At 56.0% G+C, this 115343-nt stretch carries 108 protein-coding genes, 2 pseudogenes and 1 riboswitch (2 of these 111 cut by a window edge); of the genes and pseudogenes, 69 read left to right on the plus strand and 41 right to left on the minus strand.

Translation table 11 applies throughout. The annotated features are described in order from the left end of the window. Positions 1–685, minus strand: the 5' end (the start) of a protein-coding gene (gene recN, locus AC2AXP_RS17190; RefSeq protein WP_039991832.1) for a DNA repair protein RecN. 977 nt of this gene lie to the left of the window's left edge; the window shows 685 of its 1662 coding nt (coding positions 1–685); the start codon lies at positions 683–685; the stop codon falls past the left edge of the window. A gap of 86 nt (positions 686–771) precedes the next feature. Beyond that, a complete protein-coding gene (nadK, locus tag AC2AXP_RS17195; RefSeq protein WP_088499764.1) occupies positions 772–1650 on the minus strand; it encodes an NAD(+) kinase in 879 nt (292 codons plus the stop codon). A 124-nt stretch (positions 1651–1774) separates the two neighbouring features. On the opposite strand from nadK, the gene grpE reads away from it, so the two are divergent. Further along, positions 1775–2356 (plus strand): nucleotide exchange factor GrpE, encoded by a 582-nt coding sequence (gene grpE / locus AC2AXP_RS17200; protein WP_004959510.1) that lies wholly within the window; start codon positions 1775–1777, stop codon positions 2354–2356. Between the two features lie 49 nt (positions 2357–2405). On the opposite strand, the gene ung is transcribed toward grpE, so the two are convergent. Continuing rightward, complete coding sequence (ung, locus tag AC2AXP_RS17205) at positions 2406–3101, minus strand: uracil-DNA glycosylase (protein ID WP_004959514.1); 696 nt, start codon at positions 3099–3101, stop codon at positions 2406–2408. A 352-nt stretch (positions 3102–3453) separates the two neighbouring features. Here ung and grcA point away from each other — a divergent pair, with 352 nt between their 5' ends. Then, positions 3454–3837 (plus strand): autonomous glycyl radical cofactor GrcA, encoded by a 384-nt coding sequence (grcA, locus tag AC2AXP_RS17210; RefSeq protein ID WP_039991834.1) that lies wholly within the window; start codon positions 3454–3456, stop codon positions 3835–3837. 103 nt (positions 3838–3940) lie between these two features. On the opposite strand, the gene srmB is transcribed toward grcA, so the two are convergent. Continuing rightward, positions 3941–5263: an ATP-dependent RNA helicase SrmB gene (srmB, locus tag AC2AXP_RS17215; RefSeq protein WP_004959519.1), complete on the minus strand. Its 1323-nt coding sequence runs from the start codon at positions 5261–5263 to the stop codon at positions 3941–3943. Between the two features lie 122 nt (positions 5264–5385). On the opposite strand from srmB, the gene trmN reads away from it, so the two are divergent. Further along, positions 5386–6141, plus strand: coding sequence for a tRNA(1)(Val) (adenine(37)-N(6))-methyltransferase TrmN (gene trmN, locus AC2AXP_RS17220; protein ID WP_004959522.1), 756 nt, complete (start codon positions 5386–5388; stop codon positions 6139–6141). A gap of 35 nt (positions 6142–6176) precedes the next feature. On the opposite strand, the gene nadB is transcribed toward trmN, so the two are convergent. Further along, on the minus strand, positions 6177–7778 hold the full coding sequence (gene nadB / locus AC2AXP_RS17225) for an L-aspartate oxidase (protein WP_182646437.1): 1602 nt from the start codon (positions 7776–7778) through the stop codon (positions 6177–6179). A 214-nt stretch (positions 7779–7992) separates the two neighbouring features. Between nadB and rpoE the strand changes: the two genes are divergently transcribed. The 4 genes from rpoE to rseC are packed head-to-tail and all read left to right on the plus strand — an operon-like array spanning position 7993 to position 10684. Then, positions 7993–8568 (plus strand): RNA polymerase sigma factor RpoE, encoded by a 576-nt coding sequence (gene rpoE / locus AC2AXP_RS17230; RefSeq protein ID WP_004959528.1) that lies wholly within the window; start codon positions 7993–7995, stop codon positions 8566–8568. Positions 8569–8598: 30 nt separating this feature from the next. Further along, positions 8599–9255: an anti-sigma-E factor RseA gene (gene rseA, locus AC2AXP_RS17235; RefSeq protein WP_004959530.1), complete on the plus strand. Its 657-nt coding sequence runs from the start codon at positions 8599–8601 to the stop codon at positions 9253–9255. Then, positions 9255–10211: a sigma-E factor regulatory protein RseB gene (gene rseB / locus AC2AXP_RS17240; protein ID WP_004959534.1), complete on the plus strand. Its 957-nt coding sequence runs from the start codon at positions 9255–9257 to the stop codon at positions 10209–10211. The genes rseA and rseB overlap by 1 nt, the downstream gene beginning before the upstream one ends. After that, positions 10208–10684, plus strand: coding sequence for a SoxR-reducing system protein RseC (rseC, locus tag AC2AXP_RS17245; RefSeq protein ID WP_004959536.1), 477 nt, complete (start codon positions 10208–10210; stop codon positions 10682–10684). The genes rseB and rseC overlap by 4 nt, the downstream gene beginning before the upstream one ends. On the opposite strand, the gene AC2AXP_RS17250 is transcribed toward rseC, so the two are convergent. Then, positions 10681–11532 carry a hypothetical protein gene (locus AC2AXP_RS17250; protein ID WP_004959539.1) on the minus strand — a complete coding sequence of 284 codons (852 nt, stop codon included), beginning with the start codon at positions 11530–11532 and terminating at the stop codon, positions 10681–10683. The genes rseC and AC2AXP_RS17250 overlap by 4 nt on opposite strands. Before the next feature lie 353 nt (positions 11533–11885). Beyond that, the gene (locus tag AC2AXP_RS17255; protein ID WP_484381832.1) at positions 11886–13016 is read right to left on the minus strand and encodes an acyltransferase family protein; all 1131 of its coding nucleotides are present in this window, start codon (positions 13014–13016) and stop codon (positions 11886–11888) included. Positions 13017–13449: 433 nt separating this feature from the next. Between AC2AXP_RS17255 and lepA the strand changes: the two genes are divergently transcribed. The 7 genes from lepA (at position 13450) to acpS (ending at position 19949) form a co-directional block, all read left to right on the plus strand. Further along, positions 13450–15249, plus strand: coding sequence for a translation elongation factor 4 (gene lepA / locus AC2AXP_RS17260; protein ID WP_004959545.1), 1800 nt, complete (start codon positions 13450–13452; stop codon positions 15247–15249). Between the two features lie 31 nt (positions 15250–15280). Beyond that, positions 15281–16258: a signal peptidase I gene (gene lepB / locus AC2AXP_RS17265; protein ID WP_004959548.1), complete on the plus strand. Its 978-nt coding sequence runs from the start codon at positions 15281–15283 to the stop codon at positions 16256–16258. Between the two features lie 182 nt (positions 16259–16440). Beyond that, complete coding sequence (gene rnc, locus AC2AXP_RS17270; RefSeq protein WP_004929158.1) at positions 16441–17121, plus strand: ribonuclease III; 681 nt, start codon at positions 16441–16443, stop codon at positions 17119–17121. After that, entirely contained in the window at positions 17118–18026 is a 909-nt protein-coding gene (era, locus tag AC2AXP_RS17275) for a GTPase Era (RefSeq protein ID WP_004959552.1), read from the plus strand. Before rnc ends, era begins: the two co-directional genes overlap by 4 nt. Positions 18027–18032: 6 nt before the next feature. Continuing rightward, positions 18033–18764, plus strand: coding sequence for a DNA repair protein RecO (gene recO / locus AC2AXP_RS17280; protein WP_004959558.1), 732 nt, complete (start codon positions 18033–18035; stop codon positions 18762–18764). A 73-nt stretch (positions 18765–18837) separates the two neighbouring features. Continuing rightward, the gene (gene pdxJ, locus AC2AXP_RS17285; RefSeq protein ID WP_004959560.1) at positions 18838–19569 is read left to right on the plus strand and encodes a pyridoxine 5'-phosphate synthase; all 732 of its coding nucleotides are present in this window, start codon (positions 18838–18840) and stop codon (positions 19567–19569) included. Further along, positions 19569–19949, plus strand: coding sequence for a holo-ACP synthase (gene acpS / locus AC2AXP_RS17290; protein WP_004959563.1), 381 nt, complete (start codon positions 19569–19571; stop codon positions 19947–19949). The genes pdxJ and acpS overlap by 1 nt, the downstream gene beginning before the upstream one ends. 41 nt (positions 19950–19990) lie before the next feature. On the opposite strand, the gene AC2AXP_RS17295 is transcribed toward acpS, so the two are convergent. After that, positions 19991–20251 (minus strand): YfhL family 4Fe-4S dicluster ferredoxin, encoded by a 261-nt coding sequence (locus AC2AXP_RS17295; protein WP_004959566.1) that lies wholly within the window; start codon positions 20249–20251, stop codon positions 19991–19993. A 54-nt stretch (positions 20252–20305) separates the two neighbouring features. Beyond that, positions 20306–21154: a MurR/RpiR family transcriptional regulator gene (locus AC2AXP_RS17300; protein WP_004959569.1), complete on the minus strand. Its 849-nt coding sequence runs from the start codon at positions 21152–21154 to the stop codon at positions 20306–20308. 166 nt (positions 21155–21320) lie between these two features. On the opposite strand from AC2AXP_RS17300, the gene murQ reads away from it, so the two are divergent. The 4 genes from murQ (at position 21321) to tadA (ending at position 24961) form a co-directional block, all read left to right on the plus strand. Beyond that, positions 21321–22214, plus strand: coding sequence for an N-acetylmuramic acid 6-phosphate etherase (gene murQ / locus AC2AXP_RS17305; RefSeq protein WP_088499762.1), 894 nt, complete (start codon positions 21321–21323; stop codon positions 22212–22214). Between the two features lie 19 nt (positions 22215–22233). Beyond that, a complete protein-coding gene (locus AC2AXP_RS17310) occupies positions 22234–23598 on the plus strand; it encodes a PTS transporter subunit EIIC (protein ID WP_004959576.1) in 1365 nt (454 codons plus the stop codon). Between the two features lie 3 nt (positions 23599–23601). After that, entirely contained in the window at positions 23602–24258 is a 657-nt protein-coding gene (gene yfhb / locus AC2AXP_RS17315) for a phosphatidylglycerophosphatase C (protein WP_004959580.1), read from the plus strand. A 196-nt stretch (positions 24259–24454) separates the two neighbouring features. Continuing rightward, on the plus strand, positions 24455–24961 hold the full coding sequence (tadA, locus tag AC2AXP_RS17320) for a tRNA adenosine(34) deaminase TadA (protein ID WP_039991836.1): 507 nt from the start codon (positions 24455–24457) through the stop codon (positions 24959–24961). Here tadA and mltF read toward each other — a convergent pair. Further along, a complete protein-coding gene (gene mltF / locus AC2AXP_RS17325) occupies positions 24958–26421 on the minus strand; it encodes a membrane-bound lytic murein transglycosylase MltF (RefSeq protein ID WP_004959585.1) in 1464 nt (487 codons plus the stop codon). The genes tadA and mltF overlap by 4 nt on opposite strands. 277 nt (positions 26422–26698) lie before the next feature. Between mltF and purL the strand changes: the two genes are divergently transcribed. From purL to glnB, 6 genes are all read left to right on the plus strand, one after another. Then, the gene (gene purL / locus AC2AXP_RS17330) at positions 26699–30589 is read left to right on the plus strand and encodes a phosphoribosylformylglycinamidine synthase (RefSeq protein WP_484381833.1); all 3891 of its coding nucleotides are present in this window, start codon (positions 26699–26701) and stop codon (positions 30587–30589) included. Between the two features lie 1053 nt (positions 30590–31642). Continuing rightward, positions 31643–33079 carry a sensor histidine kinase gene (locus AC2AXP_RS17335; protein ID WP_004959594.1) on the plus strand — a complete coding sequence of 479 codons (1437 nt, stop codon included), beginning with the start codon at positions 31643–31645 and terminating at the stop codon, positions 33077–33079. A gap of 3 nt (positions 33080–33082) precedes the next feature. Beyond that, positions 33083–33937 carry a two-component system QseEF-associated lipoprotein QseG gene (qseG, locus tag AC2AXP_RS17340; RefSeq protein ID WP_004959597.1) on the plus strand — a complete coding sequence of 285 codons (855 nt, stop codon included), beginning with the start codon at positions 33083–33085 and terminating at the stop codon, positions 33935–33937. Beyond that, positions 33934–35271: a two-component system response regulator GlrR gene (gene glrR, locus AC2AXP_RS17345; protein WP_004959600.1), complete on the plus strand. Its 1338-nt coding sequence runs from the start codon at positions 33934–33936 to the stop codon at positions 35269–35271. Before qseG ends, glrR begins: the two co-directional genes overlap by 4 nt. Positions 35272–35335: 64 nt before the next feature. After that, positions 35336–36958: an NAD+ synthase gene (locus tag AC2AXP_RS17350; RefSeq protein WP_004959602.1), complete on the plus strand. Its 1623-nt coding sequence runs from the start codon at positions 35336–35338 to the stop codon at positions 36956–36958. A 156-nt stretch (positions 36959–37114) separates the two neighbouring features. Next, complete coding sequence (gene glnB, locus AC2AXP_RS17355; RefSeq protein ID WP_004847623.1) at positions 37115–37453, plus strand: nitrogen regulatory protein P-II; 339 nt, start codon at positions 37115–37117, stop codon at positions 37451–37453. 64 nt (positions 37454–37517) lie between these two features. Here glnB and hmpA read toward each other — a convergent pair whose 3' ends face one another. Beyond that, positions 37518–38708: an NO-inducible flavohemoprotein gene (gene hmpA / locus AC2AXP_RS17360; RefSeq protein ID WP_004959606.1), complete on the minus strand. Its 1191-nt coding sequence runs from the start codon at positions 38706–38708 to the stop codon at positions 37518–37520. A gap of 355 nt (positions 38709–39063) precedes the next feature. On the opposite strand from hmpA, the gene glyA reads away from it, so the two are divergent. Both glyA and AC2AXP_RS17370 read left to right on the plus strand, forming a co-directional pair. Then, entirely contained in the window at positions 39064–40317 is a 1254-nt protein-coding gene (gene glyA, locus AC2AXP_RS17365; RefSeq protein WP_004959609.1) for a serine hydroxymethyltransferase, read from the plus strand. A 156-nt stretch (positions 40318–40473) separates the two neighbouring features. After that, positions 40474–41628: a 3-phenylpropionate MFS transporter gene (locus AC2AXP_RS17370; RefSeq protein ID WP_004959612.1), complete on the plus strand. Its 1155-nt coding sequence runs from the start codon at positions 40474–40476 to the stop codon at positions 41626–41628. On the opposite strand, the gene csiE is transcribed toward AC2AXP_RS17370, so the two are convergent. Further along, a complete protein-coding gene (gene csiE / locus AC2AXP_RS17375) occupies positions 41620–42885 on the minus strand; it encodes a stationary phase inducible protein CsiE (RefSeq protein WP_198774096.1) in 1266 nt (421 codons plus the stop codon). The two genes, AC2AXP_RS17370 and csiE, sit on opposite strands and share 9 nt — an antisense overlap. A 178-nt stretch (positions 42886–43063) precedes the next feature. Between csiE and AC2AXP_RS17380 the strand changes: the two genes are divergently transcribed. Further along, the gene (locus AC2AXP_RS17380) at positions 43064–43699 is read left to right on the plus strand and encodes a DUF1007 family protein (RefSeq protein ID WP_004959614.1); all 636 of its coding nucleotides are present in this window, start codon (positions 43064–43066) and stop codon (positions 43697–43699) included. Then, entirely contained in the window at positions 43690–44712 is a 1023-nt protein-coding gene (locus AC2AXP_RS17385; RefSeq protein WP_039991837.1) for a nickel/cobalt transporter, read from the plus strand. Before AC2AXP_RS17380 ends, AC2AXP_RS17385 begins: the two co-directional genes overlap by 10 nt. Before the next feature lie 79 nt (positions 44713–44791). Here AC2AXP_RS17385 and suhB read toward each other — a convergent pair whose 3' ends face one another. After that, positions 44792–45595 (minus strand): inositol-1-monophosphatase, encoded by an 804-nt coding sequence (gene suhB, locus AC2AXP_RS17390; protein ID WP_039991838.1) that lies wholly within the window; start codon positions 45593–45595, stop codon positions 44792–44794. A 128-nt stretch (positions 45596–45723) separates the two neighbouring features. On the opposite strand from suhB, the gene trmJ reads away from it, so the two are divergent. The 22 genes from trmJ (at position 45724) to AC2AXP_RS17500 (ending at position 66128) form a co-directional block, all read left to right on the plus strand. Next, complete coding sequence (trmJ, locus tag AC2AXP_RS17395; RefSeq protein WP_004959622.1) at positions 45724–46449, plus strand: tRNA (cytosine(32)/uridine(32)-2'-O)-methyltransferase TrmJ; 726 nt, start codon at positions 45724–45726, stop codon at positions 46447–46449. Between the two features lie 207 nt (positions 46450–46656). Continuing rightward, positions 46657–47151: a Fe-S cluster assembly transcriptional regulator IscR gene (iscR, locus tag AC2AXP_RS17400; RefSeq protein ID WP_039991839.1), complete on the plus strand. Its 495-nt coding sequence runs from the start codon at positions 46657–46659 to the stop codon at positions 47149–47151. Between the two features lie 55 nt (positions 47152–47206). Next, complete coding sequence (gene iscS / locus AC2AXP_RS17405; RefSeq protein WP_004959628.1) at positions 47207–48421, plus strand: cysteine desulfurase; 1215 nt, start codon at positions 47207–47209, stop codon at positions 48419–48421. Positions 48422–48445: 24 nt separating this feature from the next. Continuing rightward, the gene (gene iscU, locus AC2AXP_RS17410; RefSeq protein WP_004959632.1) at positions 48446–48832 is read left to right on the plus strand and encodes a Fe-S cluster assembly scaffold IscU; all 387 of its coding nucleotides are present in this window, start codon (positions 48446–48448) and stop codon (positions 48830–48832) included. 92 nt (positions 48833–48924) lie between these two features. Then, a complete protein-coding gene (gene iscA / locus AC2AXP_RS17415; RefSeq protein ID WP_004959636.1) occupies positions 48925–49248 on the plus strand; it encodes an iron-sulfur cluster assembly protein IscA in 324 nt (107 codons plus the stop codon). A 104-nt stretch (positions 49249–49352) separates the two neighbouring features. After that, entirely contained in the window at positions 49353–49871 is a 519-nt protein-coding gene (gene hscB / locus AC2AXP_RS17420; RefSeq protein ID WP_004959639.1) for a co-chaperone HscB, read from the plus strand. A gap of 24 nt (positions 49872–49895) precedes the next feature. Then, positions 49896–51746 (plus strand): Fe-S protein assembly chaperone HscA, encoded by a 1851-nt coding sequence (gene hscA, locus AC2AXP_RS17425; RefSeq protein ID WP_484381834.1) that lies wholly within the window; start codon positions 49896–49898, stop codon positions 51744–51746. Positions 51747–51748: 2 nt separating this feature from the next. Next, positions 51749–52084, plus strand: coding sequence for an ISC system 2Fe-2S type ferredoxin (gene fdx, locus AC2AXP_RS17430; protein ID WP_004959643.1), 336 nt, complete (start codon positions 51749–51751; stop codon positions 52082–52084). A gap of 81 nt (positions 52085–52165) precedes the next feature. Continuing rightward, complete coding sequence (iscX, locus tag AC2AXP_RS17435; RefSeq protein ID WP_004959645.1) at positions 52166–52366, plus strand: Fe-S cluster assembly protein IscX; 201 nt, start codon at positions 52166–52168, stop codon at positions 52364–52366. 213 nt (positions 52367–52579) lie between these two features. Next, positions 52580–53875: an aminopeptidase PepB gene (pepB, locus tag AC2AXP_RS17440; protein WP_004959651.1), complete on the plus strand. Its 1296-nt coding sequence runs from the start codon at positions 52580–52582 to the stop codon at positions 53873–53875. A 64-nt stretch (positions 53876–53939) separates the two neighbouring features. Beyond that, entirely contained in the window at positions 53940–54770 is an 831-nt protein-coding gene (sseB, locus tag AC2AXP_RS17445; protein WP_004959656.1) for an enhanced serine sensitivity protein SseB, read from the plus strand. Between the two features lie 203 nt (positions 54771–54973). Further along, positions 54974–55399, plus strand: a complete 426-nt coding sequence (ndk, locus tag AC2AXP_RS17450) for a nucleoside-diphosphate kinase (RefSeq protein WP_004959658.1) — start codon at positions 54974–54976, stop codon at positions 55397–55399. A gap of 354 nt (positions 55400–55753) precedes the next feature. Next, positions 55754–56950 carry a dual-specificity RNA methyltransferase RlmN gene (rlmN, locus tag AC2AXP_RS17455; protein ID WP_004959664.1) on the plus strand — a complete coding sequence of 399 codons (1197 nt, stop codon included), beginning with the start codon at positions 55754–55756 and terminating at the stop codon, positions 56948–56950. 96 nt (positions 56951–57046) lie between these two features. Continuing rightward, positions 57047–57793: a type IV pilus biogenesis/stability protein PilW gene (pilW, locus tag AC2AXP_RS17460; RefSeq protein WP_004959667.1), complete on the plus strand. Its 747-nt coding sequence runs from the start codon at positions 57047–57049 to the stop codon at positions 57791–57793. Continuing rightward, the gene (gene rodZ / locus AC2AXP_RS17465) at positions 57783–58775 is read left to right on the plus strand and encodes a cytoskeleton protein RodZ (RefSeq protein WP_004959669.1); all 993 of its coding nucleotides are present in this window, start codon (positions 57783–57785) and stop codon (positions 58773–58775) included. The genes pilW and rodZ overlap by 11 nt, the downstream gene beginning before the upstream one ends. 47 nt (positions 58776–58822) lie before the next feature. Continuing rightward, positions 58823–59944: a flavodoxin-dependent (E)-4-hydroxy-3-methylbut-2-enyl-diphosphate synthase gene (gene ispG / locus AC2AXP_RS17470; RefSeq protein ID WP_004959672.1), complete on the plus strand. Its 1122-nt coding sequence runs from the start codon at positions 58823–58825 to the stop codon at positions 59942–59944. A gap of 129 nt (positions 59945–60073) precedes the next feature. Then, positions 60074–61348 carry a histidine--tRNA ligase gene (gene hisS, locus AC2AXP_RS17475; protein WP_004959677.1) on the plus strand — a complete coding sequence of 425 codons (1275 nt, stop codon included), beginning with the start codon at positions 60074–60076 and terminating at the stop codon, positions 61346–61348. Positions 61349–61361: 13 nt separating this feature from the next. Next, complete coding sequence (locus tag AC2AXP_RS17480) at positions 61362–61982, plus strand: YfgM family protein (RefSeq protein WP_004959680.1); 621 nt, start codon at positions 61362–61364, stop codon at positions 61980–61982. Positions 61983–61993: 11 nt separating this feature from the next. After that, the gene (gene bamB / locus AC2AXP_RS17485) at positions 61994–63175 is read left to right on the plus strand and encodes an outer membrane protein assembly factor BamB (protein WP_004959682.1); all 1182 of its coding nucleotides are present in this window, start codon (positions 61994–61996) and stop codon (positions 63173–63175) included. 158 nt (positions 63176–63333) lie between these two features. Next, positions 63334–64827: a ribosome biogenesis GTPase Der gene (der, locus tag AC2AXP_RS17490; RefSeq protein WP_004959685.1), complete on the plus strand. Its 1494-nt coding sequence runs from the start codon at positions 63334–63336 to the stop codon at positions 64825–64827. 106 nt (positions 64828–64933) lie between these two features. Continuing rightward, on the plus strand, positions 64934–65890 hold the full coding sequence (locus AC2AXP_RS17495; RefSeq protein WP_004959688.1) for an AEC family transporter: 957 nt from the start codon (positions 64934–64936) through the stop codon (positions 65888–65890). 13 nt (positions 65891–65903) lie between these two features. Beyond that, a complete protein-coding gene (locus tag AC2AXP_RS17500; RefSeq protein WP_004959690.1) occupies positions 65904–66128 on the plus strand; it encodes a zinc ribbon domain-containing protein in 225 nt (74 codons plus the stop codon). A gap of 32 nt (positions 66129–66160) precedes the next feature. Here the strand turns inward: AC2AXP_RS17500 and AC2AXP_RS17505 are convergent, their stop codons facing one another. The 3 genes from AC2AXP_RS17505 to AC2AXP_RS17515 are packed head-to-tail and all read right to left on the minus strand — an operon-like array spanning position 66161 to position 68672. Then, positions 66161–66502: a protealysin inhibitor emfourin gene (locus AC2AXP_RS17505; protein WP_484381835.1), complete on the minus strand. Its 342-nt coding sequence runs from the start codon at positions 66500–66502 to the stop codon at positions 66161–66163. Then, positions 66502–67530 carry a M4 family metallopeptidase gene (locus AC2AXP_RS17510; RefSeq protein ID WP_484381836.1) on the minus strand — a complete coding sequence of 343 codons (1029 nt, stop codon included), beginning with the start codon at positions 67528–67530 and terminating at the stop codon, positions 66502–66504. The genes AC2AXP_RS17505 and AC2AXP_RS17510 overlap by 1 nt, the downstream gene beginning before the upstream one ends. A 59-nt stretch (positions 67531–67589) precedes the next feature. After that, entirely contained in the window at positions 67590–68672 is a 1083-nt protein-coding gene (locus AC2AXP_RS17515; RefSeq protein WP_039991840.1) for a LacI family DNA-binding transcriptional regulator, read from the minus strand. 344 nt (positions 68673–69016) lie between these two features. Between AC2AXP_RS17515 and AC2AXP_RS17520 the strand changes: the two genes are divergently transcribed. After that, positions 69017–70324: an MFS transporter gene (locus tag AC2AXP_RS17520; protein ID WP_004959702.1), complete on the plus strand. Its 1308-nt coding sequence runs from the start codon at positions 69017–69019 to the stop codon at positions 70322–70324. Positions 70325–70336: 12 nt separating this feature from the next. After that, positions 70337–72700 (plus strand): glycoside hydrolase family 31 protein, encoded by a 2364-nt coding sequence (locus AC2AXP_RS17525; protein WP_004959704.1) that lies wholly within the window; start codon positions 70337–70339, stop codon positions 72698–72700. A gap of 32 nt (positions 72701–72732) precedes the next feature. Here the strand turns inward: AC2AXP_RS17525 and xseA are convergent, their stop codons facing one another. Next, a complete protein-coding gene (xseA, locus tag AC2AXP_RS17530; RefSeq protein WP_039992607.1) occupies positions 72733–74109 on the minus strand; it encodes an exodeoxyribonuclease VII large subunit in 1377 nt (458 codons plus the stop codon). A 169-nt stretch (positions 74110–74278) separates the two neighbouring features. On the opposite strand from xseA, the gene guaB reads away from it, so the two are divergent. After that, positions 74279–75742 carry an IMP dehydrogenase gene (gene guaB, locus AC2AXP_RS17535; RefSeq protein ID WP_039991841.1) on the plus strand — a complete coding sequence of 488 codons (1464 nt, stop codon included), beginning with the start codon at positions 74279–74281 and terminating at the stop codon, positions 75740–75742. A gap of 100 nt (positions 75743–75842) precedes the next feature. After that, positions 75843–77420 (plus strand): glutamine-hydrolyzing GMP synthase, encoded by a 1578-nt coding sequence (guaA, locus tag AC2AXP_RS17540; RefSeq protein ID WP_004959712.1) that lies wholly within the window; start codon positions 75843–75845, stop codon positions 77418–77420. A gap of 196 nt (positions 77421–77616) precedes the next feature. Here the strand turns inward: guaA and AC2AXP_RS17545 are convergent. Beyond that, positions 77617–77808, minus strand: a pseudogene (locus tag AC2AXP_RS17545) (xylose isomerase); the annotation flags it as partial. 439 nt (positions 77809–78247) lie between these two features. Between AC2AXP_RS17545 and AC2AXP_RS17550 the strand changes: the two are divergent. The 3 genes from AC2AXP_RS17550 (at position 78248) to AC2AXP_RS17560 (ending at position 83229) form a co-directional block, all read left to right on the plus strand. Next, positions 78248–79687: an MFS transporter gene (locus tag AC2AXP_RS17550; RefSeq protein ID WP_164844332.1), complete on the plus strand. Its 1440-nt coding sequence runs from the start codon at positions 78248–78250 to the stop codon at positions 79685–79687. Between the two features lie 59 nt (positions 79688–79746). Then, positions 79747–81426, plus strand: coding sequence for a glycoside hydrolase family 43 protein (locus tag AC2AXP_RS17555; protein WP_198774095.1), 1680 nt, complete (start codon positions 79747–79749; stop codon positions 81424–81426). Positions 81427–81849: 423 nt separating this feature from the next. Next, entirely contained in the window at positions 81850–83229 is a 1380-nt protein-coding gene (locus AC2AXP_RS17560; RefSeq protein ID WP_004959731.1) for a carbohydrate porin, read from the plus strand. 211 nt (positions 83230–83440) lie between these two features. On the opposite strand, the gene AC2AXP_RS17565 is transcribed toward AC2AXP_RS17560, so the two are convergent. Next, complete coding sequence (locus tag AC2AXP_RS17565; RefSeq protein WP_004959733.1) at positions 83441–84187, minus strand: SDR family oxidoreductase; 747 nt, start codon at positions 84185–84187, stop codon at positions 83441–83443. 57 nt (positions 84188–84244) lie between these two features. Continuing rightward, complete coding sequence (locus AC2AXP_RS17570; RefSeq protein ID WP_371902099.1) at positions 84245–85339, minus strand: NADH:flavin oxidoreductase/NADH oxidase; 1095 nt, start codon at positions 85337–85339, stop codon at positions 84245–84247. 179 nt (positions 85340–85518) lie between these two features. Between AC2AXP_RS17570 and AC2AXP_RS17575 the strand changes: the two genes are divergently transcribed. Beyond that, a complete protein-coding gene (locus AC2AXP_RS17575; RefSeq protein ID WP_198774092.1) occupies positions 85519–86433 on the plus strand; it encodes an AraC family transcriptional regulator in 915 nt (304 codons plus the stop codon). 345 nt (positions 86434–86778) lie between these two features. Here AC2AXP_RS17575 and AC2AXP_RS17580 read toward each other — a convergent pair whose 3' ends face one another. Further along, positions 86779–87675, minus strand: coding sequence for a LysR family transcriptional regulator (locus AC2AXP_RS17580; protein WP_484381837.1), 897 nt, complete (start codon positions 87673–87675; stop codon positions 86779–86781). A gap of 151 nt (positions 87676–87826) precedes the next feature. On the opposite strand from AC2AXP_RS17580, the gene AC2AXP_RS17585 reads away from it, so the two are divergent. Further along, on the plus strand, positions 87827–88480 hold the full coding sequence (locus AC2AXP_RS17585) for a hydrolase (RefSeq protein ID WP_004959749.1): 654 nt from the start codon (positions 87827–87829) through the stop codon (positions 88478–88480). A gap of 136 nt (positions 88481–88616) precedes the next feature. On the opposite strand, the gene AC2AXP_RS17590 is transcribed toward AC2AXP_RS17585, so the two are convergent. Next, on the minus strand, positions 88617–89366 hold the full coding sequence (locus tag AC2AXP_RS17590; protein WP_004959753.1) for a glutathione S-transferase family protein: 750 nt from the start codon (positions 89364–89366) through the stop codon (positions 88617–88619). 108 nt (positions 89367–89474) lie between these two features. Here AC2AXP_RS17590 and AC2AXP_RS17595 point away from each other — a divergent pair, with 108 nt between their 5' ends. Beyond that, positions 89475–89822 (plus strand): winged helix-turn-helix transcriptional regulator, encoded by a 348-nt coding sequence (locus tag AC2AXP_RS17595; protein ID WP_004959756.1) that lies wholly within the window; start codon positions 89475–89477, stop codon positions 89820–89822. Positions 89823–90118: 296 nt separating this feature from the next. Here the strand turns inward: AC2AXP_RS17595 and AC2AXP_RS17600 are convergent, their stop codons facing one another. Both AC2AXP_RS17600 and AC2AXP_RS17605 read right to left on the minus strand, forming a co-directional pair. Next, complete coding sequence (locus AC2AXP_RS17600; protein ID WP_198774089.1) at positions 90119–91909, minus strand: hybrid sensor histidine kinase/response regulator; 1791 nt, start codon at positions 91907–91909, stop codon at positions 90119–90121. Further along, the gene (locus tag AC2AXP_RS17605; RefSeq protein WP_484381838.1) at positions 91906–92538 is read right to left on the minus strand and encodes a LuxR C-terminal-related transcriptional regulator; all 633 of its coding nucleotides are present in this window, start codon (positions 92536–92538) and stop codon (positions 91906–91908) included. Before AC2AXP_RS17605 ends, AC2AXP_RS17600 begins: the two co-directional genes overlap by 4 nt. A gap of 178 nt (positions 92539–92716) precedes the next feature. On the opposite strand from AC2AXP_RS17605, the gene AC2AXP_RS17610 reads away from it, so the two are divergent. Together AC2AXP_RS17610 and AC2AXP_RS17615 are read left to right on the plus strand one after the other, a co-directional pair. Continuing rightward, positions 92717–93031: a lipoprotein gene (locus AC2AXP_RS17610; protein ID WP_004959768.1), complete on the plus strand. Its 315-nt coding sequence runs from the start codon at positions 92717–92719 to the stop codon at positions 93029–93031. 190 nt (positions 93032–93221) lie between these two features. Continuing rightward, positions 93222–96317 carry an autotransporter outer membrane beta-barrel domain-containing protein gene (locus AC2AXP_RS17615; RefSeq protein WP_484381839.1) on the plus strand — a complete coding sequence of 1032 codons (3096 nt, stop codon included), beginning with the start codon at positions 93222–93224 and terminating at the stop codon, positions 96315–96317. A gap of 116 nt (positions 96318–96433) precedes the next feature. Here AC2AXP_RS17615 and rluF read toward each other — a convergent pair whose 3' ends face one another. After that, complete coding sequence (gene rluF, locus AC2AXP_RS17620; protein WP_273870242.1) at positions 96434–97198, minus strand: 23S rRNA pseudouridine(2604) synthase RluF; 765 nt, start codon at positions 97196–97198, stop codon at positions 96434–96436. 147 nt (positions 97199–97345) lie between these two features. Next, positions 97346–97684, minus strand: a complete 339-nt coding sequence (locus AC2AXP_RS17625; protein ID WP_039991845.1) for a hypothetical protein — start codon at positions 97682–97684, stop codon at positions 97346–97348. A 641-nt stretch (positions 97685–98325) separates the two neighbouring features. Between AC2AXP_RS17625 and AC2AXP_RS17630 the strand changes: the two genes are divergently transcribed. After that, the gene (locus tag AC2AXP_RS17630) at positions 98326–98721 is read left to right on the plus strand and encodes a hypothetical protein (RefSeq protein ID WP_004959792.1); all 396 of its coding nucleotides are present in this window, start codon (positions 98326–98328) and stop codon (positions 98719–98721) included. A gap of 53 nt (positions 98722–98774) precedes the next feature. On the opposite strand, the gene AC2AXP_RS17635 is transcribed toward AC2AXP_RS17630, so the two are convergent. Next, positions 98775–98996: a hypothetical protein gene (locus tag AC2AXP_RS17635; RefSeq protein WP_088499759.1), complete on the minus strand. Its 222-nt coding sequence runs from the start codon at positions 98994–98996 to the stop codon at positions 98775–98777. Positions 98997–99308: 312 nt separating this feature from the next. Next, positions 99309–99755 carry a winged helix-turn-helix transcriptional regulator gene (locus AC2AXP_RS17640; RefSeq protein ID WP_004959799.1) on the minus strand — a complete coding sequence of 149 codons (447 nt, stop codon included), beginning with the start codon at positions 99753–99755 and terminating at the stop codon, positions 99309–99311. Positions 99756–99849: 94 nt separating this feature from the next. On the opposite strand from AC2AXP_RS17640, the gene AC2AXP_RS17645 reads away from it, so the two are divergent. After that, positions 99850–101070 carry an MFS transporter gene (locus AC2AXP_RS17645; RefSeq protein ID WP_004959801.1) on the plus strand — a complete coding sequence of 407 codons (1221 nt, stop codon included), beginning with the start codon at positions 99850–99852 and terminating at the stop codon, positions 101068–101070. Between the two features lie 10 nt (positions 101071–101080). On the opposite strand, the gene AC2AXP_RS17650 is transcribed toward AC2AXP_RS17645, so the two are convergent. Continuing rightward, positions 101081–101506 (minus strand): GNAT family N-acetyltransferase, encoded by a 426-nt coding sequence (locus tag AC2AXP_RS17650; protein ID WP_004959806.1) that lies wholly within the window; start codon positions 101504–101506, stop codon positions 101081–101083. A gap of 298 nt (positions 101507–101804) precedes the next feature. Here AC2AXP_RS17650 and AC2AXP_RS17655 point away from each other — a divergent pair. Next, positions 101805–102565: pseudogene (locus AC2AXP_RS17655) on the plus strand (site-specific integrase). A 144-nt stretch (positions 102566–102709) separates the two neighbouring features. Further along, positions 102710–103024: a hypothetical protein gene (locus tag AC2AXP_RS17660; RefSeq protein ID WP_039992609.1), complete on the plus strand. Its 315-nt coding sequence runs from the start codon at positions 102710–102712 to the stop codon at positions 103022–103024. Here the strand turns inward: AC2AXP_RS17660 and AC2AXP_RS17665 are convergent. Further along, the gene (locus AC2AXP_RS17665; RefSeq protein WP_004959820.1) at positions 103021–103830 is read right to left on the minus strand and encodes a DUF4225 domain-containing protein; all 810 of its coding nucleotides are present in this window, start codon (positions 103828–103830) and stop codon (positions 103021–103023) included. The two genes, AC2AXP_RS17660 and AC2AXP_RS17665, sit on opposite strands and share 4 nt — an antisense overlap. Positions 103831–104104: 274 nt before the next feature. Continuing rightward, positions 104105–104201, plus strand: a riboswitch (TPP riboswitch). Between the two features lie 35 nt (positions 104202–104236). Between AC2AXP_RS17665 and thiM the strand changes: the two genes are divergently transcribed. The 3 genes from thiM to AC2AXP_RS17680 all read left to right on the plus strand — a co-directional run bounded on the left by thiM (position 104237) and on the right by AC2AXP_RS17680 (position 106359). Then, positions 104237–105028, plus strand: coding sequence for a hydroxyethylthiazole kinase (gene thiM / locus AC2AXP_RS17670; RefSeq protein ID WP_004959821.1), 792 nt, complete (start codon positions 104237–104239; stop codon positions 105026–105028). Beyond that, positions 105028–105828 carry a bifunctional hydroxymethylpyrimidine kinase/phosphomethylpyrimidine kinase gene (gene thiD / locus AC2AXP_RS17675; RefSeq protein ID WP_484381840.1) on the plus strand — a complete coding sequence of 267 codons (801 nt, stop codon included), beginning with the start codon at positions 105028–105030 and terminating at the stop codon, positions 105826–105828. Before thiM ends, thiD begins: the two co-directional genes overlap by 1 nt. 72 nt (positions 105829–105900) lie before the next feature. Further along, complete coding sequence (locus AC2AXP_RS17680; RefSeq protein ID WP_039992610.1) at positions 105901–106359, plus strand: inhibitor of vertebrate lysozyme family protein; 459 nt, start codon at positions 105901–105903, stop codon at positions 106357–106359. Between the two features lie 52 nt (positions 106360–106411). Here the strand turns inward: AC2AXP_RS17680 and gutQ are convergent, their stop codons facing one another. The 11 genes from gutQ to AC2AXP_RS17735 form a co-directional block, all read right to left on the minus strand. After that, positions 106412–107383 carry an arabinose-5-phosphate isomerase GutQ gene (gene gutQ, locus AC2AXP_RS17685; RefSeq protein ID WP_004959829.1) on the minus strand — a complete coding sequence of 324 codons (972 nt, stop codon included), beginning with the start codon at positions 107381–107383 and terminating at the stop codon, positions 106412–106414. Next, positions 107376–108149, minus strand: a complete 774-nt coding sequence (gene srlR, locus AC2AXP_RS17690) for a glucitol operon DNA-binding transcriptional repressor SrlR (RefSeq protein ID WP_004959831.1) — start codon at positions 108147–108149, stop codon at positions 107376–107378. Before srlR ends, gutQ begins: the two co-directional genes overlap by 8 nt. A gap of 82 nt (positions 108150–108231) precedes the next feature. Then, entirely contained in the window at positions 108232–108588 is a 357-nt protein-coding gene (gene gutM / locus AC2AXP_RS17695; RefSeq protein ID WP_004959832.1) for a transcriptional regulator GutM, read from the minus strand. Between the two features lie 61 nt (positions 108589–108649). Further along, the gene (srlD, locus tag AC2AXP_RS17700) at positions 108650–109429 is read right to left on the minus strand and encodes a sorbitol-6-phosphate dehydrogenase (RefSeq protein ID WP_004959835.1); all 780 of its coding nucleotides are present in this window, start codon (positions 109427–109429) and stop codon (positions 108650–108652) included. Between the two features lie 10 nt (positions 109430–109439). Further along, positions 109440–109802 carry a PTS glucitol/sorbitol transporter subunit IIA gene (srlB, locus tag AC2AXP_RS17705; protein WP_004959837.1) on the minus strand — a complete coding sequence of 121 codons (363 nt, stop codon included), beginning with the start codon at positions 109800–109802 and terminating at the stop codon, positions 109440–109442. A gap of 37 nt (positions 109803–109839) precedes the next feature. After that, positions 109840–110829 (minus strand): PTS glucitol/sorbitol transporter subunit IIB, encoded by a 990-nt coding sequence (gene srlE / locus AC2AXP_RS17710; RefSeq protein WP_004959838.1) that lies wholly within the window; start codon positions 110827–110829, stop codon positions 109840–109842. Positions 110830–110844: 15 nt separating this feature from the next. After that, a complete protein-coding gene (gene srlA / locus AC2AXP_RS17715) occupies positions 110845–111393 on the minus strand; it encodes a PTS glucitol/sorbitol transporter subunit IIC (RefSeq protein WP_004959842.1) in 549 nt (182 codons plus the stop codon). Positions 111394–111650: 257 nt separating this feature from the next. Then, positions 111651–112700, minus strand: a complete 1050-nt coding sequence (fbaB, locus tag AC2AXP_RS17720) for a class I fructose-bisphosphate aldolase (RefSeq protein WP_004959843.1) — start codon at positions 112698–112700, stop codon at positions 111651–111653. A gap of 405 nt (positions 112701–113105) precedes the next feature. Further along, the gene (locus tag AC2AXP_RS17725; protein WP_484381841.1) at positions 113106–113792 is read right to left on the minus strand and encodes a GntR family transcriptional regulator; all 687 of its coding nucleotides are present in this window, start codon (positions 113790–113792) and stop codon (positions 113106–113108) included. A gap of 140 nt (positions 113793–113932) precedes the next feature. Beyond that, entirely contained in the window at positions 113933–115267 is a 1335-nt protein-coding gene (locus AC2AXP_RS17730; RefSeq protein ID WP_449145746.1) for an MFS transporter, read from the minus strand. A 60-nt stretch (positions 115268–115327) separates the two neighbouring features. Continuing rightward, on the minus strand, positions 115328–115343 hold the end of the coding sequence (locus AC2AXP_RS17735; protein WP_484381842.1) for a mannitol dehydrogenase family protein. The gene runs 1448 nt beyond the window's last position; 16 of the gene's 1464 nt are visible here — the last part of the coding sequence; the start codon falls outside the window, past its right edge; its stop codon occupies positions 115328–115330.

Here is a 115343-nt window from a genome sequence, read left to right on the forward strand (position 1 = left end):
GCTGGCTGAGGGTCAAGAGTTGGCCGCTGTTCGCCAGACGTTTGTATTCTGCGTCGATCTGCTCGAATTCGCCGCTCTGCGGTGCGAACTCGTTGAGCTCTTTCAATTGGTATTGCAGCAGTTGCCGGCGCGCGTCACGTTCGATGGACTGTTGTTGATGATGCGCCAGCTCACGGCAGCTTTGGTGCCATTGCTGATAAGCATGACGCATGGCCAGCAGCAGCGTGGGTTCGCCGACGTAGGCATCAAGCAGGGATTTTTGGTGTTCAGGTTTTAGCAACAGTTGATGCGCATGCTGGCCATGGATCTGGATGAGACGCTGGCCGAGTTCGCGCAGTTGCGACAGGGGCACCGAGATGCCGTTGATAAAGCCGCGCGAACGGCCGTCGGTACCGATAACCCGCCGCAGCAGGCATTCGTCGTTATTGTCCAGATGGTTTTGTTCTAGCCATTCACGGGCGGAAGGGGTATCTGCCAGCGAGAAGCGGGCACACAGATCGGCGCGGGAGGCTCCCTGCCGCACGGCATTGCCGTCGGCGCGGCTGCCGAGGCACAGGCCCAGTGCATCAATGGCAATTGACTTACCGGCACCGGTTTCACCGGTAATCGCCGTCATACCCGGTTGAAAGTCGATTTCCAACTCACGAACGATAGCAAAATTGTTGATGGTTAATTGCGCCAGCATGAGAACCTTCCTGTGCATAAACACATGACTGTAGTTTCATACAGTATAAACTGGTTTTATATACAGTAAAGTGGCTGGCGTAAATTTTAGAACAATTTTTTTGACCACCCGAGCTTTGTGCTTAACGTATTGAAATAGCTGTAGTCCTTTGGGTGAATAAGATTCAGGTGATAATCACTGCGGCGTATCAGTACTTCTTCGCCTTCCTGAATCGGCAGCGCTATCTGGCTGTCGCAGCTGATTTCCAGATCGCTGCTGATATGGGAAAACTTCAGCCGAATGGTACTGTCGCCATTGATCACCAACGGGCGGGCAGACAGGGTGTGCGGGAACATCGGCACCAGGGCGATCGCTTCCAGCGAGGGCGTCAGGATTGGGCCGCCGGCAGACAGCGAATAGGCCGTCGAGCCGGTCGGCGTCGCGATGATCAGGCCGTCGGAACGCTGCGAAAAGGCAAAGCTATCGTCGATATACACTTCAAATTCAATCATGTGTGCGACTTTGCCGGGGTGCAGTACCACCTCGTTGATCGCCGTGCTGATGCGGCATTGCTGGTGTTGGCGATGAACGATGGTTTCCAGCAGAAAACGCTTTTCGTCGATGTATTCGCCTTCCAGCACGTCAGCCAACTGTTGCAGCGCGTTGTCGGGATCCAGATCGGTCAAAAAGCCCAGATTGCCGCGGTTGACGCCAATCACCTTGATGTCGTAACGCGCCAGCACGCGCGCCGCGCCGAGCATATTGCCGTCGCCGCCCACCACCACCGCCAGATCGGCCTGCTGGCCAATCTCCGCCAGGCTGCCGGTCACCGCGTCTTTTAGGCCCAAATCCTTGGCGATCTGCTGTTCGATCAGCACCGAGTAACCACGAGCGACCAACCAGTGAAACAGCATCTCGTGAGTGGCCAGCGCCGAGGGGTGACGCGGGTGGCCAACAATGCCAATACATGCGAATTTTTTATTCATTGTTGTGATTTTCCTCACCGGAGCCAGATTATGCCCCACATTGTGACCGGTTGACTTGAAACCCCGATTTTGATCCCCATAATAAGCCAAGTTGCGAGATTAATGCTAAAACGCGGAGATATTCATGAGTAGTAAAGAACACAAGACGCCAAACGAGCAAGTCTCGGAAGAAATGGAAAACGTTCAGCACGAAGAACAGCAGCCGGAAGCAGCGGAAGGTGTCGATCTGCGTGATCAACGCATTGCCGAGCTGGAAGCTCAACTGGCAGAAGCTCAGCAACGCGAGCGCGATAGCCTGCTGCGCGCCAAGGCCGAGATGGAAAACGTTCGTCGCCGCACCGAACTGGATATCGAAAAAGCGCACAAGTTCGCGTTGGAGAAGTTTTCCGCCGATCTGTTGCCGGTGATCGATAACCTGGAGCGCGCGCTGGAACTGGCCGATCGCAATAACCCGGAACTGGCTGCAATGATCGAAGGCATCGAACTGACGCTGAAATCGCTGCAGGACGCGGTACGCAAGTACGGCATCGAAATCGTTGGCGATGTCAACGTGCCGTTCAACCCGGACGTGCACCAGGCGATGAGCCTGATGGAATCAGATCAACACCAGCCAAACCACGTAATGATGGTGATGCAGAAAGGCTACACGCTGAACGGCCGTTTGCTGCGCCCGGCGATGGTGGCGGTATCAAAAGCCAAAGCCTGACGGTTTCTGAAAACAAAAGGCACCTTAGGGTGCCTTTTTTGCGTCTGGATTATGCCGGTTCTACCTCGTTGGGCAACTGCGGCGTCCAATCGATCGGTGCCAGCCCTTGCTGTTCCAGCAATTGATTGGTCTGCGAGAAATGCTGGCAGCCAAGGAAACCGCGGTGAGCGGAAAGCGGCGACGGGTGCGGGGCTTTCAGGACGTGGTGACGCTGGCGATCGATAAAATTACCTTTCTTCTGCGCGTGCGATCCCCACAGTAAAAAGATGACGCCTTGGCGATTTTCGTTCAGCGCGGCGATCACTTTATCGGTGAAGGTTTCCCAACCGAGCCTGGCGTGGGAGTGCGCCTGACCGGCCTCGACGGTGAGCACGGTATTGAGCAGCAGTACGCCTTGTTCCGCCCAGCTTTGCAGGCAGCCGTGACTCGGACGCTCAAAACCGGCAATGTCGCTGGTCAACTCTTTATAGATGTTGACCAGTGAAGGCGGCACCGCGACGCCGGGGCGCACCGAAAACGCCAGACCATGCGCCTGATTCGGCCCATGATAAGGATCCTGACCGAGGATGACGACTTTGACATCCGCCAGTTCGGTAAAGCGAAACGCATTGAAAACGTCTTTTTGCGGCGGGTAGATGGTCTTGCCAGCCTGGCGCTCTGCGGCAACAAAGGCGAGTGTTTCAACAAAATAGGGTTGCTCTTTTTCTTTTCCGATGACGTCATGCCAGGTGAGGGAGGTGGTCATTAACGCTCTCCTTTGTTTTTGTTAGCAATTAATTGGCTATAGCTTACCGTTTACGCCCCGCGAGTGAAACCGCTCTTTCTTGCCCTGGTCACGGCATTGTCGCGGTGACTTTCAATTTTTTTTGAAAATTTACAAAACTTATTGCGTTGGGCCAACGGAAGAATATTGATATAAAACAAAAATTTGCCGCCTTTACGATGCGAGGTGTCCGGTGGAAATTGATTTTAATCAAAGAATTGCCGTCGTCGGACTGGTATACAGAATGATATGGCAACGGGGTTCTACCCATTGGGTGAAACCCGGTTTGGGTTTTAATCAAAATAATTTATCGCCCTTGTACGGAGGCAACAACATGATCACCGGTATTCAAATCACCAAAGCCAGCAATCAGGCGCTGGTTAACTCTTTCTGGCTGTTGGATGACGAAAAGTCAGAAGCGCGTTGCGTTTGCGCCAAAGCCGATTATGCGGAAGATCAAATCGTCCCGGTAACCGAACTGGGGCAGATCGAATACCGCGAAATCCCGATGGAACTGCAACCTACCGTGCGGGTAGAGGGCGGCCAGCATCTGAATGTTAACGTGCTGAGCCGTGAAACGCTGGAGGATGCGGTGCAAAACCCGGAAAAATACCCGCAATTGACCATTCGCGTTTCTGGCTATGCGGTGCGCTTCAACTCGCTGACCCCGGAGCAACAACGCGACGTTATTACCCGCACCTTCACCGAAAGCCTGTAACTGGCCCTGACATTGACGGCATTCGTTTACGGATGCGTCGCTTGCCACAGGCATAAAAAAACCGCCGTTGATACGGCGGTTTTTTATTGCGGCGAGTTATTGATTACTTGCCGCTGTCTTCAGGCTTGGCTTTGGCCTGACGACGTTTGCCAACGTTTTTGGCGTCGCGGTGACGCACCTTCACTTTGGCTTTTTCTTTGTTCTTTTCTTTGCTCTCTGCGCGCTTGGCCAGCACCTTCTTGGACGGTTTGCCGTTGCTCTTTTCGCTTGGCTGCTTGGTGCTTGGGCGCAGCTCATCAATCACCCGCGCTTTCAGCGGTTCATTGAGATAACGGCCGACCTTGCCCAGCAGCAGATGATCGTGCGCTTCCACCAGTGAAATGGCGGTGCCCTTGCGTCCGGCGCGTCCAGTACGCCCAATGCGATGCAGATAGGTATCGGCGGTACGCGGCATGTCAAAGTTGAACACGTGGGTGATATCGAGAATATCCAGACCACGTGCCGCAACGTCGGTGGCAACCAGCACGTTGACCCGGCCGTCCATCATGCGTTTTACCGCTTCGTTGCGCTTGGCCTGCACCATTTCCCCTTCGAGATAGCAGGTGTTGATGCCCGCCTCACGCAGCCAGGTCGCCAGTTCATGCACCCGTTCGCGCTTGCGCACGAAGATCACCGACTTTTGCACATCCGGCTGTTGCAGCAGATGAACCAGCAGCGCGGTTTTATGCTTAACGTCGTCGGCACGGTAGTACCATTGCAAAATCTTTTTGCGTTCGCGACGAGAAGGGTCGGCTTCAACTTCCACCGGCTCTTTCAAAATGCGCTCGGCAAATTCGCGGATGGCTTCGCCTTCCAGCGTGGCGGAAAACAGCAGCGTCTGGTTGCGCCAGCGGGTTTCGGCCGAAATGGTTTCGATATCCTGCGCGAAGCCCATGTCCAGCATGCGGTCGGCTTCGTCGAGGATCAGCGTTTCTACCGCACGGCAGTCGAAGTTTTCTTCTTTGATGTATTGCAGCAGGCGGCCGGTGGTGGCGACCACCACGTCCTGATTTTCGCTGAACACTTCCGCGTGGTTCATATACGCCACGCCGCCGGTAATGGTGGCGATGTCCAACGAGGTATGAGCAGCCAGTTCACGCGCCTGATCGGCGACCTGCATTGCCAGTTCACGCGTTGGGGTGAGGATCAGTACGCGCGGTGGGCCGGATTTTTTACGTGGGAAATCCAGCAGATGCTGTAATACCGGCAGCAGGAATGCGGCAGTCTTACCGGTGCCGGTTGGCGCCGAACCCAATACGTCACGCCCGTCCATGGCCGGCGGAATGGCTGCGGCCTGAATGGCGGTTGGGCGGTCGTAGCCTTTATCGCGCAGGGCGTTAATCAGGCGTTCATCGAGATCGAGTTCGGAAAAATTGGTTGCTGTCATGGTCTACCTCTACTTGGGGCGCCGATTATAGACGGGTTGGCCGCCGGGTTCACCCTTTTTAAGGAAAGCATCTCTTTTACCCACTAGCAGATTGCCTTATGCTACGCCAGTTTTCTAGCCGGATGGTCAATGTGAGCAGTCAATCAAACGCCGATTTCAAACCGCGACGCGGTGGTTTTACCTTCAAGCAATTCTTCGTTGGTCACGATCGCTGTGCGATGAAAGTCGGCACCGACGGCGTGCTGCTTGGCGCCTGGGCGCCATTGGCGCAGAGCGGCAAGGTGCTGGATATCGGCTGCGGCAGTGGCTTGATCGCCTTGATGCTGGCGCAGCGCTCGCCGGCTGAGATACATATTGATGCGGTGGAACTGGATACGGCTGCCGCAGAGCAGGCGCAGGAAAACGTCCTGCAATCACCGTGGTCGCAACGTATCAGGGTTTATGCGCAGAATATCGAGGATTTCGCCCAGCGTCACGCCGGGCGCTATGCGCTAATTGTCAGCAATCCGCCATACTTTGAGCCGTCAGTGGCCTGCCGCGATCGGGCGAGAGACACCGCGCGCTATACCGAAACCTTGCCGCACGATCTGCTACTGGATTGCGCGCAGCGCTTGCTGGGCGACAACGGCCAGCTGTGCGTGGTGCTGCCGTATGCCATCGGCGAGGCGTTCGCCGCCGATGCACAGCGGCGCGGCTGGCATATGGCGCTGCGAGTGAACGTCAGCGATCGGCCACAGACGCCGCGCCACCGAATGCTGCTGTCGTTGACGCGTGAACCGCAGCGTTGTGTGGAAAACGATCTGGCGATCAAGCAGGCCGACGGCAGCTACAGCGAGGCATTCCGCGCGCTGATTGCCGATTTTTATCTGTTCTATTAATTAACCGGGACACCGCTGGTGCCCCGATTCGCAGGTCAGGGTTGCAGGATCGTCGGGCGCGAGTCTGGCAGCATATCCGGGTAGTCCAGCGTATAGTGCAGGCCACGGCTTTCCTTGCGCGCCATGGCGCTGCGCACGATCAGCTCCGCGACCTGAACAAGATTGCGCAGTTCCAGCAGGTTGTTGGAGATGCGGAAGTTGGCGTAATACTCATCGATTTCCTGTTGCAGGGTATTGATGCGGCGCAGGGCCCGCTCCAGGCGCTTGCTGGTGCGCACGATGCCGACATAATCCCACATGAACAACCGCAGTTCGTGCCAGTTGTGCTGAATCACTACCCGTTCGTCGGAGTCATCGACGCGGCTTTCATCCCAATGAGGGAGCTGCCTGGCCAGCGTAATGAACGGCAGGCGGGTAATGATGTCTTCCGCCGCTGACCAGCCGTAAACCAGACATTCCAATAAAGAATTCGATGCCATGCGGTTGGCGCCATGCAGGCCGGTGTAGCTGACTTCGCCAATCGCATACAGGCCGTCTAGATCGGTGCGGCCATGTTGATCGACCATTACGCCGCCACAGGTGTAGTGGGCGGCAGGAACGATCGGGATCGGCTGCTTTGTCAGATCAAAGCCCAGCGTCAGCAACTTCTCATGGATCATCGGGAAGTGCTGGGTGATGAACTCAGCCGGTTTATGGCTGATATCCAGATACATGCAATCGGCGCCGAGGCGCTTCATTTCATGGTCGATGGCGCGCGCCACGATATCGCGTGGCGCCAGTTCACCCCGCGGATCGAAGTCCGGCATGAACCGACTGCCATCCGGGCGTTTCAGATAGGCACCTTCGCCGCGCAGCGCTTCGGTCAGCAGAAAATTACGCGCTTGCGGGTGGAACAGGCAGGTGGGATGAAACTGGTTAAACTCCAGGTTCGCTACCCGGCAGCCCGCACGCCAGGCCATGGCAATGCCATCGCCGGAGGAGATATCCGGATTGGTGGTGTATTGGTAAACCTTGGCGGCGCCACCGGTAGCCAGTACCACGGTTTTGGCGCGATAGGTTTCCACCTGTTCGCGCTCTCGGTTCCAGACATAGGCTCCTACGACGCGTCGGGTACCCGGCAGGCCAATCTTGTTTGAGGTGATCAGGTCAACCGCGTTGCGGCGCTCCATCACGCAAATATTCGGGTGGGCGCTTGCTTTCCCTACCAGGGTAGTCTCTACTTCCTTACCGGTGGCATCGGCTGCGTGCAGGATGCGGCGATGGCTGTGGCCGCCTTCGCGCGTCAGGTGATAACGTTCTTCACCCTGTGCGTTGGTTTCGGTATCGAACAGCACGCCCTGGTCGATCAGCCACTGTACGCAGTGGCGAGCGTTGCCGGCGATAAATTCTACCGCGTCTTTGTCACACAATCCGGCACCGGCAATCAGCGTGTCATCAACGTGTGAGGCAATACTGTCTGTTTCATCAAATACCGCGGCGATCCCGCCCTGGGCATAAAAGGTGGCGCCTTCGTTGAGCGGGCCTTTGCTCAGCACGGTAACCTTGCAATGCTGCGCCAGTCGCAGGGCCAGTGACAGGCCCGCCGCGCCGCTGCCGACGATCAGTACATCACTGACATGTTCATATGATGGTTGCATAACGTATGATGTGTGCAGAAGAAGAGTGAAAATCATGTTAGCCTACTTGTCCGGGCAAAAGCCACGGATAGGGCGACATCTACAGAAAAAACAATGGCGGTATGGAACTTCGGGTTTCATATGAACTCCAAGCGAGTGCTTGCTCAGGAAAATAACGTATGGCTGGCAGTACAATTTCACGCGTGGAGACAGATTTGGGGAGAATTTACCTCGGATGAGCGAGCAGTTAACGGATCAGGTGCTGGTTGAACGGGTCCAAAAGGGCGATCAGAAATCGTTTAACTTACTGGTAGTACGTTACCAGCATAAAGTTGCGAGTCTCGTTTCCCGCTATGTGCCGCAGGGCGATGTGCCGGATGTGGTGCAGGAGTCGTTTATTAAAGCCTATCGCGCGCTGGAATCATTCCGCGGCGACAGCGCCTTTTACACCTGGTTATATCGAATCGCTGTCAATACAGCAAAAAATTATCTGGTTGCTCAGGGGCGGCGTCCACCGGCTAGTGATGTGGATGCCAACGATGCGGAAAACTTTGAAAGTGCAGGCGCACTAAAAGAAATTTCGAACCCTGAGAACTTAATGTTGTCTGAAGAGTTGAGACAGATAGTTTTCCGTACCATTGAGTCACTCCCGGAGGATCTTCGCATGGCGATTACCCTGCGTGAGTTGGATGGTCTAAGCTACGAAGAGATAGCGGCCATCATGGATTGCCCGGTCGGAACCGTACGTTCGCGTATTTTCCGCGCCCGGGAGGCTATCGATAATAAAGTTCAACCGCTGATTCAGCGTTAGCGATGGCGGGCACAGGAAGGGTACTTAGGCATGCAGAAAGAAAAGCTTTCCGCTCTGATGGATGGTGAATCACTCGACAACGAACTGCTCAGTTCGTTATCCAAAGATCGTGTGCTTCAGCAAAGCTGGCAGAGCTATCACCTGATACGTGATACGTTACGTGGTGATGTCGGACAAGTCATTCATCTCGACATCGCCGAACGCGTTGCTGCTGCATTGGAGAAAGAACCTGCACGTCTGGTTCCTTCCGCAGTGCCTGAATCTCAGCCGCAACCACATACCTGGCAAAAAATGCCGTTCTGGCACAAGGTGCGTCCATGGGCAACCCAGTTGACCCAGGTGGGCGTTGCGGCCTGTGTGTCGCTGGCGGTGATCGTCGGCGTACAGCATTACAATCAACCTGCGGCAACCGAGCAGGGCAGCGCGGAAGCGCCGGTGTTCAACACCTTGCCAATCATGGGGCAGCCGTCACCGGTGAGCCTGGGCGTGCCGGCCGACAGCTTCTCTACCGGCAGCGGCCAACAGCAGCAGGTGCAGGAACAGCGCAAACGTATCAACGCCATGTTGCAAGACTACGAACTGCAACGTCGTTTGCATTCGGATCAGTTACAACTTGAACACGCTAACCCGCAGCAAGCGGCGGTTCAGGTTCCAGGAACCCAGTCTTTAGGAATGCAACAGCAGTAATGAAGCAACTTTGGTTCTCCGTTTGTCTATTGACGGGTAGCCTGCTCTATTCAAACATCGCCCCGGCGCAGACTGCGTCCGGGGCGTTGTTACAACAAATGAGCAGTGCCAGCCGTTCACTCAATTATGAACTCGCCTATATCAGCATCAGTAAACAGGGGATTGAATCGCTACGCTATCGTCATGCGGTGGTCGATCAACAACCTCTGGGACAACTGTTGCACATGGACGGCCCGCGTCGCGAAGTGTTACAGCGCGGCGGCGGCATCAGCTATTTCGAACCCGGGCTGGAGCCCTTCACGTTAACCGGCGACCATATTGTCGACGCGTTGCCGGCCCTGGTGTATGCCGACTTTGACCGTCTGGCGAAATATTACGACTTTATCTCCGTTGGCCGTACGCGCATTTCCGATCGCCCGTGTGAGGTGATTCGCGTGGTGGCGCGTGACGGTTCGCGTTACAGCTATATCGTCTGGATGGACGTAGACACCAAGCTGCCGCTTCGGGTCGATTTGCTCGATCGTGATGGCGAAACGCTGGAACAGTTTCGCGTCATCTCGTTCGTGGTTGGCGCCGAAGTGCAGAACATTATGCAGGGCCTGCTGAAGGTCAACCTGCCACCGTTGCTGTCGCTGCCTGCGACCGAAAAGGTCAATCTGAGTTGGAACACCGGCTGGCTGCCGGCCGGGGTGAACGAAGTGGCGCGCAATCGTCGCAAGTTGCCAAACGTATCGGTACCGGTAGAATCACGCTTGTACAGCGACGGTCTGTTCAGCTTCTCGGTTAATGTCAGCCCGAGTGGCGCTGGCGCCGGCCAACAGTTTTATCGGCAAGGGCGGCGTACCATACAAAGCATCGTGCGTAACGGCCACGAGATTATCATCGTCGGTGAATTGCCACCGTCTACGGCCAAGCGTATTGCTGACAGCATCACCTTCAAGGTAGCAGCACAATGATGAAAGAATGGGCCACGGTAGTATCGTGGCAACAGGGTGTGGCGTTATTGCGTTGTGAACCCAAAGCCGGCTGCGGCAGTTGTCATGCCCGTTCGGGCTGCGGCGCGCGGGCGCTGAATGAGCTGGTGCCGGAAACCGAGCACCAGCTGCGGGTGCATATCGAGCAGCCATTGGAACCGGGACAGCGCATTGAAGTCGGTATCGCCGAAGGCAGTCTGCTGCGCTCGGCGATGCTGGTATATCTCACTCCATTGATCGGCATGATGCTGGGCGGCGGCTTATTGCAGCTGTGGCTGGGTAGCGACGGGGCGGCGGCGATCGGCGCACTGGTTGGCGGCGTGGGTGCATTCTTGCTGGCGCGCCGCTTGGCGCGGCGTCTGGGCGAACAGGATGCCTATCAGCCGATCGTACTGCAAATCGGCTTGCCGCCAACGGCACTGCGCCTGCAGGCCGACAACCCGCTTCCTCACTAGCACGCTTGCTGCGTCACCGCCGGATTACGGTAGGCGGGGATGCGGTTGGCGATCATATGCTCCAGCAGCGCGATGAAGAGATCGGCGCTCAGCAGCGAAAAATAACACAACGTCACCAGCGTCTGGCCTTGATCATTGAGCAGATGGATCTTTCCTTGCTCAGCATCGGTTACCTGCGAATGTATCTGTTCAATGGCGATATTGCCCTGCGGCGTTGACAGGGTTTTGGCGCTCAAATGCAGCGTTTGGCCTTGCAGTCGCTGCAAATCGCCGCGTAGCAGCAAATTCAGCCAACGTGCTTTGCAATTCTGGTAGCGGAAATCGATAACCTCCCCCTGATACAAGGCATTCAGTGCCATGGTGCCGCGTAGCTGAATTTGCTGATTAATGATGGTATCTCGCAACGTCCAGGCATGAGATACATTGCTGAATACCGTGCACCATGGCTGATCGGCCGCGGTGCGAAAGGCCATCGCTTCACATAATCCACCGCATAGCCCGCCGAGTAACGGTATGCCACGGAAACGATAGATATCGGTGATTTTTTCAAACGGGATAAAGCGTTCTTTGTGGTTATGGCTACTGACCACCCGAACGCCATGTTCATACAGCCGGTAGCTGAATGCAGGCCGCAGAAAATGCCGCAGCGCCAGGAGGATACAGCCGAGTAAAATCGTCGCTGCGCCGGTTTGCAATAGGGTCAACACGCCGCTTTCTTCCATGTTGCTCAGCAGCGGTAACAACAGTAGCGTACCGCCAATGGTTAACAGCAGCGCTGCCGCCGCCAGAATGCCCCAGTTGACCTTTGAAAAATCGTGCCGGCTCAGCATCTGCCCTTTATCGATCATTACGCACCTTCCAATCAACTTACAGAGATATGCTGATGAACTCCGTTGGGCATGCCGATGTAGAGCCCTGTTTAATATTTGTTACGGAGTTCTGCCTCCTTTCTATAGGAGGCGGGGCAGGGGCGTATATGGGTTTTTTCCTAAAGCGGGAGAGACACTTATCATGTTGCATTCGCCAATGACAACAGCGCTGAGGTGTTAGCAATGCGCGGTATTTGTAACAAAATTGCCGGGGTAAAGTGGGCCGACGCGGTGTTATTTTGCCGCGTGGTTATTCTTTGCGTAAAGAACCGAGGTTAAAATTACTCAGTTCCGAGAATCAGCTTAATCAATATTACCTGATAGCGAGGGATTTAACCTGGTTGCGAGCTGTTTTCTATTCTACGGCAAATGTTCCGTGCAAGTTTAATCAGCCTCTGTTCCACGAAGTAATACAGGATAATCGACAAGCTGATGGAGAGTGAAATCGAATAAATATATTTGACGACACCTTCATTGGCTGGTAGGCCCGGTAGCCGATCTCCATGGATTTGAATGAACTTTAATACCGGCACATGAATAAGGTATAAAGAATAAGAATAGGCGCCAATGTTAACCAGTACGGATGGGAGCGTGAGTTTGAGTGCGTGTTCCATCGTCAGTAAGGCGACAATTAACGCCAGGGCGATAACGGCAGAGTGGGTTATACCCTGTCCGGCACGATAACCGGTTAGCCAGAATAATATGCAAATAATAAATATTGGGATCATTAACACCGCAGTTGGCTTATGGTGGAACAGTCGGCTATATTTTGACTGGTAAAGCTCCGCCAGCATCAATCCCAAGACAAAATCCAATACGATAGGATTAAAGATAAAGCCGACGTTGCGCCACGCACCGATATCAGCGATGGTGAAGCTGTTCGCATCCAGCGTGAATTGGCCACCAGGCAGCATGCAGCCCAGTAGGTAACCGGCGACCAGCAGCAAAGCGCACAGGTAACTGCGATACTTCTTGCTTAACGCCATGGACAGGGCGAAGAGGAGGTAAAAGTAGACTTCATAGCCCAGAGTCCACGAGACGACCAGCGTACCCCAGCCATAATAAGGAGCGATATTGTTGGGATCCAACGGCAGCAGCAGATAGGACTTCAGCACATTGGTAAGCGAAAATTCTGGTCCTAGCCAGGTTCCGGAGGAGCTGTTATAGCCAATAACCATGATAAAAAGTGAAAACACCATAAAATAAAGCGGGTAAACCCTAAAGAAGCGCTTGATGGTGAAATCTACGATCGGGTAAGACAGTAATCTTTTGGTGGAGTAGGCAATAATAAATCCACTGATGATAAAAAATATCTCTACGCCAAATGCGGCATTTAACGTAAGGTAATCCATAAACGAACCGCTGTTAATATCGCCTAGAAGAGATCTGTTATGGCCAAATACTACCATCAATGCTGCAATGCCACGTAATAGCTGTATGCTTTCAATATTATTGTTTTTCATTAAAGGTTCCAACGGATAATAATAAAAGTAGTAATGTTGAGCTCGAAGCAGGTATTTATATTATTGTTTTAACGTTTGGTTAAAATGAATTATTGGTTTGTCGTGTTTTGTAAACCTGATTTAGCTTCACTAAGTCATATTTAATAGCAAGCTTGGTTTTTTATCGCTATGTCCATCATTAACGCCAGACTGGCGTCTGCATTAGCAATGGGGATGGTGCGTAAGGCGTACATCATATAGGCAGTAAAACATAAAAAGTAGGGTTTTTTAATGCATAACGCTCGACAGGGACTTCCGTTGCCGGCCTCCTTTCGCACGGCGCTCTTACAGTGTAAGATGCGTCACATTCTATGTGGGTAGTTTGGGTTTCGTATCCATCACTGCGTCCACCGATCAAATACTTAAGCGCTTAATTAGAGAAAACATTAATTAAATGAAGCACATAAGAAACTTTTCTATTATTGCCCACATTGACCACGGTAAGTCGACGCTGTCCGACCGTATTATCCAGATTTGCGGCGGCCTGACCGAGCGTGAAATGGCCGCGCAGGTTCTGGATTCCATGGATCTGGAACGTGAGCGTGGTATCACCATCAAGGCGCAAAGCGTCACGCTGGATTACAAGGCGCTGGATGGTCAAACCTATCAGCTTAACTTTATCGATACTCCCGGCCACGTTGACTTCTCCTATGAAGTTTCCCGCTCGCTGGCGGCCTGCGAAGGCGCGCTGCTGGTGGTGGATGCCGGCCAGGGCGTAGAAGCGCAGACGCTGGCCAACTGCTATACCGCGATCGAAATGGATCTGGAAGTGGTGCCGGTGCTGAACAAAATTGACCTGCCGGCGGCCGATCCGGATCGTGCAGCGCAGGAAATCGAAGATATCGTCGGCATCGACGCCACTGACGCAGTGCGCTGCTCGGCCAAGACCGGCGTTGGCGTGCCGGAAGTACTGGAACGCCTGGTGCGCGATATTCCGCCGCCGGAAGGCGATCCGGAAGCGCCATTGCAGGCGCTGATCATCGACTCCTGGTTTGATAACTACCTGGGAGTGGTGTCACTGGTGCGCATCAAGAACGGCACCATGCGCAAAGGCGACAAGATCAAGGTAATGAGTACCGGACAGGTGTACAACGCCGATCGTCTGGGGATCTTCACGCCGAAGCGCGTCGACCGCGATGTGCTGAACTGCGGCGAAGTGGGTTGGCTGGTATGTGCCATCAAGGACATTCTCGGTGCACCGGTCGGCGATACCCTGACGCTGTCCCGCCAGCCGGCAGACAAGCCGTTGCCGGGCTTCAAAAAAGTGAAGCCGCAGGTTTACGCCGGTCTGTTCCCGATAAGCTCCGACGACTATGAAGCCTTCCGCGATGCGCTGGGCAAGCTGAGCCTGAACGACGCCTCGCTGTTCTACGAGCCGGAAAGTTCCACCGCGCTGGGCTTCGGCTTCCGCTGTGGTTTCCTGGGCTTGCTGCACATGGAGATCATTCAGGAACGTCTGGAGCGTGAATACGATCTGGATCTGATCACCACCGCCCCGACGGTGGTCTATCAGGTGGAAACCACCGGCGGTGAAACGGTGTACGTCGATAGCCCATCCAAGCTGCCGCCGTTGAACAACATCGCTGAGCTGCGTGAGCCGATCGCCGAATGTCACATGCTGATGCCACAAGAATACCTCGGTAACGTGATCACGCTGTGCGTGGAAAAACGCGGCGTGCAGACCAACATGGTCTATCACGGCAACCAGGTGGCGCTGACCTACGAAATTCCAATGGCGGAAGTGGTGCTCGACTTCTTCGACCGTCTGAAGTCGACGTCACGTGGCTATGCGTCCCTGGATTATAACTTCAAACGCTTCCAGGCCTCCGACATGGTGCGGGTTGACGTATTGATCAACGGTGAGCGCGTGGATGCGCTGGCGCTGATCACTCACCGTGACAACTCGCAGTATCGCGGGCGCGATCTGGTGGAAAAAATGAAAGAGCTGATCCCGCGTCAGCAATTCGACATTGCGATTCAGGCGGCGATCGGTACGCACATTATTGCGCGTTCAACGGTCAAACAGCTGCGCAAGAACGTATTGGCGAAGTGCTACGGCGGTGACGTCAGCCGTAAGAAAAAGCTGTTGCAGAAACAGAAAGACGGTAAGAAACGCATGAAGCAGGTGGGTAACGTCGAGTTGCCGCAGGAAGCGTTCCTGGCCATTCTGCACGTTGGCAAAGACGGTAAGTAAGAGCGAAAGCTCACGTAACTAGGGAGTTTGCATGGCGAATATGTTTGCCCTGATCCTGGCAGTTGCTACGCTGGTGACCGGGATCATCTGGTGCTTTGAGCGCTTTAAATGGGCTCCGGCACGCCGGGCGAAAATCGCAGCGGTCAACGCGCAGACCGCAGGCGCGGTAGACGAAAAGACGCTGGCGAAAGTGGCCAAGCAACCGGGCTGGGTTGAAACCGGGGCATCGGTGTTCCCGGTGTTGCTGGTGGTGTTCGTGGTGCGTTCGTTTATCTACGAGCCGTTCCAGATCCCGTCAGGGTCAATGATGCCGACGCTGCTGATCGGCGATTTTATTCTGGTGGAGAAATATGCCTACGGCATTAAAGATCCGATTACCCAGACGACGCTGATTGAAACCGGCCATCCGAAGCGTGGCGACATTGCGGTATTCAAATATCCGCTCGATCCGAAACTGGACTATATCAAGCGTGTGGTCGGCCTGCCGGGCGATCGCGTATCGTACGATCCGGTGAACAAACGCGTAACGGTACAGCCGGTGTGCAATACCGATCGACCGTGTGACAAAGCGCTGGCGGTGACCTATAACGACGCACAGCCAAGCGACTTTGTGCAGATGTTCAGCCGTAGCGGCGCCGGCGAAGCCAGCAATGGCTTCTATAATATCCCGGTGAGCGACAACGTGCCGCAGGGCGGTATCCGCCTGCGCGAGCGTAATGAAACGCTGGGCAACGTCACTCATTCGGTGCTGACCGTACCTGGCACCCAGGATCAGGTAGGCGCTTACTATCAGCAGCCAGGCCAGCAATTGGCGGAATGGGTAGTGCCAGCCGGCCATTACTTCATGATGGGCGATAACCGTGATAACAGCGCTGACAGTCGTTATTGGGGATTCGTGCCGGAGAAGAACCTGGTGGGCAAAGCCACGGCTATCTGGATGAGTTTTGAAAAACAGGAAGGCGAGTGGCCTACCGGCGTACGTTTGAGCCGTATTGGCGGAATTCATTAATCTTGCGCGTATAAACGCAGCATAATAATTTCTTCCGTTGTAGAATACCTTCCTGAGCGATAAAAGTTGGCTCCCTGTTGGGAGCCACTGCAAACGAAACAGCTTTGGATCGGCTCTCGACGAAGCAGGCCTGTTCCGTGTGCTGCAAAGTTTTTGACGCATTCTTGATCTATTGGTAACTCATGAACCCCATCGTAATAAACAGGCTGCAGCGGAAGCTGGGCTACACTTTTCAACAGCAGGAGCTCTTGCTGCAAGCGTTGACTCACCGCAGCGCCAGCAGTAAACACAATGAACGGCTTGAGTTTCTGGGTGACTCTATCCTGAGTTTCGTCATCGCCAATGCGCTTTATCACCGCTTCCCGCGCGTTGATGAAGGCGACATGAGCCGCATGCGCGCCACGCTGGTGCGCGGAAACACGCTGGCGGAAATGGCGCGTGAGTTCGATCTGGGCGAATGCCTGCGCCTTGGGCCGGGAGAACTGAAAAGTGGCGGTTTCCGCCGCGAGTCGATTCTGGCGGATACGGTGGAAGCATTGATTGGCGGCGTGTTCCTGGACAGTGATATCCAGACCGTTGAACGACTGATTCTGGACTGGTATCGCAGCCGGCTGGACGAAATCAGCCCCGGTGATAAGCAGAAAGACCCAAAAACCCGCTTGCAGGAGTTTTTACAAGGTCGTCATCTGCCGTTGCCTTCTTATCTGGTGGTGCAGGTTCGCGGTGAAGCGCACGATCAGGAATTTACTATCCACTGCCAGGTGAGCGGTTTGAGCGAGCCCGTTGTGGGCACCGGTTCGAGTCGCCGTAAAGCCGAGCAGGCGGCAGCGGAACAAGCGCTGAAAAAGCTGGAGCTTGAATGAGCGAAGAAACACAATACTGCGGATTTATCGCGATCGTTGGTCGTCCGAACGTGGGCAAATCCACGTTATTGAACCAACTGCTGGGGCAAAAGGTCTCCATTACTTCGCGTAAGCCGCAAACCACGCGCCACCGCATCATGGGCATTCACACCGAAGGGCCTTATCAGGCGATTTACGTCGATACCCCCGGGTTGCACATCGAAGAAAAACGCGCCATCAACCGTTTGATGAACCGCGCCGCCAGCAGCTCGATCGGTGACGTGGAACTGGTGATCTTCGTGGTTGAAGGCACCAACTGGACTGCCGACGACGAAATGGTGGTCAATAAGCTGCGCAGCCTGAAATGCCCGGTGCTGTTGGCGATCAACAAGGTCGACAACGTGGCTGACAAAGGCAAGCTGCTGCCGCATATCGCTTTCTTGAGCCAGCAGATGAACTTCCTCGACGTGGTGCCAATTTCTGCCGAGAAAGGCATGAACGTGGACACCATCGCCGGCATCGTGCGCAAACTGTTGCCGGAAGCGGAGCATCACTTCCCGGAAGATTACATCACCGATCGTTCCCAGCGCTTTATGGCGTCGGAGATCATTCGCGAAAAACTGATGCGTTTCCTCGGTGAAGAGCTGCCGTATTCGGTCACGGTCGAAATCGAACAGTTCGTGGCCAACGATCGCGGTGGCTATGATGTCCACGGCCTGATCCTGGTTGAACGCGAAGGCCAGAAGAAAATGGTCATCGGCAATAAAGGCTCGAAGATCAAAACCATCGGCATTGAAGCCCGCCAGGATATGGAACAGATGTTTGAAGCCAAGGTGCATCTGGAACTGTGGGTGAAAGTGAAATCCGGCTGGGCGGACGACGAACGTGCGCTGCGTAGCCTGGGCTATGTCGACGATCTGAAGTAACGTCCGATGGAAGGCTGGCAGCGCGCTTTCGTCCTGCATGGGCGGCCGTACAGTGAAACCAGCCTGATGCTGGATCTGTTCACCGAAGGCCACGGACGGGTGCGCTTGCTGGCAAAAGGCGCGCGCAGCCGCCGCTCCAATCTAAAGGGTTGCCTGCAACCCTTTACCCCTTTATTAGTCCGCTGGGGCGGGCGTGGCGATATCAAGACGCTGCGCAATGCCGAAGCGGTTTCCCTTGGCTTACCGCTTAGCGGCATGATGCTTTACAGCGGCCTGTACGTGAACGAACTGCTGTCGCGGGTGCTGGAACAGGAAGCCGACTATTCACTGCTGTTTTTCGACTACCTGCAATGTTTGCAGGCGTTGGCGGCTGCCGAACGCTCACCGGAACAGGCCTTGCGCCAGTTCGAGCTGGCCCTGCTGCACCACCTGGGTTACGGCGTCGACTTCCTGCACTGTGCCGGCAGCGGCGAGCCGGTTGACGACGGCATGACCTACCGCTATCGCGAAGAAAAAGGCTTTATCGCCAGTCTGGTGGTAGACCATTACAGCTTTACCGGACGTGAACTGCGTGCGCTGGCCGAACGCCAGTTTCCCGACGCCGATACCCTGCGTGCCGCCAAACGTTTTACCCGCATGGCGTTAAAACCCTATCTGGGCGGCAAACCGCTAAAAAGCCGCGAACTGTTTCGGCAGTTTGTGCGCAAGCAGCCCGATCCCCCGGTCGACGACGCGTAATCCGCTTTCTGCTTTTGCGCTTTTCCCGCTGCGTGTAAACTGCTGACACTGAAATCGTAATCTAGAGGTTGTCATGGCTGATTTGCTGCTCGGCGTTAATATCGATCATATTGCCACCCTGCGTAACGCGCGCGGAACCCAGTACCCCGATCCGGTGCAGGCGGCGTTCAGCGCCGAACAGGCCGGCGCGGACGGCATTACCGTTCACCTGCGCGAAGACCGTCGTCATATTACCGATCGTGACGTACGTATTCTGCGCCAGACCATTCAGACCCGTATGAACCTGGAAATGGCGGTGACCGACGAAATGCTGGATATTGCCTGCGAACTGCGGCCGCACTTCTGCTGCCTGGTGCCGGAAAAGCGCGAAGAAGTGACCACCGAAGGCGGGCTGGACGTGGCAGGGCAGTTGGACAAAATGACGCTGGCGGTAGAGCGTTTGACCCAGGCTGGTATTCAGGTTTCGTTGTTTATCGACCCGGACCACCGGCAGATTGATGCTGCGGTAGCAGTAGGTGCGCCGTATATCGAAATTCACACCGGTGCCTATGCGCAAGCGCAAGGCGAGCTGGCGGTGCAGGCCGAACTGAAGCGCATTGCCCAGGCGGCGCGCTACGCGGCGCAAAAAGGCCTGAAGGTCAACGCCGGCCACGGTTTGACCTACCATAACGTGCAGCCGATCGCAGCGCTGCCGGAAATGCATGAGTTGAACATCGGCCATGCGATTATCGGCCAGGCGGTGATCGGTGGCCTGTCTGCCGCGGTCAGCGACATGAAACTGCTGATGCGGGAAGCGCGTCGCTAATGGCCGTGCTGGGCCTCGGTACCGACATTGTCGAGATGGCGCGCATCGAAGCGGTGGTGGAGCGTAGCGGCGATCGTTTGGCGCGGCGGGTGTTGAGCGATGCGGAATGGGCGGTCTATCAGCAGCATCAGCAGCCGGTCCGCTTTCTGGCCAAACGTTTTGCGGTCAAGGAGGCGGCGGCCAAGGCGTTTGGCACCGGCATTCGCAACGGCCTGGCCTTCAATCAGTTTGAAGTGTTCAATGATGGCCTGGGCAAGCCGAATATCCGCCTGCATGCGCGCGCCGCCGAACTGGCACAGGAGATGGGGGTGACTTCGATCCACGTCTCGCTGGCTGACGAACGGCGCTATGCCTGTGCGACGGTGATTATCGAAGGTTGACTTCAGACGGGCGCGGCGAGCGGCGCCCGGTTACGGCAAGGTTACAGCCGGTCTGCGTGGTGCAGAACCACAAACTTGTCCCACAGCTGTTCCTGACTTTCCAACCGGCCGGGATCGATAATGATGGTGTTATCGATCGGGCATACCTGCTGGCAGGTCGGCGTCTCGTAATGTCCAACGCATTCGGTGCAGCGATCGGCGTCTATCTGGTAGATATCCTCGCCCATCGAGATCGCCTGATTCGGGCACTCTGGTTCACACATGTCACAGTTGATGCATTTGCGTGTGATTAACAGGGCCATAAACTATCTCTCATCATTTCTAAGGGTATTTAAGCGGAGCGCGAATTATACGCTTCATACCAGTTTTTTCATTAACTGTTCGCTGTGTTTTATCCGATCGCGCGCATGGTCCAGGTCATGCTGAATCAGCGCCATAAACAGCAGGTCGGTGAGCGCATACTGCGCGGTGCTGGACGAGATCGCGGCGCTGCGGGTATTGGGTTCTTCCGCAATGGTATACAGGCAGTGATCGGCACGCTGTTGCAGACCGTTGGGGGAAAAGCAGGTCAGGGCCAGCACCTGCGCACCGGCGATACGTGCTTCTTCTGCCGCCAGGTTGATTTCACGCCGTTCGCCGCTGAACGAAATGGCCACCAGCAAATCCTGTTTGTCCAGCGCTTGCACCGCCGCCAGTTGAACGTGCATATCCGATTCGGCAACCGCCATCACGCCCAGTTTGAGTAACTTGAAGGAAAAGTCTTTCGCCACCAGCCCGGACGCGCCAATGCCCATCAGTATCACCCTGCGCGCCGCGCGCAGCATGCTTAACGCCTGGTGCAGCCGTTCTTCGCTGTTGATATCCAGCGTGGCGCGCAAGGCCGCGTGCTTTTCCACCAGTAACTTTTCACCGACGGTTTTGAGCGCGTCACTGCTGAGTATCCGGTTATGCACCGTGACTACCGGAGCGCTTTGCGGTTGGGCGAGGGTTTCACTTAGCGCCAGTTTCAACGCCGGGAAGCCTTTATAGCCCATTTTCTGGGCAAACTTGACCACGCTTGACTGGCTGACGCCAGCCACCTGAGCCAGCGTTTGCGAGCTGAGATGGCGCGCCTGTTCAGCGTTGTGCAGCAGGAAATCGGCCAGCTTGCGATCGTTCTGCGCCAGCGCAGGATACATTTGGCGAATGCGAAGAAGGGTACTCATTATTTTTTCCTTGATGTCAGTCGGCATTCTGCCACGGTGGGCGTGGAAACGTGCAGCGAAAATTTTTGTGAGCTCCCCGTTAAAATAGCAAATAGTGCTCGCTTTGTTGAATAAAATATTCAAATATTGAATTCACATTGTGAATTAAAAATTCAAAGGTGATGAAATGAACCTGGGCGCATTGGTATCAGAAACCCGTAATCCGGCAACGCTGCGGCTGGACGAGATGTCCACGCTGGAAATGGTGACCTGTTTTAATCATGAAGATCGCAAAGTGCCGTTGGCGATCGAGCCGGTACTGCCGCAGATCGCGCAGGCGGTGGATCTGACGGCGGCGGCATTGCAGGCCGGTGGTCGGCTGATTTATCTCGGCGCCGGCACCAGCGGTCGACTGGGGGTGTTGGATGCCTCGGAATGCCCGCCGACCTTTGGCGTACCGCACGGCGTGGTGGTCGGGCTGATCGCCGGCGGGCCGGGCGCACTGCTGAAAGCGGTGGAAGGGGCGGAAGACGACGCTGAACTGGGGGCGCGTGACCTGCGCGATCTGCAACTGACCGCGACCGATATGGTGATCGGGCTGGCGGCATCTGGCCGTACGCCGTATGTGATAGGCGCGCTGCGCTATGCACGCCAGTTGGGGTGTCCGACGGCGGCCATTTCCTGCAACCCGGATTCGCCGATTGCCCAAGAGGCGCAGGTGGCGATTTCACCGGTGGTCGGCCCGGAAGCTCTGACCGGTTCGACCCGCATGAAGTCCGGCACGGCGCAAAAACTGGTGCTGAACATGATTTCCACCGGGGCGATGGTCAAACTGGGCAAGGTATATCAGAACCTGATGGTTGATGTTAAGGCGACCAACGTCAAATTGGTCGATCGCGCCTGCCGTATCGTGACCGAGGCCACCGGCGCCGATCGTAGCCAGGCGGAGGCGGCATTGACGCAAACCGGCTTTGAGGTCAAACCGGCGATCCTGATGATTCTGGCCGAGGTCAGCGCCGAAGAAGCGCAGCGGCGTTTGCAACGGCACCACGGCTTCTTGCGTGCGGCACTGGCGGGTTAATCCACTTTCGGGGCAGGCGATGGACAAGACAACGGCTCTGGCGACACAAATTCTGGCGGGCATCGGCGGTGAAGGCAATATCCTCAAGCTGGAAAACTGCATGACGCGGGTGCGGGTAGAAGTCAGCGACGAGCAACGTCTCGATCTGGCGCTGCTGAAAAAGCTGGACGGGGTAAAAGGGTATATCAAGCAGGGCGATCAGCATCAGTTTATCGTCGGACCGGGCGCGGCAGCCAAAGTGGTGGATGCCATGCAGGCGCTGCTTGGCAGTGCGCCACCAGTGTCGGCGGCGGATGACATCTCGCGTAACAAGGCCGCCGCCAAGGCCAGATATGCCGCGCCAATGAGCGACGCGTTAAAGAAACTGGCCGACGTGTTTATTCCGCTGATCCCGGCGTTTATCGCATCGGGGTTGATTACCGGCATTATCAATATTTTGAAACGCCCGGATATCGCCGGCGACATTGCGTTGAGTTATCCGAATGTGCTGGGGCTGTTGGCTGTTTTCGGCAGTGCGGTTTTCGCCATCATGAATATCCTGGTCGGGGTCAATGCGGCGCGGGTGTTTGGCGGTTCGCAGGCGATGGGCGGCGTAATGGCCGGCATCCTCTCCAGCCCACAGCTGGCGCAGATCACCCTGTTCGGCGAAGCGCTGCAGCCGGGACGCGGCGGGGTGATTGCGGTACTGCTGGTAGTGGCCTTTATGTGCTGGGTGGAAAAAAGGCTGCGTAAACTGTTGCCGGAATCGCTGGAACTGATCCTGAATCCCTTATTCACCACCTTGATTACCGCATCGCTGGCGATAGTGCTGCTTCAGCCGCTTGGCGGTTACATTTCCGATGCCATCGCCCATGGCGCCAATCTGGCGATCGACAAAGGCGGCCTGCTGGTGGGGGCGGTGCTGTCCGGCGTTTTTCTGCCGCTGGTTCTGTCAGGATTGCACCAGGGACTGGTGCCGATCCACGTTGAACTGGTGCAGGCGCACGGTGCCAACCCGCTGTTGCCGATCCTGGCGATGGCCGGTGTCGGCCAGGTGGGCGCAGCGTTGGCGGTGCTGCTGAAAACCCGCAACGAACGTTTAAAGAAAGTGATTAAGGGCGCCTTGCCGGTTGGCGTGCTGGGCATTGGCGAGCCGCTGATCTTTGGCGTGACGTTGCCGCTGGGTAAACCGTTTATTGCCGCCTGTCTCGGTGGCGCGGTGGGCGGCGCACTGATCAGCTACTGGAAAGTGGCGACGGTGATCACCTTCGGTATTTCAGGACTGCCTTTGGCGTTAACCATCGTATCAGGTAAGGTGATGTTGTATCTGACAGGTATGCTGATTACGATTATAGCGGGCTTCATTTTTACCTGGCTAATGGGTTTCAACGATCCTGAGGAGTAGCGCTTGAGTGACAAACCACGCCAACAGGCTGAGGAAGGCCGCCGCGTCGTGTTCTTCGATTTGGACGGTACGCTACATCAGGAGGATATGTTTGGCAGTTTCTTGCGCTTTTTATTACGCCGTTTGCCGCTGAACTTATTGCTGGTAGTGCCGCTATTGCCGGTGGTCGGTATCAGTATGCTGGTCGCCGGTCGTGCCGCGCGCTGGCCGATGAGCGTGCTGCTGTGGTCGATTACCTTCGGTCGTTCACAGGCCAGGCTGCAGGCGCTGGAATTGCAGTTTGTTAACTATTTCCGCCAAAAGGTCACCGCCTTTCCGGTGGTACAGCTGCGTCTGCGCCAGTATCTGGACGAGCATGATGCCGAAGTGTGGCTGATTACCGGCTCGCCCGAACGCCTGGTGGAGCAGGTCTATCAGGATTCCTCTTTTCTGCCGCGGGTACGTCTGGTGGGCAGCCGCATTGCGCCTCGCTATGGCGGCTGGGTACTGGCAATGCGCTGTCTGGGGGTGCAAAAGGTGATGCAGCTTGAACAACGTATCGGCGCACCGCTGAAATTATACAGCGGTTACAGCGACAGCAAACAGGATAACCCGTTGCTGTTTTTCTGCGAGCATCGCTGGCGGGTCAGCAAAGAGGGTGAGCTGCAGCAACTGGAGTGACGCACCTGGCCAGATGAGCCACGATGCCGTTCGGGGAAACCTGAGCGGCATTTTTTTGCCTGCTGCGGCGTGAGCCAGCGGCTCGGCGCCTTGGTTTGCCTGACAGCCAATGCACTACGGTCGCTGGTGACAAAAGAGGAGCCGAGCTGGCCTACTGTGTATAATGCCCGCCGCAATGCGCACGAGGACTTATATGATGATTGAATACAACGACGACTACTGGATGCGACAGGCGCTGACGCTGGCCCTGCGTGCGCAGGAAGAGGGAGAAGTGCCGGTGGGTGCGCTACTGGTGCTCGACAACCAGGTGATTGGCGAAGGCTGGAATCGGCCGATTGGCCGACACGACCCGACCGCGCATGCGGAAATTATGGCGTTACGGCAGGGCGGCGCGGTGTTGCAGAACTATCGGCTGTTGAACGCCACGCTGTATGTCACGCTGGAGCCCTGTGTGATGTGCGCCGGCGCGATGGTGCACAGTCGTATTCGCCGTCTGGTGTACGGCGCATCGGACGAAAAGACCGGGGCTGCCGGATCGCTGGTGGATATTTTGCGCCATCCTGGCATGAACCATCAGGTAGATATTACCGCCGGCGTGCTGGCCGAGGAATGTGCAGCCACGTTGAGCAACTTCTTCCGCCTGCGCCGGGAACAGCAAAAAGCGTTGAAGCAGGCGCAGCGGGCGGCAAAACCGCAGGATTAATCGAGATTGAGCGCCAAATCGGGCGCTACGGTAGGGTAGCCGCGGCCGAGTGCCGCCTGAGCCTGCGCCGTTTGCGCCGCCTTCTTTTCCTTTTCCTGCAAATATCCCACCAGACTGACCTGATAACGGCGGATGTTTTCCACGTAGTTATACGCTTCGCGACCGCGCGCGTAGCCATAGGTCAGCTGCGGGTAATAGCGTTTCTGGCTGAGCATCGGCAGGCGTTGTTTGACGTCAACCCAGCTATCCGGGTTGCCCTTTTGCATTTTTGTCAGTTTGCGCGCATCGAGCATGTGTCCCCAGCCCATATTGTACGCCGCCAGGGCAAACCATACGCGTTCGTCTTCCGGCACCGTGTCCGGCATTTTGTCCATCAGGCGTTGCAGATACAGGGCTCCGCCCTGAATGCTTTCTTCCGGATCGAGACGGTCATTGACCCCCAGCCCATCTGCGGTGGCGCGGGTTAACATCATCAGGCCGCGCACGCCGGTTGGCGAGGTTGCCAGCGGGTTCCAATGAGACTCCTGATAGGCAATGGCGGCCAGCAGTTTCCAGTCGATGATATTGGCATACTTTTCAAACAGCGGCTGAAAGGTCGGCAACACCGAATCGATGGCCGACAGGAAGGTTTTGGTATCGACATAATCGAAACTGCCGACGTGACCAAGGTATTTCTCTTCCAGACGCGCCAGGGTACCGTCTTCTACCATTTGGCTGTAAAAATCGAGCAGAGCGGCGTACAGGCTGTCATCATTGCTGCGTTTCAGATACCAGGTGACCGGCTCTTCGTCGGTGGCGTCGAAGGCCACCGCCAACTGTGGATGGATGCGTTGCAGCAACGCGATGGTCACCGAGTCGCCGAGGGTATAGTCCAATTTGCCGTCGGCCACCCGTTCCAGCAGTTCTTTGGAGGTCAGGTCACTGGAGGATTGCCAGCCGAGATCGGGGAACTTGCCGTTTTTGAGCTGTTTTAGCGTGCTGACGTGGGCAGAGCCGGAAGCCACTGCCAGCGTGCCTTTGAGATCGGCGAAGTTTTTCGGCCGCGGGCTGCCAAGGCGATACACCAACTGCTGGGAAACCGAGTAGTACGCCGGACCGGTGCGGGCACGGCTAAGGCGATCCTGATTGTAGATCAGGCCGGCGGCGAGGATATCGGCGTTGTCATCGTCCAGATCGTCGAACAGATCGTTAATGTTTTGATGCGGCAAAACCACCAGTTTCACCCCCAGATAGTTGGCAAAGCGCTTTGCCAGCTCGTAATCGAGGCCGCTCGGCCCCTGTGGCGTGGTGAAATAGGTTAATGGCGAATTTAACGTGCTGACGCGTAATTCGCCGCGGGACTTGATCTCTGCAAGTTGTCCGTCCTGGCCGCCCCGCCATGGGATGTTAGGCCACAGGGCTAGCGCCAGAAGCAGAGTGACAGTACCGACAAGGATGTAATTTATTTTTAGGCGTTTCAAATAGTTGTCTCTCGGCGATGCATGTCTGCCGCAGGCCGGAAAGGGTTTTTTGGTATGGTTATATCAACAGTATCGGGGCATTTTGCGTAACAAAACGCCAGCGTGCAACTTTATTGGCATGTTATGACAATTCGTCGGTAAGAATACGATTTATCAATTATCGCCACGCAAACGGTTTCGTCGGCGGCGTGGATTCTCTATAATAGCGCGCGTTTTCCCCTGTTGCGCCCAATGAAGCACTGGAGTCAGTGTCTTCGAAGACGAGAGAACTTTGATTATGGAAATACTGCGTGGTTCGCCCGCTTTGTCGGCTTTTCGTGTTACCAAACTGCTGTCCCGCTGCCAGGACGCACAACTTCCGGTCAGTGATATCTATGCCGAGTACGTCCACTTTGCCGATGTTAGCGCACCGCTAAGTGCCGAAGAACATGGCAAGCTCACGCGCTTGCTCAAGTACGGTCCTTCTCTCGCCGAACACGCTCCGGAGGGACGCCTGCTGTTGGTAACGCCGCGTCCGGGCACCATTTCCCCCTGGTCATCCAAAGCCACCGACATTGCCCATAACTGCGGCTTGTCGCAGGTTGAACGCCTGGAGCGCGGTCTGGCGTTTTACGTCACGGCGCCGGCGTTGAGCGAAGCGCAATGGCAGCAACTGGCCGCATTGCTGCACGATCGCATGATGGAAACCGTGTTCAGCGATCTGCAACAGGCGGAAAAACTGTTTGCTCACCACCAGCCAGCGCCGTATCAGGCGGTGGACGTGCTGGGGGAAGGACGCAGTGCGCTGGAAAAGGCGAATGTCAAACTGGGCCTGGCGCTGGCCCAGGACGAAATTGACTACCTGCTGAATGCATTTACCGGTTTGGGGCGCAACCCGACGGACATCGAACTGTATATGTTTGCACAGGCCAACTCTGAGCACTGTCGCCACAAGATTTTCAACGCCGACTGGATCATAGACGGCGAACAGCAGCCTAAATCGCTGTTCAAGATGATCAAAAACACCTTCGAACATACGCCGGACTACGTGCTGTCAGCGTATAAAGACAACGCCGCGGTGATGGAAGGCTCGCAGGTCGGGCGCTTCTTCGCTGCGCCGCAAAACGGCCAATATGATTATCATCAGGAAGATACGCATATTCTGATGAAGGTTGAAACCCATAACCACCCGACGGCGATTTCTCCTTGGCCGGGCGCTGCCACCGGTTCCGGCGGCGAAATCCGCGACGAGGGTGCCACCGGCCGGGGTGCCAAGCCGAAGGCCGGTCTGGTGGGCTTCTCGGTGTCCAACCTGCGCATTCCTGGTTTTGAACAGCCGTGGGAACAGGATTTCGGCAAGCCGGATCGCATCGTCAGCGCATTGGATATCATGACTGAAGGCCCACTGGGCGGGGCGGCGTTTAATAACGAATTCGGCCGTCCGGCGCTGCTCGGTTACTTCCGTACCTATGAAGAACAGGTCAATAGCCACAACGGCGTTGAACTGCGTGGCTACCACAAGCCAATCATGCTGGCGGGCGGTATCGGCAACATTCGCGCCGATCACGTGCAGAAAGGCGAAATTACCGTTGGCGCCAAGCTGGTGGTACTGGGTGGCCCGGCAATGAATATCGGTCTGGGCGGCGGTGCGGCATCGTCAATGGATTCCGGCCAATCCGACGCCGATCTGGATTTTGCCTCGGTACAGCGTGACAACCCGGAAATGGAGCGTCGTTGCCAAGAGGTCATCGACCGTTGCTGGCAACTGGGCGCCGACAACCCGATTCTGTTTATCCACGACGTGGGCGCTGGCGGTCTGTCCAACGCCATGCCGGAACTGGTGAGCGACGGCGGCCGCGGTGGCCGTTTCGAACTGCGTGACATCCTTAACGATGAGCCGGGCATGAGCCCGCTGGAAGTGTGGTGTAACGAATCGCAGGAACGCTATGTCATGGCGATTGCGCCGGCACAGATGGCGCAGTTTGACGAAATTTGCCGCCGTGAACGTGCGCCGTACGCGGTGATCGGCGAAGCAACCGAAGAACGCCACCTGACGCTGAACGATGATCATTTTGATAACCAGCCGATCGATATGCCGCTGGACGTGCTGCTTGGCAAAACGCCAAAAATGACCCGCGACGTCACGCGTCTGCAGGCCAAGGGCGAGCCGGTGCTGCGCGATGGTATCAGCGTGGCTGACGCGGTGAAACGCGTGCTGCACTTGCCGGCTGTTGCAGAGAAAACCTTCCTGATCACCATTGGCGACCGTACCGTGACCGGTATGGTGGCGCGCGATCAGATGGTAGGCCCATGGCAGATCCCGGTGGCAGATTGCGCGGTAACCACCGCCAGCCTCGACAGCTACTATGGTGAAGCGATGTCTCTTGGCGAACGTGCGCCGGTGGCGCTGCTGGACTTTGCCGCTTCGGGCCGTCTGGCGGTGGGCGAAGCGCTGACCAACCTGGCGGCGACGAACATTGGCTCCCTCAAACGCGTGAAGCTTTCCGCCAACTGGATGGCCGCAGCCGGCCACCCAGGGGAAGATGCCGGCCTGTATGAGGCGGTAAAAGCGGTGGGCGAGGAACTGTGTCCGGCGTTGGGCATCACGATCCCGGTGGGGAAAGATTCGATGTCGATGAAAACCCGCTGGCAGGAAGGTAATGAGCAACGCGAGATGACCTCACCGCTGTCGCTGGTGATCACCGCCTTTGCCCGGGTAGAAGACGTTCGCCATACCGTGACGCCACAGCTGCGTACCGACCAGGGCGACACCGAGCTGTTGCTGATTGACCTCGGTAACGGCCACAACGCGCTGGGGGCAACCGCACTGGCGCAGGTTTACCGCCAGTTGGGCGACCAACCGGCGGACGTGCGCAGCGCTGAGCAACTGGCCGGTTTCTTCAATGCGATGCAACAGCTGGTAGCGGATCGTGCGTTGCTGGCTTACCACGACCGTTCCGATGGCGGTTTGCTGGTCACGCTGGCGGAAATGGCCTTTGCCGGTCACTGCGGCGTGGCGGTGGATATCCAGGCGCTGGGCGCGGATGCGCTGGCGGCGCTGTTCAATGAAGAACTGGGGGCGGTGATTCAGGTCAGCGCCGAACGCCGGGCTGCGGTGCAACAGATTTTTGCCCAGCATGGCCTGAGCGACAATGTGCATCATATCGGCCGGGTTCAGGCTGGCGATCGCTTCGTCATAACCCAGGGCGATAAACCGGTCTATAGCGAAAGCCGCAGCACGCTGCGCACCTGGTGGGCGGAAACCACCTGGCAAATGCAACGCCTGCGCGATAACCCTGACTGTGCCGATCAGGAACATCAGGCCAAACAGGATGAACGCGATCCGGGGCTGAACGTCAAATTGACGTTTGCGCCGCAAGAGGACATCGTGGCACCTTATATTGCCAAGGGCGCGCGGCCGAAAGTCGCGGTGCTGCGTGAGCAGGGCGTCAACTCCCACGTTGAAATGGCGGCGGCGTTCCACCGCGCAGGTTTTGACGCCATCGACGTGCATATGAGCGATTTGCTGACGGGGCGTCGCGATCTGCAGGACTTCCATACGCTGGTAGCCTGTGGTGGTTTCTCATATGGTGACGTACTGGGTGCTGGCGAGGGCTGGGCGAAGTCGATTCTGTTCAACCCGCGCGTACGTGACGAGTTTGAAGCTTTCTTCCACCGTCCGCAGACGCTGGCGCTGGGCGTGTGTAACGGCTGCCAGATGATGTCCAACCTGCGTGAGCTGATCCCCGGTGCCGAACAGTGGCCGCGCTTCGTACGCAACCTGTCGGATCGCTTCGAAGCACGCTTTAGCCTGGTCGAAGTGGCGGCCAGCCCGTCGCTGTTTATGCAGGGCATGGCCGGTTCGCGGATGCCGATTGCGGTGTCGCATGGCGAAGGGCATGTTGAAGTCCGTGATGCGGCGCATTTGGCCGCGTTGGAAAGTCAGGGACTGGTGGCATTGCGCTTCGTCAACAATGCCGGCCAGGTCACGGAAGCCTACCCGGCCAACCCGAACGGCTCGCCAAACGGCATTACCGCTGTGACCAGCGCCAGCGGGCGTGCGACGGTGATGATGCCGCATCCGGAGCGGGTATTCCGTACCGTCAGCAACTCCTGGCACCCGGAAGAGTGGGGTGAAGACAGCCCGTGGATGCGCATGTTCCGCAACGCGCGCCAGCAACTGGGTTAATGTCTCAGGGGCCGTTCCCGGCCCCGGTTACCGACACCTTGGCCAATGGATGCCTGGGTGTCGGTTCCTCCAGTTAAAATGTGCAACCAGACCCCAGACCCCAGACCCCAGACCCCAGACCCCAGACCCCAGACCCCAGACCCCAGCTTATCGCGGCGGAGTGGCTGAGCTGTCGGCGTCACCAGACGTCCTCTCTCGGCTTGTTCGATGCGGCAAGGTACCGGCCAGTAAACTCGCCAGTCGCGCTTAATCTGCTGATTCTCGCCAAAATTGCAGACTGTCGGTTATTCGCGACAAACCTTATTAAGGGTGTCGCTAAAAGGTGACATCTAACCTATTGATTTATAATCATAGTAAATAAATTGACTTAGGTTGTCGTGTTTTGGCGACAGCCTGGTGAATTTACGCACAGCATTGCCGGGTGAAAACACCCTTTAAATAAGGATGCTTGTTAACAAATCGTTTTAAATCAGTTGGATATAAAAATATTTGAAAAGTTGGCACACATAATGCATGATACTTGTCAGTTGCTCATTCAACTTTTTATGATGGCCGGTAAATAAACCGAATCCATGCCTCATAAGCCTCCGAATGATGCCAAAGAAATGGTGCCTATCGTCCAACCAAACCGATAACAGACGCGCAAGCGACTTTATCAAGCATCGGGCGACACGTGGAGTGAGGCACCGCCTGTATCCAACTGTGATGAAACGTTCATCAATATCGGATACATCTGGATGCTATTCGTCCCATTCGATGCCAGCCTGCGGGCTACATCACCCTGGGGACGAGGCTTAAGGGCATCCACATATTCCTTGCGATGGGGCAGTTTTGCCCCAACGTCACTGCTCCAGTCCTCTTCTTACGTCCGTCTGTTTGCCGCCCTGCAATCCCCCTGTTTACCGATTTACCTGCGTGAAAGCGGCGTGGCGCGTTGCCTGGCGCTGTTTTGCATTGCAATCCATTTTGCGCCGTGCATGCAGGATTATCCACCTACAGGCTTTTTTCTTGCCGGCGACTCGGTTAGCATCAGGGCAGACAAGGGACAATGAGATGATTTCGTTGAAAAGATGGCGTTTATTCCCCCGCTCGCTGCGCCAATTGGTGCTGATGGCGTTTCTGCTGGTGTTACTGCCATTGCTGGTATTGGCATATCAAGCCTATCAAAGTCTGAATCATCTCAGCTCGCAGGCGGCCGATATCAACCGCACCACGCTGGTGGATGCCCGCCGCAGTGAGGCGATGACCAGCGTGGCGCTGGAAATGGAGCGCAGCTATCGTCAGTATTGTGTGCTGGTTGACCCGACGCTGGAACGCCTGTATCAAAATCAGCGCAAACAATATTCTCAAATGCTTGATGCCCATGCCCCGATCCTGCCGGATGAACGCTATTATCAGACGTTGCGCGATCTGCTGACGCAACTGGCGACCATCAAATGCCAAAGCAGCGGCCCCGATAAAGAAACCTCGACCCTGCTGGAGTCGTTCTCGCGTTCCAATGCCGAAATGGTGCAGGCGACGCGTGCAGTGGTGTACTCGCGCGGTCAGCAACTGCAGCAGGCGATTGCCGAACGCGGGCAGTTTTTCGGCTGGCAGGCGCTGTTACTGTTTCTGGTCAGCGTGCTGTTGGTGGTGCTGTTCACCCGCATGATTATTGGGCCGGTAAAGGCGGTTGAGCAGATGATTAACCGCCTGGGCGAAGGCCGTGCGCTGGGCTCGGCGGCATCGTTCAAAGGGCCGCGCGAACTGCGCTCGTTGGCACAGCGGATCATCTGGCTGAGCGAGCGGCTGGCATGGCTGGAATCGCAGCGTCATGAGTTCCTGCGCCATATTTCCCATGAACTGAAAACGCCGTTGGCCAGCATGCGTGAAGGCACCGAACTGTTGGCGGACGAAGTGGCGGGGCCGCTGACCTCCGATCAAAAAGAAGTGGTGACCATTCTCGATCACAGCAGTCGCCATCTGCAGCAGTTGATCGAGCAATTGCTCGACTACAATCGTAAGCTGGCGGATGGGCCGGCCGAGCATGAAAACGTCGAGCTGAGCGAGATGGTCGAGATGGTGGTGGCGGCCCATAGTCTGCCGGCGAGAGCCAAGATGATCCGCACCGACATACAGCTTGATGCCGAAATTTGCTGGGCAGAGCCTACGCTATTAATGCGCGTGCTGGATAATCTCTATTCCAATGCGGTGCACTACGGCAAGGAATCCGGTAACATTTGGATTCGTAGCCGCCAAATTGGGCAACGGGTGCAGATTGACGTCGCCAACACTGGCACGCCAATCCCCGAAACCGAACAAACCATGATTTTCGAGCCTTTTTTCCAAGGTAGTCAGCAGCGGAAAGGGGCGGTAAAAGGAAGCGGGCTCGGCCTGAGTATCGCACAAGATTGTATCCGCCGGATGCGCGGCGAATTGCAGTTGGTCAACGTCGATGACGCTGATGTCTGCTTCCGAATTGAATTGCCATTAACCGCCGAGAATGAATAAATAATGTACATATGGCCACAACGCGCTCGTCTGACCCAGATCGAACGTTCCCCGCGCGCTACTGCGCGCGCACCGCTCGGCAAGCGTCCACTTTCTTTTCTGGGCACGCTTCTTTTTGCCCCGTTTTTGTTAGCCGGCTGCGCCGATCGCGCCGTCAGCAGCGGTCTCGAGCCGCAGCAGCAGGAAGCGATTCCTGATAGCAAAGTTGTCGACTACCGTATCGCACCGTGCGATACCCTGTGGCAGCTCAACGACAAGGATGCGCTGGACAATTCCCTATACTGGCTGCGTGCCATGGACTGTGCCGATCGGATCGGTTCCACCCAGGCACGTACCCTGGCAAAAACCCTTCCCGGCACCGCCTGGGATGGCATGTTCAAGCAAAGCATCCTGTTGGGCAGCGCCGAACCGACGTCGGCGGAACGCCGCCAGATGATCGATCGTCTGAACCACTACCGCCTGGACTTCCCGAGTACGCTGCGGCCGCTGCTGCAATTGTGGCGGCAACAGCAGGTGCTGCAAATTTCGCTGTTCGATGAACGAGCCCGCTATCAGCATCTGCAAGAGGCAACCGACAGCCAGATTGATACGCTGCGCCAAAGCCAGGCTCGGCTGCAAAGCCAACTGCAGGATACCTCACGCAAGTTGGAAAACCTGACGGATATCGAGCGTCAACTCTCTTCCCGTAAGCAAATGCAGGGTGAGATCCCCGATAATGCCGCCAGTCAGGCCAAGCCGAGCGCTACGGCCAAACCGGCCGAGCCGGAAGGCGCAACGGAAAAGGGCACCGCGCTGCCGGTTGAACCGGAAGACACTTATGCGCCGCCACCTGCCAATAAGGAGCCTAAAGCGCAATGACAGCCCGCAAACCGGCCAATTTATTATTGGTTGACGATGATCCCAGCCTGTTGAAGCTGCTGGGGATGCGCCTGACCAGCGAAGGTTTCCATGTCACCACCGCTGAAAGCGGCCAGGAAGCGCTGCGCCTATTGGCGCGTGAAAAAATCGACATGGTCATCAGCGACCTGCGTATGGATGAAATGGACGGTATGGCGCTGTTTGCCGAAATCCAGAAGCATCAACCGGGCATGCCGGTGATCATTCTCACCGCCCATGGTTCTATCCCCGATGCCGTCGCGGCAACCCAGCAGGGGGTGTTCAGCTTCCTGACCAAGCCGGTCGATCGCGATGCGCTGTATAAAGCCATCGACGATGCGCTGTCGCTGTCAAAACCGGCCGGTGACGAAAGCTGGCGTGAAGCCATCGTCACTCGTAGCCCGATCATGCTGCGTCTGTTGGAGCAGGCGAAAATGGTGGCGCAGTCAGATGTCAGCGTGCTGATTAATGGCCAGAGCGGCACCGGCAAGGAAGTGCTGGCGCAGGCGATTCACGGCGCCAGCCCACGGGCCAAGAAAACCTTTATCGCCATCAACTGCGGCGCGCTGCCGGAACAGCTGTTGGAATCGGAACTGTTTGGTCATGCCAAAGGGGCCTTTACCGGCGCGGTCAGCAGCAGAGAAGGGCTATTCCAGGCGGCGGCCGGCGGCACGCTGTTCCTCGACGAAATCGGCGATATGCCGCTGTCGCTGCAGGTCAAACTGCTGCGGGTGCTGCAGGAGCGCAAGGTACGGCCGCTGGGCAGCAACCGCGATCTGGATATCGACGTACGCATCATTTCCGCCACCCATCGCGATTTACAGAAAGCGATGGCGAAGAATGAATTTCGTGAAGATTTGTACTACCGTCTGAACGTAGTGAACCTGAAAATTCCGGCGTTGAACGAACGTGCCGAGGATATCCCACTGCTGGCCAATCACCTGCTGAGAGAGTCGGCCAAACGACACAAACCGTTCGTGCGCAGTTTCTCTACCGATGCGATGAAACGCCTGATGACCGCCAGTTGGCCGGGCAATGTGCGGCAACTGGTCAACGTGATTGAACAGTGCGTGGCATTGACCTCGGCGCCGGTGATCGGCGAAGCGTTGGTGGAGCAGGCGCTGGAAGGCGAAAACACCGCGTTGCCGACCTTTGTCGAGGCGCGCAACCAGTTTGAATTGCATTACCTGCGCAAGCTATTGCAAATTACCAAGGGCAACGTGACCCAGGCTGCGCGCATGGCAGGCCGCAATCGCACCGAGTTTTATAAGTTGTTATCGCGTCATGAACTTGACGCCAACGATTTTAAAGAATGATGTTTTTTCCTGAACGTGCTTCGGCAGGTTCGCAACACATGACCTGGAAACAGACCATAGAAATATGAGCAGATCACTTTCCATTGCGTTAGCCCAGCTGAATTTGCTGGTGGGCGATATTGAAGGCAACAGCGAGCGCATGTTGCAAATCGTGCAGGAACAGCAGAAGGCGGGAGCCGATCTGGTTATGTTCACCGAACTGGCGCTGTCCGGTTACCCACCGGAAGACCTGCTGTATCGTGACGATTTCTATCAGCGCTGCGACCTGCAGCTTAACCGCCTGCAACAGGCGTCGGGCGAGGTCGCGATCCTGGTCGGCCATCCGTGGCGGGAAGGCGACAAGTTATACAATGCGTTGTCGCTGTTCGCCGACGGCGAGCTGCGGGCGCGTTACTTCAAGCAGCAGTTGCCGAACTATGGCGTGTTTGACGAAAAACGCTATTTCCACGCGGGGCAGGAAAGCTGCGTGGTGGAGCTGAAAGGCTACCGTCTCGGTCTGCTGATTTGTGAAGACCTGTGGTTCCCCGAGCCGATTGACGCGGCGAAAGCCGCCGGCGCTGAAATTGTCCTGTCGATTAACGCCTCGCCTTATAACCGGGAAAAGCCGTATATCCGCAAGACGCTGATGGCCGGCCACTGCCGGCGCACCAATCTGCCGCTGGTGTACCTGAACCAGATCGGCGGGCAGGACGAACTGATTTTCGACGGTTGCTCAAAGGTCTTTGATGCCGCAGGCAATATGACCCACCGCCTGGCAGCGTTTGCCGAACAGGTGACGTTGTTGCAGTTCAACGAGCGTGAAGTGGTGCCAATGACTGCGCCTGCCGCCGAATTGCCGCAGCTGGCGCAAATCTACGAAGCGCTGGTGCTGGCGGTGCGCGACTACGTCAACAAGAACGGTTTCAAAGGCGCGGTACTGGGCCTGTCGGGGGGCATCGATTCGGCCTTGACGCTGGCGATTGCGGTGGATGCGCTGGGTAAGGAAAAAGTGCAGGCGCTGATGATGCCGTTCCGCTATACCGCGGATATCAGCATTGCCGACGCCAAGGAAGAAGCCGAGATACTCGGCGTCGAGTTTGACGTTGTTTCCATCGAGCCGATGTTTGACGCCTTTATGGGCCAATTGGCGCCGATGTTTGCCGGCACCGAACGCGATACCACCGAAGAAAACCTGCAGGCGCGCTGCCGCGGCGTGGTGCTGATGGCATTGTCGAACAAACGGCGCAGCATCGTGCTGACCACCGGCAACAAGAGCGAAATGGCGGTGGGTTACGCCACGCTGTACGGTGATATGGCTGGCGGCTTCGACGTATTGAAGGATGTACCGAAAACCCTGGTGTTCAAGCTATCGGAATACCGTAATACCGTGTCGTATGTGATCCCGCAGCGGGTGATTGATCGTCCGCCGTCCGCCGAGCTGGCGCCGGATCAGGTCGATCAGGACAGCCTGCCGCCTTATGATATTTTAGATGCCATTCTGGAAGGTTACGTCGAACGCGATATGTCGGTGGTCGATCTGGTCGCCGCCGGTTTCGATGAAGCGATCGTGCGCAAAGTGATCCGCCTGGTGGACATCAACGAATACAAGCGTCGTCAGGCCGCCGTCGGGCCGCGCATCACCGCCCGGAACTTCGGCAAGGATCGTCGCTATCCGATCACCTCCGGCTTTGGCCGCAAAAATTGGTAATTGAAGCGCCTATTCACTAGGCGTCATTGTCGCCGTCAGTTTGGGTGCGGGCAGCGCGCAGGGCCACAGCGTACAGGCAGTACGTGAGACGTCCGAGCACTGCCCTGGCGCAAAATGACCAGAAAACAGCCTAGTGGATAGGCGCGAGGAAACGAGATGAAAAAGATCGACGCTATTATCAAGCCGTTCAAACTGGATGACGTGCGTGAAGCGCTGGCTGAAGTCGGCATTACCGGCATGACCGTGACCGAAGTTAAAGGCTTTGGCCGGCAGAAGGGGCATACCGAACTGTATCGCGGCGCGGAATATATGGTCGACTTCCTGCCCAAGGTGAAAATCGAGATTGTGGTGGCCGACGATATTGTCGATACCTGCGTTGAAACCATCATGCAAACTGCGCAGACCGGCAAAATTGGCGACGGCAAGATCTTCGTGTTTGACGTGGCGCGGGTGGTGCGTATCCGTACCGGCGAGCAGGACGAAGAGGCCATTTAAGTCACCCCTTCCGGCATAAAAAAACAGGCCACGTCGGCCCGTTTTTTATTGTATTGCGCGGTAGTTACAGCACCTTGTGCGGGCCGAAGCATTCATAGTGAATGCGCTCGACGTTAACGCCCATTGCCAGTAACTGTTGCGCGACAAATTGCATAAACGCCACCGGGCCGCAGAAGTAGTAATGCATCAACGGGTTATCGAGCGAAGCGCGAACGGTGCCAAGATCCATCAGGCCGCGTGATTGGTAATCACGGCCTTCAACGTCGTTCTCGCTCGGTTGGCTATACCACACATGGCGACTCAGCTTCGGCATCCGTGTTGCAAGGTCGGCAACCTCGTCGGCAAAAGCGTGGACGCGGCCGTTTTCCGCCGCGTGTAGCCAATGTATCTCAGCCTGGTGCTGATTGTTGTACAACGCGTTAAGCATGCCAAGCATCGGCGTTTGGCCAACGCCGCCGGAAATCAGCGCCACCGGCGTCGACGGTGAAACGTCGAGGAAGAAGTCGCCGTGCGGCGGTGCTATCTCAATCACATCGCCTTCTTTTGCCTGCTGATGCAGGAAGTTGGACACGATGCCGTGCTGTTCGCGTTTTACCGCGATGCGATAAAATTCGCCGTTAGGGGCGGCGGTCAGTGAATACTGACGTATTTCCTGGTGTTCAATGCTGTGGTGGTTGATATACACCGCCAGATATTGGCCCGGCTTGAAGTCAACCACGCGGCCACCGTCGACCGGCGCCAGAATAAAACTGCTGATTGCCTCACTCTGTGGCTGTTTTTTCACGATGCGGAAAGCGCGGCGATCGCGCCAGCCGCCGTCTCCGGTAGCACTTTCCTGATAAATCTGGCCTTCACGCTGGATAAATACGTTGGCCAATACGCCGTAAGCCTTACCCCATGCGTCCAGCACTTCCTGTCCCGGGCTGAACATTTCGTCCAGCGTTGCCAACAGATGTGTCCCGACAATCTGATACTGTTCTGGCTGAATGTTGAAGCTGGCGTGTTTTTGCGCAATACGCTCAACCGCAGGCAGCAGCGCCGCCAGATTTTCAATATTGCCGGCATAGGCGCAGATGGCGTCAAACAGCGCCTGGCGCTGATCGCCGTTGCGCTGGTTGCTCATATTGAAGATATCCTTCAGCTCAGGGTTATGGGCGAACATGCGATCGTAGAAATGCGCGGTCAGCTTTGGCCCGGTGGCGGCGAGCAGGGGGATGGTGGACTTTACGGTGGCGATGGTTTGGCTATCCAGCATGGTGGCACTCCTTTGTGCTATGTTCCGATTTTATATAATGATGCATTTTAAATGCATCTTATAAGGTTGCGTCAGGCTTGTAAATACCCGCTTTTTTGTTATGTGTTTGTTAATCACCGATCGGCTTCACAGAACATGAAAAAAACGCATTGGCGGCATGAGGAAATGTCCGTTGAATAACGGGCGCATTTGGTGGATCAAAGCCTTGTCGCAGCTAAAGCCAATCGTTTGCGTAAAAACCTCTGTCAAGACCTATCTTCGACAGGTGAAAACAGTTTACACTGTTGCCCAGAACCCAAACGGGTAGTTATTTGGTGATTTTTTAGTTAGCGGGATTCAAGTCAGGAGAAGCCGGATGTTAAAGCGTGAAATGAACATTGCCGATTACGATGCCGAACTGTGGCGCGCAATGGAGCAAGAAGTGGTGCGTCAGGAAGAGCACATCGAGCTGATTGCCTCTGAGAACTACACCAGCCCGCGCGTCATGCAGGCTCAGGGTTCCCAGTTGACCAACAAATACGCTGAAGGCTACCCGGGCAAGCGTTACTACGGCGGCTGCGAATACGTCGATATCGTTGAACAACTGGCTATTGATCGCGCCAAGCAGCTGTTCGGTGCGGATTATGCCAACGTTCAGCCGCACTCCGGTTCTCAGGCCAACTTTGCTGTCTACACCGCGCTGCTGCAGCCGGGCGACACCATTCTGGGCATGAACCTGGCGCACGGCGGCCACCTGACCCACGGCTCTCCGGTCAACCTGTCCGGCAAACTGTATAACGTCGTGCCTTACGGCATCGACGAAAAAGGCCAAATCGACTATGACGATCTGGCCAAGCAGGCACAGACGCACAAACCGAAGATGATCATCGGCGGTTTCTCCGCCTATTCTGGCGTGGTCGACTGGGCAAAAATGCGTGAAATTGCTGACAGCATCGGCGCTTACCTGTTCGTTGACATGGCGCACGTGGCCGGTCTGATCGCCGCTGGCGTCTACCCGAACCCGGTGCCGCACGCGCATATCGTTACCACCACCACGCACAAGACGCTGGCTGGCCCGCGTGGCGGCCTGATCCTGGCGAAAGGCGGCGACGAAGATCTGTACAAGAAACTGAACTCCGCGGTGTTCCCGGGTGGGCAGGGCGGCCCGCTGATGCACGTGATCGCCGGCAAGGCCGTCGCGCTGAAAGAAGCCATGGAGCCCGAGTTCAAGGTTTACCAGCAGCAGGTGGCCAACAACGCCAAGGCGATGGTCGAAGTGTTCCTGGAGCGCGGCTACAAAGTGGTTTCCGGCGGCACCCACAACCATCTGTTCCTGCTGGATCTGGTGGAGAAAAACCTGACCGGTAAAGAAGCGGACGCAGCCCTCGGCCGCGCCAATATTACCGTTAACAAGAACAGCGTGCCAAACGATCCGAAGAGCCCGTTCGTGACCTCCGGTATTCGTATCGGTACGCCGGCGGTAACCCGTCGCGGCTTCAAGGAAGCGGAAGTTCGCGAGCTGGCGGGTTGGATGTGCGACGTGTTGGACAACATCAACGACGAAGCCACTATCGAACGCACCAAACAGAAAGTCCTGGATATCTGCGCCCGCCTGCCGGTTTACGCATAAGTTCCATTGGGATGAACCAAACCCGCTGCGGCGGGTTTTTTTACGCCGATATCCGGCAAAGTGTGAACTGATCGACACTATGGTTCGGTGGATATGAATCATGATTGCTAGCCGATGTGAGCTCTGTCAAAGTATCGCCCACACACCGGAGGGAACATGGTTTTGCAATCAACGCGTTGGCTGTCTCTCAGCTATTTCACCTATTTCTTTTCTTATGGCATTTTCCTGCCGTTCTGGGGCGTTTGGTTAAAAGGCGAAGGGCTGGAACCCGATACCATCGGCATGTTGCTGGGGGCCGGACTGGTAGCACGTTTTCTTGGCAGTTTACTGATCGCTCCACGGGTTAAAGATCCGTCGAATCTGGTTACCGCATTACGCATCCTGGCGTTGTTGACGCTGGCCTTTGCGGTCGGCTTTTGTTTTGGCAATGGCTGGGGCTGGCTAATGCTGGTGATCGCCGGTTTTAACCTGTTTTTCTCGCCGCTGGTACCGCTGACTGACGCATTAGCCGCCACCTGGCAAAAACAGATTTCCATGGATTATGGGCGAGTGCGCCTATGGGGCTCACTGGCGTTCGTCATTGGTTCGGCGCTCACCGGGCAACTGGTGTCGGCCTGGGGTCATAATGCCATCCTGTTCAGCCTGATTTTCAGCCTGATGGCGATGCTGCTTGGCATGTTGCTCAAACCCAGCGTCATGCCGCAAGGCGAGGCGCGCGCGCATGAGGTGCCTCACCGTTCCTGGCGTGAACTGCTCAGCGAAGGGCCGGTCTGGCGTTTTTTGCTGTGCGTCACCCTGTTGCAGGGGGCGCATGCCGGTTATTACAGTTTTGCCTCCATATACTGGCAGGAAGCCGGCTATTCAGCCTCTGCCATCGGCTACTTCTGGTCGTTGGGGGTGGTGGCAGAAGTGATTATTTTTGCCAGCAGCAATATCCTGTTCCGCCGTTGGAACGCCCGCAATCTGCTGTTGCTGTCTGCCTGCTGCGGCATACTGCGCTGGGGGTTGATGGCCTCGACCACTGAGCTTAGCTGGCTGCTGCTGGTGCAGGTGTTGCACTGTGGCACCTTTACCGTCTGTCATCTGGCGGCGATGCGTTTCATTGCCGCGCGCAAGGGAGCGGAGGTGATCCGGCTGCAAGCGGTTTATTCCGCGCTGGCGATGGGCGGTGGTATTGCGGTGATGACGGTGATTGCCGGTTTCCTGTTCGAACATCTGCAAGCCGGGGTGTTCTGGGTGATGGCGGCGATCGTGGTGCCGGCGTTGTTTATCCGCCCACCGGCCGCCGCGGTCAGCCATTCGCTAAGGTGATTCCAACAATGCGCGGATAGTTTTGCGCTGTCCGCGTTCCAGCGGTAAGACGGTGTGGATTAGCGGTGGTTGCGCCGCATGCGGCAGGGTGGCGTAGGGGGTTATGACCAGCGCCACGCCCTGCGGCGCGCCGGAATCGTGAAACTCGCTTAGCGACAGATACTTGATATTTAACGGTAATAATGTCAATTCGCGGATCTGGTACTCCAGCGCCTCTTCCAACTGCGGATCGTCCAGCGTCAGCAGCAGCACCTGTTTCTCCTGCAATGCGTTGCCTTGCATCAGCCATGCACCGAAGCTGATGGCTACCAGACCGGCCTCCTCGCGCGAAAAATGAATGTCGTATTCCTGTTCGAACGGCGCCATCGCTTCCAGCGTAGTGCGCATCAGGCGTGGGTATTTACGCACCACCTCGTCCAGCAGCATATTGTCGATGCCGATAGCAAACTGACAGCGTTCGACGGCGGGCGCCAGATGGGCAAACAGATGGCTGATCAGATCTTTTTTGCTGCTGAAGTTCATGCCGGAAAGCTGCTGAAAACGCTCCACCATCTGCTCAATGGCGCGCATCAGGCGTAAATCTTCCGCGGAATCGCTGCTTTCGTAACTGTGGTTCTTCAACATGGTAAACAGCAGCACCAGAAAATCCTGCTCGCTGTCATCCGGCGGAGCGGCAGACAGCGCCACCAGCGTCTGTGATAATGCGTTTGCGGCCTGAGATTCTGCTTTCTGATGCAGCCAGGCACGTTGGCGATCGTTGAACTTTGGGTGGCGCTGGCAGGCGCTTTCCCACAGGCAGTAGCAAAGGTAGTGCTGCAAGAATTGGCGATCTCGGGCGTCGAGTTCACGAGCAAGCCAGCGGCTGCAGTCATCAATGCCGCGCTGCAAACCCGTGGACAACTTGGCATCGGCCCCCAGCGCATGCAGCAACGGCGGGCTGAACGCGCTCTCGACAAACTGCGGACAGCAACGTAGCGCACGCCGCAGCCAGTGAATCAGGCACAGGCGCTTATTCAGCGTGCTTCCCATAATCTGGTAGCCATCGTCGGGGTTGCCAGCGATGTCCAAATGGTGGAAACGCTGGATTTCGCTGGCGACCTCGGCTATATCTTGCCGGGTAATGGGGAGCTCGACGCCGTTGATTTGGCTGAGGGTCTCCAGTTTTACTGTGGGCAGCGGTGCGTACAGCATCAAGAGCAGTTGGCAGCGCCGTTGTTGACCGGAGAGCTCAGGCACAGGAGAGGTGTCCAGGCTCATATCACCTTCTAGCAGGTAACGTTAAAATTATGCCTAAGCATAGCAAAAGGCATTACCGTGACGTGGACAGTACGCCTGCTTTTACTTCGGCTTACAACTTTCGTCACAGTTATTATGCCGTTGAGCGGAAATTTTGCGCCAGGTTGTGTTACTTTATAACAATAATGAGTGTCGCTTAATGCTAAAACTACGAAATCTGCTGGCTGGTTTGACGGTGTTGTACAGCGTGACAGCCACCGCCCATCCGCACAGCTTTATTGATATGAACACCACCTTTATTGCCAAGGATCGTCAATTGGTCGGTTTGAGAATGGTGTGGGTTATGGATGAGATCACCTCGGCGGATCTGCTGTACGACGCGGGCAATGCCAAAAGCGATTCGGTGACCTGGAAGAAACTGGCGGCTGAAGTAATGGCCAACGTGCTCGGGCAGCATTATTTCACCGACATCTATCGTGACGGCAAGCCGGTAAAATACGTGAATTTGCCAACGGAATATCACCTTTCGCGCCGTGGCCATAATGCGGTGCTGGAATTTGTACTGCCGTTGGCACAAGCGCAGCCGCTGGCGGGCAAACCGTTTGACATCGCCACCTACGATCCGACCTTCTTTGTTGATATGAGTTATAAAAATCAATCTGCTATCCATCTGCCGCCGGATATGGCGCAGCAATGTCAATTCAAACTGATGACGCCGAAGCCGGATGCGTCGCTGCAGGCGTATGCGCTGTCGCTCGATAAAAATGATTCTCCGGGAGAAGACATGCAACTCGGTCAGCAGTTCGCACAACGGATTACCCTGCAATGTCAATGAATCTCGGCAGCGCCGCCGGCCGCCGGCGTCACTGGGCCTTCAGCCTGTGGCCGCTACTGCTGTTTAGCGTCTTGTTTGCGCTTGGCGCACGGCTGGTGTGGCATTATTGGCCGCAAATTCTGCTGCAGAGCGTGGTGTGGCAAAAAACGCTGAATCAGCACATGGCCGGCCTGTTGCAACAGGTTAACGCCGCGCCGCAGCAGGCCGGCATGGCGCTGGTGCTGTTCAGCCTCGGTTACGGTGTGCTGCATGCCCTTGGCCCCGGTCATGGCAAAGTGGTGATCTCCACCTATCTGGCGACACACCCGGCGCGACTGAAAAGCAGCCTGCGGTTAACCTTTGCCGCTTCGCTGGTGCAAGGGCTGGTGGCGATTGGTCTGGTCACGCTGGTGTTGGGAGTGCTGGCGCTGTCGTCACGCCAGTTGCATCAAAGCAGTTTCTGGTTGGAAAAGGGCAGCTATCTGCTGGTGGCGCTGCTTGGCGTTCTGTTGAGCTGGCGTGCGCTGCGGCGTCTGTTTACTGCGATCCGCGCGTTGCGCCCGGTGCCGGCGATGCGTATTCGCGCCGTGCAGCCGTTGCCGGCCGATCACCTGCACAGCGCCGAATGCGGTTGCGGCCATCGTCATTTGCCGAGCGACAGTGAATTGCAGGCCGGCGGCGGCTGGCGTACCCAGTTGGCGATCGTACTGGCGATGGGCATGCGGCCATGCTCCGGCGCGATATTGGTGCTGCTGTTTGCCAAAGTGATCGGGGTATTTTTCTGGGGCGTGCTTTCCGCGCTGGCGATGGCGCTGGGCACCTCGATAACCATTTCACTGCTGGCGTTGCTGGTGCATTACAGCCGTCGTCTGGCGGTGCGCATTAGCGGCACGCGCACGCCGGCCGCCTGGAGCGCGGTGGCGTGGGGAACCCTGGCACTGGCCGGTGGGTTGATTCTGCTGTTTGCCGGCATTCTGTTGTACGCCAGCGCGGTGCCGGAATTCGGCAGCGGCGTGCGCCCCTTCTCCCGTTAACGGGCATAAAAAAAGCGCTGCAACAGCAGCGCTTCAATAGTCAAAGCAGGCTCAGACGTGCTGAGCTCATCGGGCGATATTAACGTTTCAGTGCTTCGCTCAATTCTTCACGCATGCTGGACAGCATGGCTTTCACTACGCGCGGATTGCCGGCAACGACGTTGCCGGAGCTGAAGTGGTTATGACCGCCAACGAAGTCGGTGACCAAACCGCCGGATTCACGCACCAGCAGTTCGCCAGCAGCGAAGTCCCACGGCTTCAGGCCGATTTCGAAGAAACCGTCAACGCGGCCGGCAGCCACGTAAGCCAGATCCAGTGCGGCAGAACCGGTACGACGGAAATCCGCACACTGGGTGAACAGTTTGCCGACGACGTTGATGTAAGGGGTCGCGTGTTGCTTGAGTTTGAACGGGAAACCGGTCGCCAGGATAGTGCCATTCAGGTCTTTGGCATTGGTGCCACGCAGGCGGAAACCGTTGAGCTGAGCGCCCTGGCCGCGAGTCGCGGTGAACAGTTCGTTGCGCATTGGATCGTAAACCACCGCCACTTCGGTGCGGCCTTTGATGCGCACGGCAATGGAAACGGAGAAATGCGGGAAACGTTTGATGAAGTTTGAAGTGCCATCCAGTGGATCGATCACCCATTGTACATCCTGATCTTCGCCGACCAGCTCACCGCGTTCTTCGCTGATGATAGTGTGTTGCGGGTAAGACTTGCGAATAACGTCAATGATCAGATGCTCTGCATCACGATCGACGTTGGTGACGAAATCGTTAGTCCCTTTCTGGCTCGCTTCAACGGCGTCCGGGGTCTCGTAGTTTTTGGCAATCAGGTTACCGGCCTTGCGCGCAGCGCGCACGGCGATAGTCAGCATCGGATGCATGGGTATCTTCCAACTAGGATGTTAAAGAACAGGAAACGGCGCGGAGTATAGCAGGTGTTCGGCAAAATACCTAATGTCCTTCATCCTGTGTTAAGATGCTACGATTTTCCGCTACGCTCAGAGTTTGTATGCTGCACAATATTCGCATTGTTCTGGTAGAAACCTCTCATACCGGCAACATGGGCTCGACCGCCAGAGCCATGAAAACCATGGGCCTGACCAACCTTTATCTGGTCAATCCGCTGGTAAAACCCGATTCGCAGGCCATTGCGCTGGCCGCCGGCGCCAGTGACGTCATTGGTAATGCCACCATCGTCGATACCTTTGATGAAGCCATTGCCGGCTGCAGTCTGGTGGTCGGCACCAGCGCACGTTCACGTACGCTACCCTGGCCGATGCTGGAACCGCGTGAATGCGGCGTGCGTGCGGTGCAGGAGGGCGAACAGGCGCCGGTGGCGCTGGTCTTCGGCCGCGAACGCGTGGGTCTGACCAACGACGAACTGCAAAAATGCCATTATCATGTCGCTATCCCGGCCAATCCGGATTACAGCTCGCTGAACCTGGCGATGGCGGTTCAGATCCTGGCGTACGACGTGCGCGTGGCGTACCTCGAACGTCAGCAGGCAGACGCGCCGCCGGCGCCGCAAGAAGCGGCTTATCCGCTGGTAGACGACCTTGAGCGTTTTTATCAGCATCTGGAACAAACGCTGTCGACCACCGGCTTTATCCGCCCAACGCATCCAGGGCAGGTCATGAGTCGGCTGCGCCGCCTGTTTACCCGCGCGCGCCCGGAAGCGCAGGAGCTGAATATTCTGCGCGGCATGCTGACGTCGATCGATAAGCAGATCAAGTAGCAGGGTAATTATTGCGACGCTGTGGACAGGCAACGCGGCAATAGCATTATTAATCCGTGGGATATAACATGCATTCAAGATGCATTTGTTATAAATCGGTACAAATAATGCTAATACTTGAGTAAATTACTCGGTTAAATAGTTGACTGATTTACTCGGGAATGTCAGACTTTCGGCCATGTTTCACCAACAGGTAACCACTTAGCTATGAGACTGACATCCAAAGGCCGTTATGCCGTAACCGCTATGCTCGACGTGGCATTGCATTCTCAGGAAGGGCCCGTTCCTCTGGCGGATATTTCAGAACGTCAGGGTATTTCGCTCTCTTATCTGGAACAATTGTTCTCCCGTCTGCGCAAGAATGGCCTGGTGGCCAGCGTGCGTGGTCCGGGCGGCGGTTATCTGCTGGGTAAAGACGCGGCTGAAATCGCCGTTGGCGCGGTGATTACTGCCGTCGATGAATCGGTAGATGCAACCCGTTGTCAGGGCAAGGAAGGCTGTCAGGGCGGCGATCGCTGTCTGACGCACACCCTGTGGCGCGATCTGAGCGAGCGCATCAGCGGGTTCTTGAACAACATTACGCTGGCCGAACTGGTGAACAACCAGGAAGTGCTGGATGTGGCAGACCGTCAGAATAACGATACGCGCCGCACGGCCAACGGTCGTCTGCAAGAAACCATTAACGTTAATCTGCGCGCATAAGCAGCTGGCGATACGTATTTTTGTTTTTGGAAGTGATGTACGGAGCACAAGAGCAATGAAATTACCGATTTATCTGGACTACTCAGCAACGACGCCGGTCGATCCGCGCGTTGCCGAGAAAATGATGCAGTTTTTGACCCTGGACGGTACTTTCGGTAACCCGGCTTCCCGTTCCCACCGTTTCGGGTGGCAGGCGGAAGAAGCGGTAGATATCGCCCGTAACCAAATTGCTGAACTGGTTGGCGCTGACCCGCGCGAAATCGTGTTCACTTCAGGGGCAACCGAATCCGACAACCTGGCGATTAAAGGCGCTGCCAATTTCTACCAAAAGAAAGGCAAGCACGTCATCACCAGCAAAACCGAACATAAAGCCGTGCTGGACACCTGTCGTCAGCTGGAGCGCGAAGGGTTTGAAGTTACCTACCTGGCGCCGCAGAGCAATGGCATCATCGATCTGAAAGAGCTCGAAGCCGCCATGCGCGACGACACCATTCTGGTGTCCATCATGCACGTGAACAACGAAATCGGTGTGGTGCAGGATATCGCCACCATCGGCGAAATGTGCCGTGCGCGCGGTATCATCTACCACGTTGATGCGACTCAGAGCGTGGGCAAACTGCCTATCGATCTGAGCCAGTTGAAAGTTGACCTGATGTCCTTCTCCGGTCACAAAATCTACGGGCCGAAGGGCATTGGTGCGCTGTATGTGCGCCGCAAGCCGCGTATCCGTATCGAAGCGCAAATCCATGGTGGCGGTCACGAGCGCGGCATGCGTTCCGGTACGCTGCCAGTGCACCAGATCGTCGGTATGGGCGAAGCCTACCGTATCGCCAAAGAAGAAATGGACAGCGAAATGGCGCGTCTGCGCGTATTGCGTGACCGTCTGTGGAACGGCGTGAAGGATATGGAAGAAGTCTACCTGAACGGCTCACTGGAGCAGGGTGCACCTAATATCCTCAATGTCAGCTTCAACTACGTTGAAGGTGAATCGCTGATCATGGCATTGAAAGACCTGGCCGTTTCCTCCGGCTCCGCCTGTACCTCTGCCAGCCTGGAACCTTCCTATGTGCTGCGTGCGTTGGGCATGAGCGATGAATTGGCACACAGCTCGATCCGCTTCTCTCTGGGGCGTTTTACCACCGAAGAAGAGATCGACTACACCATTCAGCTGGTTCGCAACTCCATCGGCCGTCTGCGCGATCTTTCCCCGCTGTGGGAGATGTTCAAACAGGGCGTGGATATCAACAGCATCGAATGGTCACACCATTAATTCATCGGATTCAGGAGCAAAGTCATGGCTTACAGCGAAAAAGTAATCGATCACTACGAAAACCCGCGCAACGTGGGATCCTTTGACAACGAAGATCCTAGCGTAGGCAGCGGCATGGTGGGTGCACCGGCCTGTGGTGACGTAATGAAACTGCAGATCAAGGTCAACGACGCCGGCATTATCGAAGACGCACGCTTCAAAACCTACGGCTGCGGTTCCGCCATCGCGTCCAGCTCGCTGGTCACTGAATGGATGAAGGGCAAATCCCTGGAGCAGGCCGAGTCGATCAAGAATACCCAGATTGCCGAAGAGCTGGAGTTGCCACCGGTCAAGATCCACTGCTCGATCCTGGCGGAAGACGCCATCAAAGCAGCGATTGCCGACTATAAGAGCAAGCACGGCGCCAAGTGATTATCTTTGAGTTATCTACCCGTTGAACCTCGGGGCCGTGGCCAAACTGGCGGCGGCCTTAAGCCAGGCGGGTAATTGAGTGTGAGGTTGTTATGTCGATTACTATGAGCGACAGCGCTGCGCAACGCGTCCAGGCATTTTTGGACCACCGCGGCAAAGGTCTCGGCCTGCGCCTAGGGGTGCGTACCTCTGGTTGTTCCGGGATGGCGTATGTGCTGGAATTTGTTGACGAAACCAATGACGATGATGTCATTTTCGAAGACAAAGGCGTTAAGGTGATCATTGACGGCAAGAGCCTGGTCTACCTTGACGGCACCGAGCTTGACTTCGTTAAGGAAGGCCTGAACGAAGGCTTCAAGTTCAACAACCCGAATGTCTCAAACGAGTGCGGCTGCGGCGAAAGTTTTAACGTCTGACAGTCCATCGTGTTCCTCCGCTACTCACTTGCGGTTTGATGAGATGCTCCCCCGCTCGCGTCGCGGGGGAACCTAAACCATCACGATAACGCCCAGAGCACGCTATGGATTACTTTACTTTATTCGGGCTGCCAGTTCGCTATCCCGTGGACGGCAGCCTGCTTGCATCCCGCTATCAGGATCTGCAACGCCAATTCCATCCCGACCGTTTTGCCAGCCAGCCAGAGCGTGAACGCCTGATGGCGTTGCAGCAGGCGGCGACCATCAATGAAGCCTACCAAACGCTGAAGCACCCGTTAAAACGCGCGGAGTATATGCTATCTTTGCACGGTTTTGACTTGGGCAACGAGCAACACACCCTGCGCGACACCGCTTTCCTGATGGAACAGCTGGAGCTGCGCGAAGAGCTCGATGCGATAGAACGCCAGGCGGACGAAAACGCATTGGCGGCGTTTGCCGGGCGTCTGAACGATGCCTGCCAGCAGCGCAGCGCGCAGATGGTACAGCAGCTGGACGCTCAGCAGTGGACCGACGCCGCCGATACGGTACGCAAACTGCGTTTCTTGGACAAACTCCAGCAACAGGTTGAACAACTCGAAGAAAAACTGCTGGGTTTTGAGTAATTCTTTTCATTTTGGAAGCTCAATATGGCCTTATTACAAATCAGTGAGCCCGGCCTCAGCGCCGCGCCACACCAGCGGCGTCTGGCTGCCGGCATCGATCTTGGCACCACCAATTCGCTGGTTGCCACGGTGCGCAGCGGGCAGGCGGAAACGCTGCCCGATGCCGACAATCGCCATCTGTTGCCTTCCGTGGTGCATTATGCTGCCGCTGGCCACAGCGTAGGCTGGGCGGCACGCGCACAGGCGGCGCAGGATCCGGCCAATACCATCAGTTCGGTCAAACGCATGATGGGCCGCTCTCTGGCCGACGTGCAGCAGCGTTACCCGAACCTGCCGTACCAGTTCCAGGCCAGCGACAATGGCTTGCCGATGATGGTTACCGCAGGCGGTCTGCTCAACCCGGTTGGCGTCTCTGCCGACATTCTCAAGGCGCTGGGCGCGCGCGCGCAGCAGGCGCTTGACGGCGAGCTGGATGGCGTGGTGATCACCGTTCCTGCCTATTTCGACGACGCACAGCGCCAGGGCACCAAAGACGCCGCGCGTCTGGCCGGCCTGCACGTGCTGCGTCTGCTCAACGAGCCGACGGCGGCAGCAATCGCCTACGGCCTGGACTCCGGGCAGGAAGGGGTGATCGCGGTTTACGATCTGGGCGGCGGTACCTTTGATATTTCCATTCTGCGCTTGAGCCGCGGGGTGTTCGAAGTGTTGGCCACCGGCGGCGACTCCGCGCTCGGCGGCGATGATTTCGACCACCTGCTGGCAGACTGGCTGCGCGAGCAGGCCGGCATTGCCGATCGCAGTGACCACGGTGTGCAGCGCCAACTGCTGGACGCCGCCATCAAGGCCAAGATTGCCCTCAGCGAGGCCGATTCGGTGGCCGTTGAGGTAGCCGGCTGGCGCGGTGAGGTGAGTCGTCAACGCTTCGAAGCGCTGATCGCCACGCTGGTGAAGCGTACGCTGATGGCCTGCCGCCGGGCATTGAAAGACGCCGGCGTGACGGCTGACCAGGTGCTGGAAGTGGTGATGGTTGGCGGCTCGACCCGCGTGCCGTTGGTACGCGAACAGGTCGGCGCCTACTTTGGCCGTACGCCGCTGACCTCGATCGATCCGGATAAAGTGGTGGCGATCGGCGCGGCGATTCAGGCGGATATTCTGGTCGGCAACAAGCCGGACAGCGAAATGCTGCTGCTGGACGTGATCCCGCTGTCGCTGGGGCTGGAAACCATGGGCGGTCTGGTGGAGAAGGTGATCCCGCGTAACACCACCATTCCGGTGGCGCGTGCGCAGGAGTTTACCACCTTTAAAGACGGCCAGAGCGCGATGATGATCCATGTGCTGCAAGGCGAACGCGAACTGGTGCAGGACTGTCGCTCGCTGGCCCGCTTTACGCTGCGTGGCCTGCCGCCGTTACCGGCCGGCGGCGCGCATATCCGCGTCACTTTCCAGGTGGATGCCGACGGGCTGCTGAGCGTCACCGCCATGGAAAAATCTACCGGCGTCGAGGCGTCGATTCAGGTCAAGCCGTCCTACGGGCTGTCTGACGCCGAAATTGCCGGCATGATCAAGGATTCGATGGCCCATGCGCACAGCGATGTCAGCGCGCGCATGCTGGCTGAACAACGGGTTGAAGCGTCAAGGGTGCTGGAAAGTCTGCAAGGCGCGTTGGCGACCGATGCAGCGCTACTCGACGACGAGGAACGCCTGGCAATCGACAGCGCCGTGGCGGCTTTGCAACAGGCGGTGCAGGGCACCGATCCCGCTGCTATCGAAGCGGCAATCAAGACATTAGATGCAACTACGCAAGATTTTGCCGCGCGCCGCATGGATGCTTCCATTCGCCGGGCGCTGGCTGGCCATTCTGTGGATGAGGTTTAACCATGCCTAAAATTGTTTTCCTGCCCCATCAAGATTTATGCCCGGAGGGGGCAGTGTTGGAAGCCCGCGAAGGGGAATCGATTCTCGACGTCGCGCTGCGCAACGGTATCGATATCGAGCACGCCTGTGAGAAATCCTGCGCCTGCACGACCTGTCACTGCATCGTGCGTGAAGGGTTCGATTCGCTGGAAGAAAGCAGCGAGCTGGAAGACGACATGCTGGACAAAGCCTGGGGACTGGAGCCGGAAAGCCGCCTGAGCTGTCAGGCGCTGGTCGCCGACGAGGATCTGGTGGTCGAGATGCCGCGTTATACCGTCAACCACGCACGCGAACATTGATATCCGTTGTCTTTCAAGCGCTAGCGTCATTGGCGGCAGCTTGAACTCCAGAGGATAGCGCTGAGTAAGAGGAAGGAAATAATGGCACTGAAGTGGACCGATAGCCGGGAAATCGGCGAAGCCCTGTATGACGCATATCCGGACACCGATCCGAAAACCGTGCGTTTTACCGACCTGCACCAGTGGATTTGCGATCTCGAAGAGTTTGACGACGATCCGCAGGCTTCCAACGAAAAAATACTGGAAGCGATCCTGCTGGTCTGGTTAGATGAAGCAGACTAGCGACTAATAGCGTAACGGGCTGCCATGGGCGGCCCGTTTATTTTGTATCCGACTAATAAGAACGCATATACCCTACATAATTCGTGTGGCAGGAAGACGGCAAGGGAAGAAATCCCGATCAACTTCCATCGGCAAGTGATCCGGGTGACTGAGCACAGCCAACACACCTGTCACGTGAAGTATGACGCGTATAAAGCATATACGGAGTAGGCGATGACAACTGAAACTATGCACATTACCCTGTCCCACGCCCCTGCTGACGCGCGCTGGGGAGAAAAGGCGCTGCTGAGCACCAACAGCGAAGGCATGACTATCCATCTGAGCGGCGCAGCCGAACTGAACGCCATCCAGCGTGCGGCGCGCAAAATTGACGGCCAGGGCGTGAAGCGCGTCAAACTGTCCGGCGACGGTTGGGGGCTGGAGCAAAGCTGGGCATTCTGGCAAGGATTTCGCGGCCCGAAAGGTCAGCGCAGCGTGGAGTGGGCGGAACTGTCGCCGGCCGATCGCAACGAACTGGATCTGCGGCTGAAAATCATCGACTGGGTACGCGACACCATCAACATGCCGGCAGAGAATCTGGGGCCGGAGCAATTGGCGACCCGTGCCGTCGACCTGCTGTGCGACGTCGGTTGCGATGCCGTCAGCTATCGCATCACCAAAGGCGAAGATCTGCGTGAGCAGAACTATCACGGCATTCACACCGTTGGCCGCGGTTCCGAGCGCCCGCCGGTACTGCTGGCGCTGGACTACAACCCGACCGGCAATCCGGACGCGCCGGTATTCGCCTGTCTGGTGGGCAAGGGCATCACCTTTGATACTGGCGGTTACAGCCTGAAGCAAAGCGCGTTTATGGATTCGATGAAATCCGATATGGGCGGCGCAGCCACCGTGACTGGCGCGCTGGCGCTGGCCGTGGCGCGTGGGCTTGATAAGCGGGTGAAACTGTATCTGTGCTGCGCCGACAATATGGTCAGCGGTAATGCCTTCAAGCTGGGCGATATCATTCATTATCGCAATGGCAAAACCGTTGAAGTGATGAATACCGATGCCGAAGGGCGTCTGGTGCTGGCCGACGGCCTGATCGACGCTTCACAACAGAATCCGACGCTGATCGTCGATTGCGCGACGCTGACCGGTGCGGCGAAAACCGCGCTGGGTAATGACTACCACGCGTTGTTCAGCTTTGACGACGCGTTGGCCCAAGAACTGCTGACCAGCGCCGAGGCTGAACACGAGCCGTTCTGGCGCCTGCCGCTGGCCGAATTCCACCGCAGCCAGTTGCCGTCTAACTTCGCCGAATTGAACAACGTGGCCGGTGCGGCGTACAGCGCCGGTGCCAGCACTGCCGCCGCTTTCCTGTCGCACTTTGTCCAGCATTATCAGCAGGGCTGGCTGCACATCGACTGTTCTGCTACCTACCGTAAAGGTGCGGTGGATCAGTGGTCGGCCGGTGCCACCGGGCTGGGTGTGCGCACCGTTGCCAACCTGTTGTTGAGTAAAGCCAAATAACGTTGGTTGAGAATCAATACGCCAAGGGTTCAGCATGCTGAGCCCTTTATCATTGGAGTAGACAATGAGTTCCCATCATCACGATGCCGTGGCCGGCGAAAACGAACTCGAACGGCTGCTGAAACTGGCGGTAAGCGAACCGGCGCATCGGCCGTCCTTTTTCCGCGAACTGCTGGATTCGACGATTTATATTCTCGGCGACAGCGAGCAGGTGCAGCAGGAAGGCGAGATTGCCCTGAATGCCGACACGCCGGTGAATATCCAGCATTGGGAAAAGCAGGACGGCAGCAGCATTGTGCCGTTCTTCTCTTCGCTTGCCACGCTGCAAAAGGCGGTAGAAGGCCAGCAGCCGTTTATCGCCATGCCGGCGCGCGTGCTGTTCGAAATTACCCAGGGCGCCGAGCTGTTCCTTAATCCGAAGGCGGAGTACGGCAAAGAGTTCTACCCGGAAGAAGTGGCGACGCTGTTGGCAACCGGTGGCGTGGTCAAGCCGGTGGAGCACTACGTCGACAAAGACAGCCAGATCCTGCTTGGACAACCGGACGATTACCCGGCGGCGATGGTGGATGCGTTAACCACGCTGTTCAGCCAGCGCAAGCCGGTGCGACGGGCATTTCTGGCGTTGATGCACGACCGCGCCGTTGATGAAAAGCCCAATCTGCTGGTGGGGCTGGAGGTCGATGGCGAACCGGCGGCGATTGAGGCGCTGATCCAGGAGGCCGGCAGCGTCGCCAGCGAAACCTTGCCGGCAGATGAACCGGTGGATTTCTGCCTGGTGTCGGAGCAGGAGCGCGGCGTAAGCCATTATCTGATAACGCACACTCAGCCGTTCTATCAACGTCGCTGGGGCAGTTGGCTGCGTAATATCATTCCTTCTACCGATAAGACGCCGTAGCGCTGGCCGATCGCCGTCGACGGTATCAGACGTACCGCGCTGGGAATGCGCGGGTTTCTTGCGCAATGGGTCATATTTTTTTAATAAAATGTTGATTTTCCCGTAGGCAAGCGTTAACAGCACACATATAATCTGCGCCACTTGAGAAAGCCGGCACGCTATATTTTAGTCCGGCTTATATTGGAAGTTAGACAGAGGCCATCATGACCGTAGAACGTACCTTTTCCATCGTTAAACCAAACTCCGTAGCAAACAACGACATCGGCGCTATCTACGCGCGTTTCGAGCGTGCGGGCTTCAAGATCATCGCTGCAAAAATGCTGAAACTGACTCGCGAGCAAGCTGAAGGCTTCTACGCCGAGCACAAAGGCCGTCCATTCTTTGACGGTCTGGTTGAGTTTATGACTTCTGGTCCAATCATGGTTCAGGTTCTGGAAGCGGAAAACGCCATCCAGCGCAACCGTGACATCATGGGCGCAACCAACCCGGACAACGCGCTGGCCGGTACTCTGCGTGCCGACTATGCTGACAGCTTTACCGCCAACGCGGTGCACGGTTCTGATTCTGCGGAATCTGCTGCGCGTGAAATCGCTTATTTCTTCAACGAAAGCGAAATCTGCGCACGCTAATCCGGGTGGTCTTTCACGCTGTAGCCGCTTGGCTACCGCGTGAAATCATTGGGTATTATGCGTTCAGGTTTGCATGGCGCAGGTACGCATTCACCGGCTGAAACAATAAAAATGCCCTGAATGCCTTCCAGCCATGGAAAGCCGCTACTAAAATTTGTACAATGCCGCGCCCCTGATGAGACGACTTGTCAGGGGCGCGCTTTTACCCTGTGTCTTTCTCGCCGCCGCATCGTTGGCCGCTGCGTGAAAACCAGTGGGCATCGTGCCGTCAGCCTGAATTTTAGCGGGCTGAGTGCACAACTTACTTTCCATTCTTTAGCGCCATAACGTGTAATAACGAGGCCAGAGATCATTATGTTAGAACCCATCACGTCCGAGCACATCGTGTCTGAAAATAATTCGCTGACTACTCAATCCGTTAAAACGGAACAACCGGCTACGGCCAAAATTAACCTGCTGGATCTGAACCGCCAGCAGCTGCGCGAGTTTTTTGCCGAACTGGGTGAAAAACCGTTCCGCGCCGATCAGGTGATGAAGTGGATGTATCACTATTGCTGCGACGATTTTGAGCAGATGACCGATATCAACAAGGTCCTGCGCAACAAGCTGCAGAGCATTGCCGAAATTCGTGCGCCGGAAGTGGCCGAAGAGCAGCGTTCAGCCGATGGCACCATCAAGTGGGCGATCAAGGTGGGCGATCAGCAGGTCGAAACCGTGTATATCCCGGAAGCCGACCGCGCGACCCTGTGCGTATCCTCTCAGGTAGGTTGCGCGCTGGAATGCAAATTCTGTTCGACGGCGCAGCAAGGCTTCAACCGCAACCTGCGGGTGTCGGAAATTATCGGTCAGGTCTGGCGTGCGGCAAAAATCATCGGCGCACAGAAGGTGACCGGCCAGCGTCCGATCACCAACGTGGTGATGATGGGCATGGGCGAGCCTCTGCTCAACCTGAACAACGTAGTACCGGCGATGGAAATCATGCTGGACGATTTTGGTTTCGGTCTGTCGAAGCGCCGCGTCACGCTGTCTACCTCCGGCGTGGTGCCGGCGCTGGACAAGCTGGGCGACATGATAGACGTCGCGTTGGCGATCTCGCTGCACGCGCCAAACGACACCATCCGCGACGAGATCGTGCCGATCAACCGCAAATACAACATCGAAACCTTCCTGTCCTCGGTGCGCCGCTATCTGGAAAAATCCAACGCCAATCAGGGGCGGGTGACGGTGGAATATGTCATGCTTGATCACATCAACGACAGCACCGACGACGCGCATCAGTTGGCGGAAGTGCTGAAGGATACGCCGTGCAAGATCAACCTGATCCCCTGGAACCCGTTCCCGGGCGCACCCTACGGCCGCAGCTCCAACAGCCGCGTCGATCGTTTTTCCAAAGTGTTGATGGAATACGGCTTTACGACTATTGTTCGTAAAACCCGTGGCGATGATATCGATGCCGCCTGCGGGCAGTTGGCGGGAGAAGTGATCGACCGTACCAAGCGTACCCTGAAAAAGAAAATGGCCGGGGAACCTATCAACGTGCGGGCGGTCTGAATCCCATAGGGTGATTTCTGTTAACTAACAGCCTGTTATGTGAGCATTACCTCCTCAGGCCGTCGGCTAACGCCGGATAAGGACATACCGTTGAGCATGAAGCTGACCGCATGGGGATTATTGCTGGCTGCTGGGCTGTTGGCCGGCTGTTCAGGGGCGGCGCCGGAAAACGGCGCGGCAACGGTAGCGGGGCAGACGCGTTTGCAACTGGGTCTTGCCTATTTGCAGCAGGGCGATTTGGACGCCGCGCAGCAGAATCTGCAAAAAGCGGCAAACGCGGCACCGCAGGATTACCGGACGCAGTTGGCCATGGCGTTGTATGAACAACGTGTGGGCGATAACAGCGCTGCCGAGCAGCGCTACCAGCGGGCACTGCAGCTGGCGCCCGGCAACGGTAGCGTGTTGAATAATTACGGTGCGTTTCTTTGCAGTTTAGGGCAGTATGTACCTGCACAACAGCGGTTTAGCGCGGCTGCATCGGCCCCTGACTACGGCCAGGTTGCCGACAGTCTGGAAAACGCCGGTTACTGCTTCCTGAGGGCGGGTCAGAACGATAAAGCGCGCAGGTTGTTAACGCGCGCGCTGAAGGCCGATCCAGATAAGGGCACGCCGCTGTTGGTTGAGGCAGAAAAGCAATTTGGAGCAGGGAAACGTGCGCAGTCGCAGCTTTTGTTAGATGTTTATCAGCACGTTCTGCCGGCCAGTGCCGACAGTTTATGGTTACAGATTCGTTTCGCCGCGTTAGCCGGCCGTCAGGATAGCGTTCAACGCTATGGCAGGCAGCTAGCGCGAAGTTTTCCACAATCCAAACAGCACCAGCAGTTCTTAGCTAATGAATACTGAAGCCTCCCAAGATAAAACCGTATCCATGACGACAGGCCAGCGCCTGCGTCAAGCCCGCGAACAACTCGGGCTGAGCCAGCAGGCGGTGGCAGAACGCCTGTGTCTCAAAATGTCGACCGTGCGCGATATCGAAGAAGACAACCTTGCGGCCGATCTGGCTTCGACCTTCGCCCGTGGTTATATTCGCTCCTACGCCAAGCTGGTGCATTTGCCAGAGGATGAGCTGCTGCCGATACTGGCCAAGCAGGCGCCAATCAAGGCGGCCAAAGTGGCGCCGATGCAAAGCTTCTCGCTGGGCAAGCGCCGTAAAAAGCGCGATGGTTGGCTGATGAGCTTTACCTGGCTGATCCTGTTTGTGGTGATTGGCTTGACCGGCGCCTGGTGGTGGCAAAACCACAAGGCGCAGCAGGACGAAATCGCCACCATGGCCGATCAGTCCTCTGCCCAGCTGTCTCAAAACAATGAAGGTCAATCGGTACCGTTGATCGACAACAACGCCGAGAGCGGCAGCGTGCCGGTGGACGGCAACTCCGCTCCACTGGCGATCGATCCCGCGCCGGCGGTGCCAGCGACGCCAACGGCGCCAGCGGCAACCGGCACCGATAACACGCAGCAACCGGCGGTGGTTTCACCAAGCCAGGCGAGTATTCCTGACGCGGCGCCGGCAGCCAACGCACCGGCGGCAGATGCGCCGTTGCCAACCGCCGATGCCGGCGTGGCAGCGCCAGCAGCCGATCCTAACGCGCTGGTCATGGACTTTTCTGCCGATTGCTGGCTGCAGGTGACCGACGCCAGCGGCAAAACGCTGTTCAGCGGCACGCAAAAAAGCGGTGGCAAGCTGAACCTGACCGGCACAGCGCCTTACAAACTGACCATTGGCGCGCCGGCTGCAGTACAGATTCAATATCAAGGTAAACCGGTCGATCTAAGCCGGTTTGTTAAGTCAAACCGTGTTGCTCGTCTGACCGTTGCCGCGCAGTAATTGCGCGGCTGGTGTCTTTGCGCATGAGCAGCAATGGAGAGTAAGTGATGCATAACCAAGCACCCATAACCCGTCGCAAATCTACACGCATTTACGTCGGCAAGGTGCCAATTGGCGATGGCGCACCGATTGCCGTGCAATCGATGACCAACACCCGTACCACCGACGTAGAAGCCACGGTTAATCAGATCAGGGCGCTGGAACGCGTCGGCGTCGATATCGTGCGAGTTTCCGTCCCTACCATGGATGCCGCCGAGGCGTTCAAGCTGATCAAGCAGCAGGTCAATGTACCGCTGGTTGCCGACATCCATTTTGATTACCGCATTGCCTTGCAGGTCGCCGAATACGGCGTTGACTGCCTGCGCATCAACCCCGGCAATATCGGCAACGAATCGCGTATCCGCTCGGTAGTGGATTGCGCGCGTGATAAAAACATCCCGATCCGCATTGGCGTCAACGGCGGCTCGCTGGAAAAAGACCTGCAGGAAAAATACGGTGAGCCGACGCCGGAAGCGTTACTCGAATCGGCAATGCGCCACGTGGACATCCTCGACCGCTTGAACTTTGACCAGTTCAAGGTCAGCGTCAAGGCGTCCGACGTGTTCCTGGCAGTACAATCCTACCGTTTGCTGGCATCGCGTATCGACCAGCCGCTGCACCTCGGCATTACCGAAGCCGGCGGCGCACGCAGTGGATCGGTCAAGTCGGCGATCGGCCTCGGTCTGCTGCTGTCGGAAGGCATCGGCGATACGCTGCGTATTTCGTTGGCGGCGGATCCGGTCGAAGAAGTGAAAGTTGGCTTCGATATTCTGAAGTCGCTGCGCATTCGCGCTCGCGGTATCAACTTCATTGCCTGTCCGACCTGTTCCCGCCAGGAATTTGACGTGATCGGTACGGTGAACGCACTGGAACAACGTCTCGAAGACATCATCACCCCGATGGATGTGTCCATTATCGGTTGTGTGGTGAATGGTCCGGGCGAAGCGCTGGTTTCGACCATGGGCGTTACCGGTGGCCATAAGAAAAGCGGCTTCTATGAAGACGGTGTGCGCCAGAAAGAACGCTTTGATAACGAGCAGATGATCGATCAGCTGGAAGCGAAGATTCGCGCCAAGGCGGCGATGATGGATCAAGGCAATCGCATCAGCGTCAATCTGCTGGAAAAATAAGCATTATAGGTAGGGCGGGCCTGTTTGGCCCGCTCACTCATGAACCCGGGGGCGCTTCCACGTTGAACAGCGTAGGGTAAAGTCCCTATAATCGGGTTCATTTTTATATAAAACGGACAGAGAACTCACGTGGCAAAGAACATTCAAGCCATTCGCGGCATGAACGACTACCTGCCGGAAGATACGGCATTATGGCAGCGTATTGAAGGCACCCTGAAACAGGTGCTGGGCAGCTACGGTTACAGCGAAATCCGGTTGCCGATTGTAGAGCAGACCCCGTTATTCAAACGCGCGATCGGTGAGGTTACCGACGTCGTGGAAAAAGAGATGTATACCTTCGATGACCGCAACGGTGAAAGCCTGACGTTGCGCCCGGAAGGCACCGCGGGCTGCGTGCGCGCCGGCATCGAACACGGTCTGCTGTACAATCAGGAACAGCGTCTGTGGTACATCGGCCCGATGTTCCGTTACGAGCGTCCGCAAAAGGGCCGCTATCGCCAGTTCCATCAGCTGGGTGCCGAGGTATTCGGCCTGCAGGGCCCGGACGTTGACGCCGAGCTGATCCTGCTGACCGCCCGTTGGTGGAAAGCGCTGGGTATCGCCGAACACGTCAAGCTTGAACTGAACTCCATCGGTTCGCTGGAGGCGCGCGCCAACTACCGTGACGCGCTGGTGGCGTTCCTCGAACAGCACGTCGAACTGCTGGACGACGATTGCAAGCGCCGCATGTACAGCAACCCGCTACGGGTGCTGGATTCGAAGAATCCGCAGGTACAGGCGTTACTGAACGACGCGCCGCGGCTGTCCGAATACCTGGATGCCGATTCCAAAGCCCACTTCGACGGCCTGTGTGAACTTTTAACGCTGGCGGGTATCCCATATACCATCAATGAGCGACTGGTGCGCGGTCTGGATTATTACAACCGTACGGTGTTTGAGTGGGTTACTTCCAGTCTGGGTGCGCAGGGCACCGTCTGTGCAGGCGGTCGTTACGACGGCCTGGTAGAACAGCTGGGCGGCCGTGCCACGCCGGCGGTGGGCTTCGCGATGGGGCTGGAACGTCTGGTACTGCTGGTGCAGGCGGTTAACCCGGACTTCAAGGCGCCGGCGACCATTGATATTTACGTGATTTCTTCTGGTGCCGGCACGCAGAGCGCGGCAATGCGTCTGGCTGAAGCGGTGCGTGACGCCGCGCCACAGCTGAAATTAATGACTAACTACGGCGGCGGCAACTTTAAAAAGCAGATCACCCGGGCGGACAAGTGGGGCGCGCGCGTCGCCTTGATCCTGGGCGAAAACGAAGTCGCGGCACAGCAGGTGGTGGTGAAGGACCTGCGCAGTGGTGAACAAGAAACGCTGGCGCAAAGCGAACTCGCGGCGCGTCTGGCTTTGATGTTAGGTTAAGGAGAAGGACACCGTGGAAGTCTATACCACTGAAAACGAACAGGTCGACGCCGTACGTCGCTTCTTTGCCGAAAACGGCAAGGCGCTGGCGGTGGGCGTGGTGCTCGGTATTGGTGCCCTGGTTGGCTGGCGTGTCTGGCAAAGCAACCAAAACTCCAACATGATGGCTGCGTCGCAAAGTTACCAGCAGACAAGCGAAGCGCTTGCCGCCGGTAAGGCCGATGACGTCGCCGCTGCGGAGAAGTTTATCCAGGCCAATGGCAATAACTACGGCGTGATGGCCGCGTTGGAGCTGGCGAAGCATTACGTTGAGCAAAACGACGTAGCGAAAGCGGAGCAACAGCTGATAGTGGCGCAGGGGCAGGCAAAAGATGACAATCTGCTGTCGGTGATCAATCTGCGTCTGGCACGCGTTCAGCTGCAGGAAAAAAAGCTGGATGAAGCGCTGAAAACGCTGGACGGCGTGAAAGGCGAAGGCTGGGCGGCGTTACAGGCGGATCTGCGCGGTGACGTTCTGCTGGCGAAAGGCGATGCCAAAGGCGCACGCGAAGCCTACAGCAAAGGTATTGAATCCAACGCTTCTCAGACGCTACAGCTGCTGCTGCGTATGAAGCTGAATAACTTGTCCAGCTAAGGGGATTTCCCATGCAATTGCGTAAAACACTCTTGGTCGGGCTGGTTTCTGTCGCCTTGCTGAGTGGCTGTTCGCTGTTTAGCAGCGAAGAAGACGTGGTCACCATGTCACCGCTGCCAAAAGTTGAAAATCAGTTCACGCCAAACAGCGCGTGGAGCACCTCTGTCGGCGACGGCATTGGCGACTATTACTCGCACCTGCGTCCGGCCTACCAGGACAACACGGTGTATGCTGCCGATCGTCACGGCATCGTGAAAGCGATGGACGCCGACAGTGGTAACGAAAAATGGAAGGTCGATCTGTCCGAAAAGACCGGCTTCCTGTCACGTAACCGTTCGGCGCTGCTGTCTGGCGGCCTGACCGTGACCGGCGATAAAGTGTACGTAGGCAGTGAAAAAGCGCAGGTTTACGCGCTGAATACCGCCGACGGCACCATTGCCTGGCAGGCCAAAGTGGCTGGTGAAGCCATTTCCCGTCCGGTGGTCAGCGACGGCATGGTGCTGGTGCATACCAGCAACGGCCAGTTGCAGGCATTGAATGAAGCCGACGGCGCGGTAAAATGGACCGTGAACCTGGATATGCCGGCGCTGTCGCTGCGCGGTGAGTCTGCGCCTGCGACCGCATTTGGCGCTGCCATTGTCGGCGGCGACAACGGCCGCGTCAGCGCGGTGCTGATGCAGCAAGGCCAGCTGATTTGGCAGCAGCGTATTTCCCAGCCGAGTGGCGCGACGGAAATCGATCGTCTGAACGACGTCGACACCACGCCGGTGATTGTTGACGGCGTTATTTACGCATTGGGTTACAATGGCAACCTGACGGCGCTGGATCTGCGTTCCGGCCAGATCATGTGGAAGCGTGAACTGGGCTCGGTAAATGATTTCATCGTCGATGCGGGTCGCATTTATCTGGTTGATCAAAACGATCGCGTAGTGGCATTGAGCACCGAAGGCGGCGTTACCGTCTGGACGCAAAGCGAACTGCTGCACCGCAATCTGACGCCACCGGTGATGTATAATGGCTATCTGGTGGTCGGCGATTCCGAAGGCTATCTGCATTGGGTGAACACCACCGATGGTCGCTTCGTTGCCCAGCAGGAAGTGGACAGCTCCGGTTTCCTGTCAGCACCGCTAGTGGCCGGCGATAAACTGCTGATTCAGGCGAAGGGCGGCAAGGTTTACGCTTTCACCCGCTAACGCCGCTCGTCGCGACCCTTCTTGTACCCGAAAGCTTTCGGGTTGGGGAAAACGGCTCCTGACTGTTCAGGGGCCGTTTCGTATTTTTATAAACTGCGTTGTCGGTGTCTATCCGCTGCGTGGTAACGCATTGATAATTAAGTAATGAGGCTTCAACAATGATACCTGTCGTCGCGCTGGTCGGGCGCCCGAATGTGGGTAAATCCACCTTGTTTAACCGTTTAACACATACGCGCGATGCGCTGGTGGCGGATTTCCCCGGGCTAACGCGAGACCGCAAGTATGGTCGTGCTGAAGTTGAGGGTAACGAATTTATCATCATCGATACCGGCGGTATCGACGGTACCGAAGACGGCGTCGAAACCCGCATGGCGGGGCAGTCGCTGCTGGCGATCGAAGAAGCTGACATCGTGCTGTTTATGGTGGATGCCCGCGCCGGGCTGATGCCGGCGGATCAGGGTATCGCACAGCACCTGCGCAGCCGTCGCAAGGCCACCTTCCTGGTTGCCAACAAGACCGATGGCATGGATCCGGATCTGGCGACCGCCGATTTCTTCTCGCTGGGCCTCGGTGACGTGCACCCGATTGCCGCTTCCCATGGCCGCGGCGTAGCCCAGTTGATCGAACACGTACTGGTGCCATTCCTGCCTGAAAAAGAACAGGAAGTCGAACTGACCGAAGAACAGGCCAATGCCGCTTACTGGGCAGAACAGCAAGGCGAACTGTCGGACGAAGCGCTGGCTGAAGAGCCAGAAGACGATTTCAATCCGCAGGATTTGCCGATCAAGCTGGCTATCGTCGGGCGTCCTAACGTCGGTAAATCGACGCTGACCAACCGTATCCTCGGTGAAGAGCGCGTGGTGGTGTACGACATGCCGGGCACCACCCGTGACAGTATTTATATTCCGATGGTACGCGATGAGCGCGAATACGTGCTGATTGACACTGCCGGGGTGCGCAAGCGCGGCAAGGTAACGGAAACCGTCGAAAAGTTCTCGGTCATCAAAACGTTGCAGGCCATTGAAGACGCCAACGTGGTGCTGCTGGTGGTTGACGCACGCGAAGGCATTTCGGATCAGGATCTCTCGCTGCTCGGCTTTATCCTCAATAGTGGGCGCTCACTGGTGATTGCAGTCAACAAATGGGACGGCATGAGCGAAGAAGACCGCGACCACGTGAAAGAGATGCTCGATCTGCGCCTGGGCTTCGTCGATTTCGCCCGCGTGCACTTTATTTCGGCACTGCACGGCAGCGGCGTCGGCAACCTGTTCGAATCGGTGCAGGAAGCCTATGAGTGCGCGACCCGTCGCGTCAATACCTCGATGCTGACCAAGATCATGAACATGGCGGCGGAAGATCACCAGCCGCCGTTGGTCCGCGGCCGTCGTGTCAAGCTGAAGTACGCCCACGCCGGCGGCTATAACCCGCCGATCGTGGTGATCCACGGCAACCAGGTGGCCGACCTGTCCGACTCTTACAAACGCTATCTGATGAACTATTTCCGTCGTTCATTGAACGTGATGGGCACGCCGATCCGCATTCAGTTCAAAGAGGGTGAGAACCCGTTTGCCGGTAAGCGCAACACCCTGACGCCAAACCAGATGCGCAAGCGTAAGCGTTTGCTGAGCCATCTGAAGAAAGGCAAAAAATAAGCGGCAGTTTGCCAGATAACAGGGCGCGGTACACACCGCGCCCTTTTTAATTGCGACAAAATCGTTTTATTATCCGTGTATTATCGCGTCAGTTTGAAGGAACACCATGTCCTGGGAAACCTGGAGTTTTGCGTTTAACGTCACCGTACCCAATTTATTGATGATGCTGCTGGGTGTTTTACTACGCCACTGGCGCTTGATGGACGATCGCCTGATCGACGGCGCCAGCAGGCTGGTATTCAACCTGGCGCTGCCATGCCTGCTGTTTTTCAGCATTGCGACCAACCATCCGCAAATCCTGGCCAACCTGTCATTGGTGCTGTACGGCGCGATCGGCACCGTCGCCACCTTCCTGCTGTTGGAAATTGCCGCGATCTGGCTGGTGAAGGAGCCACGCGAACGCGGGGTATTCGTGCAGGGCGGTTTTCGCGCCAATACTGCGATTGTCGGACTGGCCTACGCGATGACCGCCTACGGCGACCAAGGCGTGGCGCTCGGCTCGCTGTATCTGACGGTGACGGTGATCCTGTTCAACGTGCTGTCGGTCGTGACCCTGACGCGCAGTTTGCAAGGCGGGCCGGACAAGAAAATCAGCCATTTCGCCCTGCTGCGCGGCATTGTCACCAACCCGTTGATTATCGGCCTGCTGTGTGGCCTGGCCTATGCACAAACCGGGCTTGGCATTCCCCATGTGATTACCCAGACCGGCAGCTATATCTCCGGACTGTCGCTGCCGTTGGCGTTGCTGTGCACCGGTGCCAGCCTCGATCTGCGCGCCATGTTCCGCTCCTCCAACGTTGCGGCGCTGGCGTCGTCGGCCAAACTGTTTGTGGTGCCGATGCTGATGACCTTCGGTGGCTGGTTATGCGGCTTCCAGGGGGCGGCGCTGGGGATTATCTTCCTGTTTTCCGCCACCCCGACCGCGTCCGGCAGCTATGTCATGACGCGCGCCATGGGTGGCAATGCCACGCTGGCGGCGAACATTATTGCCATTACCACCGTCGGATCCTTCTTCACCACCGCGTTGGGGATCTATTTTTTACGCTCATGGGGCGTGATTTAATCGGGAGTACACCATGGACGCATATTGCCCACAATGCAGTCAGCCAATGAGCTGGATCAATGGTCACTTTCATTGCGATGCCTGCAACAGCAACTATCAGCCGTTGGCCAATTGTCCGGACTGCGGTCAACCGCTACAAACCTTGCAGGCCTGTGGCGCGGTGGATTACTTCTGCCAGCATGGCCACGGGTTGATATCCAAAAAGCGCGTGCGGTTCAGCTATATCCCGCTGGATTGACACCGTCGCCGCGTTGCCTGCGCGCTGCGCGTTTACTGATCCACCTGACCGGTCTTCCACAGATCGATTAGCGCCTGTGGCGCGCTGCTTTCCGGGATCAGTAGCACGATTTCGCTGCTGCTATTCTGGCTGTAGTAATTGATCTGCACGCGGAAATAACGTTGATCGCCGCAGCCGGGCGAATCTGGCTGACCGGCTTCCTGGGCATAGGGCAACGTCTGCTTGAGCAGTTGATCCAGACGCTGGCGCTGCGCCGGCGGAATATCTGCCAGCGCGATGCGCCGCGGCCCCGCCAGCTTTGGAATGAAGGCGAAACCGCCTTCGCGCGCCAGCTCAATGACGCTGTCCTGATCGAGGATCGGCAGCGGTCGCATCACGCCACCCCGACCTGTTGCCAGGCCTGTTGTACCTTATCCGCAACCTGCTGACTGAAGCGTTGCCGGGCGTGTTTGACGGTGAGTGCGGCAAAGGTGGCGAAGTCGGCATTTTGCGGCAGCGTCTTATCACACATTGTGTGGTACCAGATAACGCCGGCCTGTTCCCAGGAATGGCCACCCAGCGCGGTTGCCGCCAGATAGAACGCGCGGTTGGGAATGCCTGAATTGAGATGAACGCCGCCGTTATCCTCTTTGGTTTCAATATAGTCGCGCATGCTGGCTGGCTGCGGATCCTTGCCGAGTAACGGATCGTCATAGGCGCTGCCGGGCGCCGACATCGATCGCAGACCCTTGCCATTGATGCCCTTGGCCAGCAGCCCTTCGCCGATCAGCCAGTCGGCCCGATCGGCGGTCTGTTGCAGCCGGAACTGCTTGACCATGGCACCGAACACGTCGGACAGGGATTCATTCAGCGCTCCCGCCTGTTGGAAATAGATTAACCCGGCTTCGCTTTCGGTGACGCCGTGCGCCAACTCATGGGCAACCACGTCAATGGCGATGGTGAAACGGTTAAAGATCTCGCCATCGCCGTCGCCAAATACCATCTGTTGGCCATTCCAGAAGGCGTTCTGATATTCATTACCGTAATGTACGCTGCCGGTCAGCACCATACCCTGGTTATCCAGCGAGTTGCGCTTGAAGGCCTGCCAGAAGAAATCATAGGTTACCCCCAGATAGTCGTAGGCTTCATCCACCGCCACGTCGTGATTGGATGGCTGCCCCTCTTTGCGCACCGCCTTGCCGGGCAACTGGTTACCATGCTGGGCATCATAAATGTCGCGAATCACTTCACCGCCGGTGGCGGTTTTGGCGCTGGGCGCGCGCAGCGGCATATTGCCGAGCAGGCTCTGCACGTGATGCAGGGTATGCAGCGCACAGTCACGCTGCGGGGGGCTGCCGTGCTCTACGATGCGTTTCAGGATATACGGTGGGATAACCGTGCGGGCAGATCGGGTAAACGGCATAGTGGCTCTCCTTGGGCAAAACAACCCTGATGGATAGAGACTCTCGTATCAAGTGTAGCTCACTGGTCATAAAGCCGATGATTGTGGGTGCTCACTGCCGGCGTTACCCTGTGCGGGCTCAGGCGTTTGACCGACTCGCGCACCGCCAACTGGCCGTGCAGCAACAGATTGCACGGCGGCGCATCCGCACGCAGCATTCGCCGTTGCAGTAGCTGAATCGCCTCGGTGCCCAATTCGTCACGCGGCACATGCACCGAGGTTAGCGGCACGTCATGGATTTCGGCCAGGTTAAAACCGTCGGTGCTCATCACGGAAACATCTCCCGGCACGCTGAAACCCAATTTTTGCAGGGCGTTGACGGCGCCAACCGCCATGTAATCGCCGCCGGCCAGAATGGCGCTCGGTAACTGATTGCGGTCGCGGAGTCGCGAGATAAAGGTAGTGAGCGCCTGCTCCGCTTCTTCGCTGCCAAAGCCGGAGGTGGCGATCAGATGACGGCGTTCGTCGAACGGCTGGTGATGTCGTGCATAGGCCTGGCGGATGCCGGCCAGCCGCAGCTCCATGGTATGGCGACGCAGGCACTGCATATTGAGGATCTGGCTGTGGCCCTGCTGGAACAGATAATTGGCAGAAAATTCGCCGATCAGCTGATGATCGGGGGAAACGCTGTCGAGCCGCATGGTACGGTCGGTGCAGTTGATCAACACGCAGGGCTTGTGCAGATCGGCGGCCAGCGAATGGATATGCTCATCATCGATGCCAATCAGCAGCGCCGCCTGGGTATGGCCATCGCTCATTTTTTCCAGAAACAGTGCGCCGTCACTGTGGTTTTCTTCCAGCCCGCAGTAGCGAATGCGCACCTCATGCTCCGTTAGTGCCGCGATGATTCCCTGAATGACCTTGTAGTAAAAGATGTCGGTGCGTACGTCGAACGCGCGCTGCGGCGCAAACACCATCACGTTGTTGAGCATCAGCCGCCCACTGGAAATGCCTTGCAGGATGCCATTGCGTTGCGCGCAGGCCAAAACCTGCTCGCGCGCTGCCGCACTGGTGTTGGCTTTCCCTGCCAGTACGCGTGAAACCGTACTGATTGAAAGTCCGGTTTGGCGGGCAATTTCCTGCACTTTCAATTTTCCGTTCATTTTGTGATCTCGTTCAAATCTCGTGATGAAAAAATTTTCACAACGTTGGATTGCCGCTGTGAGTGGGTTAATTAAGTACCGCGGCATGTTTTTCCCACTGTATGGGAATTTTTGCAAAAAACCACGTTTCTCTCTGCCAGGTCGCTCGCTAGTCTGTTTTGGTACACCAATTTAACTGAGTTATCAGTCCAATTGGCAGGAAAAATTCACCCTAACACAGGCTTTATTCCCAGGATTGTTGTAGCAGCGCGGCGGGCGTCATTAGCGGCTGTTAATCCCTCCGAAAAACAAATGTACCCACTATAAGGCGCTTGTTTTCACGGCAATCGCCACGGAGCAGAGAGATGAGTGTTGAAATTAACCAAAACGTCGCGCACGGCGCACGACGCAAATTCAAGGCATTGCGCTGGTGGATGCTGGCGCTGTTCCTGCTGGGCGTTACGGTAAACTACATTACCCGCAATTCGCTTGGCATTTTGGCACCAGAGCTGAAAACCAGTCTGAACATGACCACCGAGCAGTATTCCTGGGTGGTGGCGTCGTTCCAATTGGCCTATACGGTGTTCCAGCCGATCTGCGGCTGGCTGATTGACGTGATTGGGCTGAAGATGGGCTTTCTGATTTGCGCCAGCGTCTGGGCGGTGGTGTGCATGCTGCATGCTGGCGCCGGCAGTTGGTTGCAACTGGCGATCCTGCGCTTCTTTATGGGCAGCGCCGAAGCCGCCGCTACGCCAGCCAACGCCAAGGCGATTTCCGAATGGTTTCCGAAAAAGGAGCGTCCGATTGCCGCCGGTTGGGCCGGAGTCGGCTTTTCCATTGGCGCCATGCTGGCACCGCCGATCATCGTTATTGCTCACGTTTCCTTTGGCTGGCAGGGGGCATTCCTGTTTTCCGGCATTCTGGCGATGGCCTGGGTGGTGCTGTGGTGGCTGTTCTATCATGAGCCGCAGCAGCACCCGAACCTGAGCCAGCAGGAACTGGCGCTGATCCGCGAAGACAATGAGCCGGAGCTGCCCAAGCTGCCATTCTTTAAATCCCTCGCCATTCTGTGCAAGAACAAGAAATTTTACGGCATTGCCATTCCGGCGTTTCTGGCCGAACCGGCCTGGGCGGTATTCAGCTTCTGGGTTCCGCTGTATCTGGCGACCGAACGCGGCATGGATCTCAAGCAGATCGCGATGTTCGCCTGGCTGCCGTTCCTGGCGGCAGACATCGGCAGCGTGGCCAGCGGTTACCTCACCACCCTGTACCGCAAATGGTTTGGCTGTACGCGCGTTAACTCGGTAGTGGCCAGTTCGGTTACCGGGGCCTTCATGATGTTGTCGCTGGCCTTTGTGGCGATCACCAAAGATCCCTATCTGGCGATCCTGCTGATTTCGATCGGCGGTTTCGGTCATCAGGTGATCTCCTGCATGTTGAGTGCGCTGGTGGTGGAGTCGTTCGACAAAAACCAGATGGCGACGGTCAACGGCATGCGCGGTTCCAGCGCCTGGATCGCCAGCTTCCTGTTCACGCTGTTGATTGGCGCGGTGTCCGACACCGTCGGCTTCAGTCCGCTGTTCGTGGCGATGGGCTTCTTTGATCTGATCGGCGCGGTGTTCCTGGTGGCGTTGATCGCCGAACGCGGCAAGAAAAAACCTCTTAATCAGTAATTACGGATGCTTATGAAAACGTTAAAAAACTGGGTGCTGGTAGGACAATACGCTGACCGCATCGAACTGCGGGTGGATGAACGCCATCTGTTTTGCCTGTACGTACTGGAAAATGGCCTGTTCCGAGTGTTGGTGAAGCGTAACGGTGAACTGGCGCTCGACCGTACCTGGAGCATCGCGCCGGAAAACGACGTGCCGTGGCAGGGGCGCGATAGGCAGAGCGTGGAGGGGTTTAGCCTGCCGGGTTATCAGTTGCAGCAGTGGGACGATCGGCTGACGCTGTCGACCGGCTCGCTGCGCGTGACCGTGCACCAACCGCTGTGGCTGGAATGGGAGTATTGCGATACCGCAGGGCAATGGCAGCCGTTGGCGGCGGATCGCCCAACCAGCGCCTATATGCTCAATCCACAGGGTGATGGCGTGGCACACTATCAGCGGCGTTTGGCCGGCGACCGTTATTATGGGTTGGGTGAAAAGGCCGGCGATCTGGAACGCAGCGGTCGCCGTTTCGAAATGCGCAATCTCGATGCCATGGGCTATAACGCCGCCAGTACCGATCCGCTGTATAAGCACATTCCGTTTACCATTACCCGGCGGCAAGAGGTCAGTTTTGGCCTGTTTTACGACAATCTGAGCAGTTGCTGGCTGGATCTGGGCAATGAAATCGATAACTACCATCTGGCCTACCGTCGCTATCAGGCCGAAGCGGGCGATCTGGATTATTACCTGTTCCTCGGGCCGCAGGTATTGGACGTCACCAAGGCATTTGTGCGGCTGACCGGCAAGACGCTTTTCGGACCTAAATGGAGCCTGGGTTACAGCGGCTCGACCATGCATTACACCGATGCGCCGGATGCGCAAGTGCAACTGCAACAGTTTATTCAGCTGTGCCAACAGCATGATATTGCATGCGATTCGTTCCAGCTCTCCTCCGGCTATACCTCGATTGGTAACAAACGTTATGTCTTCAACTGGAACTACGACAAGGTACCGCAGCCGCAGCAACTGAGCCAGGCGTTTCACCACGCCGGACTGAAGCTGGCGGCCAATATCAAGCCGTGCCTGTTGCAGGACCATCCACAGTATGCGGCGGTGGCGGAGCAGGGGTTGTTCATTCGCGACTCGCAAAGCGATGCGCCGGAACGTTCGAGCTTTTGGGACGACGAAGGATCGCACCTTGATTTCACCAACCCGGCGACGGTGCGCTGGTGGCAGCAGGGCGTGACGCAGCAACTGCTGGAAATGGGCATTGATTCGACCTGGAACGACAACAACGAGTACGAAGTATGGGATGGCGAGGCGCGCTGCCATGGTTTTGGTCGGCCGATCGCCATCAAGCATATCCGGCCGGTGATGCCGTTGCTGATGATGCGCGCGTCAATGGAAGCCCAGCGGCAATTTGCGCCAGGCATGCGGCCGTACCTGATTTCCCGCTCCGGTTGCGCCGGCATGCAGCGCTACGTGCAGACCTGGAGCGGCGACAATCGCACCAACTGGCAGACTCTGCGTTATAACACCCGTATGGGACTGGGCATGAGCCTGTCGGGATTGTACAACGTCGGTCATGACGTCGGCGGTTTCTCCGGCGACAAGCCGGACGCCGAGCTGTTTGTGCGCTGGGTACAAAACGGCGTAATGCATCCGCGTTTTACCATTCATTCGTGGAATGATGATGCCACGGTAAACGAACCGTGGATGTACCCGGCGGTGACGCCGACCATCCGCGACGCCATCAACCTGCGTTATCGTCTGATGCCCTATTTTTACACCCTGCTATGGCAGGCCAGCGTCGATGATGAACCGATGCTGCGGCCGACGTTCCTCGATCATGAACAGGATCCACACACCTGGCATGAAAACGACGACTTCCTGATCGGCCGCGATCTGCTGGTGGCCAGCGTGGTGGAGCCGGGGCAGCGGCAACGCACGGTGTATCTGCCGGACAACGGCGAAGGCTGGTACTGTTTCTACAGCGGCCAATGGTTCGGCGGCGGGCAGAGCATCGTGCTGGACGCGCCGCTGGAGCGTCTGCCGTTGCTGGCGCGCGCCGGGAGCGCCATTCCGCTATCGCAGCGTCTGGCTCACGTCGACGTGGCGGCAGACGATCGGCGTGAACTGAAGCTGTTTCCGCTGATGCACGGCGAATGTTCGGGTCTGCTGTTTGAAGACGATGGAGTGAGCGATGGCTGGCAGCAGGGTAACGCGCTGTGGCTGCGTTGGCAGATGCGCTGTACCACCAGCCGCATCGATCTTGCCATCAGCACCGAGGGGCGTTTCCGGCCGGCATGGCAGCAGTTGGCGGTGACGTTGCCGGCAAGCGAACTGCGCCAACTGTGGATCAACGGCGAGCCGGCGGCGGTATTCAAGCTGGGGTGAGGGGCAGAGGGCGCGTCAAGCGCCCAAATAGACTAGTCGGCCGCGCGTTTCTTGCGTGGCTTTTTCGCTTTGGTGACGGTTTTCACTTCGCTTTCGACCCAGCCATCCTGCAAACGGGTTTTTAGCATTTCGCCGACCTGCGTTTGTTGGGTGGTTTTCAGCACCTCGCCGCGCGGGGTTTGTGTCACGCTGTAGCCGCGCGCCAGCGTCGCCAGTGGGCTGACCGCTTCCAACTGGCTGCAGGCAACGCCAAAACGCTGACGATAGGCATTGAGCTGGCGTTCCAGCGCCTGCTGCAAGCGGTATTCCTGCTGCTGTACCCGCTGCTGATAACGGTGGATGCGGCCCAGCGGCTGCGTTTGCGCCAGCCGTTGCTGGGCACGTTCGCTGCGGCGCGAAGACAGCCGCAGCTGATGCTGCATGCCATCTTCCAACCGGCGTTGCAGTTTCAGCAATAGCGTTTGCTGCCGCGCCAGACGCAGATGCGGATGCTGTTGCTGCAAACGGTGGTTGATACGGCTGAACTGCTGCTGACGCTGCGCCAGATAGTAATCCATCGCCATTTCCAGACGCTGCTGCTGTGATTGCAGCTGACGCAACAGCTCCAGCTGATTGCGACTGACCAGCTCCGCCGCCGCGGAGGGGGTCGGCGCGCGCAGGTCGGCGACAAAATCGGCGATGGTGACGTCGGTTTCATGGCCGACGGCGCTGACAATCGGAATGCGGCTGGCGAAAATCGCCCGCGCCACCCGTTCGTCGTTAAAACTCCACAGATCTTCCAGTGAACCGCCGCCGCGGCCGACGATCAGCACATCGCATTCGTCGCGACGGTTAGCGGTTTCTATCGCCCGCACTATGTTCAACGGTGCTTCCGCCCCCTGTACCGGCGTCGGGTAGATGACAATCGGCAATGACGGATCGCGCCGCTGCAGTACCTGCAGAATATCGTGCAGTGCGGCACCGCTGGAGGAGGTGATCACCCCAACCCGGCGAGCCGGGCTCGGCAACGGCTGTTTGAATTGCTGATCGAACAGTCCTTCGGCAGACAAACGCTGTTTAAGCTGATCGAACTGCTGTTGCAGCAGACCATCACCGGCCGGCTGCATGCTTTCGGCAATCAGTTGGTAATCGCCGCGCGGTTCATACAGCGTGATGCTGGCGCGAACCAGCACCTGCTGGCCGTTTTGTGGACGAAAGGTGGTGCGGCGATTGGCGTTACGGAACATCGCACAGCGAACCTGGGCGCGATCGTCCTTCAAGGTAAAATACCAGTGGCCGGAAGAGGGTTGGGAGAGGTTCGAGATCTCGGCCGAGAGCCAAATATGCCCCATTTCCATTTCCAGCAGTTGTCGAACCGTCTGATTGAGGCGGCTTACGGTAAAAATGGACGGAGAGGTAGGTAGTGACATGTGACCCAGATCAAATTCCAAAACAACCACTTAATTGGTCGATACTACATGCCTCAAACAGGTAATCAAGAGTTTTTGTAAGAAAGTGCTGGAGGCAACCGATTACGCTCTGTATAATGCCGCGGCAATATTTTATCTTTTCCGCATCCACCCTGGTGAGATATTGCCCATGCTACGTATCGCTAAAGAAGCTCTGACGTTTGACGACGTTCTCCTGGTTCCAGCCCACTCCACGGTTCTGCCTAACACTGCAGAATTAGGCACTCAGCTGACCAAAACTATCCGCCTGAATATCCCTATGCTGTCCGCAGCGATGGATACCGTCACCGAATCCGGTCTGGCCATCGCGCTGGCGCAGGAAGGCGGCCTCGGCTTCATTCACAAAAACATGTCCATTGAGCGTCAGGCTGAAGAAGTCAGCCGCGTGAAGAAACATGAAAGCGGCGTAGTCACTGACCCGCAGACCGTTACCCCATCCACCACGCTGCAAGAAGTCAAAGAGCTGACCGCTCGTAACGGCTTTGCCGGCTATCCGGTGGTGACCGAAGACAACGAACTGGTCGGTATCATTACCGGCCGTGACGTTCGCTTCGTAACCGACCTCAACCAGCCAGTCACCGCCGTGATGACGCCGAAAGACCGTCTGGTAACGGTCAAGGAAGGCGAAGCGCGAGAAGTCGTGCTGCAAAAAATGCACGAAAAACGCGTTGAGAAAGCGCTGGTGGTGGACGACAGTTTCCATCTGCTCGGCATGATCACCGTCAAGGACTTCCAGAAGGCAGAGCGCAAGCCTAACGCCTGTAAAGACGAACACGGCCGCCTGCGTGTAGGCGCTGCGGTTGGCGCCGGTGCCGGCAACGAAGCGCGTATTGATGCGCTGGTGGCCGCAGGTGTAGACGTACTGCTGATCGACTCCTCCCATGGCCATTCCGAAGGCGTGTTACAGCGTATTCGTGAAACCCGTGCCAAATACCCGGATCTGCAGATCGTTGGCGGCAACGTGGCGACCGCAGCCGGTGCCAAAGCGCTGGTAGAAGCCGGCGTCAGCGCGGTGAAAGTGGGGATTGGCCCTGGCTCCATCTGTACTACCCGTATCGTCACCGGCGTGGGCGTGCCGCAGATCACCGCAATTTCTGACGCGGTAGAAGCGCTGGAAGGCACCGGTATTCCGGTTATCGCCGACGGCGGTATCCGTTTCTCCGGCGATATCGCCAAAGCCATCGCCGCGGGTGCTTCCTGCGTCATGGTGGGGTCGATGCTGGCCGGTACCGAAGAATCGCCGGGCGAAATCGAACTGTATCAGGGGCGTTCGTTCAAGTCCTACCGTGGTATGGGCTCGCTGGGCGCGATGTCCAAAGGCTCTTCGGACCGTTACTTCCAGACCGACAACGCGGCGGACAAACTGGTGCCGGAAGGGATCGAAGGCCGCGTGGCCTACAAAGGCATGCTGAAAGCCATCGTACACCAGCAAATGGGCGGCCTGCGCTCCTGCATGGGGTTGACCGGCTGCGCCACCATCGACGAACTGCGTACCAAAGCGGAATTCGTGCGCATCAGCGGTGCCGGTATTCAGGAAAGCCATGTGCATGACGTGACCATTACCAAAGAGTCACCGAACTACCGTATGGGTTGATTCCACAGGCTGGCCCGGCATCACGCCGGGCCTCGCCGATGGCTATCGCCCTGACGATTTAGATTTTCTCCTTTTTCTCTGTTGCTGGAATTCGCCTCACATGACACAAAATATCCATAAGCATCGCATTCTTATTCTGGACTTCGGTTCGCAGTACACCCAATTGGTGGCTCGCCGCGTACGTGAAATCGGCGTTTACTGTGAGCTGTGGGCCTGGGACGTGACGGAAGAGCAGATCCGCGAATTCAATCCAAGCGGCATCATTCTGTCCGGCGGTCCGGAAAGCACCACCGAGCTGAACAGCCCGCGCGCGCCAGAATACGTGTTCACCGCCGGTGTACCGGTGCTGGGCGTGTGCTACGGCATGCAAACCATGGCGATGCAGCTGGGCGGCCACGTGCAAGGCTCCAGCGAGCGCGAGTTCGGCTATGCGCAGGTGGAAGTGACCACCCAGAGCGCCCTGATCCGTGATATCGAAGATGCCGTTAGCGCCAGCGGCAAGCCGCTGCTGGATGTATGGATGAGCCATGGCGACAAAGTGACTGCCATTCCGGCCGACTTTGTTACCGTTGCCAGCACCGATACCTGTCCGTTCGCCATTATGGCCAACGAAGAAAAACGTTTTTACGGCGTGCAGTTCCACCCGGAAGTGACGCACACCCGCCAGGGCCAGCGGATGCTGGAGCGCTTCGTGCTGGACATCTGTGGTTGTGAAGCGCTGTGGACGCCGGCCACCATCATCGAAGACGCGGTAGCGCGTATCCGTGAGCAGGTGGGCGAAGACCACGTGATCCTCGGCCTGTCCGGCGGTGTAGACTCCTCGGTGACCGCGATGCTGCTGCACCGCGCCATTGGCAAGCGCCTGACCTGCGTGTTCGTTGATAACGGCCTGCTGCGCCTGAACGAAGCCGATCAGGTGCTGGAAATGTTCGGCGATCATTTCGGTCTGAACATCGTGCACGTGCCTGCCGAAGAGCGCTTCCTGAGCGCGCTGGCCGGCGTGGATGAGCCGGAAGCCAAGCGCAAGATCATTGGCCGGGTGTTCGTCGAAGTATTCGACGAAGAAGCCTGCAAGCAGAGCGAAGTGAAGTGGCTGGCGCAAGGCACCATCTACCCGGATGTGATCGAATCCGCCGCCTCGGCCACCGGCAAGGCGCACGTGATCAAATCGCACCACAACGTGGGTGGCCTGCCAAAAGAGATGAAGCTGGGCCTGGTCGAGCCGCTGAAAGAACTGTTCAAGGACGAAGTACGCAAGATCGGTCTGGAGCTGGGTCTGCCGTACGACATGCTGTACCGTCACCCGTTCCCGGGGCCGGGCCTGGGCGTGCGCGTGCTGGGCGAAGTGAAGAAAGAGTACTGCGACCTGCTGCGCCGTGCCGACGCGATCTTTATCGAAGAGCTGCACAAAGCCGATCTGTACAACAAGGTCAGCCAGGCGTTCACCGTGTTCCTGCCGGTGCGTTCCGTTGGCGTGATGGGCGACGGCCGCAAGTATGACTGGGTAGTGTCGCTGCGTGCGGTAGAAACCATCGACTTTATGACCGCGCATTGGGCACACCTGCCGTACGAGTTCCTCGGCCGCGTTTCCAACCGCATCATCAACGAAGTCGACGGTATTTCTCGCGTGGTGTACGACATCAGCGGCAAGCCACCGGCGACCATCGAGTGGGAATGATTTAACGTCTGGCACCAGCCGGCACGTATAAGCCGTAAAACACCTCTAAGCCCGCATCACTGCGGGCTTTTTTGTTTTTGTATCTGGCACTTTCTGGCCGCTGTTAGCTACGGTTTATGCAAGGCAACAATTAATCGGCATTACTGACCCATGTGCCGAGTGTAATAGCAATAAAGAGCAATGGCGGCTGCCTGCTGGGGCGTTCAAAAGAACCGGCGCCAAGCATATCTGCGCCATTCCAGCAGGCGTTGGGCCAATCACCGACGTGCTTTTCCATCCGTTTGCCCAGCACGCTTTCATCCGGGGTGTAGTGACGAAAAGCCTGCGGGTTTGCTGTTTCCGGCGTTGCAAAACGCAGGCGGTCAGGTTGATCGAAAAAGGTTTGTATAATGAACTCCGTAATGCTGTCAGCGGAAAATAAAAAATGCGGCATCATCCTGTATTTTTCCGGCTGATTGCTCAATTACGTTATTTCACTCTGTGATTAAGATAATGCTCAAATGTGAACCATATCCCAAAAAGTACGATCATCTATTTAGTACGTTAATAACCCTACGAGGTGTTAACGTTTGTTAGACAGGTAACCAGAAATAAAAAAATATCGCTTTATCTGGTGCGTTCAACTACTGCGGATATTGCTAGTTAGCCGCCAGTCAGCACATTGGATAGATGACCTATACAAGACCTTTGTCACAACGCTCACGGAAATAAAAAAACATAATTAATAAATATAAAAACGTAATAGATCCCCGGATGTAATCTGTGTCAGAAAGTATTCCGCATTCACAAAATAGGCAGGAGATGTGATTAAAATGAGTGGAAACATAATGCAAAGTCGGCATGATGAGTACCATAAACTAACGCGTGGTGAACGCATTGGTTATGGCATGGGTGACTTTGCCCAAAACCTTGTTTTTGGCACCATCGGCGGTTTTCTTGCTCTTCACATGCTGACTGTTAATACCATCAGCACCGCCGCCGCCGGTTTTATATTTCTTTTTGTCAGAATCATCAATGTCTTTTGGGATCCGATGGTAGGGACTTTTGTTGACAAAAGGATTTCAGCAGCCGGAAAATATCGCCCATGGTTGTTAAGGGCAGGCATTCCACTCGTTATTCTTTCTGCTTTGCTTTTTGCCCCTATTCCTGAAGTCAGAGGCTCTGTTCCTTTCGCCTTTATCGTGTATTTGGCGCTGGATCTGGTTTATTCAGTTGTGAATATTCCTTATGGTTCCCTTAATGCTTCATTAACCAGAGATCCTGAATCTATTGATAAATTGACCAGTACGCGAATGATGCTGGCCAATAGCGCCAATCTTCTGGTCTATACGCTCTTCCCCATGTTCGTACAAATGGCCGCGCCAAAAGATCGCAGCCTCAAAGATACCGGTTTTTTTGGACTTGAACTCAATTTGGGGAATTATACCGATCCATCAGCAAGTTACGCCTGGTTTGGCGTTTACTCGGTGTATATGGTTATCGGGGCTGTGGCACTTTTACTCTGTTATAAATTAACAAAGGAACGGGTGGTCGCGACGGTAGAACAATCTGCCAACGTAAAAGCCACTGATTTATTCCTTGAACTCAAAAACAATCGGCCGCTGGTTGTTCTCGGACTTTTTTTCATGCTGGCCTTTACCTTCATGTTTTTCATGAACACGGTTAATGGCTTTTTCAATCAGTATGTGGTCGGCCATTCAGAATGGATGGGCGCTGTTGGCCTGGTAGCCTCAATTCCAGGTATTGTATTCCCGATTTTCTGGCCACGACTGAAGAAAATATTTGGTAAAAAAGGCTTCTTCCACCTTTTCCTTGGCATGTTTATTGTGGGGGAGTTTTTGACGTACATTTGGTCACTTGATGGAATGCATGATGAGCTCTGGCTGGCTTATATCGCAACATTTATTAAGCAATGGGGCTTAACCTCGGCTACCGGCTTTATGTGGGCACTGGTGCCTGAAGTTATTGCTTATGGTGAATTAAAGTCAGGCAAGCGCAATGCCGCAATTATCAATGCCATTATGGGGCTGTTTTTCAAGATTGGCTTTACTATTGGCGGCGCGGTGCCACTTTGGCTGCTGGCGGTGTATGGCTTTAACGAAACCGGTGTAGAGCAACATGCAAATGCCATCGCCGGCATAAACATGACAGCGATTTGGATCCCGATAGTTTTAGCCTTTGTGTCGATGATCGTCATTCAGTTATATCCAATCTCAGATAAAAATATCACGGATATCAACCGTCGGCTTGATGAGATTCGTATATAGTTATAAGTTTCTTGATTTTTTTATAAATACGAAAAAGTTGATTAAAAAAGGTAAATGCCATGTCAATCATTCAAAATCCTATATTGCCTGGATTCAATGCAGACCCCAGTATTATCCGTGTAGAGGATACTTACTATATCGCAAACTCGACATTTGAGTGGTTCCCAGGCGTTCGTTTGCATGAGTCAAAAGACCTGGAACACTGGAATCTTCTTCCTAGTCCATTGTCGACCACTGCTCTTTTAGATATGAAGGGCAATCCTTCATCAGGGGGGATTTGGGCTCCAGCGCTCTCCTATGCCGATGGCAAATTCTGGTTGGTTTATACCGATGTGAAAATCACCGAAGGTGCCTTTAAAGACATGACGAACTACCTGACCACCGCAACGGATATTCGTGGCCCATGGACCGATCCTATCAAACTTAATGGCGTCGGTTTTGATGCTTCACTGTTCCATGACGATGATGGCGGTAAATACTTGGTTCAACAAACCTGGGACCATCGAGAGTACCATCACCCGTTTAATGGCATTACATTAACCGAGCTTGATCCAAAGACACTGAAGTTAAAACCAGAAACCGCGCGTACCATTTATCGCGGCACTGCCGTTGCGCTGGTTGAGGGGCCACATCTCTACAAACTAAACGGGTATTACTATCTTTTTGCCGCTCAGGGAGGAACCGTATTTACCCACCAGGAGGTGGTTGCTCGTTCCAAAACCCTGGACGCCAACAGTTTTGAAACCGCGCCAGGAGAGGTTTTCCTGACCAACGTAGATACCCCTGACAGTTACATCCAAAAACAGGGGCATGGCAGTCTGGTGTCAACCCCGAATGGGGAATGGTATTACGCCTCACTCTGTGCGCGTCCCTGGAATCATGCTGGTGAGTCTGTCTACGATCCTCGTGGTTGGTCAACGCTTGGCAGAGAAACCTCGATCCAAAAAGTTATATGGGATGCAGACGACTGGCCACGCATTGTCGGGGGCCACGGTGGAAAAACCTTTGTCGAAGGGCCAAAGGACGCTATTTATACCCAAAGTGCGGAAGATCATAGTCAGCGGGATGAGTTTACCTCGTCAACGCTCGATCTTAACTGGAATACACTTCGTGTCCCGTTCAACGAAAAAATGGGGACAACGGGTGATGGTAAATTGACGCTTATAGGTCAAGGTTCTTTAGCGAATACTCATGACCTTTCGCTTATTGCCCGGCGTTGGCAAGCCTTTTATTTTGATGCGCAAGTCAAAGTGAAATTCAATCCGTTTAATTACCAGCAAATGGCGGGCTTAACCAATTATTATAACGATCGCCACTGGAGCTTTGTTTTCATTACCTGGAATGAAATTAATGGTTCGGTGATCGAAGTAGGCGAGAATAATCGTGGGAAATACACCTCCTACCTGAAAGATCAGGCAATCAATATCCCAGATGGTACCGAATATGTCTGGTTCCGCACCAGGGTTAGAAAGGAAAGCTATTGTTATGAATATAGCTTTGATGGGGTGAGCTTCACTGAAATCCCTGTCAAATTGGATGCCGCAATTCTTTCAGATGATTATGTACTACAAAGTTACGGTGGGTTCTTTACCGGGGCATTCGTTGGCCTGGCGGTAGTCGACTACTCTGGTTATGCCGCCAGTGCAGAATTTTATAGTTTCGATTATCAGGAACTGGGTGACTCGTTAACGGCCAATGACGGCTATAGCTGGGAAGCAGGCGAATCGAGATTTAATTAAACACGATAGCGCGAACTCAGATAATAGGTGCAACGCCCGGCCATCAAGGGCGTTGCTGCTGATTGGCACTCACACGGTGCTAAAGCCGGCAGGCCGATGGCTACCCCGCCAGGCGCCGCACAAGCAAACTCCGCGGGTTGAACAAGATACAGGCGAGGCACGCCAGCTTGCGATCTTGATTATGTTGTACAGTCAGAATTATCTGGCGAACATCTTGCTGACGCGCGAATTAGCAGAACAAACCATTCACCATTATCAATATTTATATTTCATCACTCTGACTATGGAGACACTCATCACGCCAATTATTTAACTGTACCTCTGCGAAATAAAAATAAAATCAGCTTGTTTTGGTGGCATTGTTGCTATTTACACCAGAACAGGATGGTTATTTTCTAAGAAAATAATTAACTTGAGATAGCCATGAAAACTGTAAAAAAAATTCATTTAGCTATGGCGGTTATCACCGCGCTGTGCCCTGTTTCCGTCCTGGCGCAGGAATTCACTCAGGAACAGATTGACGCCATCGTGGCTAAAGCGGTCGATAAAGCACTGGCCGAACGGCAGGCGAAAATCACTGCCGCCGCCGATAAAAAGGTCGACGTGATTACCGACCCGCAAACCACTGCGGGTTCGCCGGATTTAGCGATTCCATTCGGCCTCAAATTCAGCGGCTACGCCCGTTATGGCGCCCACATCCAGACCGGCGATCAGAAATACGTCGGCGTTGACGGTTCCTATAACGGCGCCTCGGCGATCGGCCGTCTGGGCAACGAAAGCAACGGTGGCGAATTCCAGCTCAGCAAGGCCTTCAAAAGCAGCCAGGGGGCCATCTGGGATCTTAACGTCATGTTTGACCACTGGAGCGACGAAGTGAACCTGAAAAAGGCTTACGTCGGCGTTACCAACGTTCTCGAATCGAACCCGAATGCCTATATCTGGGCGGGGCGCGACTTCCACCAGCGTCCGCAGCAGGGGATCAACGACTACTTCTGGATGAACCACGACGGCCAGGGGGCGGGGGTGAAGAACTTCGATATTGGCGGCGTACTGTTTGACGTGGCGACGGTGTCGCAGGTGAAATCCTGTAGCCCGGAAGTGATGGCCGACGAGACTAACCCTTCACGCATCACCTGTACCGGCAGCTCTGATACCGGCGACAACGGCCACTATGCGTTAACCAGCAAAACCCACGGTATCAAGGCCGGGCCGATCGACGTCGAAGTGTACGCCAACTACGGCTTTGATTCGAAAGCGGTGGATAGCGACGAGCGTCTCGATGCCTGGCAGGGCGGATTGGTACTGAGCCACACCAACGACAGCGGGGTGAACAAGGTCATTCTGCGCTACTCCGATAACTCGGATAACAGCGTCTACAACAAAACCGACGACCTGACCACGGTGTACGCCAGCTTTGAGGGCAGCCATAAGTTTACCCAGCAGGCGCAGGTAGAATATCTGCTGGCGTTCCACGATTACGATAACGGCAAGGACAATACCGACAACCGTAAAAACTACGGTGCCATCGTGCGGCCGATGTACTTCTGGAACGACGTGCACTCCACCTGGCTGGAAGCGGGCTATCAGCGGGTAGACTACGATCAGGGCGGGGATAACAAGGGCTGGAAGCTGACGCTGTCGCAGAACATCTCCATTGGCATGGGGCCGGAGTTCCGCCCGATGCTGCGCTTCTACGTCACCGGTGGCCAGGTGGATAACCAGCACACCGCCAAAGTAGATGGTACCAGCGACCAGCAGCTGGATTCGCTGAACATCGGCGGCATGTTTGAGGCCTGGTTCTAAGTTGGCTTGATAAACTCCAGCTGTAGCCAACAGGGTGAAGGATCGCCAGAAAAATGAAAGCACGATGAAGAGCGACCTACTGATTACGCCAACAAAACAGAAGAAACTTCATCGTGCCTTCGCTTACCCACCACCGGTTCCGCTGCACCGCCATCAGCCCGATGCCGCCGCCAGGTTTCCGACTGGTTCTCGGCCCTTCACGGTTCTGCGCCTACAGATCCTGGGCAGTCGGTCGGAAAATAATTTCGTTAACTCCCACATCGTCAGGCTCGCCGATCGCAAAAGCAACCATACGGGCAAAGGTTTCCGGCGGAACGCCTACTTTGCCGACATATTCCTGATTGGCCGCCTGCACGTCCTTATCGCTGATATGCTCCAGCAGTTCGGTAGAGACGGCGCCAGGGGAGATAATGGTTGCACGGACGTTATAAGCACAGGTTTCTTTTCTTAGCCCTTCAGTGAGTGCGCGTACTGCATATTTAGTGGCGGAGTAAACCGCGGATGCGGGAAATACCAGGTGGCCAGCAACCGATGCCGTGTTGATGATATGCCCCGACTTTTGGGCTTTCATATAAGGCAGGGCTGCAGCGATGCCATGCAGAACGCCACGCAGGTTCACATCGATCATCTGATTCCACTCATTTACTTTTACCTGATCGAGCGGTGACAGCGGCATGACACCGGCATTATTAATCAGCACATCAATACGCCCCAACTGGTTCACGGCCGTATCCACCAACTTTTTAACATCATCTTCACGGGTGACGTCCGTGGCTACGGCAATTGCTGTTCCACCCTGAGCGTTGATTTCTTTGGCGAGCACATCAATGCGATCGGAACGGCGGGCTGCAAGTACCAGTTTGGCCCCTTTGTGGGCAAGGTGACGAGCCGCAGCTTCACCCATGCCGCTTGAAGCACCGGTTATTACAATTACTTTATCTTTAATATTGTCTGTCATCTCAGGTTCCTTAGTTCACAATCAAGGGTTTTTGCCAAGGGAGGGCGTAGCGATACGTTATTCCGCCCAGTTCTGCAGCCAGTAGGCATATGGCTGCGGTAAAACGGACTCGGGAGCGACGATGCCAAGCTCTCGTGCAGCCTGGAAAACCCAGTGGGGATTGGTCAGCAGCGTGCGGGCGAAAAACACCAGGTCGAGTTTGACGTCCTGAATAAAATCACTGGCATCACTGGCGCGGGTGATCATCCAGCTCGTTGATACGGGAATGCCCGTTTCCCGGCGTACCCGTTCAGCATAGGGGACCATAAAGTTAGGCCCCCATGGCACCTGTTCATCTGGGGTAGAAAGCGCCAGACCGACATCGACAAAATCGATACCCGCTGTTTTCAGCCAGCGGATCACCTGCAGGGATTCGGCAAAGCTATGTTCAGGACAGGAATCAAACTCAACGACGCCCAGGCGTGCAGTAAGCGGCAGGTGTGACGGCCAGACGGATTTTACCGCCTCTACCACCTCAAGCATAAAGCGAGCACGATTCTTCAGGGCGCCGCCGTACTGGTCTTCACGGGCGTTGGTCTTTGATGAAAGGAAAGTTTGCGCGAGAAAACCGTGAGCAAAGTGAAGCTCAAGCCATTCGAACCCGGCGTCACTGGCGCGACGGGCCGCGTCTCTGAAATCGTGCACCGCTTTGCGGATGTCGGCCAGAGACATGGCACGAGGAACGTAATCGCTCTCCAGAACGTAAGGTAGGGCGCTGGCCGCGACCGGTCTCCAGGCCTGTGGATCCTGACGATCCAGCGGCGTGCCGCCTTTCCAGGGCGGGGTACATCCCGCTTTTCTGCCAGCATGTCCAAGCTGGATACCCGCTACCGCACCCGCCTGTTTGATTGCAGTGGCGACGGAAGTAAGGCCTTCGGCATGTGCATCGCTCCAAAGCCCCAGATCGCCTGGCGTGATGCGTCCTTCAGGGCTAACGGCAGTCGCCTCAACGATAAGCAAACCTACGCCACCGCGTGCCAGCATCGAATAGTGCGACCTATGCCAGTCGTTAACAAAACCGTTCTCAGCCTGATATTGGCACATCGGTGAAGCGACAATCCTGTTGCGCAGGGTAATATCTTTAAGCGTGAAGCAATCAAACAGCTTAGGCATCTGGCATCTCGATAACTCGGGTGAAATTGTAATTTATTATTCGCCCATTGCCGCCTGATGTCTTTGTCAGATCTGTCGATAATTTTGCCTAAAATGATTTATGGTTGCTGAAAGATGCATCATTGTTTTCCCGATGATAAATTATTTATGATATGTAAATTGATGCTGATAGGCGGAATATGGTCGATAAAATTGCACTAAATGCTGCCTCTGCCAAAAATTCGTTGGCAGAACTGGTTGCCATGATTGCCCAAAATGATGGTGACTATCCCACGACAATCCCTTCACTTACCGTTCATCGCCGCCAGATGCCCACGGCGCCAGTGCACTGTATTTATCAGATGGGGCTGGGGGTAGTGGTGCAGGGGGCAAAAGAGGTCATGCTGGCAGGGAAACCAACCCGATACCGCGCAGGCGAATCCATGCTGACTACGATAGATCTGCCGGTGATTTCTCATGTTACCGAGGCCAGCCAGGATGAACCTTTTCTGGGGCTGATGCTGACGTTGGATCCCCGGACCGTGGTTCAGATGGCGGCACTGATGCCGACGGCGAAGTCGATAAGAGAAGTCCCGCTTAATCCGCTTTCTGTTGAACCGCTAGATGAGGGATTAACCGACGCGTTACGGCGTTTGATACAGCTGCTCGCTGAGCCAGATTTGATTGCCCATCTCGAACCGTTGATCCAGCAGGAAATTATTATCCGCTTATTAGCCAGTAACCATGGCTCACAGCTGCGGCATCTGGCAACGGCAGGTTCGCCGAGTCAGAATATTTCCAGGGTGGTGGGCTGGCTTAAACAGAATTTCACGCGCGCTGTCTGCATCGATGAATTAGCCGCGAGCGCCTATATGAGCCCGTCCACTTTTCGGCAGCATTTCCGTGCGGTGACGGGAGTTAGCCCACTGCAGTACCAGAAAAAGCTCAGGCTACAGGAAGCCCGGCAGCAGATGTTAAGCAACAATCTTGATGCCAACAGCGCGGCGTTAATCGTTGGCTATGAAAGCGCATCGCAGTTTAGTCGCGAATACAGCCGGGAGTTTGGCGAGTCTCCGCAGCGCGACATCAAACGTATGCGCTTATATGGCGAATGAGATTTTATACGGGTAATGGCTTGGCGCCGACGGTGTCCGCACTGGGTGGCGTTTTTTTTTGTTTTTCTGACCGTGATTGACATGTAAGTCATTGATTTACATCGAGTGGTGCCACTGTTAATACTTATTGGTTGGGGCAGCAGGCAGCAGCGGTTTTACAGCATGAGATGATCCACTGGCCCAGAGAAATCTGGCGGTTGGTGAACGAATGGTCCGCATGCTCTGTCGTTATATTTGGCTGGATGACCGACATTTTTTCCCATTGGTATCGCCCGACCACGCCAGCAGAATCACCGTCCACCAGGGTTACCTCGGCTCATACCCGACAGCCTGGTCGGTGCATGCTTACACCACGGGCGTCGTTGCAAAGTGTGGCGGTGGGTCGAAATATTCAATCAGCAGTTCGGTGAGGATGCGTATCTTGCGTGCCGGATGCTGTCCTGGCGGTCGGATAACGTAGGCCCCGGCTGGCGGTGGCGGATGGTTGATCATCACCGGCACCAGTGCGCCGGAGGCCAGGTGCGGGTGGGTAAGGCAGTCGGGCAGGTAGGCAATGCCGAGGCCGGCCGTTGCGGCGGCCACCAGTGCGGTCCCGTTATCGGCCTTGAAACGCCCCTGCGGGCGCACCGTAATGATTTTGTCGCCATCCGTCAGTTGCCAGGTTTCGGTTCCCTGCATCAGGGCCTGGTGACTGAGCAGTTCCTCTGGCGAATTCGGTTGCCCATGTGCCTGGATATAGTCCGGGCTGGCGACCAGTTTGCCGTAAATCGGGCCGATGCGTCTTGCGATCAGGTTGGAGTCCTGCAGATAGCCAACCCGTATCGCACAGTCGTAGCCCTCGGCGATCAGGTCAACGAAACGGTCGCTGTAGCAGGCCTGGATATTAACCCGTGGGTGGCGTCGTGCCATTTCCGCGATCGCTGGAGCAAAGTGTGTGGAGCCGAAAGAAAGCGGCACTGCCACGCGCAGGCGGCCACGCAGCTCTCCAGTAGGCAAAATGGTTTCCCTGGCGGCATCAATCTCGGCGCAGGCTCTGGCCGCGTAGTCCCTGAAGGTGGCGCCGGCCTCGGTGAGCGCCGTCCCACGGGTGGTTCTGGCCAGCAGTTGGACGCCCAGCGCTTTCTCAAGCCGGGCGAGGCGGCGGCTGACGATCGATTTGGCGACGCCGAGCCGCAGTGCGGCAGGCGAAATCCCACCGGCATCGGCAACTTCGACGAATGTCTGTAGCTCTTCAATATTCACTTCAGCGTTCCCCATTCTGCGACACAGCTAGCCCCATGATGCGACTACCGCAGCAAGCATGGCAACAGCACAATACGGCTGTGCGGGGCAGGCCTGCCGCTGGCGACTGTCCCGGATATTCCTCCCACCATAACAGTAGAGGGCACCAATAATGACTTTTCGTAACGGCCTGGATTCACTGCTTCGTCCTGAAGACTCTGTACTGGTTTTGATCGATCATCAACCCTATCAGCTTGCCAACCTGAACAGCCACGAACCGCAGATGGTGGTCAATAATGCAATAGCGCTGGCGAAGGCTGCCAAAGCCTATGGCGTTCCGACCATACTGACCAGCGTGATTGCCGAGCGGGGCGGGTTGATTTTCCCGCAAATCGTCGATGTTTTTCCCGATCAGCAGGTAATAGACCGGACACTTATCAATACCTGGCAAGATCCGAAAGTGGTGGATGTGGTCAAGGCGACAGGGCGTAAGCAGCTGATTATCGCCGGCCTGTGGACCGAGGTCTGTGTCGCAATGCCGGTGATCCAGGCCGCTGGCGAAGGCTGGGATGTCACGGTAATCACCGACGCCTGCGGTGGCGTTTCGGTCGAGGCTCATCAACTGGCCATTCAGCGTATGATTGCGGCCGGTGCGAACATGATGACCTGGCTGGCGCTGGCTTCGGAATGGCAGCGCGACTGGGCGTGGACAGAGCATACTCGCGCAATGACCGACATTCTGGCGCAGCATGCTGCCGGTAGCGGTATTGCGTATCTTTGGGAACAGCAGTTGCTTAACACGCCGGTGCCGGACAACGGCGGCTGATCGGTAATGGGAAACGCCTGCCGAGGTTAAACCGCAGCATGATGCCCTGATGTTAACGCTTAACATTGGCATCAATAATCAAGCCCGCGTCGTCGCGGGCTTTTTTAGATTACCATCACCAAATCGCGAGAGCCTGTCAGGCGTTTTCGCTGACCAGCTCCGGCGGCGCGCTAGGTTGTGATTTCACGCCAAATCGCTCGATGACCTCGGCCAGTTCACTGTGTCCCGTACAGGCGCCGTCACCGCGCGGCATTTCGCCATTTTCCAGTGCGGTCGCGTAGATAACCGCAGGATCGGCTTCAATGCGACTTCTTAGCGCGGCGAGCTTTGGCCAGCGGGTTTTATTGGCCACCTGGTGAACATCGAGCCAGCGGGCGACGCCGATCAGCAGACCGTCGGCCAGAGTGGGGCGATCGGCGATCAGGAAAGGCGTATCGCCGAGCATTTCCTCGAGCCGGTCATGACGCTTGATGACATACTCGCGGCCCCATGTTTGCAACGCGTGCTGCATCGTCGGGTTGGGTGACTGCATTTCCATCGCCACCCATAGCGGAGTGAATGCACCGGTAAAGCCGGTATTGATGAACGCCATCATCTGATGCATGCGGTCGGCGTTGCGTGACAACGGATCGAAGCTGATTTTGCGTGCGGTGTCTCGCGCTTCCAGCCATGCCGCGATTGCCATGGTTTCGCTGAGCACCTCGCCCCGATCGGTGATCAACACCGGCGTTTCGACCCGTGGGTTGAGCCGTTGATAAGCGGGGTCACGCATCTCGCCGAGCATGTCGACGCGACACAGCCGGTAGGGGCGCCCTAACCATTCGAGAGCAGCAACCAGCCCCATGGAGCTTCCTGCCGGGAAGCCGTATAACAAAATAGGTTCCATACTTTGGGTTCTCCAGGATTTATGTTGATGTCACAGTGCAGCGATGTGTACTGTAACAGTCGATATCAGTAAGTAAATTACGCACTTTTTTGTTACCACGAGAGCGCTATGAAAAACCTGATTTCCCGTTGCCCGATCGAAGAAGTGATGCAGATCCTCAGCGGCCGCTGGCCGACCTTGCTGATTTACTATCTGCAGGATGGAACAAAACGCTTTAATCAACTGCGTCGGGATAATCCGACGATTTCGCATAAAATGCTGACGCTGGAACTGCGCAAGCTGGAGGAGGCGGGGATTGTTCGTCGCACCGAGTTTGGCGGTTATCCGCTGCGCGTCGAATATGATCTGACGCCGGCGGGCGAGCGGCTGGTGCCGCTGCTCGATGCGCTAGGGGCGTGGTGGGAGGAAACAGACGGTAATGAGGAAGACGTGGCCGAGTTCGGTGCGACTCATTAGCGCCAGCGTTGTCGATGCGCGTTTCTGAGCGCCATCCATGGCGCGCCAAGGGTGCCCGCGCTGGTCTTTGCCGCTAGCGGCCAGCCGACGCTCGTGAACAAAGCGTCAATTTTTTGCCGGGTCGGCCGCTAATTAGCGGCGTTTTGCCGCGTAACCATCAAGAGGAAACATCGCGGGTTGGAGCGGGAGCCATCAACCACCTGCCGTGGGCGGTACATAAAGCATCCATTAACCTGTCCAGCTTCACACTGACTCTTCCCGCCAGCTTTATCCGAATATCGACACTCACCAGCTTGCTAATGGTGCAACCCCGTTGCCCACTGCGACAGCAACGCATACAGAGCCGTCGGTTCCAACGGTTTGCGTAATACCAGATAACCTTCCTGCTCGGCCTGAAGCAGAATGGGAGAATTGAACTCGCCGCTGACCATGGCACCGCTGACGTTCGGCAGGCGTTCAAACAGCGCTTGCAGAATATCGAAACCGCTTTCGCCGGAACGGAGCCGTTGATCGCACAGTACGGCAAACGGCGCGAAGCCTTCGTCGATAATCGCAAATGCCTCCTCTGCGGAGACGGCGCAGCGTACCGTAATACCCCAGGTGCTCATCAAGCTCGACCAGGCGGACGTCACCAGCGGATCATCGTCCACCACCAGGCAGTTGCCAGACAATGACGCATAGCGCGTCGGCGAGGGCAGGTTAGCGTAGTTGCCGGCACTGTCCGCCAGCATGTCTTCGCCGCTGTACAGGGCAAAGCGCATCCAGAAACGCGATCCTTTGCCTTCGACGGAGCGCATACCGTATTCGACCTTCATCAATTTGGCACAGCGTGCCACTACTGCCAGCCCCAAGCCATGGCCAGCGCTATCGATTTTCCACGCCAGTTCGGGGCGGTAATAGGGGGAGAAAATCTTACCTTTTTCTTCGTCAGCGATGCCGACACCGGTATCCCACACTTCGATCAAACACTGCTCTCCACGCGGTCGGATGGCGATCAGCACACCGCCGTGCTGCGTGTAACGCAGGGCATTCTGTATCAGATTAATCAGCGATTGCCTGATGAGCATGTGATCCCCCATCACGGCGATACGCCGCTTGGGCCGCCAGGTGCGCAACGACAATGACCGGCTGTTTGCTTCTTCGCGGAACAGGGTAATCACTGAATCAAGCAGCGATCCGATGTCCACCCGAATAGCGGCGGTGCTGAGATTGCCGGCCTCGATCTTGCTGAGATCGAGTAAGGAATTGAACATCAGGTGCACGGAACGCACGCTTTGCTGCAAATCCAACAGCTGTGGGGTAAGTGTGTCATCGCGATTTTTATGAATGATGGCTTCAATCAAGAATCCCATGGCATGCACCGGCTGGCGTAAATCATGGCTGGCAGTGGTGAGAAACTGGTTCTTATCCAGCAACGCCTGCTCCGCTTGCTCCTTGGCCTGGCGAAACTGTTCCGCCAGACGCGAACTTTTTTCTTCAAGGTGGGCTTGCTGAATAAAGAAGGCGTGCGAGGTCAAAGCGTGGCGGTAAATGGCGAAACCATAAAGCAGATTCAGCATCAGCACGATCGGCATAATATCGTCCAACCGCCAGACAATGCCCAGATTCAATACCCCCCAGGAGGCAAAGAAAAAACGCGTAAAGGTGCTTATGACCGGTGTCAGGTGGGTTGCATTGGCTGCGACGATAGCCGCAATACTGATATTTAATAACAGAAAAAAGTCGAAGCTGTTTTTTTCTGGAGTGATTAAATATAAGGATGAAATACCCACGCCATGTGCGAAGGCCAGCTTGTTGATGCGCGGCAGCCAACGGTTTATTACGACGCTGGCATTATCGTCCTCGGATTCATGGCGATAGCGGCGATGCCATAATCGGATGGCCACTGCGCAAAAAATATATATAACTATCCAGGTGATAATTGGCGTAAGTTCCTTGCCCATTAAATAAAGCCAAATGGCGAAAGGAATACCCACAAAGGGCACGGCGGTAAAGCTAAAGACCAGGCGCATAAAGGTATTATTCAATAAGCGGATTTGTGCGCGTGCGGAAATTCCATCCTGTTGTAAAGATTGACGTAATGTCATTGTGATGGCCCTTGCCGGCCATGCAATAGCGTAATGGCTTCGACGCGGCTATTGACGCCGATCTTTTTCAGAATATTGCTAATGTGTTCCTTGACCGTGGGTTCGGAAATAGCAAGCTGTAACGCTATCTTTTTATTGGGGAAGCCACGCATCATCATGGTTAATACTTCCAGCTGCCGTGAGGTTAAATTAAACTGTTGCAGTGAGTTTTTGCTATTGTCGGCAACGGTGGCATTATCTTCCGGGAACCATGTCCGGTTTTCCAGTAGTGCGAAAACGGCTTGGGAAAATAATTCAGGTGGCTGATTTTTCAGCACAAATCCGTGCCCGCCGGCATGACGTACCTTTTGACCTATTTCGTTGTTTTCATCGCCACTGACCACCAGGAAACGAATTTTTGGATAGAGCTGCTTTATTTCTTTTAATAATTTTAATGCCGTTCCATCGGATAACCAGAAATCGATGACCATTAAGCGTGGAGCGCCGTTTTCCAGAATGTGGCGATAACAGCTTTCCTCGCTTGTTACCACGTAGGCACGCTTAAAACGACAATGCGTATTCAGGAAGTTGGCAATGCCGCTTGCCACCAAAGGATGGTCATCAATGACCAGCGCATAATCCTGCCCCAAGGGTATCTCCTTTCGCTTAAATGTATCAGATTGGTCTGGTAATTTTTTATTATCACTGCTCCCTACTTTAGGAGGGTTTTTTCGGTTAGGAAAGCGAAATATATTATTCAGGGATTTTGATAAGGTAAAACATAAAACCATACAGAATTTGGATCTGTTTGGTTACAAAGGACAATTTATGAGAAAACCACTTATCGCTATAAGCATTACGCTACTGGTAGCCGGTTGTTCAACCTTGAAAACCGATCAGGCAATACCGCTGTTGCAGGCGGAAACGGCTAAAATGCTCGGCCTGGGTTCATCGGATGAAATTACCGTGACCAATGTTAACGGCGCCCAGCCGGATGCCCTGGGGGGGCAAAAACTGTCTTACCGCGCCACCACCGAAAAAGGGCGGATTTTTGACTGCTCGTCGCTGATGATGCCGGGTATTTTAGGCTCGGCGCCGACGCTAAGCACGCCAAGCTGCACCCCGGTCGTCACGCATAAATAACCCTCTGTGGGCGCGGGTTGAGGGGCAGAGCCTCCACACGTTGGCATCGAGACATTAGCGCTGGGGGGCATTAGCTAATTTCTTGATAAATCGCCGTCGGTGCTCGCGACCACGTATCCTCTTATGCATTACGTTTTTCATATAAATAATAACTTTGATGGCATCAAGATAATTGTGCCGGAGATAGAACATGAAAGATCAGCTATCGCATAATTTAGCGGTAAACAAACCGCTTTCCAAAATTTACCTCGCACTATTCTCAGCGCCATTGATATTGCTGGCATCGGCCGATATTGCTCGTGCCGATGATGTTATTTTTGATGGCGAATCCCGTATTACCCAACCCTTGAGCTACGCTGGCACGGCTTATGTCGGGCGTAATCAAAGCGCAAACCTGTTGATCGATAATGGTGAGGTTAATGCCTATAACATCAATATCGGTAGCCGCCATGATGGCCAGATTTATCAAAGTCAGGTCACCGTCAGAGGGCCGAACGCGGTATTAAGCGCCATCAACGATCAATATATTTTGCGCGGCAGTCTAGATCTGGGCCTGGGAACATTACGGGTCGAGCAGGGAGCGCTGGCCAGCGCCAAAGAAATCATCGTCGGTACCACCGGTGGATATGACAGCCAGCTTATCGTTACAGGCGCCGGCTCCAGAGTGGTCAGTGACCGGCTCGGTCTCGGTTTTGGTCAGGGCGCGCGTTCCACGCTGCTGATTGAAGACGGCGGCGTGGTCACCACCGCGGGCGCTGCGCGTATCGACAGCGGCTTTATCCCGGACGAAGCTGACAAGCTTAATCCCAAAGCCACGGTGACCGGCAATAACTCGCTGTGGAATATCACGCAAACGCTCACCGCCAATGGCGATCTGGACGTGCTGAACGGCGGTGCGGTCAATGTCGGCAGTGCGCAGATTGCCGGTGTTTCCGGCTCGAACAAAACCGCCGAGCTGTACATCGCCGGTGACGGCTCCCGTTTTAGCAGTGCCAACAGCGTTAACGTCGGCGACTATGGCAATGGCGTGCTGTCGGTGGTGGATGGCGGCACATTTTCCGCCGGCGCCAACGAATTGCGCCTGGGTGATACCGGCTCCGGTTCGAACCGAGGCGCGCTGATCGTCGGCAGTCGCGGCAATATGGATACCGGCACCGGCCTGACCGAACCGACGCTCGGTGTGGCGGGGGCCGCTGGCAGCGTCGATGCTCAGACGGTGATCAATCTGCGCGGCGGATTGTTCGGCAGTTACGTGTATTTTAACCACACGGACGAAAACTACGACTTCGGCAATAAAATGGTCGGTGAAGGTGAGGTTATCAATACCGCCGGGCGAACGACGCTGAGTGGCGATCTGACCCAGCTCCAGGCCAACGTGACCGCCCGTGGCGGTAAAATCATTATTGCCAGCGATATCAACACCCAGCCGGAAGACAATCAGTTCGATGTTCAAACGCTGAGCGCCGAGAACGGCGGTACGCTGATCCTCAACGCCACGGCTGGCTCTGAGGTTAACGATGGGCTGGGGTACAGCAGTGCGGCATCGATAAAATCCGGCGGTACGCTGGGCGGTAACGGCACGCTTGGCCAGACCGAAATTCAGTCGGGCGGCCATATTTCTCCCGGCGACGGCAATATCGCTACCCTGACGCTGAAGCGCTATCTGAATTTCCTGGGGGAATCGTTCTACGATGTTGATATTGCCGGTGATGGTAGCAGTGACCAACTGCGGGTGGTGGGCAAAACCACCATCAGCGAGCAGGCCAGGGTACAGGTCAACGCACTGGATCCGCAAACCAGCTACCAGACTGGCCAACGTTACCGCATCTTAACCTCAGAGGGGGGGATCGACGGTCGTTTTGCCGAGGCGATTTCAAAATCTGCATTCTTGGACGTCGCACTCGATCAGAGTGCTAACGCTGTCGATCTGACCATCGCGCAAAAAGGCGGTGAAGGCGGCAATCCGGGCGAAGGCGGCAATCCGGGCGAAGGCGGCAATCCGGGCGAAGGCGGTAATCCGGGCGAAGGCGGTAATCCGGGTGAAGGCGGCAATCCGGGCGAAGGCGGTAATCCGGGCGAAGGCGGTAATCCGGGCGAAGGCGGTAATCCGGGCGAAGGCGGCAATCCGGGCGAAGGTGGTAATCCGGGCGGAGGCGGTAAACCCGGTATTTTCCAAACGGTGGCGCAAACCAGCAACCAATGGAATACCGCTGGCGCGTTGTCGACCTTGACGCAGCAGGGCCCGTCACTGGCGCTGTATAATGGTTTGCTGTTATTGAATACGCAGCAAGCGCGTGAGGCGTTCAATCAACTGTCAGGCGAGATCTATCCCTCCGTTCAGTCTAACCTGATCGCTGGCAGCACCCAGTTGTTCAATGTGCTGAACCAGCGCATGCTTCAGGCATTTGAGGGGGATTCCTTACCTGTTCCCCCGTTGGCGATGACGCTGGTGCAGCCAGCCAAGGCTGACAATAACGGCGTTTGGGGGCAGGCGTTTGGCTCCTGGGCCAGGAACAGCGGTAACGGCAACGTAGGTAAACTGGAGGGCAATACCAGCGGTTTCCTGCTGGGGGCCGATCGTAAACTGGCCGATCACAGTATCCGCATTGGTGGATATATGGGCTACAGCCGTGGCAACTATGATGTCGATAGCCGCAGCGCCAAGTCCGACAGTGACAATTATCACCTTGGCCTGTATGCGGCAGGGCAGCAACAGGCCTTCTCGCTGCGCGGTGCGCTCGGTTACACCTGGCACCGGCTCGAAGGCGAACGCAACGTTAACTTCGGCAGTTTCTCGGATCGGCTGAGCTCGGATTATGACGCGGATTCACTGCTGGCGTTTACTGAAGCGGCCTACCGTTTTGGCCTGCCGGACGCCAATCTTGAGCCGTTTGTCAATCTGAGCTATATCCGCCTGCATACCGATAATTTCCAGGAAAAAGGCGGCGCCGCCGCGCTAAGCGTCAACAATGAAACGATGAATACCTTCTATTCAACGTTGGGTCTGCGCGCCATGACCGAGTTGCCGAAAAACGTCAGTCTTTACGGCTCCTTGGGTTGGCAGCATGCCTACGGCGATAAAAATAGCGCATCACGTATGGCATTTGCCGGTAGTGACGCGTTTATCACGCAGGGGCAGGCGGTTGATGACGATGTGATGGTGGCGGATGTCGGCGTGAGCGTGAAGCTGTCGCCTGCCAGCAGGTTGGATCTGGGTTATCAAGGACAATACGGTTCTGATACGCAGGTTAATGCAGTCAATGCCACGATTAGATGGTCATTCTGACCGTTGAGACACTGCGTATTTCCAGCGTCAAAGTATGCCGTGCAGCAGCACATTGGTTATGCTGCTGCACGGCTATCCTGCAACGCCACAACGGAGAGAAGGAACTGCCGTACCGGTTATGCGACGGGGGGGATGCTTGTCGTCGCTGGCTGCGACGCTTCGGACGACGAATGCTCAATCAGCCGGAATAATTCGCGCCGCTCTTCATCGGTAAAATCTCGCCATTCACCCAACGCCAATCCGTGCAGATTGATATTCATAATGCGCACGCGTTCCAACTTGGTCACCTGATAGCCAAAATATTTGCACATGCGGCGAATCTGACGGTTAAGCCCCTGCACCAGCGTAATGCGCAATATCTGCGAGGCGATTTTCTCTACCAGACAGGGTTTGGTGACGGTGCCCAGTATCGGTACGCCCGCGCCCATGGCCTGAATAAATTCATCGGTTATCGGCCGGTCGACGCTGACCAGATACTCTTTTTGGTGATTGTTGCCGGCGCGCAGGATCTTGTTGACCAGTTCACCGTGATTGGTGAGAAATATCAGTCCCTGAGAGTCTTTGTCCAGACGGCCGATGGGAAAGGTGCGTTGGCTGTGGTTAACCCAATCGCCGATGTTGTTACGCACCTGCTTGCCCATGCTGGTGATGACGCCAACCGGCTTGTTCAGCGCGATAAGCACCAGATCTTCTGTCTTGCGCGGTGCGATAGGCTGGCCGTTAACGCTCACGCTGTCGCCGACAAATACCTGCTCACCCACGTTGGCCATTCTGCCGTTGATAAAAACCAGACCCTGCTTGATATGGCGATCGGCATGACGACGGGAGCAGATGCCGCTGTCGCTAATGTATTTGTTCAGACGAATGGATGAGTGATGCACATGGTTTCCCCGTAAAACGCCGACTATACCTCAGCGGACGGGAATTAAACACCGGTGGGTGCCAGCGTCATGCCGGCTGAGCCTGGCGTAGATAGCTGCGGGGCAGAGGAGGGCAGAGGGCAGAGGGCTCCGCCCTGTCTGCGCGGATCAAGGGGCTATCGTGGCCAATTGTTGTTGCAGACTTTGCAGGTCTATCGCTGTTTTGACCGGCTTGGTTTTTTGCCTGTCGTCATAGCGTGCATCGGCCGCTTTGGCTGCCAGCAATGCATGAATTGCCGTATCGCCCTGCTGGCCGCTAAATCCATATGGATCGTTGGCATACAGCGCCTTGCCGTCGACGGTGAGACTGGCCGAACGCGGGGCCGCGCGCGCGGGAAAGGCGATTTTATAGTGGCCGCCAACGTGGCTAATCGTCAGGGTTCCATTGCTAATCGATTTGCCTGGGTCTTTTGCTTGCCATTGGTGGGCACTTGCGGTGCTGGCCACTAAAAGAAAACTTATTAATGCGAATAATCTCATTGCTTTTTCTCAGTTCCGTTGAAGCGCAATAATACAGATAAACGTGAAAAGATGGTAGCGCTGTGGATGCGCCATGGCCACTGCATAAGGCAGAATAACATGCACCCGCGTGAAGGTTCCGTTAAGAAAACAATACTAAAAGGTAAATATCAGGCTCTAGCAGCTTGAGTAAGTTGCCTGCTGGCGTGATAGATAATGGACGCAATAATTATCACCCACGCTTGGGATGTCACTAATTTTGGCGGTAATGTCAGCGGAATCAATGGTGAGCGTAGGCTATTTAAAATAGCAGCGGACTGTTGATTATATTGCTTATTCACTCTGTCGTTATTATAAATCGACGAAGTCTGGGGGAGCCGTTAAACCGATTGATCGATATGCCGTCATGCGGTGTTTGTCAGCAACCAGATAGGCGCTACGCTCGGTAAGGCGAGATTTCTGCGCATAGCGGTAAAGTGGGCTATCCTCACCAGATGGCTGGTTTTCTCAGCCGATTTGCTGTGGGCCAGACGCATGGCTAACAGCGATTTAATTATATCGCGCCAGGCGATTTCCCCGGCTGCCGGCTAATACTTTAGCGGCGATTAAATGATTGCAACGAGGAAAGTATGAAAATAGCGATGGTTTCATTGTCACTATCATTGTTTATGCTGGCCAACCCGGTGTTCTCTGCCGAGCGCTGCGAGCCGTTCAACAAGCCGGTAAATGCGGAAAATACGCCGGCTTATCAACGGCTGATACAAAAAAGTCTGACGGAAAAAATTGCATTAAAATCCATTGATATCACGCAGGTACAGGGTGATAAAGACTGGCTGGTGATTTATGCCGCAACCGAAGTGGCCGATCCTGGCGCGTTTTTCTTCAAGAATAATCAATTTGTCGACGTCTGGGGAGGCCAGCCTGACTTATCAGAAAAAGAGCAGGTCATAAAATGGACGCGTGGTCTGCACGTGCCTGACTCGCTGGCGCAATGCTTTTTTGACACCGTAGCCATCGACGAATAGTCACGTCAACGGCGACGGCACGCGCTTATCGGCAATACCCGAGCGGATAAGCGCTATTTTTTTGTTTTTGCTTCCCTATCCAGCATTTTCTGTTCATCGGCATCTTCCATTTCTGCCTGCCGCATCAGGCAATTGGCGTAAGCATCGCTACCACGTTGAAAGCCATAATCATCGCATTTCTTCTTATGTTGCTCCAGGATCATTGAATCGAGTTCTTCATTGATTCCACAGCCGGATAATATGATTACTGATAATGCAAGTAATAGGGTCCGCATGACGTCACTCCCGAGGTTGGTAATAAATAGAGGATTTATTTTAATTAAGGAAAAGTACGTTGATGATTGAGGTTTAATAACGTAGGCGATAAATAATCGGCGATATGAAAAGTACCCAGTACAGTCTTGTTTCCATCGGGTTGGCTGTCAAGTTATCGCATGGCGTTTGAGGATAATAACGGCAGGTCAATGCCGATAGCGGGTTGGCGCCTCGGGGCGTGCAGCGCGGAGTGGGGCGGAGCAAGGCGAATCACACCACGGTGTACGGGCGGCAGTATTGCCAGCCCTGTGCGAGTCGCCGATGCGGCATGGCTAAATGTCTTCCAGTTTCACTACTCGGGTATTTAGCGGGGTCAGCGTTTGGCCTTGCGAGCCCGACGGCGTCATGCGGGGGATCCTTTGACCGCTGTCGCTTTCCACCAGCAGTGAATGTGGCTCGTTGGCAGCAAACAGATAATCCTCACCCCATTGGCGCAGCGCAACGACGATCGGAAACAGCGCACGGCCTTTTTCCGTCAGCAGATATTGCTGATAGGCACCGTCCGCCGCCGGCACAATTTCCAAAATACCGTGCGCCACCAGGGTGCGCAGACGCAGCGAAAGAATATTTTTCGCCATGCCAAGGTTTTTTTGAAATTCATTGAAGCGACTAACGCCGTCGAAGGCATCGCGAATGATCAATAACGACCACCAATCGCCGATGACATCCAGCGCGCGTGCCACTGGGCAAGGTGCGTGTTCCAGGCTTTTACGTTTCATGATCCGCTCCTTTTCGCAGAAGAGGTTGCATTATAAAACCTCATTGCGTAACCTGCATTAGGTTTAATTATGAAACCTGACTACCGAGGCCACCATGAGCACCGATTTGCTTGATGACATCTGTCCTGCCGCCAAAACGCACCGGTTACCCACCTCGTTGGTTCTGTTATTGGCGGCCGCCAGCGCATTCAGCGTGGCGAACGTTTACTATGCACAACCGTTGCTGGATGCCATTGCCTCGGATTTCGCCATCGGTCTGGCAACGGTGGGGATGGTGATCACCGTGACGCAATTGGGGTGTGCGCTGGCATTGGTCTTACTGGTACCGCTGGGGGATCTGCTTAATCGCCGGCGTTTGCTGGCGGTACAACAGCTGCTATTGATCGCGGCGCTGCTGGCGGTGGGCTGGTCGAACAGCAGCGTGCTGTTGCTGACCAGTATGCTGCTGGTGGGGCTATTGGGCACTGCCATGACGCAGGGGCTGATCGCCTTCGCGGCTAGCCTGGCTGGGCCGCACGAGCGCGGGCGTGTGGTGGGTGCCGCGCAGGGCGGGGTGGTAATGGGGCTGTTACTGGCCCGGACCCTGTCCGGTACGCTGGCGGACATGGGCGGTTGGCGTACGGTTTATTTTTTCTCTGCCGGCGTGACGTTAATGCTGTTACCGATTTTGGCGCGTTGGCTACCTCAGCCGCGTAGCCCGGCTGCAACGCTCAGCTACCCTGCCTTGCTGCGCTCGATGCTGACGCTGCTGGTGCGCGATCGCACCTTGCAAATCCGTGGCATGCTGGCGTTATTGATGTTCGCCGCGTTCAGCATTTTCTGGAGCGCCGTGGTGCTGCCGCTCAGTCAACCGCCGCATAATTTTAGCCATTCGGTGATTGGCGCGTTCGGACTGGTGGGGGCCGTTGGGGCGCTGGCGGCGGTGCGAGCCGGCCATTGGGCCGATCGTGGCCGAGGGCAACAGGCGACCGGGCTGTGTCTGGCTCTGCTGGTGCTTGCCTGGCTGCCGCTTGGCCTGCTGCATAACGGCATGCCGTGGTTGATTGTCGGTATTGTGGTGCTTGATCTGGCCGGGCAGGCAATTCACGTGCTCAACCAGAGCATGATTTTTCGTAGCGATGGGCAGTCGCACAGCCGGCTGGTGGGCTGTTATATGCTGTTTTATGCCGTAGGCAGTGGCGTCGGGGCGTTTGCCAGTACCCATGTCTTTGCGCTGGCCGGTTGGGTTGGCGTCTGTGGATTGGGCGCCGGCGTTAGCCTGTTCGCCCTGTTATTCTGGTGGTTGACGCTAGGATTGATGCCAAATAAAGCCTGAACGGCGGTCATTATCTGTTGGGCGAGTGCAGCAGATAATATTCTTCGTGGCCGTTACAACCAGTCGCAACGACGTGCCAGCCGTGCTTGTCATAGAAACGCAGCGCGGCCTGGTTGTTCACCAGGCATTTTAGCGAACCGGTGCCGCTGAACGTCTGTTCTGCCTGATGCAACAATGCGCTGCCGACGCCTTGCGGCGGCAGGTGTGGATCGACGTACAGGTTATGAATAAAATTCTCTGCGCGATGTATCGAGACAAATCCCAGCAGTTTGCCATCCTGCTCCGCGACCCAGATATCCTCTCCGAGCGTGGCGCGATCAAAATCCTCCAGACGGTAGCCTTGCGTATCACGCCAGGTAAAGGCGGCCTTGCGTGCGGCCAGGTAAAGCGTGCGTAGAAAAGGGCGATCGGTTTCCCGATAGGGTCTGATGTGCATAGCGGCTCCTGGTAACCTTCAACATTGTTAGGCTAGCCATTTTCTGATGGGGAAGTCCACCGCTATTCGTCGCCTGGGCGGCTTGCTTCAGCGGGCCAGTTCCCCTAAGCTGGCTTGCAGTAAAAGACACAATTTAAATGACTCGGGGTGCCCTTCTACGTGAAGGCTGAGAAATACCCGTATTACCTGATCTGGATAATGCCAGCGTAGTCTATTTCATCATTAAGTTTATAAATCAAAGGCTTGCACGGTTTTTTCTCTTCATTTTGTTATGTTGTCACTCACAGAGACAAACAAAATGGCACACACATCTAGCAATCACACCATCATTCGTAACGGGATCTACTACGTCAGCTTTCGCCTGTCAGGTAATAAATATTTCCGTCGGTCGTTAAAGACAGATAGCCATAGCCACGCGCAACTCTTGAAGTCATTTGCTTCTCCAGCCATTCCATTAGTTAAACGTGGAAGCATCTACCCGGATCAGTTTGGTGAACGTCTTTCAGATTTCGGCAACCGCTTAAAGCAGCAGAGTGAGCGCTGACTGGCGCAACCATTTCTCAGTGATGAACTGCGTAATCTTAAGCCGGTAGTTGTTCAGGAGTAATCAACCGATGTAACGACGATCGCCAAACAAGATATTAAGCAGGTGATGGAAGTTGTTGAGAGCTTGCCTAAGCGTGTCGTGCAGCTTTATCGGTCAATGACGGTACAGCAACTGCTCGAGTGGGGTTTTCTTGATTTCGTTAATCGGCAGTGGAAAGAGAAAATCTTCTCACCTGTGTCGGGCAAGAACATACCGAAGATTGGAAAAGTATTGCTGACGTTCGTAATCAGCTTGGTATCCCCCATCTTGATGATTATGGACAGCGCCGACTGATGCATAACTTCCGGCAAACAATGATATCAATCTGTTTAGCTGGTTGGATTGGCAACCTGGCGCACTTGCAGCAGGTCGTAGGTCATGAGAAGAGCGGCTCTGGTATTAGCAGACGCTATTTGCACACCTTTCCGTTACGCTCAGTTTGTTATGTGATAGATGGGTTGGATTGGTTGTAACGTCTTGGTACTACTAGGAATAAGGAAAGGGACGGTAGAGTCTGCCGCAAAGTTTCGGCTGGATTGCTGTAAAGTTCATCAGTATGATTGTTTGCACAATCAATGATTGAGAAACCACGTCTGGCAGATACGGGACGAAACGATATGAAAGTGACTGATGAGGCTTTGTTACGTTCAGGGTTTACGCAGCCCGAATTACAGAAGATAAAAAGCAATATTGAAAAATATGGAGGAACGCTTGGTGAGGCCATAAATGACCTCGCTAGACGATTTGTTACCTTGGCGGGAGTGGTGGGGGTGTGTATCTTTATCCTACTGCTACTTGTCGTCTTCAGCTCACCTGACAGAGCAGTTGCATGGGGATTGGCGATGATCTTTGGGGTTGCCATTATCTCCTTCGCACAGCCTCCGGTGATTTCCTATAAATCCTGGCGTTACCGAAAAACCATCAAGGATTAATGGGTTCCATTTTCTGTCGTCAAAAGGTCGAAAATCACTTTTGCTTTAACACCATAACCGACAATCTTCATTGTTAACTTAGGAGTGCTCATTGTGCTGACTTTGCGATAGTAATCGTGGGGAAGCCAGCGGAATAATCTCCAGGTTCCGGTTTTTCGAGCGAGTCCAACTATGCTGTACACACTGGCGCCAAGAGTAACACCATGATAGAAAGCCAGGCCCGTGTTAGGATTAAATCCCATAAACTGTGCCGTATGCATCGCGGAGTCAGCAATGATACCTTGCGAGGGTTTATGTCCTGCTGGCTGATTAAAGTTGAGCACTTCTTTCGTTAATCCGTTCATTCCATCGGCAATCAAGACTGCTCCAGCCAGCATACCAATCGGCCCCATAGTGGATAACATCATAAAACCACCAAAGAGAACCACGCCTGATAGAACCACATTTACAGCGGATATAACATAACCAACGATTTTATTATTTTCGCGGACAAATTCTATCTTCGCGTAAAGCTGTGCAGACTTGGTTTTTAACAGGCGTTCTTGCTCAAGGAGATTGTCTGTTTCAGTTCGCAAATTCTTAATGCATGCAATGCATTCTTCATCGGTTTTGGCTCGCCGTGCTGTTGCAAATTCTTTCTCTACGACCTGTTTTATCTCTTCGACAAACTTGATACGAGTTATCCCATCATGCAAATAGAATGCTGACAACCTATTTGCTGTCTCGACGACCTTTCGAGCTTCCAGATTCACCATCGTATCTGACCAAGTCCTATTCCAGCCCCTGTTAAGCAGCGCGATATCCATAATGCTTCCTTCACAAACGTGTCTGGTTGTGTTACGTCCAATATATAATTTTCATCGTTTTCTCTCAATCGTCGATGGTCTGGAATACGTCTTTGACATCTCAGCTCCACATATCTCGATAACTCCGTCATCCCTGCGCCTTTACCGTTGGGTCACTGCTCGAGTCGCGATGTGAAGCACATGCAATTTTTGAGGGGTTGTGTCTTTGGCTTCCCGCTGGCATGATCCAGAACAGGGATTAACGGGGCGTTAATCGCAATTTTTTGATTTTATAGTAAATGACTCGGGGTGCCCTTCCTTGTGAAGGCTGAGAAATACCCGTATTACCTGATCTGGATAATGCCAGCGTAGGGAAGTCTCGATACCCAGCCGGTATCCGCCTTCTTGAACGCCGGTTGGGAGGATTATGATCGCTCGACCTGATGTATTCCCCGGTGCCCGCGCCGCGGCCAGCTTTAACCTGTTCAAACAGCACTCCCCATTGATTCACTGCCTGACCAACGAGGTGGTGCAAGCGCTGACGGCCAACGTATTGCTGGCGTTGGGCGCTTCGCCGGCGATGGTGGTCGAACCGGAGGAAGCCGCGCAGTTCAGCCGCATTGCCAACGGATTATTAGTCAATATCGGTACCCTGACCGCCGCGCGCGGGCAGTCGATGCTGGCGGCGATCGACGCGGCTAATCAGGCCGGTACGCCATGGGTACTGGATCCGGTGGCGGTCGGCGGGTTGCATTATCGCAGCGAATTTGCCCAGCGTCTGTTGGCGCTACGGCCGGCGGCGATCCGTGGCAACGCCTCGGAAATCCTGGCACTTGGCGGCGTGCAGGGCGGCGGGCGCGGCGTCGATAGCACCGCCGATTCGTTAACCGCGCTGACGGCGGCGCGTCAACTGGCGCAAACCAGCGGCGCGATAGTTGCGGTGACCGGTGCGGTGGATTATGTCACCAACGGCGTAGCCGACTGGGCAATCCCCGGTGGCGATATCCTGATGACGCGGGTGGTCGGCACCGGTTGCTCCCTGTCGGCGGTGGCGGCGGCGTTTTGCGCCCTGCCGGGCGAGCGGCTGGATCACGTTGCTACCGCCTGTCGGGTAATGTCGCTGTGCGGCGAACGCGCCAGCACACAGGCTCAGGGGCCCGGCAGTTTTACGCCGGCATTTCTTGATGCACTGTATCAACTGAACGCGGAGGCGCTGTGATGAAACGCATTAACGCCCTCACCATCGCCGGTACCGATCCCAGCGGCGGAGCCGGCATACAGGCCGATCTGAAGACCTTTTCGGCGCTGGGCGCCTATGGCACCAGCGTGATCACCGCACTGGTGGCGCAGAATACCCGTGGCGTGCAGTCGGTTTACAACATCGAGCCGCAGTTTGTCGCCGCGCAGCTGGATTCGGTGCTGAGCGATGTGCGTATCGACAGCGCCAAAATCGGCATGCTGGCCAACGCCGATATCGTGCAGGCGGTGGCGGAGCGCCTGCGACATTCTCCGTTGCCGTTTGTGGTGCTGGATACGGTGATGCTGGCGAAAAGCGGCGATCCGCTGCTGGCACCGGAAGCGGTCGACTCCCTGCGCCGTGAACTGTTGCCTCAGGTGTCATTGATTACCCCCAATCTGCCGGAAGCGGCGGCGCTGCTGGCCTCGTCACCGGCGCAGGATGAGCGGCAGATGCGTGAGCAAGGTCGCGCGCTGCTGGCGATGGGTTGCCAGGCGGTGTTGATGAAAGGGGGCCATTTGAGCGAACAGGAAAGCCCGGATTGGTTGTTCACCGCAGAGGGCGAACTGCGCTTTACCGCGACGCGGGTGGCGACCCGCCACACGCACGGTACCGGCTGCACGCTGTCGGCGGCGCTGTCGGCGTTGCGTCCACGTCATGCAAACTGGGCGGATACGGTCTGCGCTGCCAAAGATTATCTGCAACGGGCGCTGCAACAGGCGGACAGTCTGGAAGTCGGGCAGGGGATTGGCCCGGTGCATCATTTTCACGCGTGGTGGTAACTCAACTTTTCCCGTCGATTGTGGTCTGAGGTGATGCAGACTACGCTTTGAATTTAATGAGGGAGAATGACCATGACAGGAAAATATCAGCTTCGCTGCGCGCTGTTTGCGGCGTTGATCGGCGTCAGCGCCGGCAGCGTTGCTCAGCAGATTGTTACCACGTCGGATCTGATCCAGCAGCCGGGTTACCAGGCCAGCTGGCAGAAAATGGTAAAGGGGCAGAACGGGCTGCCGGACTGGGCGCGCAAGGGGGTGGGCACCTCAACGCCAGCAGAAACCCTCCGTTGGCAGGGCCAGACCTATGAGCTCGGCACCCTGTGCAAACCCCATGACTGCGCCAACAATTTTTTGATTGTGGCCTTCAAGGCGGATAAATCGCAGGCATGGGGCGTACGGGTGTCAGTGGCTGATACGCCAGACGCGGTGGATCATCCAAAGCAATACGCCAAATATCAATGGCTGGGCAAGCCGGACAGCGATATGCAGGCACTGCTGCGTAAACAGTTCGAAAGCAACCCTGACTGGAAGTAATGCGCAGATTCGCATCGGGGGGCGTGGCGTGCGCGCCCCTCGCACCGTAGCCTTAGCCAATGCCGGCCTGATGCAGATCGTGCAGGTTGATCGCACCGACCAATATGCCATTAATATCCACCACCGGCGCGGCGCTGATATGCTGTTCGTGCAGCGCTTCCAACGCTTCACCTGCTCGCCACTGTTCCGGCAAACGGTAGCCGGGGCGGGTGATCGCCGGGCTTAATGCATCGTTCAGGCTATTGCCTTTCACCAACCAGCGGCGTAGGTCGCCGTCGGTAAATACCCCCACCACTTTTTGCTGTGTATCGCACACTGCGACCAGTCCTAACCCGGTGCGACTCAGTTCCAGCATGGCCTCCATCACGTTGGCGCTCTCTTTCACCCTTGGCAGACGATCGCCGGTACGCATCAGATGATGAACTCGATTCAGTAAGCGCGCGCCGAGGCTGCCGCCCGGGTGCGAGCGGGCAAAATCTTCGGCATTGAAACCACGCTGGCGCATCAGCGCCATCGCCAGCGCATCGCCGATCATCAGAGTATTGACCGCGCTGGAGGTCGGTGCCAGCCCCATCGGGCAGGCTTCACGTTCAACGCTGATATCCAGTAGGCAGGCGGCGGCCGTCGCCAATGGCGATTCTTTGCCACCGCTGATGGCGATCAGCGGAATGTGATTTTCCGCCAGCAGCGGCAGGATCAGATCCAACTCTTTGGCGCGGCCGGAATAGGAAATGAAGATCACCACATCGTCTTTGCCGATCATGCCAAGATCGCCGTGCAGCGCTTCTGCCGGATGCACGAAAAATGCCGGCGTGCCGGTGCTGGCCAGCGTCGCGGCAATTTTTTTACCGATGTGGCCGGATTTGCCAATGCCGGAGACCACCGCCTTGCCTCGGCAATTGAGCAGCAGCTCGCAGGCGCAGACCATATTGTCGTCCAGCCGCTCCAGCAGGCGTGTGGCTTCAGCCAGCTCGATTTCCAGCGTTTCACGGGCAAAGTTAAGCAGAGCGGTGGCGTTACTCATCGGTGTCTCCTACCAGAATGATATTGATGCCTTTGTCTTTCAGCGCGGTGACATACTGTGGATTGATGTCTTTGTCGGTGATCAGCGTATCGACGGCGGCCAGTTCGCACACCACGTTGGGGCTTTTACGGCCGAACTTGCTGGAGTCAACCAGCAAAACGATGCGCCCGGCGGCTTCGCACATGGCCTTGCTGACGTTGTGCACCTCATTAAAGGTAGTAACGCCGGCGTTGAGATCGACGCCGTCCGCGCCGATAAACAGGGTGTCGAAGCTGAACTGCTGAAAGGCTGACTCTGCCAGGCTACCGTGAAACGAGGCGGATTTTTTGCGGTAGGTGCCGCCGGGCATCAGAATGGTTTGATCGTTATCCAATTCAACCAGCGCGTTGACGATATGCAGGCTGTTGGTCATCACCGTGATGTTATTGAACTGCGCCAGGTGTGGCACCATCTGTAAGACAGTGCTGCCAGCGTCGAAAATCAGTGAATCGCCGTCATTGATGAGTGCGACGGCGGCATAGGCTATCTGGCGTTTTTTCTCGGTATTGATATGGGTTTTGCGATCGATCGGCTGGTCGCCGTCATCGCGGCTCAGCACCACGCCGCCGTAGGTGCGGATCACCTCGCCTTCTTCTTCCAGCAGGGTCAGATCCTTGCGGATGGTGGTGCCGGTGGTTGAAAAGTGTTCCGCCAGGGCATCCACTGCCGTTTTGCCATGCCGTTGCAGATATTCAAGAATAGCGGCTTGCCGCTGCTTTGGTTTCATAGCGATTCCCGTTCACAAGCGATGAGCATCCCTCCCAGTGAATAATTCAATATGAAAGGTAATGTCTTTTAATCTGAAAATATCATGATTTCGCCTTAATCGCTAACGATAGTGCAGTTTGGCATGCACGATCCTCGGGGAAGATCACATCCGGCAGCAAATCGTGCTGATGCAAACCATGCAGCTGAACCAGAGGTTTAGGTTGGGCGAAGACGGTCAGCCCACGCATCATCATGCTTCCGCATACCCGTTGCTGGGCATCGAACGCCAGCGCCAGCACCACGCGCGGCTTGAAGCGCCCGCCGGAGCGGCCAACGCCGACCGGCCCCAGTTGGCACAATCGGTCAAAGGCGTGATTGAAGCGCTGGATCTGCCACCAGCCGAGGGCTATCTGTCCCAGCCAGGCGATGGCGGCCAGAATAATCAGAGAAGTGGTCATTATGTTACCTCGCAGGTTATTGCGGCACGGCGCCGCGGGGGGAGCGCGCCGTGCCAGCGGGTTAGAACATCACCTGACCACCGGTGATGTTGATTGATTGGCCGGTACAGTACGAGGCCTTGTCACTGGCATAAAACAGCAGGGTGTTCAGGACGTCCTGATAGTCGCAGCCGCGCTTGAGCGGCACTTTATCGATATAGTATTGTTCCACTTCATCGGCCCTGATGCCCAGTTTTTCGGCATATTGCGGCAGCAGCGACTGGAACATCGGCGACTTCAGCAGATTGCCCAGCATCAGCGAATGGACGGTAATGCCGTACTCTGCCAGATCGAGCGCCAGCGACTGCGTCAATCCCACGCCGCCGAACTTGGCCGCGCTGTAACCGGAGTTATGCTTGCTGCCAACCTTGCCGGATTTGGAGTTGATCTGAATGATGCGGCCAGCCACGCCGTCGCGGATCATCAAACGCGAAAACTCCCTGGCGCAGAGGAAATAGCCGACCAGATTGACCTGCAGCGATTGGTCAAAATCCCCCAGCAGAAAGTCGGTGATCGGCGCCGCCTTGGCGATGCCGGCGCTGTATACCAGCAGGTTGACGCTGCCGAATGTCGCGTCCACCGTATTGGCCAGGGCAATAACACTGTCCTCCCGGGTGGCGTCGACCTGCAGGCCGATCGCGCGGTCGGCGCCGTGCTGGTGGTTAATCTCCTGCGCTACCCGCTGCGCATTGTCGAGGTTCAGGTCGGCTACCGCGACGCGATAACCTTCCGCCGCCAGCCCCTGGCTTAGAAATGCCCCCAACGTTTGGCCTCCGCCAATCACTACGGCTACTTCAGACATGGTCTACTCCTTATGCGATAAATTTCAGCGTACTGCCTAACGGGATATCTTCCGGCACCGGTCCGGAAACGTGAATTGAACCGGGAAACTCCGCCTGCGACTCGCCGTCGAAGCGCACGGTGACGTGGCCTAGCTCACGCAGATTTTGCGTGGCGACACTGCCGACCGCGGTGATGGAATAGCGGCGTTCAGCCAATTCCATCATGCCGCCGGCCCGCAATTCACCGGCGGTATCGCCGTGCCGATGGATAAAACAAAATGCTTCGATGTCGGCTGGTGCCCCTTCGCGGAAGGTGATCAGCATGTCATCCTGCAATGCGTCACGCGCGCAGTCGCCGATACGGGTAATGGTGGTTTGGAAAATAATCTGCATTACTGGCCTCTGGAATCTGCATGCCCTACGGCATGGGTTACTGATAAATAAAGGCGGAGGCCGCCCAGGCGATTAACACCGTCGGCGCCCCGGTCAGGAAACGGCCGACCAGCACTGACGGCACGCCGACGCGCACCGTGTCCTGTTTGGCTTCCGCCAGCGACAGCCCGACCGGAATAAAATCGCACGCCGCCTGAGCGTTAATGGCAAACAGCGCCGGCAGCGCCAGCTGCGGGGGAATATGGCCCAGGCCGATCTGCACGCCGACCAGTACGCCGATCACCTGAGCGATCACCGCGCCAGGGCCAAGAAACGGCGACAGCAGCGGGAACGAACAGATCAACGCCAACGTCACCAAGCCGAACGGACTGTTGGCGAGCGGCGTCAGGCCGTGAGCAATGAAATCGCCGAGCCCGGACGCCATGATGATGCCGATCAGCGCCGACACGAACGCCATAAACGGCAGAATGGTTTTTAATACCGTGTCGATGGTGTCGCGCCCGGCCTGAAAGAACACGGCCACCACCGACCCCATGCCCATACCAACCTTTGCCAGCAGGCCGTCGCTTTGTTCGGTGATTTTCTTGCTGGTGTCGTAATCGCGGGGCGCCGCTGCCGCAGGGGATGGCGGCGTTGGCGGCTGCGCCTGCGTGGCGGTGTCATCAAGCAGGGTGATATTGTTTTCACGCACCCCGGAAACATAAATATCCTCGAGGATAAACTGCGCCAACGGGCCAGATTGACCTGTGGCATGAATATTAACCGTCGGAATTCGTCGTTTAGGGTATAAGCCGCAGCGCAACGTACCACCGCAGTCAATCACCGCCACGGCGATCTCGTCTGCTGGTGGCTCGCCGTCCTTGAAACCGTCTACTGCCTGCCAGCCGGTCAGTTGGCTGATGCGATCGACGATCGCCGGCCGGGTACCGGCGGTGATGTAAACGATTTTTTTGCCGGCAACCACCGGCAGCTCCAGTGGACCGCCCCAGCCGCTGGCGCCTTTTTCAATACGAAGGTAAGCACTCATGGTGAACTCCACGGATTAAAGTTGAACCTGACGATCCAGACGGATCCCCATTTTGCGTTCGAACAGGCTGGTGGTCAGATCGGTGAGCCAGCCGCGGAAGAAGTTGGTAAACAAGCCAACCAGGAAGTAGCTCACCGCCAATGGCCCCAATGGCAACCCCAGCGTGGTCAGGCCGCTGGCGATGCCGAGATAGACGAACAGTTCGCCGGGGTTGATATGCGGGAACAGGCCGTTCATCGAATGGCAGCTGTAGGACGCGGCGGCGTAATAGCTTGGCTTGTATTTTTCTGGCATAAAGCGGCCGAGGCTCAGCGTCATCGGATTGCAAAAAACGAAGGTGCCGATCAGCGGCAGCAGCAGATAGCGTGCCAGCGGATTACCGGCACAGCGCTGTGCCAGTCGTTCTATGCGCTGTTGGCCAACAAACTTTATCAACGCGTTCATGATAACCAACAAGCTGATCAGTAAAGGTAAAATCCCGGTGACCATGCCGACGAACACCTCGCCGCCTTTTTGAAACAGGCCGATAAACCATTCGGCTCCGTGGGTGATTAACGCAATCATTATTTTTCTCCTGTAGTAGTGTGATGGCGCGGAGCGAACAGCGGCTCGATTGCCATGTAGGTTACGTTAATCATTTTTTAAGCATATTTGTTTTAAATAGATCACAATTTGAAAGATAAATATTTTATTTTAAAAGTTAATAACGAAAGGAAAGAAAATAACCCCCCAGGGAGAGGGAGAGTAAGCAAACGGCAGCCGCGGGTTTGGCACAAAAAAGCCCGGTCGAAGCCGGGCTGAAGGGGGCGGAAATGCCAGATTTAGGCGATGGTGACTTTTTGGTCGAGGTAGGTGTCCTGCACGGCATTGATCAATGCCACGCCGTCTTTCATGGATTTTTTGAATGCCTTACGGCCAAGTATCAGCCCCATACCGCCGGCGCGTTTGTTGATAACTGCCGTGCGCACCGATTCTTGCAGGTCGTTTTCGCCAGCGGCACCGCCGGAGTTGATCAGGCCTGCGCGGCCCATATAGCAGTTTGCCAACTGGTAACGCACCAGATCGATGGGGTGGTCGGTGGTCAGCCGGTCATAGACACCATCGTCGGTATAGCCGAATTTGACTGCGCGGTAGCCGCCGTTGTTTTCCGCCATCTTCTGCTTGACGATATCCGCACCAATGGTGGCGGCAATGTGATTGGCCTGGCCGGTCAGGTCGGCGCTGGAGTGGTAATCGACACCGTCCTTGTTAAACGACGGGTTGCGCAGATAGGCCCACAGCACGGTGACCATCCCCAGCTCATGCGCGCGTTCGAAGGCGATGGAAATTTCTTCGATTTGGCGGCGCGATTGCTCGGAGCCGAAATAAATCGTGGCACCAACCGCCACCGCACCCATGTTGAAGGCCTGCTCTACGCTGGCGTATAGCGTCTGATCGTACTGCGTTGGGTAGCTCAAGGTTTCGTTGTGATTGAGTTTGACCAGGAACGGTATTTTGTGGGCGTAGCGGCGCGAAACCGCTGCCAGCACGCCGTAGGTGGAGGCGACGCAGTTGCAGCCGGCCTCGATTGCCAGCTCGACGATATTCTTCGGATCAAAATAGAGTGGGTTGGCGGCAAACGATGCGCCGGCCGAGTGCTCAATCCCCTGATCGACCGGCAGTATCGACAGGTAGCCGGTACCGGCCAGGCGTCCATGGTTGAACAGCGTTTGCATGGAACGTAATACGCTATTGGGGCGATTGTTATCGATCATCACCCGATCGACAAAATCGGCACCGGGCAGATAGAGATTTTCAGCAGGGATGGTGGTACAGCGGTGTTGCAACAGGTCTTCCGCTTCCTTACCTAACAACTGTGCAATATCAGTCATGATTAACTCCCGTTAAAGCTTCCTCATACGCCGGTAAAGCGAGGTTCTAAGCACCGGCATAGTGAAAAAGCGGTGATTGAAGCTGTTATACCCTGACGCATTGAGGTTGCATCGAGACGGCAAGCCGGACGCTTGGCGCCAGCCGGGTAACGGGAGTGAGCGACACAGTAGCCGCACATCGACGTGAACGCGGCGGGTTGTGGCTCCTCGGATGAGGCTCACCCATGTGCTGAGTCACCAGGCAATGACGATGCAGCTCTAACAATGACGGGTATTGAACGATATTAATGAAATCCCGTGGGCAAGGAGAAACAATAGATGCGATTGAGAAGAAATGCCATTTACGCGGTTAAAATTCGCCTGCTGGGGTGTCTATTTACGATAACATCGTTTTTCTTCAACGGGTTATTCCGCTTCGAACCAGTCGGTATTTTGCAGAGCGATCGGCGTGATCGAGTAGATCATTTCTTGCAGATGATCGTGAATCGCTCGCTCGGCGGCGTCCGGGTCGTGGGCTTTTAGCGCGTCAAAAATACGATAATGTTGCTGGATCAGGTTTTCCGGCGGCGAGACTTCGCTCAGGCTGAGAAAACGCACGCGGTCCATGGTAGCCTTGATGGTTTCGATAGTTTCCCAGGCCAACGGGCAGTTGGCGATTTGCGTCAGCAACTGATGGAATTCGTCGTCCAGCAGCAGAAATTCCCGGATCTGATGGTGTTGTGACGCCAGCGTTTGCCGATGCAGATTGTGTTCCAGCAGCAGTAGCTGCTGTGGCGTAATGTTAACCGCCACCCGGCGGATAATTGCGCATTCCACCGCCTGGCGAATAAAACGGCCGTCGGCCACCCGTTTGGCGGAAATTTTCATCACGAAGGTGCCGCGTTGCGGCAATATCTGCACCAGACCGGCTTCGGCCAGTTTAATGAAGGCTTCGCGTACCGGCTGGCGTGACACGCTGAAACGGGTTGAAATTTCCTTTTCCGAAAGCAGCGTCCCGGGAGGAATGGTGCAATCAACGATATCCCTGCGCAGAAAGCGATAGATCTGTTGATTTACCGGCACATTGTTCGTCAGGCTATAGGTGTCAGGCATGGCAATAATCAATAACCAGGACTCGATTGGGGTGCCACCATACTAGCAGATTATTGTATATCTGCGGATGCATTAATCGACAGGCTAAATTTCTTCTGTCCGGCTCGCAGCGTCAGAAACTGCGAGCCGCTTTGCGGGCATCAGTTGGGGTGCCAATCCTGGTATTCTTCTTTGCGTCGTAACGGCGCGGTTTCTGGCATCAGACACAGGCCGATGGCCGAAATCACGCCCAGCACAATCATATAAATCGCCAGACCGTAGTAGTGTCCACCGGTGATTTGCAGAATTTTCACTGCCACCAGGCCAAGAATACCGCTGCCAACCAGAGAGCCTATCTGCCAGATTAATGCAATGCCACTACAGCGGATACGCGTTGGAAACAGCTCGGGGAAAAAGCTGGCCTGTGGGGCATAGCACATGCTGTGGCCAAGGGTTAATGCCAGGATCATGGCAATTTGCGTTATCAGGAAGTTATCCATGCCAATCGCCAGGAAGAACGGCACGATGCCGATCGCCAACAGCAGTGCGCCGGCAATGTAGACCGGTTTTCGTCCGACCCGATCCGACAGACGCCCCATTAACGGAATTGCCACGATTTCCAGCATCACCGCCACTATCATCGTTTCCAGCAAGATGCTTTCGTTAAGATGGTTGGCTTTGCCATAGGCCAGCACGATAACGGTGAACATGGCGAACGCGCAGGCTTCGATCAGCTTGGCGCACACCCCCTTGACGATCAGGCCAGGATAGAGGCGGACAACTTCGACCACCGGACGTGACTCCACGGCCTTGGTCTGGCGGATTTGGTCAAATATCGGTGACTCATCGATCTTGAGCCGAATAAACAGGCCGACGATAACCAGTAGCAGACTGAGCAGGAACGGAATACGCCAGCCCCAGTCCAGCATCTGTTCCGCCGACAGGCAGGCCGTCAGCAGCGCAAACAAACCGGACGGCAGCAGAAAGCCGGCTGGCGCGCCGATCTGCACCCAACTGGCATAGAAACCGCGGCGTGGCGGTGGTGAATATTCCGCGGTCATCAATACCGCGCCGGCCTGTTCGCCACCGACGCCGAAACCTTGCAAGATACGGATAAAGATCAGTGCAATGGGGGCCCAGATACCTATGGTTTCGTAGGTGGGCAGCAAGCCGATGCAAAACGTTCCCAGGCCAACGATCAGAATGGTGATCACCAGCGCCTTTTTACGACCCACCTTATCGCCGATATGTCCAAAGACGATGCCGCCCAGTGGGCGAGCCAGAAAGCCGACGGCATAGGTGGCGAACGCCGCCAGCGTGCTGATTAACGGATCGGCATTCGGGAAAAACAGCTGGCCGAAAAATAATACCGCGGCGGTGCCGTAGGCAAAAAAGTCATAGTATTCCGCTGCGGTACCGATGGCAGACGCGCTGGCGACTCTTTTTAGCGCGGCGGTATCGCCTTTTGCAACGGCGACGTGGGAAATTTGCGTCATGATCACCTCTTGGATATGTGCGATTTGCCAGGGTTGTCGACACGGATAGCCCGTCTGCCGCTAGCGGTTTGATAAA

The organism is Serratia sp. Sp408, from assembly GCF_057180665.1.

Coding starts and splice junctions, on each gene's coding strand:
- nadK (WP_088499764.1), bottom strand. CDS start 1,650: ATGAATAAAAAATTCGCATGTATTGGCATTGTTGGCCACCCGCGTCAC.
- grpE (WP_004959510.1), top strand. CDS start 1,775: ATGAGTAGTAAAGAACACAAGACGCCAAACGAGCAAGTCTCGGAAGAA.
- ung (WP_004959514.1), bottom strand. CDS start 3,101: ATGACCACCTCCCTCACCTGGCATGACGTCATCGGAAAAGAAAAAGAG.
- grcA (WP_039991834.1), top strand. CDS start 3,454: ATGATCACCGGTATTCAAATCACCAAAGCCAGCAATCAGGCGCTGGTT.
- srmB (WP_004959519.1), bottom strand. CDS start 5,263: ATGACAGCAACCAATTTTTCCGAACTCGATCTCGATGAACGCCTGATT.
- trmN (WP_004959522.1), top strand. CDS start 5,386: ATGGTCAATGTGAGCAGTCAATCAAACGCCGATTTCAAACCGCGACGC.
- nadB (WP_182646437.1), bottom strand. CDS start 7,778: ATGCAACCATCATATGAACATGTCAGTGATGTACTGATCGTCGGCAGC.
- rpoE (WP_004959528.1), top strand. CDS start 7,993: ATGAGCGAGCAGTTAACGGATCAGGTGCTGGTTGAACGGGTCCAAAAG.
- rseA (WP_004959530.1), top strand. CDS start 8,599: ATGCAGAAAGAAAAGCTTTCCGCTCTGATGGATGGTGAATCACTCGAC.
- rseB (WP_004959534.1), top strand. CDS start 9,255: ATGAAGCAACTTTGGTTCTCCGTTTGTCTATTGACGGGTAGCCTGCTC.
- rseC (WP_004959536.1), top strand. CDS start 10,208: ATGATGAAAGAATGGGCCACGGTAGTATCGTGGCAACAGGGTGTGGCG.
- AC2AXP_RS17250 (WP_004959539.1), bottom strand. CDS start 11,532: ATGATCGATAAAGGGCAGATGCTGAGCCGGCACGATTTTTCAAAGGTC.
- AC2AXP_RS17255 (WP_484381832.1), bottom strand. CDS start 13,016: ATGAAAAACAATAATATTGAAAGCATACAGCTATTACGTGGCATTGCA.
- lepA (WP_004959545.1), top strand. CDS start 13,450: ATGAAGCACATAAGAAACTTTTCTATTATTGCCCACATTGACCACGGT.
- lepB (WP_004959548.1), top strand. CDS start 15,281: ATGGCGAATATGTTTGCCCTGATCCTGGCAGTTGCTACGCTGGTGACC.
- rnc (WP_004929158.1), top strand. CDS start 16,441: ATGAACCCCATCGTAATAAACAGGCTGCAGCGGAAGCTGGGCTACACT.
- era (WP_004959552.1), top strand. CDS start 17,118: ATGAGCGAAGAAACACAATACTGCGGATTTATCGCGATCGTTGGTCGT.
- recO (WP_004959558.1), top strand. CDS start 18,033: ATGGAAGGCTGGCAGCGCGCTTTCGTCCTGCATGGGCGGCCGTACAGT.
- pdxJ (WP_004959560.1), top strand. CDS start 18,838: ATGGCTGATTTGCTGCTCGGCGTTAATATCGATCATATTGCCACCCTG.
- acpS (WP_004959563.1), top strand. CDS start 19,569: ATGGCCGTGCTGGGCCTCGGTACCGACATTGTCGAGATGGCGCGCATC.
- AC2AXP_RS17295 (WP_004959566.1), bottom strand. CDS start 20,251: ATGGCCCTGTTAATCACACGCAAATGCATCAACTGTGACATGTGTGAA.
- AC2AXP_RS17300 (WP_004959569.1), bottom strand. CDS start 21,154: ATGAGTACCCTTCTTCGCATTCGCCAAATGTATCCTGCGCTGGCGCAG.
- murQ (WP_088499762.1), top strand. CDS start 21,321: ATGAACCTGGGCGCATTGGTATCAGAAACCCGTAATCCGGCAACGCTG.
- AC2AXP_RS17310 (WP_004959576.1), top strand. CDS start 22,234: ATGGACAAGACAACGGCTCTGGCGACACAAATTCTGGCGGGCATCGGC.
- tadA (WP_039991836.1), top strand. CDS start 24,455: ATGATTGAATACAACGACGACTACTGGATGCGACAGGCGCTGACGCTG.
- purL (WP_484381833.1), top strand. CDS start 26,699: ATGGAAATACTGCGTGGTTCGCCCGCTTTGTCGGCTTTTCGTGTTACC.
- AC2AXP_RS17335 (WP_004959594.1), top strand. CDS start 31,643: ATGATTTCGTTGAAAAGATGGCGTTTATTCCCCCGCTCGCTGCGCCAA.
- qseG (WP_004959597.1), top strand. CDS start 33,083: ATGTACATATGGCCACAACGCGCTCGTCTGACCCAGATCGAACGTTCC.
- glrR (WP_004959600.1), top strand. CDS start 33,934: ATGACAGCCCGCAAACCGGCCAATTTATTATTGGTTGACGATGATCCC.
- AC2AXP_RS17350 (WP_004959602.1), top strand. CDS start 35,336: ATGAGCAGATCACTTTCCATTGCGTTAGCCCAGCTGAATTTGCTGGTG.
- glnB (WP_004847623.1), top strand. CDS start 37,115: ATGAAAAAGATCGACGCTATTATCAAGCCGTTCAAACTGGATGACGTG.
- hmpA (WP_004959606.1), bottom strand. CDS start 38,708: ATGCTGGATAGCCAAACCATCGCCACCGTAAAGTCCACCATCCCCCTG.
- glyA (WP_004959609.1), top strand. CDS start 39,064: ATGTTAAAGCGTGAAATGAACATTGCCGATTACGATGCCGAACTGTGG.
- AC2AXP_RS17370 (WP_004959612.1), top strand. CDS start 40,474: ATGGTTTTGCAATCAACGCGTTGGCTGTCTCTCAGCTATTTCACCTAT.
- csiE (WP_198774096.1), bottom strand. CDS start 42,885: ATGAGCCTGGACACCTCTCCTGTGCCTGAGCTCTCCGGTCAACAACGG.
- AC2AXP_RS17380 (WP_004959614.1), top strand. CDS start 43,064: ATGCTAAAACTACGAAATCTGCTGGCTGGTTTGACGGTGTTGTACAGC.
- AC2AXP_RS17385 (WP_039991837.1), top strand. CDS start 43,690: ATGTCAATGAATCTCGGCAGCGCCGCCGGCCGCCGGCGTCACTGGGCC.
- suhB (WP_039991838.1), bottom strand. CDS start 45,595: ATGCATCCGATGCTGACTATCGCCGTGCGCGCTGCGCGCAAGGCCGGT.
- trmJ (WP_004959622.1), top strand. CDS start 45,724: ATGCTGCACAATATTCGCATTGTTCTGGTAGAAACCTCTCATACCGGC.
- iscR (WP_039991839.1), top strand. CDS start 46,657: ATGAGACTGACATCCAAAGGCCGTTATGCCGTAACCGCTATGCTCGAC.
- iscS (WP_004959628.1), top strand. CDS start 47,207: ATGAAATTACCGATTTATCTGGACTACTCAGCAACGACGCCGGTCGAT.
- iscU (WP_004959632.1), top strand. CDS start 48,446: ATGGCTTACAGCGAAAAAGTAATCGATCACTACGAAAACCCGCGCAAC.
- iscA (WP_004959636.1), top strand. CDS start 48,925: ATGTCGATTACTATGAGCGACAGCGCTGCGCAACGCGTCCAGGCATTT.
- hscB (WP_004959639.1), top strand. CDS start 49,353: ATGGATTACTTTACTTTATTCGGGCTGCCAGTTCGCTATCCCGTGGAC.
- hscA (WP_484381834.1), top strand. CDS start 49,896: ATGGCCTTATTACAAATCAGTGAGCCCGGCCTCAGCGCCGCGCCACAC.
- fdx (WP_004959643.1), top strand. CDS start 51,749: ATGCCTAAAATTGTTTTCCTGCCCCATCAAGATTTATGCCCGGAGGGG.
- iscX (WP_004959645.1), top strand. CDS start 52,166: ATGGCACTGAAGTGGACCGATAGCCGGGAAATCGGCGAAGCCCTGTAT.
- pepB (WP_004959651.1), top strand. CDS start 52,580: ATGACAACTGAAACTATGCACATTACCCTGTCCCACGCCCCTGCTGAC.
- sseB (WP_004959656.1), top strand. CDS start 53,940: ATGAGTTCCCATCATCACGATGCCGTGGCCGGCGAAAACGAACTCGAA.
- ndk (WP_004959658.1), top strand. CDS start 54,974: ATGACCGTAGAACGTACCTTTTCCATCGTTAAACCAAACTCCGTAGCA.
- rlmN (WP_004959664.1), top strand. CDS start 55,754: ATGTTAGAACCCATCACGTCCGAGCACATCGTGTCTGAAAATAATTCG.
- pilW (WP_004959667.1), top strand. CDS start 57,047: ATGAAGCTGACCGCATGGGGATTATTGCTGGCTGCTGGGCTGTTGGCC.
- rodZ (WP_004959669.1), top strand. CDS start 57,783: ATGAATACTGAAGCCTCCCAAGATAAAACCGTATCCATGACGACAGGC.
- ispG (WP_004959672.1), top strand. CDS start 58,823: ATGCATAACCAAGCACCCATAACCCGTCGCAAATCTACACGCATTTAC.
- bamB (WP_004959682.1), top strand. CDS start 61,994: ATGCAATTGCGTAAAACACTCTTGGTCGGGCTGGTTTCTGTCGCCTTG.
- der (WP_004959685.1), top strand. CDS start 63,334: ATGATACCTGTCGTCGCGCTGGTCGGGCGCCCGAATGTGGGTAAATCC.
- AC2AXP_RS17495 (WP_004959688.1), top strand. CDS start 64,934: ATGTCCTGGGAAACCTGGAGTTTTGCGTTTAACGTCACCGTACCCAAT.
- AC2AXP_RS17500 (WP_004959690.1), top strand. CDS start 65,904: ATGGACGCATATTGCCCACAATGCAGTCAGCCAATGAGCTGGATCAAT.
- AC2AXP_RS17505 (WP_484381835.1), bottom strand. CDS start 66,502: ATGCGACCGCTGCCGATCCTCGATCAGGACAGCGTCATTGAGCTGGCG.
- AC2AXP_RS17510 (WP_484381836.1), bottom strand. CDS start 67,530: ATGCCGTTTACCCGATCTGCCCGCACGGTTATCCCACCGTATATCCTG.
- AC2AXP_RS17515 (WP_039991840.1), bottom strand. CDS start 68,672: ATGAACGGAAAATTGAAAGTGCAGGAAATTGCCCGCCAAACCGGACTT.
- AC2AXP_RS17520 (WP_004959702.1), top strand. CDS start 69,017: ATGAGTGTTGAAATTAACCAAAACGTCGCGCACGGCGCACGACGCAAA.
- AC2AXP_RS17525 (WP_004959704.1), top strand. CDS start 70,337: ATGAAAACGTTAAAAAACTGGGTGCTGGTAGGACAATACGCTGACCGC.
- xseA (WP_039992607.1), bottom strand. CDS start 74,109: ATGTCACTACCTACCTCTCCGTCCATTTTTACCGTAAGCCGCCTCAAT.
- guaB (WP_039991841.1), top strand. CDS start 74,279: ATGCTACGTATCGCTAAAGAAGCTCTGACGTTTGACGACGTTCTCCTG.
- guaA (WP_004959712.1), top strand. CDS start 75,843: ATGACACAAAATATCCATAAGCATCGCATTCTTATTCTGGACTTCGGT.
- AC2AXP_RS17550 (WP_164844332.1), top strand. CDS start 78,248: ATGCAAAGTCGGCATGATGAGTACCATAAACTAACGCGTGGTGAACGC.
- AC2AXP_RS17555 (WP_198774095.1), top strand. CDS start 79,747: ATGTCAATCATTCAAAATCCTATATTGCCTGGATTCAATGCAGACCCC.
- AC2AXP_RS17560 (WP_004959731.1), top strand. CDS start 81,850: ATGAAAACTGTAAAAAAAATTCATTTAGCTATGGCGGTTATCACCGCG.
- AC2AXP_RS17565 (WP_004959733.1), bottom strand. CDS start 84,187: ATGACAGACAATATTAAAGATAAAGTAATTGTAATAACCGGTGCTTCA.
- AC2AXP_RS17570 (WP_371902099.1), bottom strand. CDS start 85,339: ATGCCTAAGCTGTTTGATTGCTTCACGCTTAAAGATATTACCCTGCGC.
- AC2AXP_RS17575 (WP_198774092.1), top strand. CDS start 85,519: ATGGTCGATAAAATTGCACTAAATGCTGCCTCTGCCAAAAATTCGTTG.
- AC2AXP_RS17585 (WP_004959749.1), top strand. CDS start 87,827: ATGACTTTTCGTAACGGCCTGGATTCACTGCTTCGTCCTGAAGACTCT.
- AC2AXP_RS17590 (WP_004959753.1), bottom strand. CDS start 89,366: ATGGAACCTATTTTGTTATACGGCTTCCCGGCAGGAAGCTCCATGGGG.
- AC2AXP_RS17595 (WP_004959756.1), top strand. CDS start 89,475: ATGAAAAACCTGATTTCCCGTTGCCCGATCGAAGAAGTGATGCAGATC.
- AC2AXP_RS17600 (WP_198774089.1), bottom strand. CDS start 91,909: ATGACATTACGTCAATCTTTACAACAGGATGGAATTTCCGCACGCGCA.
- AC2AXP_RS17610 (WP_004959768.1), top strand. CDS start 92,717: ATGAGAAAACCACTTATCGCTATAAGCATTACGCTACTGGTAGCCGGT.
- AC2AXP_RS17615 (WP_484381839.1), top strand. CDS start 93,222: ATGAAAGATCAGCTATCGCATAATTTAGCGGTAAACAAACCGCTTTCC.
- AC2AXP_RS17630 (WP_004959792.1), top strand. CDS start 98,326: ATGAAAATAGCGATGGTTTCATTGTCACTATCATTGTTTATGCTGGCC.
- AC2AXP_RS17635 (WP_088499759.1), bottom strand. CDS start 98,996: ATGCGGACCCTATTACTTGCATTATCAGTAATCATATTATCCGGCTGT.
- AC2AXP_RS17640 (WP_004959799.1), bottom strand. CDS start 99,755: ATGAAACGTAAAAGCCTGGAACACGCACCTTGCCCAGTGGCACGCGCG.
- AC2AXP_RS17645 (WP_004959801.1), top strand. CDS start 99,850: ATGAGCACCGATTTGCTTGATGACATCTGTCCTGCCGCCAAAACGCAC.
- AC2AXP_RS17650 (WP_004959806.1), bottom strand. CDS start 101,506: ATGCACATCAGACCCTATCGGGAAACCGATCGCCCTTTTCTACGCACG.
- AC2AXP_RS17660 (WP_039992609.1), top strand. CDS start 102,710: ATGAAAGTGACTGATGAGGCTTTGTTACGTTCAGGGTTTACGCAGCCC.
- AC2AXP_RS17665 (WP_004959820.1), bottom strand. CDS start 103,830: ATGGATATCGCGCTGCTTAACAGGGGCTGGAATAGGACTTGGTCAGAT.
- thiM (WP_004959821.1), top strand. CDS start 104,237: ATGATCGCTCGACCTGATGTATTCCCCGGTGCCCGCGCCGCGGCCAGC.
- thiD (WP_484381840.1), top strand. CDS start 105,028: ATGAAACGCATTAACGCCCTCACCATCGCCGGTACCGATCCCAGCGGC.
- AC2AXP_RS17680 (WP_039992610.1), top strand. CDS start 105,901: ATGACAGGAAAATATCAGCTTCGCTGCGCGCTGTTTGCGGCGTTGATC.
- gutQ (WP_004959829.1), bottom strand. CDS start 107,383: ATGAGTAACGCCACCGCTCTGCTTAACTTTGCCCGTGAAACGCTGGAA.
- srlR (WP_004959831.1), bottom strand. CDS start 108,149: ATGAAACCAAAGCAGCGGCAAGCCGCTATTCTTGAATATCTGCAACGG.
- gutM (WP_004959832.1), bottom strand. CDS start 108,588: ATGACCACTTCTCTGATTATTCTGGCCGCCATCGCCTGGCTGGGACAG.
- srlD (WP_004959835.1), bottom strand. CDS start 109,429: ATGTCTGAAGTAGCCGTAGTGATTGGCGGAGGCCAAACGTTGGGGGCA.
- srlB (WP_004959837.1), bottom strand. CDS start 109,802: ATGCAGATTATTTTCCAAACCACCATTACCCGTATCGGCGACTGCGCG.
- srlE (WP_004959838.1), bottom strand. CDS start 110,829: ATGAGTGCTTACCTTCGTATTGAAAAAGGCGCCAGCGGCTGGGGCGGT.
- srlA (WP_004959842.1), bottom strand. CDS start 111,393: ATGATTGCGTTAATCACCCACGGAGCCGAATGGTTTATCGGCCTGTTT.
- fbaB (WP_004959843.1), bottom strand. CDS start 112,700: ATGACTGATATTGCACAGTTGTTAGGTAAGGAAGCGGAAGACCTGTTG.
- AC2AXP_RS17725 (WP_484381841.1), bottom strand. CDS start 113,792: ATGCCTGACACCTATAGCCTGACGAACAATGTGCCGGTAAATCAACAG.
- AC2AXP_RS17730 (WP_449145746.1), bottom strand. CDS start 115,267: ATGACGCAAATTTCCCACGTCGCCGTTGCAAAAGGCGATACCGCCGCG.